We start from the raw sequence: 113,172 nt of genomic DNA, 5'->3' as shown, positions 1-113,172 counted from the left end.
ACAAAGGGAATGCGCAGCAGACGCGCCGCCAGCAGGGCCGGTAGCGCGCTGGCGACCTTGTCGCGCACCTGGATGCAGTCGGGGCGGCCGCGGCGCCAGGCGCGCAGCAGGCCGAGCGCGTCCCACAGCGGCGCGAGCAGGCCGGCGGAGCGGTGGCGCAGGTGGCCGACGACATGCATGCCGCCCGCGTGCCAGGGTGCGCCGCCGGCGCTGCCGCCCTGCCCCACCAGTTCGGTGCGCACGCCATGGCGCGGCATTTCGGCGCCGAACAGGGTCGCCACGTCCGCGCGCAGCGGCGGCAACGGATCGCGCACGATGAATGCAATCGAGAATGGCCGGGTATCCATGGGAGCCTTGTCGAGATGTCGTCGTCGATATTAGCGCAGCCTCCGCGCGGGCAGGCTTGCCCAGGCCCTGGCGCGCGGGGCGCGCGTTTGAGGGCGATCAAGGACGCGTGGGCGGCGGCTGGCCGCGTCCTGGGCGGTCAAGCGCCCGCGCCGGCGTCGAGCCGCGCGCGCAGGCCGGCGCTCCTCGCGCTATCGAGCTTGCGGCAAAAATGCGCGCCCGAGGCGCGGATGCGTTCCAGATCGGCCTCGACCAGGACCTGGGGATTGCGCGCCGTGCCGGCCGGCCATTGCACGTACCGGTAATTGCGCGCCAGGACGCGGCCGGCGAAGGGCGAGGCCATCAACAGCGTCTGAAAAAACATTTCATCGGGACAGAGCACGGTGCGGAAAAAACGCGCCAGTCCGGGCTCCAGTTCGACCCGCGCCAGCAGCGCGGCCAGGCAGGGCCGCGACAAGGCCCACCAGGTCGAGCCGCCATACGGGTACAGGCCGGCGGGAAAACTGCGCGTGCGACGCGCCAGGCGCAAGGCGCGGTTGGCCAGCGCGCAGGCAAGCCGGCGCGGCAGCGCGCTGCCCTCGCTGTAAAAATACTGGTAACGGTAATCGGCGGGCCAGCCCGCGGGGCCGATCGGCACGGCATCGATCAGTTCGACGTCCGCGTGGGCCGCCAGTTCCCGCTTCAAGGCCGCATTCGACAGGACCGGATAATCCTGCGCCGACAGGAAGGACAGCTTGTCGAATGCCGGTTCCCTGGCGAGCACCTGGCGCAGCGACGCAAGCGTCGCCCGCACCTGGCCGTAACTGCCCCAGCGCACATCCAGGCGCGGGTCAATCCGGTGCGCGCGCGGATCGACATCGCCCGGGTCGACCTTCCATTTGCGGTCGAGGTGGACATACAGGACGAAGTCCGGATCGCGCAGGCGCGCCAGGAGCGCGTTGAGCTGGGCGAGATCCTTGTGCGCATGGATCAGGAAGACCTGTTTCATGGCTGCCTCCATCGTGCCGCAACGGCTACATGGAAAAACGTCCCCGGAGCATGCGGGCCGCGGGGACGTACGCGGTGCATGGGCACCGACTATAGCGCGGGCTTGGCGCCCGCTTGCGTTCAGTTCAGCGTGACACTTTGCCCCGCGACAGTGACGGTGCGCACGGTACCGGAAGTCGCCACCTGTACCGCCGGCCGCTTGCAGCCGACGTCGAGCAGTACCAGGAATTCGGCGACCGACTTGCCGTCGTTCGGCAAGTAGAAGGCACCATGGTCCTCGACCACATTGGCCTTGGGGCTCGGGCCGATCCACTTGGCAAAACTGGCGTTGGCGTTGAGCGAGCGCACGCAGACCGACTGGCCATTGATCGCGATCTTCACCGCACTTGGACTTTCTACCGTCATCGCTACCGGCGCATGCAGGTTGAACTCGTAGGTGTGCGGCACGGTGGCGCTGAGGCGGTCGCGCACCAGGATCGCATTGCCGGCGTTGCGCAGGTGCCAGACCTGGCGCTTGGCCATCGTCAGCTGGCCGCCGTAGGCGGCCGTCGCGTCGCCTTCGGCATGGTCGTAGCTCGGCTGGGCGGCGAAGGCGGTGATCTTGCCGTTGCGCTGCAACTGCTCGCGGTAGCCGGTCACCAGCTGGCCCTTGCCGCCGTCGAAGGTGATCGCGTTCTGCGAGCGGGTCTGGTGGTACCAGTCGGTCCAGTAAGGCGAACCGTACCAGTCGTACCAGCCGGCCTTGACGAGCAGCGGCTGCCCCGCCACCGACAGCAGCAGGCCGTTCTGGTCGCCGTGGCTGTGGTTGAACGAACCGTACGGGCTCGATTTGAAGTACAGCGAGCTGCGCGCGGTGGAGCCGATGTCGCTGTGCATCGAGACCCAGCCGATGCTCGGGTAATAGGCGCTCGAGGACGGCGGCGACAGGATCTTGGTGTCGGCCACCGGCATCGGGTACGGCGCCTGCAGCAGCGAGAGCGTGTCTTCGGTGCCGCCCAGCTTGGAGACATACCAGGCCGCGCGCGGCGAGACCATGCGCGAACCGAAAGCATGAAAGACGCGCGTGTCGGGCCTGGTTTCGGAGCCGTCGCCGAAGGCATGGATCTTCGAGCCCGGCGGCGTGAACTGGGTGGCGAAATCGAGGAAGCCCAGTGCCCACGGCTTGGCGTAGAAATTCACGCCCGTCGCTTGCGTGAGCGGGTCCCACAATTGCACCAGGTAGCCGGCCGCGTATTCGGCGTAAGCGGTGCCGTTGGCAAAGCCGCCTTCCGGACCGGCCCAGGGAGAAGGCGCGTTGGCATACGCCCGGAAAGAGAAATCGAACCACTTCTGCGCTTCGGGTATGTCGCCCAGAGACAGCGAGGAAATGAGCACCAGGAATACCAGGCTGGTGTTGCCGTGCGAATCGAACGGGTACTGGTCGAGGCGGCCGTTGTCGCCGGCCAGGTTGCGGTAGATTTCCTCGGTCCGCACGCGCACCGTTTCGAGCCACCTGGCCTTGCGCGCGCTGTCGAGGTCGCCTGCAAGCGAATCGACCGCCTTGATCAGCGACACCGAAATCTGGCGCGTGGCCTGGTCCTGGTTGACATAACTGGTCGGGCCTTTCGGGTCGAGGCTGGCGAGCTGGTCGCCTTTCCTCAGCGCTTCGGTGAGGAAGGTCGGATCGCGCTTCAAGCGCCACATGACGCTTGCCGCTTCGAGCTGGCGGCCCGCTTCGTTGATGCGCTGGCGGATGTCGGTTTGCTGCGAGGCCATGGCCGCCGTCAGGGGCGTGGCGATCGTGATCGGCCAGCGCGTATCGCTCAGCACCGGCAGCGCACTGGCTTGCAGCTTGATCTCGTTCGTCATGCGGCTGACATAAGGATCGAGCGCGGTCTTCCTGGCCGCGCTCCAGGTCGAATACAGGGTGAACGAGGCAGGCAGCGCGCGCGGACGGGGCTTGGCCGCGATGCGCGCACGCAGCGTGGCGTTGTCGGGCACCTCGAACACGGTCGAGCGCGTCGTCAGCGAGAAGCTGCGCGGGATCGTCCAGTCGCTGCTGCCGGTCGGACGCACACGCCAGGTGTAGTTACCCAATGGCAGCGCCTTGGTAGGCAGATACCAGTTGCGTTTGACGACGGCCACGATGGGGGCGCCGCCGGCAGGCGTGATGTCGATATCGTAGGCGGCCGGCCCGGTCGGGTGGCGTGCCCAGGTGAAGCCAGGCGGATTCTGCGCCTGGATGGCGCTGTTGGCCGGACTTGGCTGGACAATCAGCGGATCGGTTGCCTGCGCCCAGTCCGCATGCGCATGCAAGGACAGCGCGCACAGCGATGCCAGGGCAAGGGCCTGGACCAGGGCGCGAAGATGGGATTTCATGAGTGATGCTCCGAGAACGATGGATGACTTCCGGCGGACCGGTGGTCCGCGTGCTGCTGGAAGCGGCGTCCACTGCAGCGTGTCGCCGTTCGAGCAAAATGATGTTACCGTAGTAAGAAATTGAACAAAGGCAACTTTTTCCAGAAATCATCATTTTTGAAGGTTACTTCTCAGAAATCGAACTGCAGAGCAACACACTTGTTCAAGCCATATTTTCGCAGTATCAACAGCCGTGACTGTTCACAAAGACAAACCGTCAACACCGGGTGTCAAGGCGACATATCCGATGCCGCCCGCAACGCCTGCATGCGCTTCCAGTAACGCAGGCAATACAGGGCAAAAGCCAGCGGTGCGCGGCGCGCGTGGCGGCGGCGCACGCGGAATTCTTCCTGTCTTGCGCAGATTTTATTGCTCGATGAAACGCTGCCAGCGTGTTCGCGAAAGACCGCGAGCGGCAGGTCGAGCTGGGCCGGGCTGGCCGTGAACGCCAGGCGCAGCCAGAGATCGATGTCCATCGCGTAGCGCAGGCTCGGGTCGAAGCCGCCGACCCGCGCGAACCATGCGCGCCGCACGAACACGGCCGGATGGGGAATGCTCGTCCTGCCCGATGCGTACGCGCGGTAGCTGAAGGGCTGCATCGGATAAGGCGGCGCCAGCTCGCCATCGCGCAATACCTGGATGTTGCCGACGACCCAGGCTGCGCCGGTGGCATCGAAATGCCGCGCCACCTGGGCCAGCACCTCGGGGCCGGCATAATAATCGTCCGCATGCAGGTGGGCGACGATGTCCCCGCGCGCCGCTGCAATGCCGTGGTTCATGGCGCGGCTGATGCCGCCGCCCACGCCCGGCAGGATGCGCTTGTTGCCGCGATAGGCGGCGAGCATGTCGAGGGTGCCGTCGAGCGAGCCGCCGTCGACGAACACGTGTTCGAAATCGCGCCAGGATTGGCTTGCCAGCGAAGCGAGCGTGTCGCCCAGGGTGGCGGCGCTGTTCCAGGTACAGGTGACGATGCTGAAACGGGGATCACTCGGCATACAGGTCCACCAGGCGGGAAACGATGACGGCGGCGTCCGCGCCGAACTGCGGCGCGGGCGCCCGACGCCGCGGCGCCGTCGCCAGGATCAGGCGCAGGCGCTCGACCAGTTCCGGCATGTTCGCGGCCAGCTGCAGCTGCCCCGGGTATTGCTGGTAGCTGGCCAGTTCCGGGGTGCCGCCGCGTGCCAGCGCCAGGCAGGGGCGGCCCAGCGCCAGGGCTTCCAGCACCGTCGTGCTGCAAGCCTCCTCGCACACCGAAGGCACGACGCAGACGTGGCTGCGCGCCGCCAGGGCCAGCGCGGACGGGTAATCCTGCCAGCCGAGAAAGCATACGGCGGGCGCGGCGTAGCGCGCCTCGAGGCGGCCGCGTTCGGGACCGTCGCCGGCGATCGTGACGCGCGCATGCGCGGGCAGGCGGCCGTGGGCAGCGGCCAGGAATTCGGCGAAACCCTTGCCGGCATCGACCCGGCCGACCAGGCCCACCGCCCCTGCCCCGGCTGCCGGCGCCGCCTCGGCCGCCTGGCGCAGCGCCGCGTAGTCGACGAAATTCGGGATCACGCGGCAGCGCGCGAGGTCGGCGCCGGGGACCGCGCGCAAGAATTGGCGGCGCAGGAAATCGGACACGAAGACGGTCTTGCGCATCGCAAAAACGCGCGCGCTGGCCTGGCGATAGCCATCGACGGCCAGCGCCGTGACCGACCTGCGCAGCGCACCCGCGCCAGCCGCGATGCACGCCGAACAGTCGCGCGCGGCGCGCGCCGTGCACACGTCGTCGTCGCGAAAACGCAGGTGGACCAGGCATTCGCTACCCTGGTCATGGCGGGTCTGCACGAAATTGAGCCCGCGATCGACATACAGGCCGACGGCCGGCAAGTGGCCGTGGTAATGCACGGCATCGAAGCGGCCGGCATGGCGGTTGATGGCGGCGCCGATCTTGCGCGCAAAATACGGGCGCTTCAAGGGATTGAATATGCCCAGCTGTCGTTCCTTCCAGCCCGGATGGGCATAATCGAAACCGGGATCGACGGGGCCGCGAAAGCCGATCTGCGCCGGTCCGGCGTCCGGGCCGCAATCGTTTCGTCCGAGGATGCGCACCATGTGCCCGCGCGCGATCAGCGCATTGCCGAGCGTGACCACGTGCTTGCCAAGGCCGCCGACCTGGGCGCCCGGCAAGTCTTCGGAGACGAGCAGGATGCGCATCTAGCCTCCCGCCAGCGCCTTGACGCGCGCCCAGGCCCAGCGCCGGTCGACCGGCTCGACCACGAACACCGCGCCCAGTACGACCAGCAGGCTGGCCGTCATGACGACGACCAGCACGAAATCGGACACGCTCCGGTCGAACCAGCGCTCGGCCAGCCCGGCGGCCAGCGCCACGGCGCCCGCCGCCCCCATGCCCGGCAGGTAGGCCTGCGCGCACAACCGCGCCAGCCGGGTCGGCACCGTGCGGCCATGGACGACGACAAGGAAGACCAGCGTGAACACGCTCGACGCGACCAGATGGCCCCAGGCGGCGCCGACGATGCCCCAGCCAGCCACGCCGGCATACACGATGGCCAGTCCGGCAAGCGCGCGCGCTACCGCGAACAGGCCCGACAGGCGCGGATGCCCCATGCCGTCATTCACCAGCGAAGGCAGGCTGGTGAGCGAATCGATAAATTGCGACAAGGCCATCAGCGCCAGCACGGCGGCGCCGTTGCGGGCAAAGTCGGCGCCCATCCACAGCAGCAGCGCCGGATACGCGAACACGGCGAGCAGCACCAGCATCGCCGCGTTCAGGTAGACGACATAGCGCGTGGCCTTCAAGTAAACGCGGTCGAGGCGGGCCAGCTCGCCGTTCGCCGCCAGCGCACTGGCGGCTGGAAAAAACACACTGGAAATGCGAAAGGTCAGGCTGAGCACGCGGTTGGCGAGGGTGGCGGCGACCGTGAAATACGCCAGGCCGGTGACGCCGACCAGCGCGCCGATGATCAGCTTGTCCGCGTGGGCGTACGAGAGCGCGGAAAAGCGCGACAGGAAGGACCAGCAGGAAAAGCCGAGGATATGCGCGCGCAGGATGCGCTCCGGCCAGCGCCAATGCAGCATCGGCAACAGGCGCCGGATGCCACGCCATAGCACCAGGCAATGCACGCCGCTGGCGGCCACGCGCAAGGCGATTATCTCGAACAGGCCCTGGCCCATGAACAACACCACTACCGTCAACAGCGGCACCAGGGTGCCGAACACCATCTCGATCAGGCCCGAGACGTCGAAGCGCAGCAGGCCCTGGGGCACGCTGTGCAGGTAGCCCTGCAGCTGGCCGAACAGGAAGCCGAGCGCGGCCAGCCGCAGGCAGGCGACCGCCTCTTCCGTGAACGCGGGCGGGACGACGAATACCCGCGTCACCAGCGCCGGCGCGCCCAGGACCAGGCCGAGCGCACCGGCGGCGCCGATCAGCGCGTAGACGGCCAGGCCGAAGCACAGGGTCGCGCCGACCTGCTCATGGTCGCCGCGCGCATGCTGGCCGGCGATGAACTTGACCGAGCCGGCAGTGACGTTGATGTCGATCACGGCGAAATAGCCGACGATCGCGGTGACCAGTGCGTACAGGCCGTAGCCGGCCTCCCCCAGCCCGGCGACGATCATCGGCACGGTGGCCAGCGCGGCCAGTGCCGGAATGGCGGCGCCGAGCAGGTTCGAGCCGGCGTTGCGAAGCAGGCGCAGGTTCATGGCGCGCGGCCGGCGGCCGGACTCATGCGGGCGCCACGTCGGGCCGCAGGCGCACGTGGCGGGGCCGCTTGCGCAGAAGCGGCGCCTGGCTCGCCGCCAGCGCCACATACGGCAGCGCCAGCGCGACGGCGATCATCTGTGTCGTGCGCACCTGGGGGAACGGCGTGCCGATCAGGACATCGGGGATCATGAAGGCGACGGCGGCAACGCCGGCCGTGCCCAGGCCCAGCAATTCCGGCGGCAAGGTGCGCAGCGCGCGCCGGGCCACCACCACGAAGGCCCAGACCGTCCCAGTCAGCAGCGCAATGCCCGGCAACCCGCTTTTCAGGGCCACGTGCAGGATGCCGCTGTGCACGAACAGGCCGCCGTCCGGATTGGCTTGCCAGGAAATCTGCTGGTAGCCCGTATAGCGGCCCCAGGAGCCGATGCCGGTGAACGGCCGCGCCAGGATGTCGGCCAGCACCAGTTTCAGCTCCAGCACGCGCTCGCTTTCCGGGCCAAAACGGCGCGACTGCATGTCGTAGAACAGGCTGCCCAGGCCGCCGCCGCCCTGCGCCTGCCCCAGCCGGCGCAGCGCGGCATGGCCGAGCGCCCCGCCCACCAGCGGCAGCGCCGCCAGCACCAGCTGCACGCGGCGGCGCAGCGGAAAGCGCAGCAGCACGACCGCGCAGCCGAACATGAAGCCGATCCAGGCGCTGCGCCGGTAGGAGAGCACGATGCAGGCAGCCGTCGCAAGCAGCGTCAGCCATTCGAGAGTGCGCCAGGCCGGTTGCGGCGCAGGCCGCGCCGGGCCCGGCCCGAACAGGGCCACGGCGGCGATCGCGCACGCCATCATGCTCAGCAGGCTGTCGTTGATGTCGAAGAAAGTGAGGCGGATCCGGATCGCGTTCATGTTCGCGTATACATTGTTCGGGTCGCCTCCGAAAGCGGTCCAGCGGCCCAGCCCGTACAAGGCGCGGATGAGGCCGGCGAGCATGATGCACCGCGCCAACTCGAGCGCTTCCTCGCGGGTGCGGAAGGCCAGCAGCAGCAAGGCAACAAGCGGTCCCATCCACACGATATTGGAGAAGCCCGAGGGCGCCAGCGCCTCTCTCGCCGGCACCCCCGCCAGCACACCCGCGCCAAGGTGGGCAGCGAGCAAGGCGGTCCAGCCCCAGAACCAGGGCCGCAGACTGCATGCTGGCGCCGCGCTGCGCCCGAATCCCGCCGCCACGCGCGCGCAGCACCATAAGCCGAGCATGGTCCATACGACGAGCGGAAAGACCAGCAAGCCGGAACCGCGGCTGTAGACGCCGGGCGTGACGAACACGGCAAGGCTGCCGTAGCTCGTCGACGTGGTCCAGAAGAACACGCACAGGTAGGGATAGACGAGCAGGCGCGGCCACACGAGGCCGAGACCGACGGCGAGCACGGCGCCCAGCGCCAGCAAGGCCACGACGACGAATGGCAGCGACGTGAACACATACTGGAGCAAGGTGTCGCGCATGGCGGTGGCCCTGGCGGTGATTCAGCCGGCACCGTTGCCGATGAGCCGCGCACGCTCGGCCGCGCCGAGGGCGGCCAGCAGTTCGGCGATGAAGCGGTCATGCTGGCGCCAGGCGGCCGGCTCGTCGTTCGTGATGCTCGAGACCCGCACCAGTATGCCGTCGGGGATCTCGCCCGACAGTCCGTAGGCCAGCCGTCGCAGTTTGCGCTCGATGCCGGAGCGGGTGGCGTGTTCGCCGATCGTGATCCAGTAAGTGATCGGTTCGTTGCGCTCCTGCTGGCGCGCGACCAGGCGCTGCACCGGCAGTACCCCGTACGGGGTGGAGAGACGATCGCTGCCGTCGCTGACCAGCTGGAATCCCTGGGCCACGTAGCAGACTTCCGGCAGGTGCAGCTGCAGGGCCTTGCTCTGGTCGCCACCATAGGCGATCGACAGCATCACGCGCCGCCCCGCGTCGTCGACATAGGTGCGCGACAGGGTCTGGTCGTAGATCTTTTCGAGCACGCCCTGCTGCTCGGGGTTGGGCGTGAGTGGCACGATGTGCGGATCGATGCGCCAGGCGCCGAAACGCGCGGGGATCATCGCTTCCAGGCTGAACGACGCCTCGGCCTGGACCGCTTTCGGCGAAGGGGTCAGTGCCACCGTCAGGGCCGAGGTGGCGGCCATCGCCACCCCCAGGACGAGGCTGGAAAGGAGGCGCCGGTTCATGCGCCCTGCCCCCGGCCGGCCAGGCGCCGGCGCGCGGCCCATTGCAGGCCTGAATCGACCGCCAGGATGAGCGCCAGCGCCGTGAGGAACAGCACCATGCCGGCGAAGCCGTGCAGGAATCCCTGGCCGGCGGCGTCGCCCAGATGGTAGGTCACCAGCGTCAGCACGATGACGCGGATGACGTTGGCCGCGAACGAGATCGGAACGATCAGGATCGCCAGCCCGACATTGCGAAATGCGGACGGGTGGCGCATCAGGTTCAGGTAGAACAGCCCGAGCGCTTCGAGCGTGAGCAGGGTCTGCAGGCCGGCGCAGGCGTCGGCCACGAGCAGCTGGTACTGGCCGACCTGCAGGATCACGCCGGAGCGGGCCACCGCATAGCCGGCCGCGAACAGGATCTGCTCGGTGGCCCAGGACACGGCCATCTTCATCGGCATCGTCACGGCGGCCACGAATTCGCTGGGCAGCGGCACCATGAACAGCATGAAAATGAAGGGAAACCAGAGTAGCCGCAGCGCCCGCGCGCCGCGCTTGACCAGCACCAGCGCCGCCAGCACAAGGATGACGGCCCCGATTTCGAACATCAGGATGTGCTGGGTGCGACCCAGCAGATGGAGCATGAGGCCCAGCAGCAGCACCGGCCAGCCCGCCGCCGACGAGGCCGCACCCAGGGCATGCACCGCGGGCCATTTGCGGTAGAGAAGCCACAAGGCCAGGGCGAAGATCATGGGGCCGTGCGCCTGTTCCTCGCCGATCCAGGCGCCGGTGAACAGGTCGGCAAAGGTGGGCAGGAACAGCACCGCCAGGCCGAGCCAGACCGGCCACCATTCGGGCACGGCCTCGCGCAAGCGCGCGCGCGGCGATTCGCGCACGGCTTGCGGCGGCGCGCCGGTGGGCGCAGGCGTGGCGGGCGTTACCGGCGCGTCCGGCGCCGGCTGGCCGGCAATACCGGGCGACACCGGAAGCACGACGCCGGAGCGTCCCTCGCCGGCCATTCAGAACTCCATCACGACGGCGCCGACCACCTCGGCGCCCGCCTCGACCAGTTGTTCGGCCATGCGCGCCACCTGAGCCAGCTGCGTATGGTCCTTGCGCGCCGCCAGCAGGACGCCGCCGGCCAGCCTGGCGACGCCGAGCGCATCGGCGCCGGCGCCAAACGGCGCCAGGTCGTAGAGCAGGATGTCGTAGCGGCTTGCGACCAGCGCGTGCAGGCTGCTGAAGCTTTCGCGGCTGAGGAGTTCCTGGGGATTCGGCGGCAGGGTGCCAGCCGGCAGCACCGACAGGTCGACGAAACCGGGCACGCGCACGATGACGTCAAGGTCGGTGCGGCCGGCCAGCAAGTCGGACAAGCCCTGGCGCGGCTTAAGTCCGAAAATTTCCTGCTGGCGCGGCGCGCGCAGGTTCGCATCCACCAGCAAGGTCTGCTCGCCCAGCTGCGACAGGACCACGGCAAGGTTGGCGGCACACAGGGAAGCGCCGTCGTCGGAATCGGCGCCGACGACGGCCAGCGTGCGCCGCCCACGTCCGAACCAGCGCAGCATCAGCTGGCTGCGAATGGCGCGCAAGGCCTCGACCTGGGGCGAAAACGGTTCGTAGGCCGCCACCAGCCGCGCCGAAAAGGCGGCCTGACCAGCCAGCACGTAGGGATAGGCGAACTGGCGCGCCAGTGCCAGGCCGATATCGTCCTCGCTGACCAGACCCAGGCGCATGGCCGCTTCGCCGTAGCGGATGCCGAGGTCGCGGTGCATGCGCAGCACGCGGTCGGCGTCGTCGGCAGTCAGCTTGCCTGCCTCGATCAGCAGCATGCCCAGGCGCGAGTCGGCCGCGTCGACCGCCAGCGGAGAGAGGATCGGTGAATTCATCGCAAGCTCCTGTCAGTGCAGGCGCAAGGGCCGGCTTGGCTTGAACAGCGCGCGCAGGCCGCTGCGCCGCGGCGGCGCATGCCACTCGATGGTGCCGAGCACGGGAATGCCCAGCAGCTCCTGCATGTCGCCGGCCGAGCGCACCGGACGCCGCAGCAGTTCGAGCAACAACGCCAGTGCGAGTCCCAGCACGGTGCCGAGCAGGATGGCAACGAGCGTATTGAGGAGCACGCGCGGACTGGACGGTTCGCTGGGCGCCACCGCCGGATTCAGGACCGCGATGTCGGATTGCTCGGCCTGCGCTTCGATCCGGGTCTGCGAAAAACGGCCGCTGGCGGTGTCGAACGCGCGCTGGGCGCTGTCGAGGTCTTTCAGCAGGACGCCGAGTTCGTCGCGCGCGCGGTTCAGTTCGAGCACCCGCGTCTTTTGCGCGGCCAGCGCCGCGCGCAATTGTTCCTCGCGCTGGCGCAGCACCCGGGCGTTGCCGCCGACACTCTTCGATACCATCCCGAACGCGGCATTGAGGTCGGCGCGCATCTTGTCGACCTCGGCGCGCGCCGCACGGTAGTGCGGATGGTTGCCGCCGTAGCGCGCCGCGCCTTCGGCCAGCTTGGCCTCGGCCGCGGCCAAGCCCACGCGCAAATTCTGGATCAGGGGATTGTTGGCCACATCCGGCGAATGCGCGGCGCCGCTGCCGGCCATGCGCTCGCGCGAGGTCGCCTCAAGGGCGGCCGCCTGTGCCACCACCAGCTGGGTCGACAGGTCGTTCAGGCGCGCCAGTTCGATGTCGATGCGGTTATTGTCGAGGCTGACGATTCCTTTTTCCTGCTGGTACTTCGACAGGCGCGCCTGGGCGGCCTCGACGTTGTCGCGTAATTGCCTGGTCTGCTCGTTGAAATAGGACGCGGCCTTTTTCATCGGCTCGGTCTTCAACTGCACGCTGGCGTTCTGGTATTCCTCGGCGAACGCGTTCGCCACCGCCGACGCGAAGGCCGGGTCGGCGCCCTTGAAGCTGATTTCGACCACGCTCGACTCGCGCGCCGGCTCGATGTCGAGCCGCCTGAGCAGCAAGTCCGCCAACCAGTCGCGCACCGTGCCCTTGCCCTCGGTCGCTTCCTCGAACTGGGCGGTCACGGTAGGACTGCTCGCCAGGCGCAGGCGATCGACCACGCGCAGCGCGACGTTCCTGCTGCTGATGATGTCGATCTGGGTCGCCATGTAGCCCGGCAGGAGCTGCCCCGGCATGGTCAGGCCGGTGAGCGGATCGACGCCCTTGTAGTTCAGCAATACCGATGCCGTGGCGGTGTAGGTCTTGCTCTGCACCAGGCTCCAGCCGAGCGCAAGCACGATGGTGGCGAACAGGGTCGACAGGATCAGGCGGCGGCGCGCGCGCAGCAGCATCAGGAATTGGCGCAGGTTCATGGTCGCATCCGGCGCCGGTCAGAACCAGCTCTCGCGTACGGTGATCACGTCGTCGACCTGCACCGGATCACTGGAGCGTACCTCGCGCGTCACGGCGCGCCCGTCGGCGTCACGGCGCGTGACGCGCATGCCGTTGTCGCTGCCGCGCGGCGTGAGGCCGCCGCCGGCCGAGATCGCTTGCTGGACCGTCATGCCGCGCTCGATGCGAAACGCGCCGGGCCGTTGCACTTCACCGGTGACGTAGGCACGCGGCGCGCGCTCGACGAAAATGATGTCGCCGCCCGCCACTTCGACGTCCTTGTCCAGCTCGCCCTTGCGGACCATGTCGACGACGTCGATGGATTCGCGTCTTGTCTTGCCGTCGCGGGTACGCACCAAGCTGATGAGGTCGCCTCCCTCGGCGCTGACGCCGCCCGCCATCGCCAGCAGGTCGAGCACCTTGCGCCGTCCCTCGACCGGATAGCGGCCCGGCCGGTTGACCTGGCCCAGCACCGAGACCTGCTGGCTCGCCAGCGTCGTGACGAGCATGTTCACTTCGGCTTTCTTGAGATAGCCGCCTTTTTCGAGCAGGCTGCCGATTTTCCTCTCGGCCGCCGCGACCGACAGGCCGCCGATGGCCACCTGGCCCAGCAGCGGGAAGGTGATCGCGCCGCTTTCGCTCACGCGCGTCTCGACCGACAGGTCGGGACTGCCATGGACCGACAGGCGCAGCACATCGCCCGGTCCCAGCAGCACCTCCGCCGCCCCCGCCAGCCCCGCGCACAGCGCCAGCAGGCCGGCGGCCATCCAGTGTCCCGATGTCTTCATGATCGCTCCTCTCGATGAGTCATGGTCAAGGGTTACTTCAGGCCGGCGACACCGCGGTCGAGGGCGCCATTGTCGGGCGCGGACTGGGCGTCGAGCGCCAGGTCCTTGTTCAGGTATTCGATCTTCGCCCCCTGGCGCAAGCGCGCGACCTCGGCCGCGGCAAGTTCCTTGTTCTTGCGTGTGGCGAGGAACTGCGCGATCTGCGGCGCCGCCACCTTCAGCGGCACCGGCGCCTCGCGGATGTCGGCCAGCGACAGCAGCATGGCGCGCTCGCCTTCGCGGACGCTGAACAGCTGGCCCTTGGGCATGCCCAGCAGTTTTTTCGTCAGCGCCGGATTGAGGTCGGCGGTGCTGCGCGTGACCTGGGCGCGTCCGTACTTGATGTCGTGGACATCGAGCCAGACCGCCACTTCTTCGAGGGAACCGGCCTTGTCCGCCGCCGCGCCCAACTCGGGCGTCAGGTCGCTCGCGGCGATCACGAGCTGGTCCATGCTGAACTGCTTGCGCTGGTCGAAGTAGTCGGGATGCTCGCGGTAATAAGCCTCGACCTCGGCCGGTGTCGGCGCCGGCAGCTTGGCCAGTCGCTTCTGCATGTAGGCCTGGGCCACGATCAGCGAGCGCGCCCGTTCGATGGCGCCCATGACCTTCGGATCGCGGTCGAGCTTTTCGCCCATGGCCGCATGTTCGAGCAGCTCGCGGTCGATCAGGGCCTGCAGCAGTTGCCTGCTCGCTTCCTGCTGCCTGGCCGCCGGCACGCCGGCGCGCTGCAATTCCTCGTTCAATTGCAGCACCGTGATCTCTTCGCCGTTCACGTTCGCGAGCGCCTGACCCGGCTTGGCGCGCGGGGCTTCGTTGCCGCATCCCGCCAGCGAAGCGAGCACGAGCACCAAGCCGGCGGCGGCCCGTACGCATGGCCCGGGTCGCAATCCTCTCCTGCAAGCAATAGTCAACATAGATCCTCGGCGAAAAAAAAGAAAGGCGGCCGGCACGACGGCGGCAAGGACGCTGGCGGCCGCCGCAACAGTCGTGCGCACGACAGGGCTGGCGCATCAGGCCGCGACATTGGCGACCTGCGCGGCAAGAAAGGCGGCATAGGCGCGGCGCAGGCCCTCGCGCAGCGGCGTACTGGCGCTCCAGCCGAGCGCGCGCAGCTTCGAGACGTCGAGCAGCTTGCGCGGCGTACCGTCGGGCTTGCTCGCGTCGAACGCGATCCGCCCTTCGAAGCCGACGATGTCGCGCACCAGGTGCGCCAGGTCGTGGATGCTGACATCGAGGCCGGTGCCGACATTGATGTGCGAATGCATGGGCTCGGTGCTAGCCGCATACGCGTCCGGTGCCAGGTTCATCACGTGGACGCTGGCCGCGGCCATGTCGTCGACATACATGAACTCGCGCATCGGCTTCCCGCTGCCCCAGATGACGACCTCGCCCGCGCCGCCGGCTTTCGCGTCGTGGAAGCGCCGCACCAGGGCCGGTATCACATGGCTGTTCTGCGGATGATAGTTGTCGCCCGGGCCATACAGGTTGGTAGGCATGACGCTACGAAAATCGGTGCCGTACTGGCGGTTGTAGCTCTCGCACAGCTTGATGCCGGCGATCTTGGCCACGGCATAGGGTTCGTTCGTGGGTTCGAGCGCGCCGTCCATCAAGTAGTCTTCGCGGATCGGCTGCTGCGCCAGGCGCGGATAGATGCACGAGGAACCGAGGAACAGCAGCCGCTTCACGCCGGCGCGCCAGGCTTCGTGCACGACGTTCGACTGCACCATCAGGTTGTCGTAGATGAATTCGGCCGGATAGGTGCTGTTGGCGTGGATGCCGCCCACCCTGGCCGCGGCAAGGTAGACCTGGTCGATGCGCTCGGTACGGAAGAAGGCGCGTACCGCCGCCTGGTCGGTCAGCTCGAGCTCGGCGTGCGTGCGCGTGACGATCGTCGCCTGCCCACGGGCACGCAGGGTGCGCACGATGGCCGAACCGACGAGGCCACGGTGACCGGCGACATAGATACGGAGTTCTGGATGATTCAAGGCTTCCTCCATCCGATTGCGGCCAGTCCGCGCTGACCACCGCGCGGGCCGGCCGATGCGCCGCCACCTCACTGCGATGACGGCAACCACGACATCGACAGTGACAGTGACAACGACAGTGACAGTGACAGCGACACTCGCCATCGAGCGCAACGCCCTTGCAAGCGTACCTGTCGTGTACCGCGCACTGCTTGACGAGTATCGAATCGCACAGGCGGTTTTTTGGGGAACCAAAGCCGATTGCAAGGACAAGTTAGCGAATGTGCTGTAAGGCTAAATGCAGCAGGCAAGCATGCGCGTGCGGTCGACGCAGACGCATCGCCACGCGCCCCGGACCTCGCCCATGCACAGGCGCATTCACGCCATCATAGGCAGCCATCGGCCGCACACGACAGCGGTCATCGGCTTGGCATGCGGTGCTTAAGCGGCTCCTAAGCGCTTCGTTTCAAAACGCGTTCTCACGCGTCAAAATCACGCGAACCGTCTTTAAAATGATCCAGAGGTCTAGCCACACCGACCAGTTGCGCAGGTAGTCGAGATCGAACTGGATGCGCGCTTCCATCTTGTCGAGCGTGGCGGTCTCGCCGCGCAAGCCGTTCACCTGGGCCCAGCCGGTGATTCCCGGCTTGACCTTGTGGCGCAGCATGTAGCCCTTGATCAGCTTTCGGTACTGCTCGTTGTGGGCGACAGCGTGCGGACGCGGGCCGACGATGCTCATGCTGCCTTGCAGGACGTTGACGAACTGGGGCAGTTCGTCGAGCGAGGTGCGGCGCAGGAAGCGCCCGATCGGCGTTACCCGCTGGTCGTCCTTGCTTGCCTGCACGATGTGGGCACCGTCGTCGAGCGTCCGCATCGACCGGAATTTGTAGACCATGATTTCTTCGCCGTACAGGCCGTAGCGGCGCTGCCGGAAGATGACCGGTCCCGGCGAGGTGCATTTCACGGCCACGGCAATGGACAGCATCAGCGGCGCGAGCAGGAGCAGGATGGTGCTGCCGAACAGGATGTCACTGGCGCGCTTGACCGTGCTGTTCAGGCCCATGAAGGGGGTTTCGCGGATGGCGATGACGGGCATGCCGCCGACCGTGTCGAACCGTGCCTGCATCAAGTCGAACACATACACGTCCGGCAGGAAATAGACGGACGCCGTGGTGTCCTGCAGTTCGTCGATCAGGCGCCGGATGCGCGGCTGGGCCGATACCGGCTGGCTGATGAAGATGAGTTTGATGTTGTTGCTGCGCACGTAGGCGCCCAGTTCGTCCATCTTGCCGAGCACCGGATGTCCCAGGCCCGGAGGACGGCGCACACCGGCGCGGTCGTCGAAGAAACCGTGCATCCGCATGAACAGGTTCGGCTGCTGCGTGCAGATGCCGGCGAATTTCACGCCGACCTCGTTGGCGCCGACGACGACGACCGAGCGCAGCTCGCGCCCGCGATCGGGCCGCCCCGCCGCGCGCCGCACCACGATGTGGCTGGCCAGCAAGGTGACCGGCGTGGCGAGTGCCCAGGTCAGCAGGACGCGCTCGTCGTAATAATATTTGAGCCCGCTTGCCGACCCGAGGAGGTACAGCACGCCGATCGTCAGGCACCAGCCGAACACGGTGTCGCGCGCATAGGCCAGCATGCGCCCGCTGCGCCAGGTGCGGTAGGGATCGATGTGCTGGTAGATCGCCGAGGAAATGAAGAAGGCGAGGACCATCAGCACCAGCGAATAGCCGGAAAACGGCTCGCGAAAGACGAGCGAGGACCCGTACAGCGAGCCCATGATGATCAGGGGATCGAGTACGCGCTGGAAGAAGGAGATGACCGGAATGTCGTTGACCGCCATCGCATGATGCTCAGAACTGGGCGCTGGCGTCGATGGCGACCGTCGTGGCCTTGAAGTTGCCGATCCCGAGCACGGTCGAGCCGCTGCGGGACTGGCGGAGCAAGGCCGCCGACAGCGTCAGCTTGCGTCTGACCGCCCAGCTTGCCTTGATGCTGGCGGAACGCAGCGCGTCGTCCAGGCCGCCGGAGACGTTCAAGCCGGCGCGCCGGTTGTAGTTGCGCCGCTCGTAGGCGGCATCGGCGTCGACCCGGATCTTGGCGCTCGCGTTCCAGCTTGCCCCGGCGCTGACACCCTTGTTCAGCGTGTAACCGACCACCGCGCTTTCGAGCGGCGCGAAATCGCGCCATAGCGCTGCGCGCCAGGCGAGCTTGCCGTTGGGCTCGTGCAGCACGGTGACGCGCCCGTTGGCGCCGCTGGTGCGCCCTGCCCCGAACGATGGCCGGCTGCGCCACGCATAGCCGGCCAGGCCCTGCACCGTGGTCGAAGCGCTGGCCTTCCAGTCGACCCTTGCCTTGATCTCTTCCTGCCTGAAATCGTCGGTCGGCATGCCCTGGGCGAAGGGACGCCGGTTCGGATACTTGCCGTCGATGCGCCGCAGTACCAGCCCGACGGCGCTGCCGCCGCGCGCCAGGTAGCGGCCCTCGAGTTCGGCCACCTCCTCGGTGCGGTCGTTGAAGGATTGCACGGCCAGCGCGTAGTCGAAACGGTCGCGCGAGAACGCCGTACGCGCTTCCCAGCGCGGGTGCAGTGTCCAGGCGCCCTCGAAAAAGGCGCGGCGCTGCTCGCGCAGGTTGCGTTCGTCGCTGGGGAAATCCGTGTACGGCGCCAGCGTGCGCGCGTAGGTAGCGCCAAGCCGCCCGGAAAAGCGGTTGCCGAGCTGCCAGTGCCAGGCTGCCTGCAGGTCGCGCCCATCGTAATCGAGCTGGCGGAAGTGGTCGAACTTCACTTGCGAGAGCTTGGCGACGGCCAGCACGCGCTGGCGCCGGATGATCTTGTCGTAGACGGCGCCGAATTCGAGCGTGGTCCAGGCATCGGAGCGCTGGTTGTCGAAGGCCGGCGCGTCGTCCGGAATGCGCAGCAGGTTGTCGTCGCGCGCCCAGCCGATCCGCCCGTACAGGTCGAGCGCGGTGCCGGGAATGGCCCAAGCGGGCTCCACGGCGATGGCGCCGGCCAGGAAGGCCAGCGCATGCAAGCGAATTCTCGACATGGCATGTGTCTTTCGGAAAGCAATGCGGGACCGGACTGAAGCTGCACGGCGCACAGGCCGCGCCGCTAGCTCACGACGATACTGAAGAAAACCTTTCGCTTCGACCTGTGCTGGATCAAGCCGCTCCGGATCGTGCGGGCACGCCACACTTTGCCGGCATGCGCCGCGTGCGGCGCGTCTCTCGTCGCTATGCCGGCTGAAATGTGACAGTCGTCCAAGCGCATGAGTTCCGCTGGCGCGCTTGATGCAGCCGCAGGGACAGGCGAGGACCGATGCTAAGGTGTGTCGGGTGCAGTGCGGCGGTGGGCGGAGAACGGCAGGCCCGGACGGGCAACGGGGGCGCATCCGGCAGGCGCGACGCAAGGCGCGTCCGCTGCGGGAAACAGCCCCGGGCCGGGGCTCGGGGCTCGGGGCTCGGGGCTCGAGGCTTTACAACAGAATGCCGCTCAGGCGTCGCCGCGCGAACGCGCTTCGATTTTTTCCCAGCGGTCGAGGGCGTCGAGCAGCAGGTCGTCGATCTCGGCGTAGCGGGCGTTGATGCGGCGCGCGTCGGCAGGGTTCGTCTTGTAGAAATCCGGCGCGTTGAGCTGGGCGGTGATGGCCGATTGCTCGTCCTCGAGCGAGGCAATGAGTTTCGGCAGTTCGTCCAGTTCACGCTGCTCCTTGTAGCTGAGCTTGACCTTCTTCGCAGCTTCGGGCGCGGGTGCCTCGACCGGCCGGACCGCTGCCGGCTTGGCAGGCGCGGCGGTCTGCTGCGGCGCGGCCGCCTTGACGCGTTCCCAGTCGGTATAGCCACCGACATATTCGCGCCACAGGCCCTCGCCTTCGGCGACGATGACCTGGGTCACGACGTTGTCGAGGAAGGTGCGGTCGTGGCTGACGAGGAAGACGGTGCCGGTATAGTCTTCGAGCAACTCTTCGAGCAGTTCGAGGGTATCGATGTCGAGGTCGTTGGTCGGCTCGTCGAGCACCAGGCAGTTGGCTGGCTTGGCGAACAGGCGCGCCAGCAGCAGGCGGTTGCGCTCGCCACCCGAGAGCGACTTGACCGGCGAACGGGCACGCTCGGGCGCGAACAGGAAGTCGTTCAGGTAAGTCATGACGTGCTTGCGCTGGCCATTGACTTCGACCCAGTCGCTGCCCGGTGCGATGGTGTCGGCCAGGCTCGCCTCTTCGTTGAGCTGGGTACGCATCTGGTCGAAGTAAGCGACGTTGAGCTTCGTGCCCAGGCGCGTCTTGCCGCTGTCGGCCGTTTCCTCGCCCAGGATGATCTTGAGCAGCGTGGTCTTGCCGGCGCCGTTGGCGCCGATCAGGCCGACTTTATCGCCGCGCAGGATGGTGCCGGTGAAGTTCGACACGATGACCTTCTCGCCATAGGATTTCGAGACGTTCTCGAGTTCGGCGACGATCTTGCCGGACCGCTCGCCCATGCCGACGTCGAGCTTGATCTGGCCCTGGGTGTCGCGGCGGGCAACACGTTGCTCGCGCAGCGCTTCGAGGCGGCGCACGCGGCCTTCGTCGCGGGTGCGGCGCGCCTGCACGCCCTTGCGGATCCATACTTCTTCCTGGGCCAGGAATTTATCGAACTTGGCGTTCTCGACCTCCTCGTTGGCCAGCAATTCGCTCTTGCGTTCCTGGTAAGTGGTGAAGTTGCCCGGGAACGAAAGCAGACGGCCGCGGTCGAGTTCGACGATGCGGGTGGCCACGTTGTCGAGGAAGCTGCGGTCGTGCGTGATGAACAGGACCGAGCCGCGGAATTCGCGCAGCAGGCCCTCGAGCCACATGATCGACTTGAAGTCGAGATGGTTGGTCGGCTCGTCGAGCAGCAGCACGTCCGGCGCCGAAACCAGCGCCACGGCCAGGGCGACGCGTTTCTGCATCCCCCCGGACAGCGTGCCCATCTTCGCATCGCGGTTCAGGCCAAGGCGGTCGAGCGTGGTGTCGACCTTGTTGTTCAGGTTCCAGCCGTCGGTGGCGTCGAGCTTGACTTGCAAATCGTGCATGCGTTCCATCAGAGCATCGTCGTCGCCCTGGCCGAACTGGCCGGTCAGGGCTTCGTATTCGGCCAGCATGCCTTGCAGTTCGCCCATGCCGGCGGCGACGGCGTCGAAGACGGTCGACTCGGGATCGAAGGTCGGCTCCTGCTCGACATAGGCGATCTTGATATTTTGCTGCATGACGAGCAAGCCATCGTCGAGCTTGAAGCGCCCGGCAATCGTTTTCAGCAGCGAAGACTTGCCGGTGCCGTTGCGTCCGATCAGACCGACGCGTTCGCCGGTTTCAAGGGAAAAGTCCGCGTGATCGAGCAGCGCGACGTGACCGAACGCGAGTTGCGCGGACGAGAGGGAAATGACAGCCATAATCTGAGAACTGGCCACCCGCGGTCATCTCTGCGAGTGCGCGAAGAGGGGCGGTGCGGCGGGAAAAGGTGAAAGAAGCCTCCATTGTACCGATTGCAGCGACGACACTTCCAAATAAGGTGCTTTCGTCGGCTATAATTGCACTCGGTTCACGATACCGGCCTGCCATGCAGGGTCCGCTCGCCGAACCGCAGGCCTGGCCTGCTGTCGTGCCGCCGTGGCCCTGCCGCCATCTGGCGACGCGCGCGTCCTCCCCGTAGCACAATGGATAGTGCACATGCCTCCTAAGCGTGGGATACTGGTTCGATTCCAGTCGGGGGGACCAAATTCTCATAGGTAAAGCAGTCATTCTCAGATAACGGTCCGCCACTAGACGGTGTTTGCCAACGTAGTTGTCGCGTCACTCAAGCTGCTTGCTTAATGCTTCTGGCGGAATCCGTTCTGGATGCAACCGGACTTGGTGCTCCAGCCAGTTTCCTGATGCCTTGCGACCAGCGCTTTGGGTAGCGGTTTCTGGCCTCGTGATAGAGCTGCTCACGGCGCTCCAGAATCGCCGCGTCCTGGCGGCAGTGGCGCTGTGCCGGTGTCACGAACTTCAGGCCGCTGTGCTTGTGGTCCTGGTTGTACCAGCGCACGAATTTCTGCGTCCATGCCGATCATCCGGCGCCGGCACGATCTGGCTGGGCGGCAGACTTGCGAATTTCTCGCTGTTGGCAACGGCCAGGATCTCGGCACGCTCGTCCTCGCTCAGCTTGTTGACGGATTCTGGCTGCATGCTCGTTGGGCGGCTGTCGGCAGCCACGGCATCGTCGCCAGCGCGCACCGCAGCGCTGGAACGCGCGCGGGGCGATACCCAGCTCGATGCAGGCTGGCGCCAGCCGGCTACCAGCCGCCTGCGCCTCACGGATCAACTCGACACATAACAGGCGATCTTGGACGCTGATCAGTCTTCCTCTTTGCCCCCCAGATCGCCTGGGTTTTTTTTCGCAAAATCAGCAGCGCCGCTGCCTCCGCCAGTGCCTTTTCCTTGCGCTGCAAGTCCTTCTCCAATTGCCGGATGTGCTTCTTATCGTCCTTCTACTGCGCCGGCTGGCCGCGCGTCTACTTGGCATTGGCCGCCATGCACGCGGCGCGCCACGTCGCAATCGTCTCTGCGAACAAACCTTTGCGTCGGCAGTATTCCGCCAGTTCGCTTGCGTTCAAAGTAGCCGTTTCCAGCACGACGGCGAACTTGTCTTCCGAGGCCCAACCAGGGGAGCATATGCGCCTGAGATATCAAAGGGCCGAGTTATTGCCCGTTGAAGTTTCCGATAGACGCAATCAGGCTTGCTCCACAAGTCGTCTTATGCCCATCGTAGGCAACGGCAACGCCGTTGATGACGTGACTTGGATCGCCTTCGGCAATCGTGCATTTCTCATGTCCCTTGATGGGACAACTGCAAACGTCACCGACACAGGCGACCGGGATTCCGTCGACCGTGAAATACGTGGCGCTCACACTTTCGACCTTGCCACCATGAGACGTTGCGTCACCCAAGCGAATCACGTTGGGCATCGCTCAGCCTTTCTTATTGGACGGGATATCGTCGCCACGGCCACCTTCCAACCTGGGATCGCTAGCGCCTTTTGGAAGGTCATCAGGGGAAGAGATTTGCGCGGTTGCCGTTGGCTGCACCGTCATGTCTGCAAGAGGTGGCGCATCATCGTAGCTGACCAGTTTCCAGACCGTCCCCGTTCGGTAGGAAGGCCGTTCCCCCTTGAGTTTTTGCCAGATCGACGGCTCACCAATCGCGACCGCATGCGGCATACGGTCGCCGGCCCGGATGTGTTGACCCCGGCTGCCTCCCGCTGGCCGCGGCGCATCGTGTTCCCACCAGCCGGTCTGCGGACAGATGCGCCCGGTTGCGGCGAGTTCGCCCAGCGGCAGATGCGGGCCGGTGTCGGCGGATTTCACCGGCTTGGAACTGGTCGGGCGCACGCGGATGGTGCTGGTGATCTTGTCCCAGACTGCGACGGCTTCATCGTCGGTCAGGCTGGCCTTGGTGGCACCGGCGGCGTTGTCGCCGACGCCGGTTTGGAATTGGATGTCGGCGTACGGTCTGAACGGGTCATGGGGAACGCCCGTGAACTTAGCCTGGAAGTCGTGATAAGAATGGACATGTTCTTCATCGGAATTACGCACGAGGACCTCGTAGCCGGTCTTCCAATCTTGTATCTGGCGCGGGCTTTCGCGGAAAAATCTGATTTTAGCGAGCGCTGCTTTCTCCTCAAACGTGGATGGGTCTTCCTTGATACGTTTCCACTGGGTTTGGAGTGAGTCGCCCTCAGGGTCGTGAGGATTCGATGGTGCGACATAAATTGAGAAATGCGCGTCGGGGAACTCTTTCAAACGAAAGCCAATACGGATGTGCTCCATAAGGTCATCCTGTGTGGGATTTTGTTTATCTGGCAAAAAAGCGTGACCGATGCAGTTGCCTGGTTCGGCAGGGGCTTCGTCGTCGGCACGTTGGCGCAGGCGCCGAGCCATGCTTTTGATGTCTGCGATAGTCTCGTCTTTCTGCTCTTCCAAGGGACGGGCGTCAATAACGACGCCGTCGTTATTCAACTTGAAGTAGCCACTGATTTTCAGCATGCCGATCGCTTCAAAACCGTCGTACCCTGTGACTATTTGTCCTTCAGGCTGGCGCATGTCGTCCACTGAAATCAGCAAGGGGATGTTATTAAGGTAAATGGCCTTTTCACTTTTCAGCTCGTCGACGAACGTCTGGGCCAATCCCTTAACTTCTTCCACGCCGTCGTGGTAGATGGTGACGTCCAGCGGGACAATGGTTCTTCCCCAAGCGACGGTTGCCGATGCCGGCACCTCGACCATGAACCGGCCGAAGCAGACAGTTTTCGTTTTCTCGAACAAGGGTTGCAGGCGGGGAGTAAGGGCGGTCATGTTCGGCGTCTTCCATTCTTTCGGGTGGGGGTCGCATGCCGCGAGCAGCAGGCTCACGGCAGCAAGCGGAACAAGGATGAGGCGTCTTATGGTGGTCGGGTACATGGTATTCCTTTCAGCATTTCCAGCTTGCGTTCTGGGCGATGCGCACGATGCTGTACAAGGTCGAGGCGATAGCCCGTGGATCCTTGTAACTGGACTGGTGTTCGTAACCGGTCTGGCGGAACACGCCCTTGAACATGCCGCTGTTTAGCTGGTGGTCGGCGGACCTGGCGGGCACCGTCTGATCGCCAGGTGCGCTTGCTGGAAGAATTGTCGCGTGAATGGATTTATTACCACTTGGGTTTGAAATCGGCGCCGTAGAAGCCTTGCTGAGATTAGGACTGGGGATGGAGGGGCTCTCTGCAAATGTCTTGCCACGGTAGTTGACATCCCAACGGACCAGTTCGAGCTTCCCTTGTTTGGTATCGCTGATAATAGGCCAGTCCTGCCACCCACTGGGGTCGGCACAGTTCCTGATTTCCCATACCACTTCGCCAAAGCTTTGTCGCCCGCGGTCGGCACCATAATGGGCGTAACTGTTGGGGTGGTAAGTGCCCGCGATCGTCTGATGAAATTGCCGGGCCTGATCCAGATACCTGCACGTTCGTGCGAACGTTCCGCCCCCTTGCTTTGGCGTGTGGTTGGATGGATTGATCCAGTCCTCCCGGAACAGCGCATACCATTTGCTGCGGAGCTTGTAGATTTCACGGTAGGGATCGCCCTGTTTCGGCCAGGTCTCCAGGTCACGCCCATCGTGACGCACCCGCAGCCAGCCGTTGCCGTAGGATTCGGTAGGCAATAACTGCAGTGCGCCCGGAGCGTTCGCCAGCACCGCCGTCACTTCGTCGCCATAATTGCCGGCCACCTTGGCGGCAAGGCTTTCCTGCGGCGAGCTTATCATGCCCGGATCCTCGAATCCCGCCCGCATGCGTTTGTAGGCGGCCGGCGCGCCGATAGCCGGCATTACGCCGTGCACGATGCCCAGCACCTTGTCCTGCAGATTGCCATAGGCCGGATGCACCAGCGCCCGGCCGACCAGCCCGCCCATCGAATGGGTGACGACAATCACCTGGTTGCACTCATAGCCGACACCGTTCAGGTCATTGATGACCTTGTTGATGCGCTTCGCGATGATTTTCGCGCTATCGCCGTTCGACTGCAGCCAGTTGTACCCGAATGCATACACGGCGAACCAGCAGCCGGCGGCAACCTTCTTGAGCTCGTCCTCGCTTAGGGCCTGCTGAGGCAACTTGGAATCAGGGCTCCATGCTTGTGGATTGACGCCGACGACGTCGCGCCACTCCTGCCGGACCTTACCCCCGGAGAAAGTATTGTTCAGACGCGACTCGAGATGCTGTAGCAGCTCACCATAGCTCTTGAAGAGGACTTCGCCCCAGCCGCGCGCCCGCGCCTTTTGGACCGCAGTACGCCCGTTCGGCATGGTCGGCGGGTCGCTCGTCAGCAGAGGAGAATTAAAGTTTTCCCCCAAGGTCACATTGCCATGCCGTCCATCGCCCGTGACGTCAGACGGCCCGGAAGGATCGTAGATATCGACCGTGGTTTGCAGCGGATCTAGTCGCAGTTGGCGTTCACGCGGCGGGCTCTTCGCATTCTTGCCGATGTTCGACGCCCCAAGCGCATCTGGACGCCACGCAATATTGTCGCTCTGCTTCAACTGTTTCTGCCGCTCGGCGCTCATCCGCAAATTCGACCCCATGATGCCCGGCAGAAAAATTACCGGCAGCACCCGCTTCGGCAGCATCCGCGCACACTGCGGCTTCTTGTCCTGCTTCGGTGTCGCAAACCCTTCGGCTTTGCGGGCCGCGCCGGCATGATGTTGCGCAGGCAAAGGATGTTCGGCAGTCGTCATCACATGCTCCCTATGGTGTATCAGTCGTCCAGCGCCTCGATGCTGTAGCGTCCAAAAGAAATGGCGCTGCTAAAACGCTCGGTCAGCCCATTCGCATCGGTCCGTCCCTCAAAGCTGCGGCCGTCTTCGGTGGTGATGCGATAACGCTGGTTTTTCATCGGCTCATCGGTGCCGATCCAGCGCAGCACGGTCTGCTGGTCGTGCTGCGCTTCGCTCTTCGGCGGCGTCACCGCGGCCGGGCTGCTGTCTCCCGGTCCGGCATGCGCGAATTTCGACGATTTGATGGTGTGTGCGCCGCTGCTCTGCTGAGTGATGACACCGGCACCGACGTCCACCTGCGCACCCTGCGCCACGATGCGCACCTTGGGCGCCTGTAGCACGATCTCGTCGGTGGCAGTCAGGACGATGCGTTTGGAGGAAGTGACCTCGATATCGTCGCCGTGCGTCTGCAATTCGAGCTTGCCGCTGGCGGCAATCAGCTTGATACCGAGTCGGTGTGCAAACAGGCTGATACTTTCCGAAACGCGCGCCAGCAGTTTCCTGCCGACCGACAGCTGGGTATTGCCGATGCTGAGCACATCGATATGCGTCTGCGCGCCGATCGCAATGTTGTCCTGGCTGGTCATGGCGACGCCGGCCGGCGCGGACAGCGCCACCACGGGTTGGCCGCCGGCGCCGTCCTTTTCGGTATTGCTGCCGGCTTCCCACTGCTTCAGGTAGCCGACCAGTTGTTCGAGCTCCCCGTCGTCGGTACTGTCCGCGTGATGCGTCGACGCCAGTTCAGCCAGTTGCTTCTGCAGTCCCTGCAAGGTCTCGGCCAGGCCGAGAAGCTCGCTTCGATCCAGTTGTTTTCCGCTCGCACTCTGGCGCGCGGCGGCGCTGATCAAGACGCCTTGCGCGCCCCGGAGCGCGACGGCATGGTCGCTGCGCAGCTCCGCGCCTTCGCCGCGCGCCTCGCCCTTGCCGTCCTTGCGCGGGTGGGTCAGCCACCCCAGGTTCAACTCGCTGTGACCGTGCTGGGACGACAGCTGTGCATTGATCTGGCCCGCCGTGTCATCGAACCGCAACTGGTTGTAGCGGTTGCCGCCGACCTCCTTGCTCTTGATACCGGCCACGTATCGGTTTCCAGGCAGCGCTCCGGCATGACTGAACGCAGGCGGCGGCGCCATGCGCCCGTAGACTTGGCCGACGATGATCGGCTTATCCGGATCGCCACCGAGAAAGCCCACCAGGACCTCGTCGCCGACGCGCGGCAGCGTGATCGTTCCCCAATGATTGCTGGCCCAGGTGCTGGCGACCCGTATCCAGGCGGAGTCCCGGTCGCTGCCGCTGGCACCGGCGCCTTGCGCATGCTCGTGGTCTTCGACCCTGGTGCCGGGAAAGCGTACCTTGACCCGCCCGTATTCATCGCAATGCACTTCTTCGCCGGGCGGGCCGACGACGATTGCACTTTGCAGCTGCGGACGCGGCAGATCGGTACGCGGATCGAACGCCGGCACGATCGGAATGCTGCGGCGAACGCAGGCAAAGCGGTTCGTGTAGCGCATGCCGCGTTCGGCGCTGGCCTGGCGCAGACCGCTGTCGACATGGGCGTCATGCCACCGGTTGAGCGCAAACAGGCGCTGTATCCGATCGTCGAGCGTCTTCGGCAGGTTGTTCTCCGCATCGACCTCCAGGCGCGTGATGACAAATTCCCGTTCCTGTGGCGAGTGGGTGTCGATATCCGGATGGCCGCTCAAGGCAATCCATTCCCCGATACGAAGCGCGCGCACACTTCCTTCGCCATAAAAGCACTTGGATTCGTACTCATGGCGCTTCATGCGCAGTTCGCCAAGCTCGCGATAATCGTCGCCGTCCTCCCCGGCATGCGGCACGTCAATCAGGTAGTCATCGAGACCGAGCGCGAAACGGTTACCGGTCGCGCCCTGGTCGATACATGACGGCGTATTGGCGGTCATCGGCCGGCCCTGCAGGTAGTCCAAGCTGAAACGGTTGAGATTGCCCGGGACGAGCTTGCGTACCGGGCTCCACGCGAAGATGGCGTCGCTTTGCTCGGTACCATCGTCCCGGTGGTAGCGCACCGAGCCGGCGGCATTTTGCGGCAGCGTGAAGCCGTCGTTGACCAGCACCAAGGTGTGCGCCGGCATATCCTCGCGCTGTGATTCGCTGGCAAGCCCTGGGCGCATGAACCAAGCGATGCCGCGCCGTTTCCACAGGCGGCGCAAGAAGTCGGCATCGGACTCGTTGTGCTGCATGGTGAATTCGCGGGCCGGGAAAGTGCCTTTCACATGCGACCAGTCCACCTCGAATGCCCTGGCCAGCACCGGAATGTTACGGCGCCACTCGCCCACAATGACCTGAGTGATGTCCAGTTCGTTCATGTTGCGGAAGACCCGGGTACTGGCGCGCTGCTCCATCAGCGCCAGTGCATCGCGCAGCACCAGCTCATAGGTCGCCAGGCCACCATCGCTCTGGCCGGCAGCCGCTTGCGCGACGATGCCGCACACCGCGCGCATGTTGCCGCGGTCGGTCACGAACTGCAGCTCAGCCGGCAGTGCGATGAACTCCTTCAGAGGGAGATCGGCACGTGTCGACACGCACAGGAGCCGGTATTCCAGACCGCCGCACAGGGTTTCGCTGCCTGTAACTTGCTTGACCAGCAGGGCGTTGTCGCGCACATCCTTCTCTTGGAATAGTTGTACACGGATGGGGCGATTCGCCTCGGTCAAGCCGGACGCCCCCTGGAGCAGATCCTTGAGATTCATTAGAACTTCCTAAGCAAAGCATTCACCTGTGATATCCGTTTTTGGTACATTCCAAAAATCAATGGTACGTACCTGAAACGACGATATCTTTGATGCTGAACAATCTCATGCTTGGGCTTCACTTACGGGCTGGCGACGCTCGGTACCCCCCCCTACCGAAAGAGCGCGCCTCGAAGCAGAATCTTCTATTAGTTCAATTCCTTAGTCATCAACACGAACAGGCCATCGCAAGTCCTGCGGACCTGGATGGTTCCCGTCCTGTCGACGTTGTCGAGTTGCAGGCTGCCGACATCGTTTCGGTACAACGTTGCAAAAAACGGACTCGACGGGCCGTAGTACTAGCGCGTTGGGCTATCCGCCTTCTTGCCAACAATGAGCGCTGGCCGGTCCCGACTGTATGATCACCCGCATCTTCATGAACGTCTTGTAGAGTGGTCGTAAATACATGAATTCAAAGCGCTTTTATCGTCGGCAGTTAATCCGGAAAAAAGATTGGTTAGGGGTATGTTCGTAATCTCGAGAAAAAATATGTTTCCGAGAAACATTGGAATAATAAACTTCTCGACATCGGCCGCTCTTTGCTTAGCGCAATTGTAAAAATATATATATATCTTCTTGACCGTCGGTAAAAATGGGGCAAAGATTCTGAACATGCCGGCGTATTCAGCATGGGTAGCCACATTAATCAAAAAATTTCTTTATATAAATTTGCTTGAAGATCACCTAACCCGGCGATACATAGCGAAAACCAGGGATGCTTGCCTTTCCGGAGGGTAAATAGAGATAACAACGGTTCATATCAAGCCAATGCGTGGTGCGGATAAGCGCGTCGAAGCTCGTGCTTTGTTTATTTTTTTAAACCATCATAAAAATCTTCGTTATTAATTTCCTGTTGTGTAGGAGGCTTCGTTATGTCTCGAACTAGCTTGGCATACGAGTCCGCCGACTGAAGAAATCTGCTCAAGGTGCCGGCATTGGCCAATGCGGTGGCCCCTGTTCGTGTTGCTACTAGAGATGCGTGCAGGGATGTGTTCATTTAAAGTCGGAGTACATAATGATTACGAATGAAGAAAATCGGCGTTTCCATTGCTTGCAACACGCTGTGAACCACGGAGTAGAAGCGGGGCGTGCAGGAAACCAGTTTGGACAAAAGGGTGTTCGTGCGGTTGTATTGCCTACGGTCGCTGCGGCCTTGATGCTTGTTGCAGCAGGAGCGGCGTCAGCGCAAACCATTTATAATCCGCCACAATTGCCGATGGATATCACTGTCTTCCCATCGCGCGATTTCGCTTCGATTGCGGGTTTTTCGAATAATGCCGATGTGCTCGTGCAAGTAAGGCGAGGCGGAGTGGTCAGCGACGCAGTTGGGCGGACGAACGCAATGGGAGCGATTGAGGTGAATCATCCAGGGGGCGTGTGCTGGAGGACTGTTACGCCAGACATTACCGCGGGCGACACGGTCCGGGTTACCTACCGGGATACCGCGAACAATCGGACGCTCGTGCCTCCTCCTGTAGCGGGCTCTGGCGCAGCGACCAGCACGCGCAATATTGTGGCGACGCAAGCCTTCGATCCCGGCGACGATACCGTGGTGATTAAGGGCAAGGCCATCCTGCCCAGTGGCAGCCGCATTCCATTGACCCGACTCGAGGTTCGGATTGTCAACTCTGAATTTATCGACACGCTCAGCAGCCGTATTTCGAAGCGGGAAATTCGCGCCGACAGGCTCGGCGGCCGCATCGATGGCCCCGGGGGCACTCCCATTCCGGGCACGAGCGGAACGCTTGTCTACGATTCGACGACTGGAACTTCTTTTACTGCCACCTTCAGGGGCTTGAACGCGGATGAACGGCAGTTGGCCGTCTCCGGACAGACGCGTGTCATGGGGTGGCAGCAGACTACCACGGCCGGCGACCGGCTCGGCATGACCATCTACGAAGTCGGTGAGATCGGCGGGCCTGGCATCAGCGGTTGTCCACCGGGCCCGCAGGGTGTCATCGCCTCGACGCCCCCATCTCCGCCCGTTTCCTACAGTCCGACCTCACTGCTAGAGGCGTCGTTCCAGGGGAATCAGCCGTCCCTGAAAGATGTCACCGTGTTCCCGGAGCGTGACTTCATCTCGATCGATGGAATCGACCCAGGCACCGAGCTACAGGTCGTCGTTCGCAGGGGAACGACTGACAAACCGGTCATCGGTACGGCCCGCGGCATCGTCGCCGCGGGAGGTGTCTTCGAAGTCAACCATCCTGGCGGGGTATGCTGGACCGGACAAACGCCGAATATTCTCCCCGGCGACCTGATCGATGTGTTAAAGGTCGCAAACGGAACCTTCGTTTCAGGCCAGACACAGCGGGTGATCGATGCGAAGGTCACCAATCCCGCCTACATCAATGCCGACGGTAATATACGAGTCAACGGCACCGCGACGGATAATGGGGTGGCTCTGCCATTGAGCTTCATGGAACAGCGCATCATCAATCCAGATTTCACTACCACCCGCATCGGCCGCCGCGACATTCGTGCCGATATCAATGGTGGGCGTGTCGACAATGTTCCTGACGGGGCCGGCAACCTGCTGCGCACGGGCGTAAGTCCAAGCAACCAGTGGCGTGCCGTCTACACGGGACTGAACGCCACCGAAAAGCAGCTTGCGCTCGCCGGGCAGAATCGCATCATGGCCTGGCTTTCCACCAACGACAATGGCGACCGCTTTGGATTGACGATCTCCGAGTTTGGCGAGGTGGGTGGACCGGGCATGGGAGCTTGCCCTGCTCCAGGTAACGCCTCGATTGCCATTCCCTGATCGATCTGGGCGCCGCTACCGTCGTGTCGTCGCATTGGCAAGCGGCGTGGGATGTCGGGCTGGCCATCGCCAGCTCGACAGCTCTCCAACTTTGATGCTTCCACTGCGTACAATGATGGGCAAATGCCACTCAACCGTGCGCTTCGTACGGCGGACATTGCCCAGACCGGTATATCATCGGTCCACTGTGCCTGTGCGGAGCGAGCGATGTTCGAATTCATTACCGAGTTCCTGGGGAAAAGCGGCTACCTGGGCGTGTTCGCGCTGATGGCGCTCGAAAATATCTTCCCGCCGATCCCGTCGGAGATGATCATGCCCTTTGCCGGCTTCGTCGTCGCGCGCGGCGACCTGAATCTGGTCAGCGTGCTGCTGGCAGGCACCGCCGGGTCCGTGGCCGGCGCCCTGCCCTGGTACTACGCGGCCCGCTTCTACGGTTGCGAACGCCTCAAGCACCTTGCCGATCATCACGCGCGCTGGCTGACAGTGAGTGCCGACGACATCGACACCGCGCTCGCGGCGTTTCGCAAGCACGGGCGCAAGGCGGTCCTGTTCGGACGCCTGATCCCCGCCGTGCGCACGCTGATTTCGGTGCCCGCAGGGCTCGGCAACATGTCGCTTGGACGGTTCCTGCTGTATTCGGGCATCGGCTCGCTGGCCTGGACCGGCTTGCTGACGGCAGCCGGTTTCCTGATGGAAAATAATTACAGGGAAGTGGCAGACTATGTCGATCCCGTGTCGAAGGCGATCTTCGGCGCGATGCTGGCCTGGTATGTGGTCCGGGTCGTCACCTGGCGCGCGCCGGCCAAGACCGACAGCCGGGAGCAGGAACGCGACACGCCCTGAGCGATTCAGGCGCGCTGACAAGCCGGGCCGGCCACCAGCAGCGCCGCCTGGCGCGTCACCGCCGCGCGCGCCGCCAGCAGTACCTGCGCCACGCCGGCGGCAGTCGGCGCCGGTGCCGCCTCGACCCGCGCCAGTTCGGTGGCGACCGCGCGCAAGCCGAGCATGGCGCAGCCTTCGCGCAGGCGTCCCAGGCGCTCGCGCGCGGCCGATGTGTCGCCCTGCGCCAGGCAGGCGCCAAGCACCTCCCCCGCTTCGATCAATTGCCGCTCCAGGCCACCCAGGTACACGCCCAGGCGGGCGGCATCGATGCCGAGCCGCTGCGCGCTCGCCGCCGGCGTATCGTCGCGCTCGAGCGCCAGCAGGTACGGCCGCAGGCCCTCGATCCGGAACGGCTTGAGGACATAGCCGCTCGCGCCCAGGGCATGGGCTGCGCCGACGCTCTCGCTGTCGTTCGCGGCCGATACCAGCACGAAGGGCAAGCCCGCCAGGGCGGGTTCGGCGCGCACGCGCGCCAGCAATTCGGTGCCCGACAGGCCAGGCATGCGCAGGTCGCAAAAGACGATCGCCGGTCCCTGTCCAAGCTGCAGTCCGGCCTGCAGCTGGCGCCAGGCGTCGGCGCCATCCTCCGCTTCCAGGATGTCGTAGTTGCCGCAGTTGTCGACCAGATGCATCAGCATCATGCGCGAAACCACATCGTCGTCCACCACCAGCACCTTCATCGCCATCCCCTGCAGTTTGTTGCGTAAAAGAACATCAACCGGTGCTTGCCGGACTCAGGCCGGAAGCTGTTCGAACCTGTCGAGCAGGGCGTCCAGGCGCGGCAGCGCGCTGCGCAGCTCGCCGTGGCGGCCACCCTCGGCGGCTGATTCGAGCGCCGCGCACAGTGCGCCCAGCTCGGCCGCGCCGAGGTGGGCGGCGCTGCCGCGCAGGCCGTGCAGCACCCGTGCCGCCGCCTCCGTCTCGCCCTGCTCCACGGCGCCGCGCAGTTCGGCGCGGCGGCGCGGCAGGTCGGCGCCGAAGGCGGCGCGCATGCGCGCGTGCAGGTCGGCGGCACGGTCCGGCGCCGGCAGCGCCACGGCCGGTTCGGCAACGCCGAACATGGCGTCCAGTTCCGCCATGCTCGGCGCCGAAGGATGCAGCGGGGGCAGCGCGATGCCGCGCTGCAGCTGGCGCTCGATGGCCCGGCTCAGCTGATAGTGCAAGGCCGCGGCGTCGATCGGCTTGGACAGGAAGCCGTCCATGCCGCAGGCCAGGTAGCGGATGCGGTCTTCGTCGCTGGCGTTCGCGGTGAGCGCGACGATCATCAGCTGCGGGTCGAGCACCGGCGCATCCAGGGTGCCGCCGGCGCGGATCAGGCGCGTGGCCGTGGCGCCGTCGATGTCCGGCATGCGCCCGTCCATCAGGATGATGTCGAAGCGCGTGCGCGCGCAGGCGGCCACGGCCAGCGCGCCGTTCTCGACGACCTCGATCTGGTGCCCCATTTCCTCGATCAGCATGCGGGCGATGATCTGGTTGGTGGCGAAGTCCTCGGCGCACAGCACGCGCAGGCGATGGGTGTGCGGCATGCGCGGCGCATGCTCGAGCGGCGGCGGCTCGACCCCGGTCGCCAGCGGCAGCACGAAACTGAAGTTGCTGCCCTTGCCTTCCACGCTCGTCACGTCGATCGTGCCGCCCATCAGTTCGACCAGCTGGCGGCAGATCGCCAGGCCCAGGCCGGTGCCGCCGTAGCGGCGCGTGGTGGTCGTGTCGGCCTGCTCGAATTTCTGGAACAGGCGCGGCAGCGCGTGGGAAGCGATACCGATTCCGGTGTCGCGCACCGAAAAACGTATCATGTGCTCGATCCCCACCTGCTGGTCGGCCGGCCGGCGCTCGACCCGCAGCGTCACCAGCCCGCTGGGCGTGAACTTGAAGGCATTGCCGAGCAGGTTGATCAAGACCTGGCGCACCCGCGTCGGGTCGCCCACGACGAAGCGCGGCAGGTCGTGCGCCAGGTCGATCGCGAAGCCGACGCCGTGGGCGCCGGCCTGCTCGGCGAACAGCCCGACCACGTTGTTGATGGCCGCCTCGAATGCGAAATCGATCTTCTCGATGGTGAGCTTGCCGGCCTCGATCTTCGAGAAGTCGAGCAGGTCGTTGATGATCGCCAGCAGCGACTCGGCGTTCGCCTGGCCGCGCGCGATCTGCTCGCGCGTGCTGTCGCGCACCGTCGCGTCGCGCAGCGCGAAGCCGAGCATGCCGATCACGCCGGCCAGCGGGGTACGCATTTCGTGGCTCATGTTGGCCAGGAATTCCGACTTCTGGCGCGCCGCATCCTCGGCGCGCTGCCTGGCCAGCTGCAGGCGCCGCTCGTTCTCGTACAGGGCGCGGTTGGCCTGGGCCAGTTCGTCGGTATTCAGGCGCACCTCGCGTTCGCGCTCGCGCAATTCCTCGGTCTGGTGCTCGAGCAGGCTGTTTTGCAAGGCGATTTCCTCGGTGCGCACGCTGACCAGGCGCTCGAGGTGCGCCTTCTGGCTGGACAAGCGGCGCACCCGCAGCGCGTAGCCGCCGTAGCAGGCGCCCAGCACCAGGAGCGCGGCGGCCACGCGGAACCACCAGGTGCCCCATGCCCGCGGCTCGATCGTGATGGCGAGCCGGGCCGGGGTCTCGCTCCAGACGCCGTCCTTGTTGGCGGCGCGTACCTGGAACACGTAGTGGCCCGGGTCGAGGTTGGTGTAGGTGGCGAAGCGCTTGTCGGCGTCGGCGCTGACCCAGCCCTGGTCGAAGCCTTCGAGCTTGTAGGCGAAGCGGTTGCGCTTCGGCGCGGCGTAGTGCAAGGCCGAGAACTCGAGCGAGAACACCGAGTGCTTCGCCGAGAGCGTGATGGCGCGCGCGCCTTCGACGGGACCGGCCAGCAGTCCCGGATAAGCCAGCTGCACCGGGCGGTTGAAGATCTGCAGGCCGGTGATGACGGCGCGCGGCGCGATGCGGTTGTGACGCAGCGCCTTCGGATTGAAGGCCGTGATGCCGCTGAAGCCGCCGAAGTACAGCGTGCCGTCGGGCGCGTGCAGGGCCGAGCCGTCGAAATAGGCGCCGTCGATGGTGCCGTCGGCCGAGGTGTAGCTGCGCCAGCTGTTGCGGGCCGGGTCGAAACGCGACAGGCCGTTGTTGGTGCTGACCCAGATCACGCCGTCGACGTCTTCGAGGATGGCCGCCACCGAATCGTCGACCAGGCCGTCGCGCGAGGTGTACTTCACGAAGCTGACCGAGCCGTCGGCGGCCGTCACCATCTTGTTCAGGCCGACGGCGGTGCCGACCCAGACATTGCCGGCCCGGTCTTCCATCAGGGCATGCACTTCGTCGTTGCTGAGACTGTTCGCATCGAAAGGATCGTGGCGAAAGTGGCGGAAGCGCTTGCTGGCGCGGTCCAGCAGGTCGAGCCCGTTGAAGGAGCCGACCCACAGGCGCCCGCGCCGGTCTTCAAGTACCGGACGCACGATATTGTCCGACAGGCTGCTCTGGCGGCCGGGATCGTGGCGGTAGGATTCGAGCGCCCCGCTGCGCGGCTCCAGCCGGTGCAGGCCGCCGCGGGTGGCGATCCAGAGGGCGCCGTCGCGCCCGAGCGTCAACGCGCGCACGATGTTGGCGTTGGCGTGGCCCGGCGCCAGCACGCGGCGCGTGAAGCGCCCGCTCGTGGGATCGAAGCGCGTGATGCCGGTGCGTCCGCCGACCCAGACGATGCCGTCGCGGTCGCGCACGACGGCATTGACCGAAGCGTCGATCAGGCTGTTCGGATTGCCGGGCTCGTGGCGCCAGGCGCGGTAGGCGTCCGGCCCGGTGCTGGCCGGGTCGAACAATTGCAGGCTGCTGGCGCTGGCCAGCCAGAGGCGGCCGTTGCCATCGTTCTCGATGGCGCGCACGCGGTTGTCGGCCGACTTGCCGGGGCTGTCGTATTCGCGCAGGATGCGCGCGAAGCCGCCGCTGCCGAGGTCCACGCGCGACACCCCGCCATACCAGGTGCCGACCCAGAAGGTACCGACCCGGTCGCGGAACAGGGCGGCGATGTGGTCGTCGGCCAGGCTGTGCTTGTCGGTGACGCGCTGCCGGTGCATCTCGAAGCGGTCGCGTGCGGCATCCCAGTGATACAGGCCGTCGTCATGCCCGCCGACCCAGACCTGCCCCTTGCCGTCGTCGTACAGGGACGCGATCCAGATGCGCCCGATGCCGTCGGCCTGGCCGTAGCGGCGCGGCGCCTGGTTCGCCGTGCCCAGCGGCAGGCGTTCCAGGCCGTTGGACAGGCCGATCCAGAGGTTGTCCGCGGTATCCGCCAGCAGCGCCTGCACCGCTTCGCGCGGCCCGGAAGCAAGCCGGTGATGGCCGAAGCGCGACATGCCCGGATCGAGGCTGTCGACGCCGGCGCCGGTGCCGATCCAGAGGCGGCCGCGCCTGTCGAGGGCCAGTGCATTGATCTCGTCGCTGGCCAGGCTGCGCGGGTCGCCCGGGACATGGTGCCAGGTCGTGAAGCGGCCGCTGGCGATGTCGAAATGCTGCAGGCCGTCGGCGGTGCCGAGCCACAGTCCTTGCTTGCCGTCGCCGACGATGGCGCGCACGTGGCGGTTGCCGTTGCCGCGCCGCGCCGGTTCGTTCGGCAGGAAATGGCGAAACGACTGGGTCGCCGCATCGTACAGGGCCAGGCCGCCGTCGGTGCCGATCCACAGGCGCCCCTCGCGGTCCACGTGCAGCACGCGGATCCAGTTGCTGCTCAGGGTACCGGGGTCCCCGACGACGTTGCGGAAATTGACGAAGCGGTAGCCGTCGAAGCGCGACAGCCCGGTCTGGGTGCCGAACCACATGAAGCCCTCGCGGTCCTGGGCGATGGCCAGCACCGATTCCTGGGCCAGGCCGTCCTCGACGCTCAGGTGCTCGAAGCGCAGCGTCGGCGCCGGCGCGGCGCCGGCCGGCAGGCCGGACCAGCCGGCCAGCGCCAGCAGCAGCAAGAACAGCAGCGCCCTCATGCGGCGAACGGGGTGATGCGGGAAACCGCAGCCGTGCATGGCAAGTGAGACTGCAAGCATGGCGGGCGGCGCGGCGCCCGGGTGGCAGGCTGCGCGGCGGCGGTGAAGGAAGGTATTGGTTGGCGGTCCACTTTGCAAGGTTATCAAACAAAGCTCGACCTGAGGGAACTTATTGCCTTTAAGATATTGTTAATCGCCTTTTGCGACGCCTTCGCGTCGCGGATCCGCACCACCGAACCACCAGGGGTCGCCATGGATCGGCAGGCGCATGATGCCGTGCAGGCCGGAATTCTGTTCGCTCTGGCGCACCGCGTGTCCACGTGCCTTCAATCCGTCGACGGTGGCCGGCGGAAAGCGTCCTGCTTCCAGTTCCGTGGGGCCATTGCGGCTGCCGAAGTTCGGCAGCGCGATGGCCTGCTGCACGTTCAAGCCCCAGTCGAGGGTGCCGACCAACACCTTGGCGACGTAATTGATGATGGCCGGTCCGCCGGGCGAGCCGACCGCCAGCACCAGCTGCCCGCTCTTCTTGTCGAATACGACGGTGGGCGACATGGCGCTGCGCGGACGCTTGCCCGCCTCGACCCGGTTCGCGACCGGACCGGCGGCATCCTTCGCACTGAAGGAAAAATCGGTCAGCTGGTTATTCAGGATGAAGCCGCCGACCATCTGGCGCGAACCGAAGGCGTCTTCGACCGTCGTCGTCATCGACAAGCCGGCGCCGTTGCCGTCGACCACGACCAGGTGCGAGGTCGACGCCGTTTCGATGGCATTGTCGGTGCCCCAGGCCACGTCCATGCCGGGCGGCTTGCCGGCCGGCGCCTCGCCCATCGAGCGCTCGCCGATCAGGGCGGCGCGCTGCGCCAGGTAGGTCTTGTCGATCAGGCTGGACAATCCGCGGCCGGGCAGCGGGACGAAATCGGTATCGGCCGCGTAGCGGTTGCGGTCGGCGTAAGCGAGGCGTCCGGCTTCCGAGAACAGGTGCACGGCATCCACCCCCGGCACGCCGTCTTGCGGCGCCAGGGCCGCCATGTCGCGCGTTTCCAGGATGCCCAGCATCTGCGCCACGGCAATGCCGCCCGAGGAAGGCGGCGGCATGCCGCACACCGTGTAGACGCGGTAGTCGCTGCAGACCGGCTCGCGTACCCGCGGACGGTAGTCGGCGATGTCTTTCGCCGTCAGCAGCCCCGGATTGGTCGGATGCGCCTTGACCTTGGCCGCGATCTCGCGCGCGATATGGCCCTTGTAGAAGGCGTCGGCGCCGTCCCTGGCGATTGCGCGCAGGGTGCGTGCCAGGGCCGGATTCTTCAGCACATGTCCGACGGGCCAGGGCTTGCCGGCCGGATCGTAGAAATAGGCGGCCGCGGCCGGGTCCTTGCGCAGATGGGCGTCCCAGGCGAGCAGGCCGTTCAGGCGCGGGCTGACGGCAAAACCGCGCTCGGAGAGGCGGATGCCCGGACTGAACAGGGTTTTCCAGGGAAGCTTGCCGTGCTGCTTGTGGGCCAGTTCCAGCATGCGCAGCACGCCCGGGGCGCCGACCGAGCGCCCGCCGACGACGCCGGTCGTGCGCGAGACCGGCGTGCCGTCCGGATTCTGGAACAGGCGCTCGTCCGCCGCTGCCGGCGCCGTTTCGCGGCCGTCGAAGGCTTGCACCTTCTCGCCGTCGTAATGCACCAGGAAGGCGCCGCCGCCGATGCCCGAACTTTGCGGTTCGACCAGGGTCAGCACCAGCTGGGTGGCAATGGCCGCATCGATCGCGCTGCCGCCCTGCTTGAGGATCTCGTGGCCGGCCTCGACCGCCAGCGGGTTGGCGGCAGCCACCATGTGCTTGCGCGCCGCCCAGCCGGCCTTCTCGGCATAGCCGGTCGCGATTTCCGGGGCGCGCTGGGCGCTGTCCTGGGCCAGGACCGTGGTGCAGGGGGCAAGCGCCGCCAGTGCCGCCGCGCAGGCGAGCATCGTGAATTTAAACATGGAATCCCTGAAAGCAAAACGGGCGTGCGATGGGCCGCACGCCCGCTACTGTCGGCATCCTACATCAAATTATCGAACGGTTCAGTCGGCCGCTTATTTGGGCTGCATGCGAATCGCGCCGTCGAGGCGGATCGTTTCGCCGTTGAGCATGACGTTTTCGATGATGGCCTTGGCCAGGTGCGCGTATTCCTTCGGCATGCCCAGGCGCGGCGGGAACGGCACCATCTTGCCCAGCGAATCGCGCACTTCCTGCGGCATGCCCATCAGCATCGGGGTTTCGAAGATGCCCGGGGCGATCGTCATCACGCGGATGCCGCTGCGCGCCAGGTCGCGCGCCATCGGCAGCGTCATGCCGGCCACGGCCGCTTTCGAGGAGCCGTAGGCCGCCTGGCCGATCTGGCCGTCGAAGGCCGCCACCGAGGCGGTATTGATGATGATGCCGCGCTCGCCGTATTCGGCGGCATCCAGTTGGCCCATCGCATCGGCCGCCAGGCGCGCCATGTTGAAGGTGCCCACCAGGTTGATGTTCACGGTGCGCTGGAACACGTCCAGCGGATGCGGACCGTCCTTGCCGACCGTTTTCACGGCCGGCGCCACGCCGGCGCAATTGACCAGGCCGCGCAGGGTGCCCATGGCCAAGGCGGCGGCCACGACCGCCTTGCCGTCGTCTTCCGAGGTCACGTCGCACTTGACGAACTGGCCGCCGAGCTCGGCCGCCAGCGCGGTCCCGGCTTCCACCTGCACGTCGGCCAGGACGACCTTGCCGCCCGCCTGCACGATCATGCGCGCAGTCGCCGCTCCCAGGCCCGAGGCACCGCCGGTGATGATGAACACATTGTTCTGAATCTGCATGGTTTTCCCTTTTTCCTTATGGCTTCTTCATGGCGTTCTGTTTGACATTTACGTTTACGTTAACGTCAACGTCAACCGGCTCGATTGTAGCGAACATTTGGCTGGAAAAACCATGCGCGCCGTAAAACCCCGTTCAAAAACACTGGATCGTATCGCCGCTGCGGGTGCACAGGCGACCCGCGCCGTTGACGGCGGCGTTGCCGACGCCGGTGTTGTAGGTGGCGCCGCCGGTGTCGGTGCAGACGCCGCCGGGGCAGCTGTCGATCCGGGCGGGGCCGGGCCGCAGCGGCATCGGCTGGGGTGGCGGCGGCGCGGCCAGCAGGGGCGGACCCGGCATCGCGACCGCGACCGCGTCCACGCGCTGCGGGGCCGAGCGGCGCGCGCCGCGCCGCGCATCCTTCGCTTGCTCCTTGCCCGGGGCGCGCGCGGCAGGCTGCCGCGGCTGCGGCGCCGGGCGCGCCGACGGATCGATGTCCGGCGTGCGGCCGGCCCGATACGCGCCGGCCTGTTCCTCCTGGGCTTGCGGGGTCTGCTCATGGCGCGCGCCCGGCTCAGGCGTCGCCGGCTGGCTGTGCAGGACCGGACCGTAGGCGGGGCCGGCGGACGCGGGCGCGCCCTTGCCGGCCTGGGCCTGCCCGGCCGCCGTGCTGGCCGCCAGCGCCGCCAGCAGCGCCAGCGCGATCCGGGCGGCGCGTAGCGGCTTCGAATGTTTCGCGTGCTTCATATTCGCCTCCATGGACCGGTTTGCCGATACAGCAATTATCTGCCGCCATGCCGGAGCATGGCGCGCGCTTTCGTCGTGCATCGTCCGTCCGCCATCCTGTCATGCCCACGTCAGCTTCAGGCGTTAGACTGGGAGGCATGCGCCCTGCGCGGCGTGGCGATTACATGGAGACAGCAATGCAGACCGTACACGAGCTCTACCAGGCAAAGCGCGGCAGCGCCCTCGATGCGCTTGCGCACTTGCGCGACGATGACATGATCATCGTGCCGACCGGCGTCGGCGAGCCGCCCACGCTGCTCACCGCCTTGTCCGACGAGCGCAGGCGCTGGCGCGGCATCCGGGTGGCGCAAATCCTGGCAATGCGCAAATACGGTTATTTCGATCAGGACACGGCGCAGCACGTGCGCCACGCCGCGCTGTTTTTCGGCGGCGCCTCGCGCGCCAGCGGCCAGGGCGGATGGTGCGATTTCATCCCGAACTATTTTTCGGAAATCCCGTCCCTGATCGAGCGCGAACTCATGCCGGCCGACGTCGTCTTCGCCATGGCGTCGACCATGAACGCCCAGGGTTATTTCGCGCTCAGCCTGGGCACGGACTACACGATGGCGGCCGTGGCCAAGGCGCGCGTCGTCGTCTTGGAAGTCAATCCGAACGTGCCCTTCGCGCACGGGCACTGCCATGTCCATATTTCCCAGGTCACGGGCCTGGTCGAAAGCAGCGAACCCATCCTCGAAGTCGGCTTGCCGGCCATCGGGCCGGTGCAGGAAGCGATCGGCAAGTACGTGGCGGACATGATCGAGGACGGTTCGACCCTGCAGATCGGCTATGGCGGCATTCCGGACGCGGTCGTGATGCAGCTGACCCACAAGCACGACCTGGGCGTGCACACCGAGATGATCGGCGACGGCATCCTGAAACTGGTGGAATGCGGCGCGATCACGAACCGCAAGAAAACCCTGCTCCCCGGGAAGATGGTCGCCACCTTTGCGCTCGGTTCGCGCCGCCTGTACGAATTCATGCACCACAATCCGATGCTGGAAATGCACCCGTCGGACTTCACCAACGACCCCTACATCGCTGGCCGCAACGACAAGCTCATGTCGATCAACGCTAGCCTGCAGATCGACCTGCTCGGCCAGTGCGGCAGCGAAAGCATCGCCCACCTCCCCTATTCGGGCACCGGCGGCCAGGTCGATTTCGTGCGCGCGGCGAATCGTTCGCGCGGCGGCAAGTCCTTCATCGTGCTGCCCTCGACCGCGAAGGACGGCACCATCTCGCGCATCGTGCCCACGCTCACGCCCGGCACCCACGCGACGACCAGCAAGAACGACGTCAACTATGTCGTTACCGAATACGGCGTCGCCCAGCTGCGCGGCAAGTCGGCCAAGCAGCGGGCCCAGGCCTTGATCGCGATCGCCCATCCGGACTTCCGCAGCACGCTGCGCGAGGACGCCAACCGGATGTGCGTGTTCTAAGAACCTATCCCAGTAGGAAGTTCTTACTGAGATAGGTTCCAAAGGCTGGGCGCCAGGCTCGCGGCGGGGCCAGGCCGGGCATGCCATCATGCGAGCACGCCGCCGTGCGGCATCGCGATGGAGCAAGCATGCTTGACAAGTTCACTTCCCCGCCAAGGCGGCACTGGATGAGCGGGCGCGCCAGCCGCCGCCAGGTTGCCGGGCTGGCCTTCATTTTCCTATGGTTCTTTATCGGTGGCATCGCACACTTTGCGGCGACCGAGCTGGAGGCACGCATCGTGCCGCCCTGGTTTCCCTGGCCGGTGGCGGCAGTGCTGGTCAGCGGCGTCTTCGAACTGCTGGGCGCGTTCGGCGTCCTGTGGGCCGCCACGCGCAGGCAAGCCGGCTTGGGGCTGTTCCTGCTGACGCTGGCCGTCACCCCGGCGCATGTCTACATGCTCCAGCGGCCCGAGCTGTTCCCGGTGCCGCTCTGGGCGCTCTGGCTGCGCCTGCCCATCCAGGCAGCTTTATTGTGGCTGATCCTGTGGAGCACCTGGCGGCCGCGGGGCGCGGGCCGGGAAGCGGCATGAGGGCGCCACCGTCCGCCACAGCTTTATGCGGGCGGCTGACCTTCGCGCATGGTTTGCTTGAGTTGCTGGCGCAGTTCCGGCGTGTCCTGGTGACCGTGCACGCTGACCGCGTGCTCGATCGCGACAGTCATGAGTTCCTGCTCGCTGTCGGCCGCGATCGTGACCGAACACTTCGTGTTGCTCGGAAACTCGCGGCAGTCGATGTACTTGCGTGCCATGATGAGCTCCTCACCAGGTAGTGATGCCTTCAGTGTAATGCGCGCCCGCGCCAGTTCAAGCAGGACCGACGAATGGAGAAAAGATGAGCGACAGTATCAGGATCGACGAGCAAGACCATGTGCGCGGTGCGCATGACGCGAAGGTGACGCTGGTCGAATACGGCGACTTCCAGTGTCCGTATTGCGCCCGGGCGCACGCGGCCTTGAGCGAGCTGATGCAACAGCACGGCGACCGCGTGGCCCTGGTCTACCGCCACCTGCCCCTGGCCGACCTGCACCCCCTTGCCGCGCCCGCGGCCGAAGCGGCCGAGGCCGCCGGCGCCCAGGGCAAGTTCTGGGAGATGCACGATGCCCTGTTCGAGCACCAGGACACGCTCGACGAAGACACCCTGCCCGTACTGGCCGCGAACCTGGGACTGGACGCGCGCCGTTTCGCTGGCGACATCGAGGATGGAAAGCACGGCGCCCGGATCGGCGCGCAGGCCGACGGCGCACGCGCGCTCGGTGCCCGCGGCACGCCGACCTTCTTCATCAATGGCGAGCGTTACCACGGCGACTCGGATCATGCCTCGCTGGCCTCCGCCCTGAAGAAAGCGCTCGACGAGCACTGAGAACGCTCGACACGCGCCCCAGGGCGGCCTCGCATGCATGTCGCGGTATCGGCGGCGTAGCGTTCGTAGACGCCGGGCCTTGCCCGTTGCCGTGTCGAGCAACAGCTTGACAGGCCACGACCCGCGCCGGATCGGCCGCCGCCATGCTTGCTCAGCGCGGTGCGGGCGCGCCCGGCTCCTGCGCCACCCTGGTCGCGGCCGCCGCCCCCGCCGGCTGACGGTGCGGCTGGACGGCCGGCTGCGCGGCCGGCTTGGCCGACCACTGCAGCTCCGCGATTTGCGGCGCCGACACGGCCACCCAGCCGGCGGCCGGCAGCAGCGGCACCATCAGGAGCGCGACGATGTTGATGATCTTGATGAGCGGATTGACAGCCGGGCCGGCCGTGTCCTTGTACGGGTCGCCGACGGTGTCGCCGGTGACGGCCGCCTTGTGCGTGTCCGAGCCCTTGCCGCCGTAATTGCCATCCTCGATGTATTTCTTGGCATTGTCCCAGGCGCCGCCGCCGGTCGTCATCGAAATGGCGACGAACAGGCCGGTAATGATCGTGCCCATCAACAGGCCGCCCAGCGCCGCCGGGCCGAGCAGCATGCCGACGGCGACCGGCACCACGACCGGCAGCAGCGAAGGGATGATCATTTCGCGGATGGCCGAGGCGGTGAGCATGTCGACCGCCTTGTGGTACTCGGGCTTGCCGGTGCCGGCCATGATGCCCGGGATGTCGCGGAACTGGCGCCGCACCTCGACCACGACGGCGCCCGCCGCCCGTCCCACCGCTTCCATCGCCATCGCGCCGAACAGGTAGGGGATCAGGCCGCCGATGAACAGGCCGACGATCACCATGGGATTGGACAGCTCGAAGGCCATCGACATGCCCGCCATGTCGAGCGCGTGGCTGTAGTCGGCGAACAGCACCAGCGCGGCCAGGCCGGCCGAGCCGATCGCATAGCCCTTGGTGACGGCCTTGGTGGTATTGCCGACGGCGTCGAGCGGATCGGTAATGGCGCGCACCGACTCGGGCATGCCGCTCATTTCGGCGATGCCGCCGGCGTTGTCGGTGATCGGGCCGTAGGCGTCGAGGGCGACGATGATGCCCGCCATCGACAGCATCGAGGTCGCGGCGATCGCGATGCCGTACAGCTGGCCCAGCTGGTAGGCGACCAGGATGGCGATGCAGACCGCCAGTACCGGGTAGGCGGTCGACTTCATCGACACGCCCAGGCCGGCGATGATGTTGGTGCCGTGGCCGGTGGTGGAGGCTTCGGCGATGTGGCGTACCGGCTTGAAGTCGGTGCCGGTGTAGTACTCGGTGATGTAGACCATCAGGCCGGTCAGCACGATGCCGACGATGGCGCAGCCGAGCATGCTCGCGCGCATGGCCGCGTCTTCCCAGACCAGCCAGGTGACGGCCACGAAGCCGAGCAGGGACAGCCCGGCGGCCCACCACAGGCCCGTGTACAGGGCCGCCATGATCTTGCGCCCGGGGCGCGCGCGCACCATCGAGCAGCCGACGATCGAGCCGAGGATCGAGACCGCCCCCAGCAGCAGCGGGTAGACGACGGCGGCGCCGTTTTCGCCGCCCACCAGCAGCGCGCCCAGCAGCATGGTGGCGATCAGGGTGACGACATAGGTTTCGAACAGGTCGGCGGCCATGCCGGCGCAGTCGCCGACGTTGTCGCCGACGTTATCGGCGATCACGGCGGGGTTGCGCGGGTCGTCTTCCGGAATGCCGGCCTCGACCTTGCCGACGAGGTCGGCGCCGACGTCGGCGCCCTTCGTGAAGATGCCTCCGCCCAGGCGCGCGAAGATCGAGATCAGGGAAGCCCCGAAAGCCAGGCCGATCAGCGGCACGATGACGTCGTGGCGCGACTGTCCGCTGCCTTCGGCGCTGCTGGTCAGGTACCAGTAGAACAGGGTCACGCCCAGCAGGCCGAGCCCGACCACGAGCATGCCCGTGATCGCCCCGCCCTTGAAGGCGACGGCCAGCGCTTCCTTCATGCCGGTGGCGGCGGCCTGCGCGGTGCGGACATTGGCGCGCACCGAGACGTTCATGCCGATGAAGCCGCAGGCGCCCGAGAGCACCGCGCCGGCGAAGAAGCCGGCCGCGGTGCGGGCCCCGAGCAATGCGTAGATGGCGATCAGCAAGACCAGCCCGACGATGCCGATGGTGCGGTACTGGCGCCCCAGATAGGCCGAGGCGCCCTCCTGGATGGCCTGCGCAATCTCCTGCATGCGCGCGTTGCCGGCATCCTGCCGCAGTATCCAGGCGCGGGCCCAGAGCCCGTAGATGACCGCAATGACGCCGCATGCCACGGCGAACGCGAGATAGTTTCCAGCCATGTCGTCCCCTCAGTTGTTCGATCAAGTCACAACCACACATTGAAAGATGCTTGCCTCGTCGGCGAAGCAGTCTGCCTCACTGCGTACTGCACAACTTTGATTCAAACCTACGGTGCGACGGATGGCGACGGAGTCATCCCGGCAAAAAAAAAGCGGACATTGCTGTCCGCTCCTGGGTCTTACTCCGAAAGCGCGGCGAAGGCCGCGTCCCGTACTTGTTCGACTGGTCCCACGCCCGCGATCTTGCGGTATTTCGGGGCGCCTGGCAGGCCCGACTGGGCCCAGTTGTTGTAATAGCCGAGCAGCACTTCGGTCTGGTTATGGTAGACCTCGAGGCGCTTCTTGACGGTTTCTTCCTTGTCGTCGTCGCGCTGCACCAGCGGCTCGCCGGTGATGTCGTCGACATTGTCCACTTTCGGCGGGTTGAACTTGGTGTGGTACACACGGCCCGAGGCCGGGTGCGAGCGGCGGCCGCTCATGCGCTCGACGATCAGTGCGTCCGGCACGTCGATCTCGAGCACGTAGTCGACATTGATGCCGTTGTCCTTCATGGCGTCGGCCTGCGCCACGGTGCGCGGAAAGCCGTCGAACAGGTAGCCGTTGGCGCAATCGGGCTCCTGCAGGCGGTCTTTCACCAGTCCGATCATGATGTCGTCCGACACCAGCCCGCCCGCGTCCATGACCTTCTTGGCCGCCATGCCGAGCTCGGTGCCAGCCTTGATCGCCGCGCGCAGCATGTCGCCGGTGGAGATTTGAGGGATATTGTATTTTTCCTTGATGAAGTTAGCCTGGGTGCCTTTACCGGCGCCGGGCGCTCCTAACAGAATGAGACGCATGAAAATTCCTAAGACAATGTGAAATGTTGAGAATTGTTATTGTGTTGGCGACGACTGCGCGTTGATGCATATCTGACTACCTTGATACGAAACTTACCACAAAAGTAAGCCCCAGCGCCAATCGCGGCCGTTGAAAGACCAGATTTATTGCGCTAGCCCAGTTAGTTCAGAAATCAATTTCCACACAGATCAAGATGCGTAGTGCAGACGCACCCGGGCCAGGTCTTCCGGGGTATCGACGCCGGCCTCGGGCGCGCTGTCGGTGACGTGAACCGCGATCGGGTAGCCATGCCAGAGTACGCGCAGCTGCTCGAGCGCCTCGACCTGTTCCAGCGGGGCCGGCGCGAGCGTCGGGTAGGCTTGCAGGAAGGCGTTGCTGTAGGCATACAAGCCGATGTGGCGCAGTGGCGCATAGCCCGGCGGCAAGGCCTCGCGCGTGGCGGCGAAGGCGTCGCGGTGCCAGGGGATCGTGGCGCGGGAGAAATACAGTGCCCTGCCCGCCTTGTCGAGCACCACCTTCACGACGTTCGGGTTGAACACCTCGCCCACATCGGCCAGCGGATGGGCGCACGTTGCCATCGGCACGCCGGCGCCGATGCGGCTGGCGCAGGCGGCCAGCAGACCCGGTTCGATCAGCGGCTCGTCGCCCTGCAGGTTGACCACCACGTCGTCCATGGCAAGGCCGAGTGCGCGCGCCACCTCGGCGATGCGGTCGGTGCCGGAAGGATGGTCGGCGCGCGTCATGCGGGCGTCGACGCCGTGCGCGGCGCAGGCGGCCAGGATGTCGGGGTGGTCGGTGGCGACGACGATGCGCGCGGCGCCCGCGTCACGGGCGCGTTCGGCGACGCGCACCACCATCGGCTTGCCGCCCAGGTCGGCCAGGGGCTTGTTCGGCAAGCGGGTCGAGGCCAGCCGCGCCGGAATGATGACGGTAAATGTCACGTCGATGCACTCATGCCGCTTCGATCTTGCGCGCCTGGTCGGCCCACATGATCGGGATGCCGTCGCGCACCGGGAAGGCCAGGCGGTCCGGGCGGCAGATCAGTTCCTGCGCCTTCTTGTCGAATTCGAGCGGTCCCTTGCACAACGGGCAGACCAGGATATCAAGCAGGCGAGCGTCCACGACATTTCTCCACAATATGTTCAGCCAGGGCCGCATCGATGCGCGCCGCGACCGGGACCACCCACAGCCGTGGATCGTCCTTCAGGTTTTCAAGTTGCCCACATTTTACTGCATCCTTCTCCGTGATCAGGATGACATCGGCGTCCACGCCGGCAAACGGGTTGTCGCGGAAATCGTAGTGATCCGGCAAGGGCAGCGCGTCGAAGTCCAGGCCGGCGCCGCGCAGCAGGGCAAAGAAACGTCCCGGATTGCCGATGCCGGCGGCCGCCAGCACGCGCTGCCCGGCAAAGGCGGACAGCGGGCGGCGCTCGCCCGCTCCGCTCAGGCGCTCGGCGCCGGCACCTAGAAGCTCCATGCGGTAGGGCGCGCCGCCGACGGCGGCTGCCAGCGGCGGCGTGATTTCGGGCGCATTGACGACGGTGAAGTCGCGCCGCCGCCCCGGCGCCTCGCGCAGCGGCCCGGCCGGCAGCAGCCAGCCATTGCCGACGCCGCGGCCGTCGAACAGCAGCACCTCGATGTCGCGCGCCAGCGCGTAATGCTGCAGGCCGTCGTCGGCGATCAGGACGTCGACCTCGGGATGGGCGACCAGGAGCGCCCTGCCCGCTTCGACGCGCTTGCGCCCGACCACCACCGGCACCCCGGTGCGGCGCGCGATCAGCAGCGGTTCATCGCCGACCTCGACCGTGCTGGAGTCTGGCGTCACCGCACGCGGCGCCGCGCCTTCGGCGCCATGGCCGCGCGAAATCACGCCCGGCCTGAAACCTGCCTGGACCAAAGCGTGGGCCAGCCAGATCGTCAGCGGGGTCTTGCCGGTGCCACCAATAAAGATATTGCCGACCACGATCACGGGCACCGGCAGGCGCTCCGCCTTCAGGACGCCTGCACGGTAGAGACCGGCGCGCAGCGAGGACAGCGCCCGGAACAGTAGCGAGACGGGCCACAGGGCGCAGGCCAGCGGGCCGCGGCGCAGCCAGGCGCGCGTCAAGCTCACTTCAAGGAAATGGTTGTTGGGCATGGAGAAGAAGCGCGGCGTCCTGGCGCCGCGCCTGGCTGCGGCTTTATTTCTTGCCGCCGGTCTGGGCAGCGAAAGTCAGCTTGTCGTAGCCGGCCACGCGCGCCGCTTCCAGCACGTTGATCACCATCTGGTGCATCGCGAACTGGTCGGCATTGACGATGATGACCGGATCGGGCACCGGCTGGCCGTTGGGGCCGGAACGGGCCGCTGCCTTCAGGTCGTCGGCCAGGCCGGCCACGCCGTTGAAGGAAACCGGCGTGTTGTTGACCGTGTAATTGCCCTTGGCATCGATCGTGACATTGATCTCGAAGGGCTTGTCGGCCACCTTGTCGGCGTCGGCCGTCGGCAGCGTTATCTGCAGTTCGGTGAACTTGCTGTAGGTGGTCGAGACCATCAGGAAAATAAGCACGACCAGCAGCACGTCGATGAACGGGATCAGGTTGATCTCCGGATCCTCGCGCTTCTGGCCGCGGCGGAAATTCATCATTTGCGCGCCCCGTGGACGACGTCGACGAATTTCACGGCTTGCAGTTCCATGTCGACGATGAAGCTGTCGACCAGGGCGCGGAAGTGGCGGTAGGCGACCAGGGCCGGCATGGCGACCGCCAGGCCGAAGCCGGTGTTATACAGCGCCACCGAGATGCCGTGGGCGAGCTGGGCCGGATTGGCGCCGCCGGTGGCGTTTTGCGAACCGAAGATCTCGATCATGCCGACCACGGTGCCGAACAGGCCCATCAACGGCGCGAGCGAGGCGATCGTGCCGAGCGTGGTGAGGAAGCGCTCGAGCATGTGGGCCACGCCGCGGCCGGCTTCCTCGATCGATTCCTTCATCACTTCGCGCGGGGCGTCGACATTGCGCAGCGCCGCGGCCAGCACGGTGCCGAGAGGCGAATTCTGTTCCAGCGTATTGATGATGTCGGGGGTGGCCTTGTTGTTGCGATAGACCTGGATGACTTCGCCGAGCAATTGCTTGGGCAAGATTTTTTCGCGGCGCAGGTAAATCAGGCGTTCGATGATCAAGGCCAGGGCGACGATGGAGGCAATCAGCAGTGGCCAGATGGGCCAGCCGGCGGCTTGAAGAATGGCGAACAAGTGAACTCCTGAAGATGAGAAACGAATCCGGCAATGTAGCAAGTTGGCAGCAATGCGGCAAGCATCTTCCGTGCCGTGCGAACAAAGGTTCTGCACAAGTTCTGTGGATAAAAATGTGCGCAATGTCCTGCACCGGTACACAGCACCTTGATTATCAAGACAAATTTTCTCATGCGCAATAATGTGGCATGCATGTTGTCGGGGCGCGGCGGCGGCACACTGCAGGCATGCGATCCCCAGGCTGGGTCCGACTTGCAAACATTTTCTGTGGATAAAATTGTGTGCAATGGTCATGCACACATGTTAACTCATTGATTTATATCAATAAGATGCCTGCGCTGAAAAATGCAGCACATCAATTCTCCTCGTTCTCCATCGGTGACGCGCACGCGGATAGGGATTGCGGCCGTGGACCTTTGTTCACTTCAAACCTGGCTACGTAGGAAATCCTGCCCCGCTTGCCGGCCGCCTCGTCTTTGCACACTTTCTGTGGAAAAGAATGTGTGCAAACCGCCTTGTGCTGAATTAAGTAATTGATTTGATTAAGATTATGAAGCCTGCTCTTTTATGCGGCAGGCGCGACGATCCGATGTGTCTATCGCACGGCCGCATAGGTAGCCCGGACACTCCAGCGTGCTGGACGGGGTTTTGCACACAATCTGTGGACAAAATTGTGAGGAAGAGTCTTGATATAACGCAAGTATGTTGATTTTAAAGCGAAAATCTGCCCTGCTCAAAGTCCGCGCACTTGCACGGAGGTCTTCATCGAGCCGCACCAGCCAGTCCCTATGCACACAAACTGTGGAAAAGAATGTGTGCAATGCCAGCGTCTAATACCTAAGCAATTGATTACAAACAATAAAGCGCTGCCTGCGCGCTTTTTCGGCAGTCGACACTCTTTTACAAGAGTTCCCCACATATTTTGTGGATAACATTGTGCCCAACTACCCCAAGCTGCCGATAAGCATTTGATTTCAAACAAATCACCTATCTGTGCCAGCAAATGAGGCGGCATGCATAGCCTGCGTTACGGGACGAAAAACCCTTGTCGTCAGGTCGGGCTTATGCCATAAGCTTTCCGCTCCACCGTCTCTCACCATGCCATGTTGAACACGCCAGATTCCGACGTCTACGCCGCCACGCCCCCTGTCCTGACCGTGACCGCCCTCAACGCCCAGGTCGCGCGTCTGCTCGAGCGCTCCTTTCCGCTGATCTGGATCGGTGGCGAAATCTCGAACTTCACCCGCGCCGGTTCCGGGCACTGGTATTTCACGCTGAAGGACGACGCGGCCCAGGTGCGCTCGGTCATGTTTCGCAGCCGCGCCCAGTACGCCGGCTTCGTGCCGCGCGAAGGCGACAAGGTCGAGGTGCGCGCGCTCGTCACCCTGTACGGCGCGCGCGGCGATTACCAGATCAATGTGGAAGCGATCCGCCGCGCCGGCGTCGGCCAGCTGTACGAAGCCTTCCTGCGCCTGAAGGAAAAGCTGTCGGGCCAGGGCTTGTTCGACCAGGACCGCAAGCGCGCGCTGCCGCTGTTCACGCGCGCGATCGGCATCGTCACCAGTCCCCAGGCCGCTGCCCTGCGCGACGTCCTGACGGCCTTGAGGCGTCGCGCGCCGCACGTCAACATCGTGCTGTACCCGGCGCCGGTACAAGGCCAGTTTGCCGCCGACAAGATTGCCGAGGCGATCATGACTGCGTCCCGCCGCGCCGAGGTCGACGTGCTGCTGGTCTGCCGCGGCGGCGGCTCGATCGAGGACTTGTGGAGTTTCAACGAAGAAGTGGTGGCGCGCGCGATCGCCGCCTGCGGCATCCCCGTGATCGCCGGCGTCGGCCACGAGACCGACGTCACGATTGCCGACTTTGCCGCCGACATACGCGCCGCCACGCCGACCGCCGCGGCCGAGCTGGCCGCAACGCCGCGTGCCGACTGGATGAATTCGCTGGCGGCGGATGCGACCGACCTGCGCCGCGCCATGCGGCGCGGGCTGTCGGAAGCAAACCAGGGGCTCGACAACCTCGGCCGGCGCCTGCTGAGTCCGACGGCCCACATTACGCACCAGCGCCTGAAACTCCGCGCGCTGGCGTCCGGCCTGACCCACCTGGTGCACGCGCCCGTCAATCGCGGCGGCGTGCTGCTGGCGCAGTGGAGCCAGCGCTGGGCGCGCCACCGGCCCGACGTGCGCTCGCTGCGCGCCCAGCTCATCTCCGAGGGGCGGCACTTGAACGCAAGCCTGTGCGGCGCGGTCAAACGGCGACGCGATGCGCTCGATGCCTTGTCGGCCCAGCTGGAACTGCTCAATCCGCAGCGCACGCTCGAGCGCGGCTATGCGATCGTCAGCAATGCCGAGGGGCACGCACTACGGGCGCCGGGGCAAATCAAGGCCCGCCAGGTGCTGACGGTGCGCCTGGCCGAAGGCAGCGCCGAAGTGAAAGTGTCGAGCGTGCAGGCGCGCCTGGAATGAGCCCGCCCCCTGGGCGAGCCGTGCTTCGCGCGCTAAATATGCAGCGCCCGCCTATCCGGTTTAGAATATGCGCCGTTTCCGAAGAATTAATTCGTTGTCAACCAATAAAGGAATAAGACATGGAACATACTCTGCCACCGCTGCCGTACGCCAAAGACGCCCTCCAGCCGCACATCTCCGCCGAGACGCTGGAATACCACTACGGCAAGCACCACGCCACCTATGTGACGAATTTGAACAACCTGATCAAGGGCACCGAGTTCGAGAACATGTCGCTGGAAGACATCGTCAAGAAGTCGTCGGGCGGCATCTTCAACAATTCCGCCCAGGTCTGGAACCATACCTTCTTCTGGAACTGCATGACGCCAAACGGCGGCGGTGCGCCAAGCGGCCCGGTCGCCGATGCGATCAATGCCAAGTGGGGTTCGTTCGACAAGTTCAAGGAAGAATTCTCGAAGTCGGCCCTCGGCAACTTCGGTTCGGGCTGGACCTGGCTGGTGCAAAAGGCCGACGGCGGCGTCGACATCGTCAACACGTCGAACGCGCATACCCCGCTGGCCTCGGACGACAAGGCCCTGCTGACCTGCGACGTCTGGGAACACGCCTACTACATCGACTACCGCAACGCCCGCGCCAAGTTCGTGGAAGCGTTCTGGAACCTGGTTAATTGGGAATTCGTCGGCAAGAACATGGCGTAATCGCCCCGGCTATTCGTTGCCTCATGATTAAGTTCGGAACAAATTAAAAGACCGGAACATCAAGCCTGGCGAGGGCAACTCTCGGTCGAATCAAGTTCAGAACATGTGCAGGCGGACGGCCCTTGTCGGGCGGTTCGCCTGCAATTTTTACATGAAGCACTGAACTGCTCAGCATTAATGGCAATTCCCTTCCTTCGCGCATGGCGAGCTTCCAGCCGATGATTCGCTCTAACCAAGCGATGCCTCGGAACATGCAGCAACACCATGCTTGCATGGCAATTGTTGACGTTTTCTCCTCTCTCAAGTCATCGCCTGGAAATACTCAACCTCATGGATTGGTTCCCTATAATCGCCGGTGCGTTCAAGGTGCTCGCTTTAGGCACGGGCATGTTCTTCGCTATCAAATGGCATTACGATCAAGGGAAGAAGGAGCAAGACAAGGAGAAGGAGAAGCGGGCGGTGCTACGCGCGGCCGGTAAGGTGGTTATAGTCTTCGTGCTAGCGCTCCTGGGTTTGGGGGTCTTCACTTTTGTCCTGATCAGCAGGCTTAGTTTGGACTTGAGCTTCCCATGATCGCAAAGAATAGGCGGCCGCTATAAAGTGACGCGGCAGCAATTCCCCGATGCGGCGATTGCGCAGCATCGGCAGGCTGGTGGCTCGCAAGCTCTCACAACCATGGGTCTCGCACAGCAACCTCGACCTGGGTGCGTTTTTTGCCTCACCCATTTACTGCCATCCTTTCGCGGACGACAGCATAGACTACCCTGTCGTCGCTGTCTCGAAAGGCGGATCCGCCATGGGGAGCCGACTTACCGGCGCTGAAAAAACGAACTCGTTGCAGCCCATCTTTCCGCCAACCGTCTTCATCTTCGTGAGTAGATAACCCCTGGCTTTAAAATAGTCGAAAATCTGCTCGGGTCTGGCCACTTCGAAAGGATAGCCGCCGATCCAGTCAAAAAAATCGTACAGGACGCTCATGCCGCGCGCGGATTTACGCTTGCCGAGACGATGTCGCAATACTGTCAGTATGATCAGTGGCGCATAGGCAAGGACGAACAAGGGCCGCGAAAGCGCGTATCTGCTATAGGTGCGCTTGACAACCGTCCAGTAACTGCTTGCGAACGGTTGGAAGTTGTATAAAGCGATGAACAGCTTGCCGTTTTTCCCTACGGTATCACTGGCGTTGCTCAGCGCCTGCCACATATTCCCGGTGTGGTGCAGCACGCCCCATGAATACGTGATGTCGAATTTGCCCAGGCCTTGCAGGTAGTCTTGATCGAGAACGGAACCATGCTCGACCTGCCATTCGGCATCGTCGCTGAAATACCGCTCTTTTAATTCCCTGGTGCATGCGACAGACTGCGGATCGTAATCGAAGGAAAATACTTTCGCTCCCAGCCGTTTGGCGGCGAGAGAAAACAAACCGCTGCCGCTGCCGATATCAAGGAAGGTCTTGCCCTTCAAGTCGTCGACTTCCAGCATGTTCTTCAGGCTGTCGGTGGCCTGGACAATACGTTCCTCATCCAGGAGACGCAGGAATCGGCTCCAGTTTTCGCCGAATGCGAAACGTTCTCCGGCCTTCATCTCTTTCTGAAAATTATTTTCTGTCGACAGCGCCGCCATGTTTCTTCTCCTTGTCCCTTATTCGGCTTAGATGACAACCCGGAGAACCATCTTCACATAGCGAACGCCAGTTTATTTGAGCATGATCAATAGAAGAGCGCTCGGAATAAACGGGAATTTTTAAAAGAATAATATATTTATTTTTTAAAATACGCGGCAGCCAAACCATTAAAAACGCCCTGTATTGATAGGTAGATCCGAAAAAAATGAATCAAGACGCAATCACGATCATTTTCGCGCTTGCCGGCAGGCCGACCTCGGATCATGCGGTCGCGCCCAGCCGCTTTGCCAGGTCGTCCATGTCCAGGCACTCGATCTCGGGCTTGGGTGCGATGGGCAGCGGCTGCGCGCCGAGGCGGGCCAGGAAGGCGGTGCGCATTCCCGCCCAGGCGGCACCGGCTACATCCCAGGGATGAGCGGCAACGAACATGCATTCTTGCGGCTGTACCTGCATCTGCTCTGCCGCCCAGGCGTAGACCTCCCGATGCGGCTTGTACTTGCCGACCGACTCCACGCTGAGCTGCCGTTCGAGGAAGGGTGAGATCCCGGCGTTCTCGAGTTGGGCGCCCATCCCGTCGGACGAGGAGTTGGTCAGCGCCGCCATGCGAAAGCCGGAACGGCGCAGGGCTGCGAGCGCAGGCAAGACATCGGGATGCGCCGGCGCGCTGCGCAGGGGTTCGAGCGCTTTCCTTGCGTCCTCTTCACTGAGCATGACATCGCGGTTCGTCGCCATCATCTGCAGTACGGCGACGCCGATCTCCGAAAACGGACGAAACTGTCCGCTGACAGTCAGCACGAGCGAGTAATGCAGGAGGCTGCTGAACCACTGTTTCGAACCCTTGTGTTCCAACAGCACGCTGTCGACGCTCTCATGCAATGGAGCCAAATCGAGCAAGGTTTCGTTCACATCGAAGAGCAGCACCTTGGGGGCGCTTACGGTCGGGAAGCTCATGTCATCTCCTTCGTTGCAATGGTAGGGTTCGCTCGATCATGCGTGATCATAAGCCGGTCTTGGCGCATGCCGGGCACGATTCGCGCGACGGCGGCTGCCCCGTTCGGCATTGGACGCTATCGCCTAGTGTGCAAAGGCTGTACCGATTTTCGTGACAACATGCAGTTCCTGGCAAGGTCTGCCATCGCCTGACAGGCGATGCCGGCGCCGGGACAGGATAGCCAGGCCGGCGCGACAGTGACACCGGGCCGCAATCGAAATTTCCTACAATTAATTTGAAAGCAGGCCAAGCATGACTGAACAATCCATTCTCCATACCCCGACGACCATTCACACGATGGCCCTGAAAAACCGGATGGCCGTTGCGCCGATGACGCGAACCAGCGCCAGCGCCGATGGCCTGGCCACCGACGACATGGCGCGCTACTATGCGCGCTTCGCGCGCGGAGGATACGCGCTCGTGATCACGGAAGGCACCTATCCCGACCTTCTTCACAGCCAGGGTTACCTGTACCAGCCCGGCATCGCCAGCACGGCCCAGGCCGATGCCTGGCGCAAGGTGGTCGACGCCGTGCACGCCGAGGGTGGCAAGATCGTGATGCAGTTGATGCATGCGGGCGCGCTCAGCCAGGGCAACCACTGGCGCGGTGACAACATCGCACCCTCCGCCGTGCAGCCCGTGGGCACGCAGATGGGCTTCTATCGCGGCGAGGGCCCGTATCCCTTCCCCAGGGAGATGACGCGGGACGAGATCGGCCAGGTGAAAGAGGCGTTCGCCACTGCGGCAGGCCACGCCAGGGCGGCCGGGTTCGACGGCGTCGAAATCCACGGTGCGAACGGCTACCTGCTCGACCAGTTCCTCACGTCGTACACGAACGAGCGTACCGACCAGTATGGCGGATCGACACTGAACCGGGTGCGGCTGCTGGTCGAGGTCGGCCAGGCCGTGCGTCGCCAGGTGGGCGACGATTTCACGGTCGGCATGCGCATCTCCCAAGGCAAGGTCAACGATTACGAGCACAAATGGGCCGGTGCAGAAGACGACGCGAAGTGCATCTTCGAAAGCCTGGCCGGGGCCGGCCTGGACTATCTCCATACGACCGAGTACGACGCAGCGGCGCCAGCCTTCGGCGATGGCGAGAGCCTCGCCGCACTGGCCGCGCGTTATGGCCGCTTGCCGGTCATCGCCAACGGCCAGCTGGGCGAGTACGATAAAGCCGCCGCGCTGGTCGAACGCGGCGACGCGGCAGTCGTCACCCTCGGCAAGACGGCGCTGGCCAATCCCGACTGGCCGCAGCGCGTGGCCCGCGCCGCGCCGATCGCCGAATTCGACTATGCCCTGCTGCAGCCCCTTGCGAATATCAAGGAGAGCGAGCTGGCCGCATGACCGCGCACGCCGGCGGCCGCGTCTGCGGCCGCGTCTGCGGATCGCTGACGGGCTGCCCGACGGAGACCGTGCTGACACCACGCGGCCGCACAGCGCAACGGACACCTTTCTTTGTCCCGAAAATGTCACCGACTGTCGCAGGAATGTAGTAACTGTGCTCTTGCGCGATTGCGTCTATACAATATCGGGGAAGGAGAACAGCATGTACCGAGTTTTATTGGTGGAGGACGACGCGCGCCTGGCCGAACTGGTCACGGAATACCTGTCCGGATACGAATTCGCGGTCGAACTGGTCACGCGCGGCGACGAGGCGGTGGCGCGCTTCCAGTCCTGCGCGCCGGACATCGTGGTGCTCGACCTGATGCTGCCGGGCCTGGACGGGATGGTCGTGTGCCGCCAGATCCGCGAGCTGTCCGAGGTGCCGATCCTGATCCTGACCGCGCGCGAGGATTCGTACGACGAGGTCTCGGGTCTGGAGCAAGGCGCGGACGATTTCGTCAACAAGCCGGTCCAGCCGCGCGTGCTGCTGGCGCGCCTGCGCGCCCTGCTGCGCCGTACCCAGCCGAAAGCGGCGCCCGACAGCGGCGAACTCGTCTTCGGCGCCCTGCGCATCGTCGGCGCCGACCGCACGGTGTACTGGCGCGATGAGCTGTGCGTGCTGAGCAATACCGAATACAAGCTGCTGCTGGTGCTGGCCGAGGCGGCCGGACGGGTGCTCTCGCGCGACGAACTGCTGAAAAAAATGCGCGGCATCGAGTTCGACGGGCTCGACCGCAGCATCGACAACAGCATCTCGAAACTGCGCCGCAAGTTTGACGACGCCAAGTCAGAAAAGATCAAGACCGTGTGGGGCGAAGGCTATCTGTTCTCGCCGTCGGCGTGGGGCTGAGCATCGCAGCTTGGAAACTCTCCTTGTAGGCGGCGACGCCGGCCGGTGCGAACAGGATCTTAGAGCAGCCCGAGCGCCTGCAGACTGGCCTTGCCCACTGGTACGCGCTTGGCGCCGGTCGCGTCGTCTGGAATGTCGAGATTCAACGCGAACGTGTAGAGCTTGCCGTCCTTGCGCACCCAGCCGACCCACCAGCCAATGTCGGGCCCGCTTTCCAGCTTGCCCCAGCCGGTCTTCGCATGCAAGGCAGCCTCCCCCCTGGCGCAGGATCGCGCGCACGCCGGCCATCGCAGCCTTTGGCAACGGCAAGCTGTGCCAGGCCGATCAGGCTGTTGGCGATCTTGAAGGTCGATGCGGGGATGTAGCGCGTGTCGGCACGCCGGCGGTCGTGGACGGTATAGCTGTCCGCGGCAACGTCGTGCATGACGAAGGTGCCGCGCACGCCCTCGCGCTCGAAAAGTTCAGCCAGCCGGAGGCTGTCCTTCCATTCGGCCGCTTGCGCCAACAGGGAAGCGGGCAAGAGCAGCAGGGGCAATAGGGCAACAGGCGGCGCATCGACATTCCTGGTGAAGCGCTTGGGCGCCGATAGTAGCGCGGTTTATTCGAACAGGGGCACGATTGCCAGCGGCGGGTAGGCAGTAACGAGCTGGACCTTTTCGCTGCCATTGAAGCGGTACAGCACGGTCGGGAAGCTGTCGTCGGCGTCGCCCGGGAAGGCCGTGCCGGGGCTGACCGGCAGGCTGGCGTCGGACCCGTCGCTCTTTTGCACGCGCACGCCGATCTCGGCGCCGCGCTTGGCGAACACGAAGCGCACGCCGGCGCACTGGCGCGTGCGCAGCGAGCCGTCGCCATAGCGGGCAAAGCCCAGTGCCTGTTCGCAGGCCGCACGCAATTCGCCGTCTTCATACACGCCATCGGCTTGCAGGGCGATCGAGACGCGCGGACGCACCCCGAAGCTGCCGATCTTGCGGCTGAGCAGCAAGGCGGCATTCTCGTCATAGGCGCCCTTGAGCAGCGGGAATGGCGTGCGCCCGAGCGGATCGAGCGGCAAGTTGACCTGGTTGGTCTTGCCAGCCAGGGTCAGCTGCACGCCGTCGAGCGAGGCGATGCGGTCCTGGGGCGCTACTTGCAGCTGGCTTTGCAAGAAATTTTTCGGACCGCCATATTTCTCGAATACCACCATGGCGCGGTAGACATCGCGATAGCTGACCCAGTCGCCGGCACGCGCCTGGGCGCACATCGACAGGGCGATCAGCGACAGGGTGCAGCAGGCGGCGAGGTGGCTGGCCAGTGGCATCGTCAGAAGCGGTAGGCGATGGCGGTGGAAACCGTCAGGTTGGTCGGCCGCTCGACGAGCGGGCTCTTGCGGGCACTGCCCAGCAGGCGGATGGCCTGCACGTGCGAGGTGAGCATCCAGGAAGGCGACCAGGCCCAATGCCAGCGTCCGCCCAGCCGCGCATCCTTGATGCCGCCGGCGGCGTCGAAGGGCGCAGCGCCGCTGCTGGAGGCATCGCGCTCGGAAACCCCGAACAAGGCCCCATTGTAGTGGCGGTCGCCGAAGCCGACGGCGGCATCCAGGCCGAGCCGGTGATGTGCATCCGGCACGACCGCCAGGCGCTGCATGCCCAGTTCGAACTTCATGCCCTTGCGCGCATCGCCGGCGCCGTACAGCAGGCTGCTGGTGAAGCGCCAGTCGGGCGTCAGGTAATAGTTGAGGAAGCCGCCGCCCTGCACGCGGCGGCCGATGGCGGCCACGCCGGCCGGCCGCCTGGGCCAGGCGGCCGCGCGCGGCGCTTCGACGGGGCTCAAGCGTACTGCGGCGATGCCGCCGATCTCCCCGCCCTCGCCCTCGGCATCGCGGCCCGGATGCAGTTCCAGCAAGGGCCCGCTTTCGAACCGGGGCGAACGCGACAGATGGATGCCGGCGCGCATGCCGGAAATGAACAAGCCGTTGCTCCACTGGACCTGCAGCACCGGCAGCGCCGCGCGTCGCATGCCGCGCGCACCCTCGTAGCGTGGCTTCGCCACCACGCCCAGCCCGACATACATATCGCGGCTGCCGTCGGGCATTGGATTAGTCGCCGGCAGCTGCGCACAGGCTGCGCTCGATACAGCGGCAAGCGCCAAGGCGAAAAGCTTGGTCATGGTGAGGAAATCGAAAGCTCAGGTGCCAGTATTTTACGTTGAGGCAAGCCCAGCTCCCAAGTGTCGTGTTTTCCCATGTGCAAATCGTAAGTTGCAGCGCCGCCCGGCGTTGACCATGTGGCCGCGCGCAAGGGCGGCGGCCAGGATAAAAAAGCCCACTGACACTCGCATGTCGAGTGGGCAAACGGAAAACTGGTAAGAATAATCCTAATGGCCTCTCCCTGTTGAATCACCCGGTTCTTGTCGAGTAATTGTCGTTGTTTTGTAAGCCAGCAAGGTAATGTTTGCTCCGATACAATGCTGTCGGGAGAACAAACCATGTTTTTGAAACGAGAAGGCAAGCGGCAAGATGCGGGAGTCCTGGGGTGAACCGGATCTTCTTTCGCTTCTTCATGCTGGTGATGCTGTCGATCACGGCGGCTACCTTCGTCATCTATTTCACGATGAGCCGCCTGTTCGGCGACCCGCTGGAAGAGATCGCGCGGCGCCAGGCCTCGGCCCAGATCTTCCTGATCGAGCAGTACGTCGACGAGGCCCCCGCCGACGAATGGCTGGCGCGTTTGAACCGGGTGCGCGAGGTCTCCGATACCCGCTTCGACCTGATTGCGCTGCCGAAAGCGCGTTCCCTCCTGCCCGCCGCCAGCCTCGGCGCGCTCGAGCGCGGCGAAGTCGTACTCGATGTCGAAGGCAAATCGTTTTACCGGCGTGTCGACCTCAAGGGCGAACGCTATATCGGCAGCGAGGACGAAGTCATCCATGTCCAGGACTTGCCGATCGACGTCAGCCTCGCCTTGCAGATGGAAGCGGTGCGCTACGTGATCGTGGCACTGGCCCTGCTGGTGCCGATCGCCCTGTGGTCGCGCGCGCACTGGCAGGGCTTGCAGTCGCTCTCGCGCGTGGCCGACGAATTCGGCGCCGGCAAGCTGTCGGCGCGGGCGCGCATGCAGCCATCGAGCAGTATCTATCCGCTGGCCGAGCGCATCGACCACATGGCCGACCGCATCGAAGCGCTGCTGGTCGCGCAGAAGAACCTGCTGCATTCGGTGTCGCATGAGCTGCGCACGCCGATCGCGCGCCTCGAGTTCGCGCTCGAACTGCTGGGCGCCAAGGCGAACGATCCGGTCTTGCAGAAGCGCATCGATGCGATGGAAGGCGATTTGTCGGAACTTAACAGCCTGGTCAACGAGCTGCTCGGCATGGCGCGCCTCGACAGCGGCCAGGCGCCGCAGCGCGATACGGTCGAGGTCGCTGCCCTGCTGCACACGGTCGAGGCGGCGCTGCCGCCGGGGCAGCCGCTGCTGACGATCGACTGCGCGCCGGACCTTGGGACGATCGAGGCCGATGCGCGGCTGCTGGGGCGGGCCTTGTCGAACCTGCTGAGGAATGCGCAGAAATATGCCGCGCTGACGATACGGGTCACGGCGCGGCGCGACGGCAGGAACGTGACCATCGCGGTCGACGATGACGGGCCGGGAATTCCACCGGACGAGCGCGAGCGGATTTTCGAGCCGTTCTACCGGCTCGACCGCAGCCGCGACCGGACCACCGGGGGCTTCGGCCTGGGCCTGTCGATTGCGCGCAAGGCGGTGCTGCTGCACGGGGGAACGATGCAGGTGGCGGCGTCCGAGCTGGGGGGCGCGCGCTTCGTGGTGGTGTTGCCGCAGACCTAGGCGCGGACGCGGCAGCCCCCGCCGTCATCCAGGCTTGCCGCGGGCAGTCGAAGCCCTGCCCGCTGGCGCCCTATTTCGGTTCCGGATTGACGTGCGTGAAGGCGTACCACAGGTGTTCCCACCAATGGTCGCGCGAGCGCACGGTGTACAGGCAAGCCTTGTCGACGCCGTTCTTGAAAACCGGGTCGGGGCATTTGTTCGTCATCAGGGCGTGGCGCTGGTTTTCCGCGTTCACCAGCGCGATGCAGAGCCACAGGACGAGGCCGAACAGGATCACGACGAGCGACCAGGCAAGGTGGTTCACGTTGCTGGTCTCGAACAATTCCTCGTCCCGGGGGCGTGCGCCCTCGTACAGTTCGAGGACTTTGCGTTCTCCGTCGCTCATTTCGTCGCGGCTGCCTTTGCAACAAGGGCGTCGAGCACCTGGAAGTGCGCCTGCACGATCTGGCGGCCGTCCTTGAGCTTGAGTTTATCGGCGATCTGTCCCGGCGAGGTCTGGTACTTGCCGTCGACGATCATGGTCGGGGTACCGGTCACCTGGTAGCTGGCGGCAAGTTGCGCCTGGCGGCGCAGCTTGGTCATGACGCCGAAGGAATTCCAGGTCTCCAGGAACTTGGCCTTGTCGATGCCGTTCTTGGCCACCCAGTCGATGATCTGATCGTCCTTCATCAGGCGGATGCGCTGGACGTGGACGGCGTGGAAGATCTTGCTGTGCATTTCGGCCTCCTTGCCCATCGCCTGGAGCGTCAGGTGCAGGTGCGCTTCCGGATCGGTCGCGCCTTGGAACGGCAGGTGGATGCGGCGCAGGACAATCTTGTCACCCTGCTTTTTGACCCATTCATTCAGGCCGGGTTCCAGCGAGTAGCAGGCCGGGCAGTGGTAAGCGAAGAATTCGACGACCTCGACTTTCTTGCCGACCGTCTGCACGGGTTGCGGCGCCGACAGCGTCGTGTACTCGACCCCGTTCTGCGGATTGGTGGGCGAAGCGAACGCGGTGCTGGCGACCAGGCTGGCGGCGACGAGGGCGAAACGCAGTGAACGGCGCATAGGGATCCTTGGTGTTGAAAGTGATGAAATCGACCGCGAGATTACCACTTTTTTGCCGCTCCCATAGGGCGCGGCACCCCTTTTTTGCAATTGCTTACCACTGTCACGCTCCGTCACACGCCTGCACCGCTCAGCGCCGGGCGCGTGCCTCGTCGAGCCGGGCGCACAAGTGCGCGGCGCCGTCGAGCACGCGCGGTCCCGGACGCGTGATCATGTGCTCGTCGAGCGTCAACAGGTTCTTGCGGCGCACCGCCGTCATGCCGCGGTAGGGTTCCCAGATCGACAGGCCGCGGTCTTGCGGCGTGTAGCGCTTGCCTCCCAGGATGGCTTCCGGGTCGCGCTGCACCACCGCCTCGACGCTCACCTGCGGCGCGATCGTCTTCAGCTCGGCAAAGATATTGCGCCCGCCGCAGAGACGGATCACATCGCTGGCGATCTGCTCGCCGTTCAGGGTATAGAGCGGACTGTCCCAGGCCTGGTAGAACACCGTCACCGGGGGACGGCTGGCGTAGCGCGTGCGTAGCGCCTCGACCCCGGAGCGAAAGCGCGCGGCGGCCGGCGCGGCCGTCCCTTCGGTGCCGAGCAGGCGCCCGAAGCGCAGCAGGCTCCCGGCCACGGTCTCCAGGGTGCGCGGTTCGCTGTGGAAGACCGGAATGCCGAGGCTGCGCAGCTGCTCGATCTGGCGCGCAGTATTCCCGCTTTGCCAGACGATGAGCAAGTCGGGCTTGAGCGCGATCACGCGTTCGAGGTCGATCTGGCTGTTCGAGCCGACCAGGGGAATCTTGCGCGCCTCGGCCGGGTAGTCGCTGAAATTCATGGCGCCGACGATGCGCGCGCCGCCCCCGGCCGCGAACAGCAGCTCGGTGACATGCGGCGCCATCGAGATCACGCGCTGCGCCGGCCGCGCCAGCACGACGTCGCGGCCGCTGTCGTCGACGACCGTGACGGCGGCCTGGGCGCAAGAGGCGCCCAGCGCGAGCGACAGGACGAGATGTTTCATTGGACTCTCCGGACAGTATTGGGCGCGGCCGCGGGCGCCTCGGGCAGGAAGATGGTGCGCCCGCCGTGCTCGATGACGGCGATCGGGTGGCCGAGACAGGCGCCGAGCAAATCGGCGCGCATGATGTCCGTGACCGGCCCGGCACGCCAGGCGCCGTCGCCGTGCAGCAGCAGCGCGTGGGTGGCGCCGCTCCAGGCCAGGTTCAGGTCGTGGCCGACGCTGACCAGGGCCCGTTGCTCTTCGCGGCACAGGCGCGCCAGCAGGTTCGTCATCGCCACCTGGTGCGCCAGGTCGAGCGCGGTGGCCGGCTCGTCGAGCAGCAGCAGCGGCGTGTCCTGGGCCAGCAGCGCCGCGATCGCCACGCGCTGGCGCTCGCCGCCCGAGAGCGTGCGCACGTCGCGCCGGGCCAGGTGCAGCGCGTCGAGCGTGCGCAGGGCCTGTTCGGCCGCCGCATGGTCGTCGCTGCCTTCCCAATAGCGGTCGGCGTGGTAGGGGTGGCGCGCCATCAGCACCGTCTCGATGACGCGGTAGGCGAAAGCGTCCCCGCGCCCTTGCGCGAGATAGGCACGTGCGCGCGCCAGCGCCGGCAAAGGCCAGTCCGGCAAGCTCTTGCCGGCCAGGACGATGCCGCCGCCGTCGGGCGGGCGCAGGCCCGCGAGCGTGCGCAGCAGCGTGCTCTTGCCGGCGCCGTTGGGGCCGATCACGCACCAGCTCTGGCCGGGCAGCACACGCCAGTTCAGGCTATCGACCAGCACGCGCCCATCGGCGCGCAAGGTCAGGTCGCGGGTTTCGATCATCGTGAGCGCAGGTGCAGCTGGTGCAGCTGGAAAAGAAAGACGGGCACGCCGATCAGCGCCGTCAGCACGCCCACCGGCAGTTGCTGGGGCGCGAGCACGGTGCGCGCCAGCGTATCGGCCAGCACCAGGAAGCCGCCGCCGGCCAGGGTGGCGGCCGGCAGCAGGATGCGGTGGTCGGGCCCGAAGGCGTGGCGGCAGGCGTGCGGCACCACCAGGCCGACAAAGCCGATGCTGCCGCCGCTGGTGACCGCGCAGGCCGTCAGCAGGCTCGAACAAAGAAACAGGAAGCGCCGCAGCCGGCCCACCTCGACGCCCAGCGCGACGGCGGCGTCGGCATGCAGCGCCATCACGTTCAGTGCGCGCGCATGGCGGCGCGCGAGCAGCAGCGCGCCGCCCAGCACCAGCCAGGGCAGCAGGCGCCAGGACGTCCCGGCCAGGTCGCCGATCATCCAGAACACCATGCCGCGCAGGCGCGATTCGGGCGCCACCGACAGCATCAGGGTCACCAGCGCCATGCAGGCCGAGGCCAGCACCACGCCGGTCAGCAGCAGCACGCTCGACTCGCCGCCGCCGTGCCCCGCGCTGCGCTTGCCGCCCAGGTCGCGCCGCGCCAGCAGGTACAGCAGCAGCGAGACCGCCACCGCGCCGAGCAAGGCGCCGGCATCGACCAGCCACAGCGCCGCGCCGGCCAGCAAGGCGGCCAGCGCGCCGACGGCGGCGCCGGCCGACACCCCCAGCACGTACGGATCGGCCAGGGGATTGCGCACCAGCGCCTGCATCATGACGCCGGCCAGCGCCAGCGCCGCGCCGGTGACGAAGGCGCTGCTGGCGCGGCCCAGGCGCAAGTCGAGCAGGGTCGCCGCCATGCCCTCGGGCGCGCCGGCCAGCAGGCTCGCCAGCGCGCCCGGCAGCTCGGCGGCCGGCAGCGCCACCGAACCGGCCAGCCCGGCCCCGACGAACACGGCCAGCGCGCCCGCGCCAAGCAGCGCCAGCGTGGCGCGCCGGCGTGCGGGCGAGGTGCCGAGCGTGCTTTTCACGGCATCAGAAGTCGTAGCGGGCCGACAGCTTCAACTGGCGCCCGTCGCTCGGATAGATGCCGCTGCGGCAGCCGAACGCCTGGCTGAAGTACTGGCGGTCGGTCAGGTTCAGGCCATTCGCCGCCACTTCCCAGGCACCGAGCTTGAGCGCATAACGCGCATCGACCGTCGTGTACGAGGGAATGCGTGCGCCGCAGGTATTGCCGAAGTCGTTGCCGTAGCGCTGGGTGGAGACGTACTGGACGCCGACGTCGGCGCTGTGGCCATTGCGCGGCAGCCAGGCCAGGCGCGCGGTGGCCACGTTCTTCGGCACCAGCACCATCTCGCGCCCGGCGTTCGGGCCGCCCGTGAATTCGGCTTGCACGTGCTGCACATGGCCGCTCAAGCGCAGGTTCGCGCCGACATCGAGCCGGGCGTCGACTTCGAAGCCCTGGCGCCGCGTCGGATCGAGGTTGGTGTTGGCGCCGAAGCCGCCCGACAGGGTCGGATCGAAGAAGATCTCGTTGCGCAGGCGGTGGCGGAACACGCGCGCCGAGACGCGGCGGGCATCGCTGCCGACGGTGACGCCCAGCTCCAGGTCGCGCGAGGTCTGCGCGTCGAGCAAGCCCTGGGACGCGCGGTAGCCGTTTTCGTCGGCGTTCGGCATGCGGTAGCTCTGCCCTGCCTTGGCGTGCACGGTGACGCCCGCTACCGGATCGACGCTGCCTTCCAGGCTCCAGCCGTTTTCCGACTGCTCGCCGTCCGGCACGCCCAGGTTGGCATTGTCTTCTTCTTTGTCGAACCGCTCGTGGCGCGCGCCCAGCGCCAGGCGCGCATTGCGTGCACCGCCGAAACGCAGTTCGTCGCGCAGGTACAGCGCTTTCGAGTCCTGGCTGGCATTCGAGTCGAAGGTCGTGCTGCGTTCCCAGCGGATCAGGTCGACGCCGGCGACGAACTCGTTGAGCATGCCGCCGAAGCGCGACAACTGGCGCAGGCGCGGCGAGAACTGGGTCTGGCGGCTGTGGTAGGTCGCCTCCGAAACGAAGCCGCCGAACACGTAATGCGACATCACCTCGCGCTCGCGGTGCGACAGCTCGGCCGCCAGTTCGACGCTGCCGACGCGGTGCGCGGCAAAGGCCATCACGCGGTCGCTGTCGACGGCGCCGAAGTCGTTCGGCGTCTTCGTCTGGTGCGGATCGAGGTTGAACTGGTCCAGGGTCAGCGAGCCCGGGAAGCGCGCGTTCTGGCGTGCGCCTTCGACGCGCATGCCGAGGCGCGTCGCGTCCTGCGCCCACTGGAAGCCGGCGTTGAGCGTCTTCTGGCGGAAGCGGTTGTTCTCGCGGTCGTGGTCGGTGCCCTGGTGGTTGGCCGCCAGGTCGAACGAGAGCGGGCCGGCGCCGTGGCGCAGCGCCAGGCGCGCGTCGTGCTGGTCGAACTGGCCGCCTTCCAGGCTGACGGTGCCGTGGTAGCCCGGCTCGGCGCCGCGCTTGGTGACGATGTTGATCACGCCGCCGGTCGCGCCTTCGCCGTACAGCACGCTGCTGCCGCCGCGCGTGATCTCGATGCGCTCGACGGTGTCGATGGGAAGCGTCGACAGCGCGGCGCCGGCCAGTTCGTTCCCGTTCAGGCGCACGCCGTCGACCAGGATCACCAGGTTCTGGCCGCTGTTGGCGCCGAAGCCGCGCAGGTCGAGGCCGAAGTCGGGCGAACCGTCCAGGCTCTGGCGGCCGTACACGCCGCCGATCTTGCGGATGGCGGCGTTGACGTCGTTGACGCCGGCGCTGCGGATCTCGGCGGCGCTGATGACGGTCGCGCCCACCGGCGGCAGGGCCGGGTCGCTCGGGAAGCGCGCGCCGCTGACGTGGACGGTGGCAATGCCGGCCTCGTCGGCATGGGCGGCGCCCGCAAGCAGGGACAGGGAAATGGCGCAGGCCAGCGCGAGCGGCTTGAGAGCCGGCGCGCTGTTCGAAACAGCAGAAAAAGTCATGATGTTGTTCTTCGATAATGAGCATCCGCCCTGCGTCCCCGCAAGCCGGATTCAACGAGTACGGCGCTTGCCATACTCACCTGTCCTGGCCGGTATCCGGGCTAGCAAGTCAGACCGCCTCACCTTCCTATGCCGCGGCACAGTGGTGTTCGAGACAGCCAGTCGCCCAGGGGGGCGACGCTTGTTTACCGTTGCGGGGGCAGCACACCTTGGCCGGGCGCCGGAGGCGCCGTGGCTTCGTGTTTCCCGTTTAACTGCGTGCGCGGATTGCGCACGCGGGCACCAGAACGGACGTGATTATATACCCGGCCAGCCGTCGCGGGCACGGCCGCTTTTCGATCATCGACTGCCGCAGCGGGCGAAGGCGCCAGTCCCCCTGCCGTTCCCGCCTTGCGCGCAGCCTCAGGTCCCGCGCTTGCCCCGGTTGGCTTCCTCGGCCTTGGCCGCCGCTTTTTCCGCCGCGATGCGCTCCTTTTCCGCCTTCTCGACGCGGTGCGCTTCGAGCCGCGCCGCGCGCGATTCCGGCGTCTCCAGGCTGATGCGCCCGATGGCGCCGCTACGGTAGTCGTGCAGCAGCACATGGGCCGCTTTCTCGACGTCGAATTCGCCGCCGCGCATGCGGAAACCCCGGCGCGCCGCCACCTGCTCGACCACGCCGATGCCGTCCAGGCCCTCGGTCTTGAAGCCATAGCGCGCGCTGAGCAACTGCGGATAGCGCTCGAGCAGGACGTCGCCCAGGAAGAAGGCCACCTCTTCCTCGATCAGGGCGTTGGTGCCGATCGCGTGGCTGGCGGCCAGCATCAGGCCGTCGCTCGGCATCTCGATCTTCGGCCACATCAGGCCCGGGGTGTCGACCAGCACCGTGTGCTTGTCGAGGTAGAGCTTTTGCTGGACCTTGGTGACGGCCGGCTCGTCGCCGACCTTCGCCACGCGTTTCTTCAGCAGCGCGTTCATCAGCGTCGACTTGCCGACGTTCGGGATGCCCATGATCATGATGCGCAGCGGCTTGGTCGGCACGCCGCGGTGCGGGGCCAGCGCCAGCGCCAGCGCCGGCAGGCGGGCCACGTCGGCCGGCTTCTTGGTCGTCATCGGGTAGGCCGTCACGCCGGGCAGCGCGTCGTAATAGGCTTTCCAGGCGGCGGTGGCGGCGGGGTCGGCCAGGTCGATCTTGTTCAGCACTTTCAGCACCGGGCGCTGGCGGAACTGGCGCATGCGGTCGACCAGCGGATTGCAGCTTGCCTCGGGCAGGCGCGCGTCGAGTACCTCGACCACGAGGTCGATGAATTCCATCTGCTCCTCCGCCTGCTTCCTGGCGGAGTTCATATGGCCTGGGAACCATTGTATCGACATGCTGTGCTTTCAAATTCTGCGAACGAGGCGGTATTTTACGCTGGCGCCGCCCGAGGCGTCCCGGCGCACTGTGGTTCTGTTTCCACCAGGGACGATTTCGACTTGATTCGTTGCAATACCGAGCCATCCTGGACGGGCACGATGACAGGACGGCCGCTTATGGCCGCTCAACGTCATGGAGACCAGGATGGAAAACAGCATGGAGAAAGTCGGCAGTATCGCGCGCAGCGTCGAGGTGTGGATGTTCGCGGCCTTCGGCGCCCTGGTCCTGGCCGCCTGCCTGGACGGCACGCCGCGGCGCGCCGTCCAGGCAGGCGCGGCGGGCGTGCCGCCGGCAAGCGCTCTGGCGCTGCCCCACACGGGCCCGGCGCAACCGATGTATGTGGTGCATGTGGTGGGCAAGCGCCCGAGCGCGGCCGAGAAGCGCGCGCTGCGTTCAAGCGCCGGGTGAACCGGCGCACGGGCGGGGAATCGATCCACGCGACCAGTTTCCTCCCCCCCTTTATCCGCCCCCTTATTGCGCCGTCGCTTCCATGTCCCTGCGCACGAGCGAGGTGATCCCGCCCCAGTTGCGCCCCGTATAATGTCCGTAATCTTCCCCATCGTCGCGGAACACGACCGAGTGGAACGACCACTTGGCGCGCCCGCCCTGGTTCGGCCCCGGTCCGAGCGTCAGGTCGTTGCAGAACCAGTCGCCCGGATTACAGAACGAACTGCCGCCGCTGCCCGACACTCCCCCCGCGCTGTGGTAGGCCACCACCTCGTCGTCCTGCCCCGGCAGCACGAAGGAATACAGCGTCCCGGCCGCGCCGGCATAGTTGTAGAACCAGACGTTTTTCGTATCGTTGTGGTTGTACAGGGCGCGGGCAGTGGCGACCTTGTGCTGCTGGACCATCGGCTCGCTCGTGGTCCAGGCGCCGATGTCGGCCAGTTCGCTGCCGCCGGCGGAACCGGCCGCCGCCCTCACCCATTTGATGTTCCAGCCAGCCTGCGTGCCGCCGCCGGCGGCGGCGCCGCATACGCCGGCCGTGTTCGGCTGCGCGTTGGTGCGCGGGCGCGCCGTGGCGCCGTAGTTGGCCAGCGTGTAGCCGATCAGCATGTCGCCGGCGCTGTGCACGCCGATATAGCACCAGTTATTGCCCGTGCAAAAGCAGTCGAGCGCATTGCGGACGATGCCGCTTTGGGAGGCTACCCCGCTGCGCCCGTCCCAGTTGACCGATTTCTTGTTGACGCCGGCCGGCGTCGTGTTCGGGCCGAAATACGTGAAATCGTTGTAGTCGCCGATCGCGCCGCCGCTGGTGCGGCCGTGGATCCAGAGCGTGTAATTGGTGGCGCCGGCTAGCCCGGCGGCGAACAGGCCAGGCAGGCACAGCGACAGCGCAAGACGTGCGGATCGTCCCATGTCATCCTCCATCGTTCTGGTTGCAGTGGGACGCGAGGACGGCCGACCGCGAATCGCCATTTTCGGGACAAGCGGTCCAAGCAGTCAATGGCGCGCGATTGAACGTGGCTAGAACGATACCGGACAGTGGGCAGCACCCGGCGGCGTCCACGAAGACGGCGCCGGGTTTGCCTGCGGCCGCTTACCGCACCGGCCCGCAGGCGCCCGGCGGCAACGGCTGGGACGGATCGAAGGCGGCCAGCGCGGCCGCCGCGCCCCTGCGGTCCTTGGCGAATTCGCTCAGGTGGCGGGTACGCTCCTCGCTGGCCCACTCGGCGTCCGCCACCCCTTCCAGGGAGCGCACGCGGCTCGTCAGCAGCGGTCCTTCCAGGCGCGGCATCAGCTCGCGGTCGGGGTCGACGTTTTCCTTGAGCAGGTAGCCGTCGACATCGCGCAGGGTCAGCGGCAGCGCCGGTCCGCCATCGTGCATCAGCTTGCCGAACACGACCAGCTTGATCTCGTTCGGCCCCGGCCCCAGCACCTCGTTGAAGGTCGCCAGCGCGAACGGGCGCCCTTTCGCGTCGTCGATGCGGCCGGTGACCACGTAGCGTCCCGGCTGGCGCACGTCGGCGCGCAGGACAAAGGCGAGCGAGCCGTCTTCGAGCACCTCGCGCGGCGTCCCGGTCCAGACCGCGGGCAGCTTCGGCGAATGGATCACGTCGAAGATCAGCACGCCGTTCTTGCCGCCCGCCGCATACAGTACCTGGGTGCGGATGGTGCCGTGGAACCCGGCCAGTCCCGTCTGCGCCGGCGCGAGCACGGCGGCATAGGCGCCGTCGCCGGCGACCGGATCGGGGTTGGCGCCGTCGTCGGCGAAGGCCAGCGGCACCTGCGGCGTGGGGCGCTCGCCGGTGCCGACGATGCCGGCCGCCACGGCCCGCGTGACCACCAGCGGCACGGGGGTGCCGTCCGGCTCGACCGCGCGCAGCGTCAACGCGACCGCTTCGCCGGCGGCCAGGTAGACGCGCGACTGCGAAGTGTGCAGGAGGATGTCGGGATGGGCGCGGCGGTCGTCGCCGCGCATCGGATTGGTCTCGAGCACCGGCTGGTTCGGATAAGCCTGGTCGGTATTTTGCGACATCGGCCGCGAGTGCGCCGGGTACATGCTGCCTTCGCGATAGCTGCAATAGGTGTGGTCGGCCAGCGCGTAGTTGTCGACCAGCTGCTGGCGCCGGCGCGCGCGTTCGCCGGGAAGCGCCGCGGCCGGCTGGCTGTCCACCTGGCCGAAGAAGCGCGGCGCCTGCGCGGCCGCGCCCGCGCTGCCCGCCGCTGGCGGGAGCGACTGCTCGCGGTCCCGCAGCGCCACTCGGACGATCGCCGCCAGCAGCGCCAGCACCAGCAGCAGCGCGCCCCAGCGCCGCAGGCGGCCGCGCCCTGGACGTTCAAAGGGCACTGTTCACCACGGCGGTGCGCACGACCCCGACGATGCCGCCCCAGTTGCCGTTCGCATAGTGGTTATGGGCCTCGCCATCGTCCCGGAAACTGACCGAGTGATAGCTCCACTTCACGCTGCCGCCTTCGTTGGCCGCCGTGCCCAGCGTCAGGTCCTTGCACAGCCAGTCGCCCGGATTGCAGTAGGAGCCGCCCGCGCTGCCGGCCACGCCGCCGGTGCTGTGGTAAGCCACCGCTTCGTCGTCCTGGCCCGGCAGGATGCCGGAATAGGCCGTGCCCCTGGCGCCGGCATACATGTAGAACCAGACGTTGCGCGTCGTGTTGTGGTTGTACATCGCGCGCGCGGTGGTCGTCTTCAGGTCTTGCACCAGCGGCTCGGTGGTGGTCCAGGCGCCGGCGTCGGACAGCTCGGAACCGCCGGCTGCGCCGGAAGCGGCGCGCACCCACTTGATGTTCCAGCCGGTCTGGGCGCTGCCATCGCTGTTGCCGCACACGCCGGAAGCATTGGCGACCGCGTTTTTCTTGACCCGCGCCGAGCCGCCGTAGTTGGCCAGCGTATAGCCGATCATCAGGTCGCCGGCGCTATGGGTCACGACATAGCACCAGTTACTGCCGGTGCAGAAGCAGTCGAGTGCGTCGCGGATCCTGCCGCTCTGGGAGGCGATGCCGCTGCGCCCGTCCCAGTTGACCGATTTCTTGTTGACGCCGGCGGCCGTGGTGCCAGGCCCCCAATACGTCCAGCTGTCGTAGTCGCCGACCACACCGCCGCCGGTGCGCCCGTTGATCCACAGGGTGTAGTTCGCCGCTGCCGCGAAGCTCGACACGGCCATCAGACAGACCGCCATGACCATTCGTAGGGTTTTCTTCACGAAATATCTCCTCTGAGTGGGCGCCCGGTCCGGTACCTGCACTGCCAGCTGAGCCAGGCGTTGCCGCCACCTGCGGCTCAGGCGAATGTAGGCCTGCGCCAAGGCAGTGTCAATGACCCGCCTGGGAGAAGAAAATTTCGTTGTGTTCGCGCACAAACAGGGGAAGCTTGCCTTTAATCAAGGTCCGCCAAAACTTTTAGATGGGCAACGACGCTGCGGCCCAGCGCCGACAGTTCGTAGCCGCCCTCCAGGCAGCTGACGATGCGCCCGCCCGCGTGCTCGCGCGCCACCGCCATGATCTGGCGCGTGAGCCAGGCATAGTCCGCTTCGACCAGGTTCATGCCTCCCATGTCGTCGTCGCGGTGGGCGTCGAAACCGGCCGAGATGAAGACCATCTGCGGACGGTGCGCGTGCAGGGCCGGCAGCCAGTAATCCCGCACCACCTGGCGCACCGCGTCGCCGCCGCTGCGTTCCGGCAGCGGGACGTTGACATTGGTGGCGGTGATCGGTTCCGGCTCCGAATACGGGTAGAACGGATGCTGGAAGAAGCTGGCCATCAGCACCCGCGGGTCGTCGCGGAAGGACTCGGCCGTGCCGTTGCCATGGTGGACATCGAAGTCGACGATGGCGACCCGTTCCATCCCGTGCGCCTCGAGCGCATGGCGCGCCGCGATCGCCACGTTGTTGAACAGGCAGAAGCCCATCGGCGCGTGCGCCGTCGCATGGTGGCCGGGCGGGCGGATCGAGCAGAAGGCGTTGGCGATGTCGCCGGCGATGACGGCATCGGTCGCGGCCAGCGCGGCGCCGGCCGCGCGCAGGGCCGCGTCGTAGCTGGCGTGGCAGAGCAAGGTATCGGCATCGAGCGGATAGGTGTCGCCGGGCGTCCTGGGCACATGGTCGCGCACCAGCGCCAGCGCGCCCTCGGTATGGTTGCGCAGGATGGCCGGCACCTCCGCCAGCGGCGCCAGGCGCCGTTCCAGCAGGCCGTCGAGGCGGGCCAGGATGAGTTGGTCTTCGATCGCCTGCAGGCGGCTCGGCGACTCGGGATGCCAGTTGCCCATGTCGTGCCGCAGGCAGTCGGGATGGCTGTAGATTGCTGTGCTCATGTAGATGCCGCTTTGTGTCTTTCACTGCTTGCTGCTCAGCCATACACCGGGATTGCCGGTTCTCGCATAGAATCGTCCGGGAGACGCGCAGAAGCGCGTGAAGCGCCGAGTTGTCGATGTCGCTAATCTAACATGCCGTCCGCGGCGCCGCACCTTCGACCTTTGGAACTGAACCATGTTCAATAAATTGCATGCTTGCGCGCGTCAGGTCAGCCAGGTCGTGGTCGGCAAGGACCAGCAGGTACGCCTCGCCTTCACCTGCCTGCTGGCCGGCGGCCATCTCCTGATCGAGGACGTGCCCGGTGTCGGCAAGACCACGCTGGCGCATGCGCTGGCCCTTTCGCTGGGCCTGAAATTCAACCGCGTCCAGTTCACCAGCGACCTGCTGCCGGCCGACGTGGCCGGCATTTCCGTCTACGAGCGCGAGAAGAACGGCTTCGCCTTCCACCCCGGCCCGATTTTCACCCAGGTGCTGCTGGCCGACGAGATCAACCGCGCCACGCCCAAGACCCAGTCCGGCCTGCTCGAAGCGATGGAAGAGCGCCAGGTCTCCACCGACGGCATGACGCGGCCCCTGCCCGAGCCGTTCTTCGTGATCGCCACCCAGAACCCGGCGCACCAGGTCGGCACCTTCCCGCTGCCCGAATCGCAGCTCGACCGCTTCCTGATGTGCCTGTCGCTGGGCTATCCGGACGCCGCCGCCGAACGCGCCCTCCTCATGGGCGAAGACCGGCGCGCGATGCTGCGCACGCTGGCGCCGGCGATGCATCCGCAGGAACTGATCGAGGCGCAGCGGGCGCTGGGCGCCATCCACGCGTCGAACGCGCTGATCGATTACGTGCAGGCGCTGGCCCAGGCTTCGCGTTCGGGTGCGCTGTTCGCCGAAGGCCTGTCGCCGCGCGCCGCGATCGCCCTGCTGCGCGCCGCGCGCGCCTGGGCGGCGCTGGAGGGGCGCGATCACGTGCTGCCGGAAGACATCCAGGCGGTGCTGGTGCCGGTCTGCGCGCACCGCCTGCGGCCGGCGAAGTCGGCGCAGGGCATGGCGCTGGCCAGCCGCGACCTGGTGCTGCAGCTGCAGAAATCGGTGCCGGTATAGGACCACCATGGCGCTCTCGAGCCTGACCCGGCGCCTGGGCGCCCGCATCCGTCCACGCATGTGGCCGCGCGTGCTCGACCAGGGCGAGCTCCTGCTCGGCCAGCGCCGTATCTACATCTTGCCGACCGGTCCGGGCCTGGGCTTCGGCGCCCTGCTGCTGGTGCTCCTGATCGGCTCGGTCAACTACAACCTGGGCCTGGGCTATGCGCTCACCTTCCTGGCCCTGTCCTGCGCGCTGGTCGACATGGTGCTCACCTGGCGCAACCTGGCGTATCTGCGCCTGGCGCCGGTGCGCGTGGCCGACGTGTTCGCTGGCCAGGAAGCCCTGTTCCAGCTCGAACTGCGCAACACGGGCGCGCGGACGCGCTATGCGATCCTGGTCGACGTCGCCGGCGTGGCCGACGCGCGCCATGCGGTCGACGTGCCCGCCGGCGCCAGCGCCAGCGTGCGCCTGGCGCTGGCGAGCCAACGGCGCGGCTGGCTCGACGCGCCGCGCCTGACGCTCGCCACCCGTTTTCCGCTGGGCCTGTTTCGCGCCTGGAGCTACTGGTATCCCGACGCGCGCGCCCTGGTCTATCCCTTCCCCGAGGAAGGCGCGCCGCCGCTGCCGGCCGCCTCGAACAGCGATGGCGAAGGCGCCGGCCATGCGGGCGCGGACGATTTCGCCGGCGTGCGGCCCTATCAGGCGGGCGACCCGCTGCGGCGCCTGGCCTGGCGCCAGATCGCCCGCCTCGATCCGGCCGATGGCGGCCAGCTCGCCACCAAGCATTTCGAGGGCGGCGCGCGCGAGGAACTGGTGCTCGACCTGGCCGCCCTGGATCCCCGGCTCGACCTTGAACTGCGCCTGTCGCGCCTGACGCGCTGGGTGCTGGAAGCGGAAAGCCGCGCCCTGCCCTATGCCGTGCGGCTCGGCGCCGACCATCTCGAGGCCGCCGGCGGCGATGCCCACCAGGCGGCCTGCCTGCGCGCGCTCGCCCTGTACGGCCGGGGAGAGACGCGGTGAAGGCGCTGCTGGCGCGCTTCGACGCCCTGCCGCGCGACAAGGCCGACACCCTGCTCCTGCTGCTGGCCGCCCTTCTGGTGCTGGCCCCCCACACGGCCCACCTGCCGGGCTGGGTCTCGCTGCTGTGCGCATCGACCCTGCTGTGGCGCGGCGCGATCACGCTGCAGGGCAGGCGCATGCCGCCGAGCCTGTTGCTGCTGCCGCTGGCGGGTGCCGCCATGTTCGGCGTCGCCCGCACTTACCACACCGTGCTCGGCCGCGATGCGGGTGTGGCCATGCTGGTGCTGCTGGTGGCCTTCAAGATGCTGGAGATGCATGCGCGGCGCGACCTGTTCGTGGTCGTCTTCCTGTGCTTCTTCCTGGTGCTGACCAACTTCTTCTACGCGCAAGGCATCGGCACGGCCCTGCTGATGGCCATGTCGGTGCTGGCGCTGCTCACGGCCCAGCTGAGCTTCCAGTTCACCGGCGCGCTGCCGCCGCTGCGCCAGCGCTTGCTGATGGGCGCCAGGGTGCTGGGCCTGGCCGCGCCGCTGGCGCTGGCGCTGTTTTTCCTGTTCCCGCGCATCGAAGGCCCGCTCTGGGGCACGCCGGGCGACGCCCTTAGCGCGCGCTCGGGCCTGTCCGAGGCCATGGCGCCGGGCACGATGGCGAACCTGGCGCAGTCGGGAGAGCCCTCCTTTCGCGTGCGCTTCGACAGCCGTCCGCCGTCACAGGAGCAGCTGTACTGGCGCGGCCCGGTACTGGGCACCTACGACGGGCGCACCTGGACCCGGCTCGCGCCGCGCCTGGCCGAGCGCACGGCCCGGCAGCCGCTGTCGCTCGCGCTGCTAGGAAAAGGGATCGGCTACGAAGTCACGCTCGAACCCTCCTACACCCACTGGCTGTTCGCGCTCGAACTGCCGCAGCGCCTGCCCGCACTGGATGGCAATATCGCCAGGGTCTCGGGCGAATTCGAGCTGACGGCGAGCTATCCGGTCGAGACGCGCCTGCGCTACCGGATGACCTCCTACCTGAACTACCGCCTGCAGGCGGGCGCGCTGCCGGAGGACGCCGGTCCGTGGCTGCAGCTGCCCGCCGACAGCAACCCGCGCGCCCTGCTGGCCGGCCTGGAACTGCGCGCCGAACCCGACCCGCGCAAGCGCGTCGACGCGGTGCTGCGGCGCTTCCGGCGCGACAACTACGTCTATACGCTCAATCCGCCCCTGCTCGGCCGCGACGCCGTCGACGATTTCCTGTACGGCAGCCGCGCCGGCTTTTGCGAACATTTTTCGGGTGCCTTCGTCTTCCTGATGCGCGCCGCCGGCGTGCCGGCGCGCGTGGTCACCGGCTACCAGGGGGGCGAGCTCAATCCGATCGATGGCTATGTCACGGTGCGCCAGTCCGATGCCCATGCCTGGGCCGAAGTCTGGCTCGCGCGGCGCGGCTGGGTACGGGTCGATCCGACCGCCGCCGTGGCGCCGGAACGGGTGCGGCGCGGGCTGAACGTGGCGATCCCGCCGCGCGCGCCTTTCGGCATCGAGGGCCTCGGGCGCTTCATGCGCCTCGACGGCGAGAGCAATGCCTGGATCGCGCAGATGCGCCATGCGGCCGGCGCGGTCAACAACGGCTGGAACCAGTGGGTGCTGAACTACACGCCGCAGCGCCAGCGCGGCGTGGTCGAGCGCGTGCAATCCTCGCTGCTCGACTGGCGCATGCCAGCCTTGCTAGCCTTCCTGATAACTGTGTTGCTGCTATGGAGAATCTTCCAGCGGCGGCGGCAAATCGATCCGGTCGATGCGCTATACTCGGCCCTGTGCGCGCGCCTGGCCCGACTCGGCCTGGCGCGTTCGGCAGATGAAGGCCCGAGCGCCTACCGCGCGCGCATTACCGCCGCCACAAGCCTGGCGCCCTCCGTTCAAGCGGCGGCCGCCGAGTTCCTCGAACGGTACGGCGCCTGGCGTTACGCGCCGCGTCGCCACCACGAGCATCCGGCCGCGACCCTGAAGCGCTTACTATCGCAAGTTAGATGAAACACTTCGTACCACTTCTCGCAGCACTCGCTCTTGCAGCCGCCCCTGTCCTCGATGCGCGCGGCGCCGCCAAGCACGCGCCCTCGAAGGCGAAGATCGCGAAGGCCAAGGCCGCCAAGGCCAGGCCGGGCAAGAGCATACCGGCGCCGAAGGCACGCAAGGCGCTCGCGCCCGCGGTCGCCGCGGCCGCCGTCTCCGGCATCGACTACGACGGCGAACCGGTCAATTTCAGCGAATGGCAAGTCATGCGCGAGTTCATCGACGAGATGGTAGCCAAGCATGGCTTCGAGCGCGCCGCGCTGGAAGCGCAGATGCGCGAGGTACGCTTCGTCGAGTCGGCTGTGCAGCTGGTCAAACCCGCGCCGCCGGGCAAGCCGAAGAACTGGCAAGCCTACAGCGAGCGCTTCATCGAGCCGATCCGCATCAACGCCGGCCTGCGCTTCTGGAACGAGAACGCCGCGGCCCTGGCGCGCGCCGAAGCGCGCTATGGCGTGCCGGCCGAGATCCTGGTCGGCATCATCGGCGTGGAAACCGTGTACGGCCGCGATACCGGACGCTTCCGCGTGCTCGACACCCTCGCCACGCTCGCCTTTGCCTATCCGGAAGCGCCGAACAAGGCGGCGCGCAGCGTCTTCTTCCGCACCGAACTGGAGAACGCCCTGCTGCTGGCGCGCCACGAGTCCATCGATCCGTTCACGCTGCTGGGCTCGTTTGCCGGCGCCGTCGGCCTGCCGCAATTCATGCCGGGCAATATCCTGAAATACGGCGTCGATTTCGACGGCGACGGCCGCATCGACTTGCGCGGCTCGACCTCGGATGCGATCGGCAGCGTCGCCAATTTCCTGATCGAGCATGGCTGGAAGCCGGGCGACGCCGGACCGGCCGTGATGCCGGTCGATGTCGCCGCCCACCGCGCCTGGGAGCCGCTCCTCGGCCGCGGCCTGGCGGCGACCTTGCGTGCCAGCGAACTGGAAGCGGCCGGGGTCATCGCGCCGGCGGCGCTGGCCCCGGAACGCCTGTACGGCCTGGTCGACCTGCAGAATGGCGCCGAAGCGACCGAGTACTGGGTGGCCAACGATAACTTTTTCGCCATCACCAAGTACAACCGCAGTTATTTCTATGCCATGTCGGTGATCGACCTGGGACGCGCGGTGCGCGAGGCGCGCGCCCACCAGACCTTGTAGAGCTGGAAAGTTTGTAACAACATGTAACCGCGCTGCCACTGCGCTCCCCCCAGGCAGCGCGTCCTTTGCCATGTACTCCCCTGGAGTATCCCATCCCGTCCGGTTTCTGTACTCCATGGAAACATTCCGAGACACTGCATACCCCCGCATTTGTTATTATTTATACATATCGTCCTGAAACGTGTGGCACGCAACTTGTGTTTCCTCTACACTTACATTTAATTAAAAAACAATTATTTTTTCAGTGAGTTTGTGAGAGAATTGCATTGCGGCTATTGTTGCAATTAGACAACAGAGTCGAGGCTTCGCACCGAATTCTATTGCTCATAAGTACTAGAGCCTGATTTAGTTGTACAATTGAGTAGATTTTTTCGAAAGAACTTCCGGAATCGAAACGCCGCAAGCGACTTTCTGTAACCCACAATAGGAATATTTGAGATCATGACAAACCAAGTCGGCATTGATATGAGCAGCGATGCGGAGTCGGATGAACTGTTGCAATACAACCCGAACCGTCTGCTGGACACCCTGATCGAGAACCTGCGCCTGAAGAATGACGCAGCCCTGTCGCGCGCGCTGGAAGTGGCGCCGCCGGTCATCTCGAAGATTCGCCACCACCGCCTGCCGGTCGGCGCATCGCTCCTGATCCGCATGCACGAAGTGAGCGATCTGTCGATCCGCGACCTGCGTTACTTGATGGGCGACCGCCGCAACAAGTTCCGCATCAGCGACAAGCAGTTCAAGCCGAAGGAAGGCGCATCGCCTTCGGCCTCGAGCGCCGAATAAGCTGAGCCATGCTTGCGCGGCCGTGCCGGATGCGGCCGCGCGAGGATGAGACGGACACTTGCATGCCAGTTGGCATGAAAAAAGGGGCGATTCGATCGCCCCTTTGTCGCGCCCCGGGTGTCGATCAAGCCGGGAAGACGCCGGTCGACAGATAGCGGTCGCCGCGGTCGCAGACGATGAAGACGATCGTCGCGTTTTCCACCGTCTGCGACAGGCGCAGCGCCACCTCGCAGGCGCCGGCGGCCGAGATGCCGCAGAAAATCCCCTCTTCGGCCGCCAGCCGGCGCGCCATCTGCTCGGCCGCGGCCTGGCTGACGTTTTCCACCTGGTCCACGCGCGACTTGTCGTAGATTTTCGGCAGGTAGGCTTGCGGCCACTTGCGAATGCCCGGAATCGACGACCCCTCTTCCGGCTGGGCGCCGACGATGCGCACCGCCTCGTTCTGCTCCTTCAGGTAGCGCGACACGCCCATGATGGTGCCGGTGGTGCCCATGGCGCTGACGAAATGGGTGATGCGCCCGCCGGTATCGCGCCAGATTTCCGGCCCCGTGGTCTCGTAGTGGGCGCGCGGATTGTCCTGGTTGGCGAACTGGTCGAGGATGATGCCCTTGCCTTCTTTCTGCATCTGCTCGGCCATGTCGCGCGCGTATTCCATGCCGCCGGTCTTGGGCGTAAGCACGATTTCGGCGCCATAGGCGGCCATGCTCTGGCGTCGCTCGATCGAGAGGTTGTCCGGCATGAGCAGGATCATCTTGTAGCCGCGGATCGCGGCCGCCATCGCCAGCGCGATGCCGGTGTTGCCCGAGGTCGCCTCGATGATGGTGTCGCCCCGCTTGACCTGGCCACGCTCCTCGGCGTTCTTGAGCATCGACATCGCCGCGCGGTCCTTCACGGAACCGGCCGGGTTGTTGCCCTCCATCTTGCCGAGGATGATGTTGTTGCGCGCGGCCGCGTCCGCGCCGGGCAGGCGCACCAGTTGCACCAGCGGGGTATTGCCGATCGTATCTTCGATGGTTTTATAGGCCATGCTTGCTCTCTTGCAGTTCTTTAATCTGACATTCTAATCCGAGACGCAAGAGCGCGTACGGTGGGCACGGGTGCCCACCGTGGGGCATCAGCGCAGCGGCGCCGGGTAGGTCGCGACGCTCACGTTGCCATCCTTGTCCACCGCCTGCACGCCGAAGAAGTAGTTATCCTTCGACAGCTTGACGGTCGCTTCGGTCACGTTGCCGACGAACTTGGACCCCTGCCAGCCGGACGCGGTCGTCTCGCGCCAGACGATGCGGTAGCCGGCCAGGTCCGGCTCGGCATTGGCCTGCCATACCAGCGTCGAATCGTTCACCAGCTGGTCGGTGCGCACCTTCACCTGTTGCGGCGCGGCCGGCGCCAGGGCCAGCGAGGCCAGCGTGGCGGCGTTCACCTTGGCCACCCTGGCCGTGTAGTCGAAGTCGACGAATTCGGTCAGGTCGCCATAGACCTTGCCGTTTTCGGTGCGCAGGTTCTGGTGCTGGTGCGAGAAGTCCTCGTTCGGTTCGGTAAAGCGCAGCGCGGCATAGCCCTGTTCGAGGAAAGGCATGTGGTCGCCGCCGCGCAGGTAGCGGTCGTGGCGCTGGATCACGCTGACCTTGAAGCCCTTGACGTAGCGCTCGCCCTGCTCCTTCGTGTGGCGCGCGAGCTGGCGCGAGAGCGAATCGTTCTCGCCGCCGGTGGCGACCAGCTGGCGCACGGCATCGCTCATTTCCTTGGTGGCCGGAATGCTTTGCGCGAACAGGCGCACCTGCTTGTCGTCGATACGGCCGTCGTCGGCGCGCGAGCTGCCGATGATGTCGTTGGTGAACATGCCGGCCACGTTCAGGTTGCCGGCGCGCGCCTGCTTCGCCCAGTGGGCGGCGCCCAGCAGGCCCTGCTCTTCGCCGGCGACCGTCATGAAGACGAGCGTCGCATCGAACTTGTGCTTGGCCATCACGCAGGCCAGCTCCATCACGGCCGCCGTGCCCGAGGCGTCGTCGTTCGCGCCGGGCGACTTGCCGGTGGCGTCCATCACATCGGTGTTGCGCGAGTCGTAGTGGCCGCTGACGACGTACAGCCGCTCTTTCGAGGCGTCCTGGGTGCCGGGCAGCGTGGCGACGACGTTGACGATCTCGGTCGGACGCGAGATGCGCGCCGACACCGGAGAAATGTGGCTGTCGTAGGCGACCTGCAAGGGCGTGCCGGCGCCGCAGCGCTCGAGCTCGGCCTTGATCCAGCGGCGCGCGGCGCCGATGCCGGTCGTCTCCGAGCTCGTGTCGGACATCGTGTGGCGCGTCTCGAAGCTGACTAGCTTGCGCACGTAATTCTCGATGCGCTTGGCTGAAATCTCGGCGACGATCTTGTCGATCTGGGGCTGGCGGCGGGAAACGTCCGGTGCGGCGGGTGTGGCGGGTGTGGCGGGTGCGGCGATGGCGCTGGTGGCGAACAAACCGGCGATGAGGCCGGCGGTAAAGCGGAAGCGGGGCATGAAGGTCCTTGGAATCGTTGCTTTCGATACCCTATCTTCTCATGCCTCCCGCGTTTCTTGCTGTATTTACATGCAAATATTCAGGTGCGAAAGGCTTGCGCCTACATGCTGGTTTTGGCCTCGGCCGGCTTGGCCTGCGCTTCTTTCACGGCAGGGGCCGCCTTGGCGCCCTTCTCCGGCTTGACGCCGGCCGCGGCGCCCTCCTTGCCCTTGCCGTTCACCTGCAGGCCCGCTTCGGACAGCTTGACTGCCTTCTTGTCGCCGACGCCCTTGACGCGCTTCTGGAAGTCGGCCCAGTCCTTGAACTCGCCCTTGGCGCGCTCGTCCAGGATCGCTTTCGACATGCTCGGCCCCACGCCCTTGACGCCGTCGAGGGCGGCGACATCGGCCTTGTTGACATCGACCTGGGCGAACGCGAAGCCGGTCGAGGCGACCAGCGTGGCAACGGCAAGCATCAGTTTCTTGATCATCGGGTCTCTCCATTCGGGTAGCGGACGGCGGGCGCCGTCCATCCGCGCTTAACGCGGCCGGCAGGAGGGGGTTGACGCAAGCGGCTTGAGCCGGCGCAAGCGCGGGTTCTGCCGCGCGCACCACCCAAAAGATCAGCCCGGGAACAGTTCGCCGCGCGTCACGGTCGCCGTACCGAGCTTGCCGACGACGATGCCGCCGGCGCGGTTCGCGGTCGCAAGCGCCACGTCCAGCGCCGCGCCCGCGCCGAGCATGGCCGCCATGGTCGCGATCACCGTGTCGCCCGCACCCGAGACGTCGTACACTTCGCGCGCATCGGCATTCACGTGCAGCACTTCGTTGGCCGTGTACAGGCTCATGCCCTCTTCCGAGCGCGTCAGCAGCAGCGAGTCCAGTCCCAGCTCTGCGCGCAGCGCCTGGGCCTTGTCGGTGAGCTGCGCTTCGCTCTTCCAGTTGCCCACGATGCGGCGTAATTCCGATTTGTTTGGCGTGAGCATGCTCGCGCCCGCATACGGCGAAAAATCGTCGCCCTTCGGATCGACCATCACGACCTTGCCCGCCGCGCGCGCGGCGCGGATCATCTCGGCCACGTTCACCAGGCTGCCCTTGTTGTAGTCGGAGAAAACGAGCACGTCGTAGTCCGGCAGCAGCGCCTTGAACTGGGTCAGCTTGTCGCGCAGGACGGTTTCCGTCGGGGCGTCCTCGAAGTCGATGCGCACCATCTGCTGCTGGCGGCCGATGACGCGCAGCTTGATGATGGTGGAAATGGCTTCGTCGCGCTTGAGGTAGCTGTGGATGCTGGAATCGCGCAGCAGGGTCTCCACCCGGGTCCCGGCCTCGTCGGCCCCGACCACGCCCAGCAGGCCGCTGTGGGCACCGAGGGCGGCGGCGTTGCGCGCCACGTTGGCGGCGCCGCCCAGGCGCTCCTCGCGGCGCTCGATGCGCACCACCGGTACCGGCGCTTCCGGCGAGATGCGCGACACCTCGCCGAACCAGTAGCGGTCGAGCATGACGTCGCCGACGACGAGCATGCGCACGTCGTCCAGGCGTGGGGCGGCGGCATGGAGGTAGTCTGCGCGGTCGAGCAGGCGGATCGGGGTCGTGGTCGTGGTCGTGGTCGTGGTCGTGGTCGTGGTCGTCATAGGCGTGGCGTCGGAAAACGTCAGTTCATCACAGTGAGTTCTTCGGTGCGGCGCGGCGGGTAGGTCTCCCAGCGGCTGCAACCCGGGCACTGCCAGTAATACTGGCGCGCCTTGAAGCCGCAATGGCTGCACTGGTAGCGCGCCAGCTTCGCGGTATAGCCGTGGATCAGGTTCTTCACCATCGACAGCTCTTCCCAGATATGCGCCGGCGCGTCCATCAGGCGCGCCTCGAGCAGCTTGTCCAGGCCGAGCAAGGTCGGATTGCGGCGCAGCTCGTCGAGCACCAGCTGTTTGGCAGCGTCCACGCCGTCGAGTTCAATCATGGCTTTGAAGATGACTTCGACCAGGTCGATCGAGGACGCTTCGGCCAGGTAGGAGCGCAGCAGGTTGACGCCTTCCTGCGGGCGGCCGACGCGGCGGTAGCCATCCATCAGGCGTCCGGCCACCAGCGCCACGTGGGGCACGCTTTGCTGCTCGACGCGCTTCCAGATGGCGAGCGCGCCTTCGACATCGCCCTGGGCCAGTAAGACGTCGCCCAGCAGGATGGTCGCGCGCACGCTGTTGCGGTCGGCATGCAGGGCCTTGTCCAGCAGGGCCATGGCGTCGGCCAGGTCGCTGCGTACCAGGGCGTCCTGGGCCAGCTCGCAATAAAATTGCGCGATTTCCTTCTGGCGCGCGCCGGCGCCCGAGGATTGCAGGCCGGCCGCGGCGTCGATCGCGCGGCGCCATTCCTTTTCGCGCTGGTAGATTTCCAGCAGCGCGCGCCGGGCCTGCACGCTGTAGCTGCCCTCGACCAGGCCGTTAAAGGTTTCCTCGGCGCGGTCGAGCAGGCCGGCCTTCAGGTAATCCATGCCCAGTTCGTACTGGGCCTGGGTGCGCTGTTCGAGCGGCAGGTCGGGGCGCGCCAGCAGGTTCTGGTGGACGCGGATGGCGCGTTCGATCTCGCCGCGGCGGCGGAACAGGTTACCGAGCGCAAAGTGCATGTCGGCTGTTTCCGGATCGAGCGTGACGATCTCGATGAAGGCGTCGATCGCCTTGTCGGGCTGGTCGTTGAGCAGCAGGTTCAGGCCCTTGAAATAGGCCCGCGGCAAGGTGCGCGATTCCGACAGGAGTTGCTTGATGTCGACCCGGGCCGCGATCCAGCCGAGGCCGAAGAAGACGGGGACGGCGAGCAGCCACCAGATTTCGAATTCCATGAAGTTCTTATTGTTGGTTGTTGAGGGCGTCGCCTGGACGCGGGCACGGCATCGCTCAGTGCGGCACGACCGCGACGGCGTCGGCCGGCGGCTGGGTGCTGCCGGTACCGGCCGCGCTCTGCAGCGCCTGGACGGTGTTCTTGTGCTGCGATGCCTCGCGGCGGTGGCGGAACACGGTCGGCGTCAGGGCCAGGATGCCGAGCCCGGCGCCGGCGATGAAAAAGGCCAGCAGCATCAGCACGAGCGGACCGCGCAGTTCGTAACCGAGGAAAAAGTGCAGATCGACTTCCTGGGTATTTTTCAGCGCGAAGCCGAAAAACAGGACGAAGAGGATAAATCCCGCGATGGTGGAGACGAATTTCATCTGGTGGGCCTGGCGGTGGGAGATGCAAAGGCGCAGTGTCGCATATCTGCAAGTTTATTTCAAAGCCGAGCGGCGTGCGCCGCCCTGCGTGGGGCGTGCGCACCGGCGCGCGGCCGACGAAAAAAAACGGCGTCCAATGGACGCCGTTCTCCGTGCCTGCACGCAGCAGACGACTAGTCTTCGATGATCGGTTGCCCGACCATCGCGTCGACCCGCTCGCGCAGCTGCTTGCCCGGCTTGAAGTGGGGCACCCGTTTTTCGGGCACCATCACCTTGTCGCCGGACTTCGGGTTGCGGCCGATGCGGGGCGGGCGGCTGTTGAGCGCAAAGCTGCCGAAACCACGGATCTCGATGCGCTGCCCGGTCGCCAGGGCATTGGTCATCGCGTCGAGGATGGTCTTGACTGCATATTCCGCATCCTTGGCGACCAGCTGAGAATACCGCTCAGCCAGTCGTGCAATCAGCTCGGACTTGGTCATCTGGTCGCCTCAGTGAGCTAAACGGTTCCGGCTCAGTTCTTGTTGTCGAACTTGGCCTTGAGCAGCGCGCCCAGGCTGGTCGTGCCCGATGCGGCATTGCTGTCGCTCGTGTTCGACAGCTTGCTCATCGCTTCCTGGGTCTCGACATTGTCTTTCGCCTTGATCGACAGCTGGATGCTGCGCGCCTTGCGATCGATGTTGATGACCAGTGCTTCGACCTTGTCGCCCACTTTCAGGTGGGTGCCGGCGTCTTCCACGCGGTCACGCGAGATTTCCGAAGCGCGCAGGTAGCCCTCGACTTCTTCGTTCAGGGCGATGACGGCGCCCTTCGGCTCAACCGACTTGACCGTACCGGTGACCAGGGAACCCTTGTCGTTGAGTGCGGCGAAGTTGTTGAACGGGTCGCCTTCGAGCTGCTTGACGCCCAGCGAAACACGCTCGCGCTCGACATCGATGGCCAGCACGACCGCTTCCAGCTCGTCGCCCTTCTTGAAGCGGCGCACCGCCTCTTCGCCGGCTTCGGTCCACGACAGGTCCGACAGGTGCACCAGGCCGTCGATGTTGCCCGGCAGGCCGATGAACACGCCGAAGTCGGTGATCGACTTGATCGAACCGCGGACCTTGTCGCCCTTCTTGTGGGTCATGCCGAAGTCGTCCCATGGGTTCGCCTTGCACTGCTTCATGCCCAGCGAGATACGGCGACGCTCTTCGTCGATTTCCAGGACCATGACTTCGACTTCGTCGCCCAGCTGCACGACCTTGTTCGGGGCCACGTTCTTGTTGGTCCAGTCCATCTCCGACACGTGCACCAGGCCTTCGATGCCCTGCTCGACCTCGACGAACGCGCCGTAGTCGGTCAGGTTCGTGACCTTGCCGAACAGGCGGGTGCTCTGCGGGTAACGACGCGACAGGCCGGTCCATGGGTCGTCGCCGAGCTGCTTGACACCCAGCGAGACGCGGTTCTTTTCCTGGTCGTACTTGAGGACCTTGGCGGTGATTTCCTGGCCAACCGACAGCACTTCCGACGGGTGACGCACGCGGCGCCATGCCAGGTCGGTGATGTGCAGCAGGCCGTCGATGCCGCCCAGGTCGACGAACGCGCCGTAGTCGGTGATGTTCTTGACGACGCCGGTCACGACCGTGCCTTCCTTCAGGGTTTCCATCAGCTTCTGGCGCTCTTCGCCCATCGATGCTTCGATGACGGCGCGGCGCGACAGGACGACGTTGTTACGCTTGCGGTCGAGCTTGATGACCTTGAATTCCAGGGTCTTGCCTTCGAACGGGGTGGTGTCCTTGACCGGACGGGTGTCGACCAGCGAACCCGGCAGGAATGCGCGGATGCCGTTGGTCAGGACGGTCAGGCCGCCCTTGACTTTACCGTTGACGGTACCGGTGACGATCTCACCCGATTCCATTGCTTTTTCCAGAGCCAGCCACGATGCCAGGCGCTTGGCCTTGTCGCGCGACAGGATGGTATCGCCGAAACCGTTTTCGAGCGATTCGATGGCCACGGAAACGAAGTCGCCGACGCTGACTTCCAGTTCGCCCTGGTCATTCTTGAATTCTTCGATTGGAATGAACGCTTCAGATTTCAGGCCGGCGTTGACGATCACGAAGTTGTGATCCAGACGCACGACTTCGGCGGAGATGACTTCGCCCGAGCGCATGTCTTGACGCGACAGCGACTCTTCAAACAGGGCGGCAAAGCTTTCCATACCGGAATCTTGGGTAGTTGCAGTAGACATAGGTTATTTACGAGTTAGCCAGCAAGACCGTCGATAGTGCGATCCTGAACTGGGTCAGGTTGAAACAACACCTGTTGGGCAAAACGCCGTGACAGGCACCAAACAATTACAGCAACGTATGCCAGTGAAGCACTTGCTCCACGGCCTCATCGACCGTCATGTCCGACGTATCGAGGATGTACGCGCCCTCCGCCGCGACCAGCGGGGCGACGGTGCGATGGGTGTCGCGTTCGTCGCGCGCCTGCAAATCAGCGAGCAGATCGTCCATGTTAGCAGAAATTCCTTTGCCAATCAATTGCTTATATCGCCGCTCGGCACGCGCTTCGACGCTGGCGGTAAGAAACACCTTGAGCCTGGCATTGGGGAAAATGACGGTCCCCATGTCGCGTCCGTCGGCCACCAGGCCGGGCGCCTTGCAAAAACCCAGTTGCAGGGCGTAGAGCGCCTGCCGCACGCGCGGAAAGGCCGCTATTTTCGAGGCGCAGTTCCCCACTTCCTCGGCCCGGATCGCCTCGCCCACCTCCTCGCTCGCCAGTAGGATGCCGCCGTTGGCGAAGCTGGCCGGCAGGTGTTCGGCCAGCTGCGCCACCGCCTGTTCGTCGTCGAGCGCGACGCCCGCGCGCATCGCCGACAGGGCCGTCAGGCGGTAGAGCGCGCCCGAATCGAGCAGGTGGTAGCCGAGCCGGTCGGCGACACGCGCCGCGACCGTGCCCTTGCCGGAAGCGGTCGGACCGTCGATCGTGATGACCGGGATGTGAGGATTGGGCATTGTTTTTACCTCTTGCTTGCGCGGGACGCGGTGGTGAGACTCGTGGTCAGAACAGTTCGCTGCGCGCGATACCCGCGAACGCCTCGAAGTAGTCGGGGAAGGTCTTGGCAACGCATTTCGGATCGTTGATGCGTATCGCGTTGCCGCGCCGCGCCGCGCCGTCCAGGGAAGCGAGCGAGAAGCACATCGCCATCCGGTGGTCGTCGTAGGTGTCGATGGTGGCCGGCAGCAGCTCCTCGGGTGGCGTGATGCGCAGGTAGTCCGGCCCCTCCTCCACCTGCGCCCCCACCTTGCGCAGCTCGATCGCCATCGCGGCCAGGCGGTCGGTTTCCTTCACGCGCCAGCTGGCGATGTTGCGCAGCGTGCTCGGGCCGTCCGCATACAGCGCGGCCACCGCGATCGTCATCGCCGCGTCGGGAATGTGGTTGAAGTCGGCGTCGATGGCTTTGAGCACGCCGTTGCCGCGCGCCTCGATCCAGTTGTCGCCGCGCGTGATCGTCGCGCCCATGCGCTCGAGCGCGTCGGCGAAACGCACGTCGCCCTGGATGCTGTCCTTGCCCACGCCCTCGACCCGCACCGGCCCGCCGCCGATCGCCCCGGCCGCCAGGAAGTAGGAGGCCGAGGAGGCGTCGCCCTCGACATGGATGCTGCCCGGCGAGACGTAGCGCTGGCCGGGCTGCACCGTGAACGAGGCCCAGCCGTTCTGCTCGACCGTCACGCCGAAGCGGCGCATCAGGTTCAGCGTGATCTCGATGTACGGTTTCGAAATGAGCTCGCCGACGACGTCGATGGTGACCGCATGGCCGCGCGCCATCAGCGGCGCGCTCATCAGCAGAGCGGTGAGGAACTGGCTCGACACGTTGCCGCGCACCGACATGCGGTTCGCATGAATGTGGCCACGGCGAATGCGCAGCGGCGGAAAGCCCGCCTCCCCGGTGTACTCGATCTGGGCGCCGATCCCGTTGAGGGCGTCGACCAGGTCGCCGATCGGACGCTCGTGCATGCGCGAGACGCCGTGCAGCGTGTAGTCGCCGCCGATCACGGCCAGGGCGGCCGTCAGCGGGCGGATCGCGGTGCCGGCATTGCCCATGAAGAGGTCGGCCGCGCCGACCGGCAGCGTGCCGCCGTTGCCGTGCACGAGCACGGTGCGCTCGTCGATTTCCTCCCAGCGGATGCCGAGCGAGCGCAGCGCGCCGAGCATCACCATGGTGTCGTCCGAGGCCAGCAGGTCGTGGATCGTGGTCTCGCCTTCGCACAAGGCCGCGAGCAGCAGCGTGCGGTTCGAGATGCTTTTCGAGCCCGGCAGGCGCACCGTGCCCTCGACGTGCATCACGGGTTCGAGGTCGATGTGCTGCGGATAGTGTTTCGGCTTTTGCTGCGTCATTCTGGTTCCTGAATCTGTGGCGGAGTAGGCTCGGCGGTTTCGATCGCTTCGCTCCAGGCGCGGCGCGCGCGCTGGGCGTTGGTATAGATGACTTCCAGGGCGGGGCCATCGTTGGCGGCGAGCCGTGCGCGCAATACTGTCAATTGTGCCAGATATGCATCGAGCTCGGTGAGGAGCGCGTCGCGGTTGGCCAGGCTGATGTCGCGCCACATTTCGGGCGAGGAGCCGGCGATCCGGGTGAAGTCGCGAAAACCGCTGGCGGCGTACTGGAACAGCAGGTCCGCATGCGGCTTGGCGGCGATGTCGTCGACCAGCGCGAAAGCGAGCAGGTGCGGCAAATGGCTGACGGCCGCGAAGACGCGGTCGTGCTGCTCCGGCGTGAGCGTGTGGACGATGGCGCCGCACAGGCGCCAGGCGGCGGCGACCAGGCCGACGTCGCCGGCCGCGTTTTCCGGCAGCGGCGTGACGACGGTCTTCTTGCCCTGGTAGAGATCGGCAATTGCCGCATCCGGGCCGTTCGATTCGCGTCCCGCGATCGGGTGCGCGGGCACGAACTGCCCGACCCGCGCGCCCAGCACGGCGCGCGCGGCGGCGACGACGTCCGACTTGGTGCTGCCGGCGTCGGTTATGACCGTCCCCGGTTCGAGATAGGGCAGCAGCGCGGCCAGGATGGTCCCGGTCTGGCCCACCGGCGCGGCCAGCAGCACCAGGTCGGCGCCGCGCATGGCTTCCTCGGCCGAGGCGGCGATGGCGTCGACGATGCCCAGTTCGAGTGCCCGCGCCATGGCTTCACGCGAGCGTCCCATGCCGACGACCTGGCGCACGGCGCCGGCGCCCTTGAGCGCCAGCGCGAACGAGCCGCCGATCAAGCCGACGCCGACGATGACGACTTTGCCCAGCATATCAAGCCAAGGCCTTCTTCAGGGCGGCGATGAAGGCCGCGTTCTCGTGCGGCAGGCCGATCGAGATGCGCAGCCATTGCGGCAAACCGTAGGAGCCGACCGGACGCACGATCACGCCCTGCCGGAGCAACGCGAGGTTCACGCGCGCGCCGGCGCCATCGTCGTCGCCCACGCGCACCAGCACGAAGTTGCCGAAGGATGGCACGTAGTCCAGGCCCAGTTCCTCGAAAGCGGCGGTCATCTGCCGGTAGCCCTCGGCGTTGTTGCGGGCGCCCTTTTCCAGGAATTGCTTGTCGTCGAGCGCCGCGATAGCCGCCGCCTGGGCCAGCGAATTGACGTTGAAGGGCTGGCGGATGCGGTTCATCAGGTCGGTCACGGGCGGCTGGGCGATGGCGAAGCCCACGCGCAGGCCGGCCAGGCCGTAGGCCTTCGAGAAGGTGCGCGAGACGACCAGGTTCGGGTAGTTGCGCACCCAGCTGGCCGATTCGAACTGGTGCTCGGGCGCCAGGTATTCGTTATAGGCTTCGTCGAGCACGACGATGACGTTCGACGGGACCTGCCTCAGGAAAGCCTCGACCTGGGCGGCGCCGATGAAGGTGCCGGTCGGGTTGTTCGGGTTGGCGACATACAGCAGGCGGGTGTCGGCCTCGATGGCGGCGGCCATCGCGTCCAGGTCGTGGCCGTACTCGACGGCCGGGACGACGATCGCGCGCGCGCCCACGCCCTGCGTGGCCAGCGCGTAGACGGCGAAGGAATACTGCGAAAACACGACCGATTCGCCTTTTTGCACGAAGGCATGGGCGGCGATCTCGAGAATGTCGTTGCTGCCGTTGCCGAGCGTGATCCAGTCGGCCGGGACGTCGTAGCGCGTGCTCAGCGCCGCCTTCAGCTCGAAGCCGTTCGCGTCCGGGTAGCGTCCCAGGTCGGCGGCCGCTTTCGTCATTGCGGCCTGGCTCGACGCTGGCACGCCGAACGGGTTTTCGTTGGAGGCGAGCTTGACGATGCTGGCCTCGTCGAGACCGAATTCGCGGGCGACTTCCGCGATGGGTTTGCCGGCCTGATAAGGGGCGATGGCACGAACGTACTCTGGACCGAATTTCGACATGTTCTCGACTCAAAAAATGAATTAGAGGCCGACCGGGTAGGAACCCAGCAGCTTGAAAAAGGCGGCGTTGTGGTGCAGTTCCTCGAGCGCGCGCGCGACCGGCGCGTCCTGGCGGTGGCCTTCGACGTCGACGTAGAAGTAATACTCCCAGGTGCCGATGCGCGCCGGACGCGATTCGAAGCGCGTCATCGACACGCCGTGCGTGGCCAGCGGCGCGAGCAGCTTATAGACGGCGCCGGCGGTGTTCGGCACGGCCAGCACCAGCGAGGTGCGGTCGCGCCCGGACGGGTTGGTCTGCAGGGTGCCGATGACGACGAAACGGGTACGGTTGTGCGGGTCGTCCTGGATGTGCGCCTGCACCACGCCGAGCCCGTACTGCTCGCCCGCCATCTCGCTGGCGATCGCGGCGATCGTCGCATCCTGGCTGGCCATGACGGCCGCCTCGGCGTTCGAGGCGACGGCGCGCCGCTCGACGTTCGGGTGGTGCAGGTTCAGCCAGACCTGGCACTGGGCCAGCGCCTGGGAATGGGCGCAGACGACGCCGACGCCCTCCATGCTGCCGGTTTTCGTCATCAGGCTGTGGTGGACCGGAATCGAAACTTCACCGCTGATCACGGTGGTGGTGGCCAGCATCAGGTCGAGCGTGCGGTTGATCGCCCCTTCCGAGGAATTTTCGACCGGGACCACGCCAAAGTCGGCGGTGCCGGCCTCGGTCGAGCGAAAGACTTCGTCGATCGAGGCGCACGGCAAGCCTTCGACGGCGCTGCCGAACTGCTGGTAGACAGCCTGTTCGCTGAAGGTGCCGGCCGGTCCCAGGTAGGCGACGGTCACCCGCTTTTCCAGCGCGCGGCAGGCGGACATCACTTCGCGGAAGATGGTTTGCACGTCCTGGTTCTTGAGCGGGCCGGGATTGCGCTCGGCCACGCCGCGCAGCACCTGCGCTTCGCGTTCGGGACGGAACACGGGGGCGTCGGTTTCGGCCTTGACATGGCCGACCTGCTGGGCGATGCGCCCGCGCTGGCTGAGCAGGTCCAGGATTTGCGCGTCGATGGCATCGATCCGTTCGCGCAGGGGGGTGAGTTTGTCTGTCATGATGGTTGGTTGAAGGATGCTGTTTATTGTTGACGGCTGCGATGGTTGACGGCTGCGATGGTTGACGGCTGCGCGCCGCCGTGCGCCATGCATGGGCAGGCGCGCGCGGGCCTCGCGGGCCAGGGCGCGCCGTCATCGGGCCGGCGGCCTCGACGAGCCCATGCGTCGCACGACGCGCGCGGTCTATCTGCCTGCAAACTCGTTCAAATAATCGACCAGGGCCTGCACCCCTTCGATCGGCATCGCATTGTAGATCGACGCCCGCATGCCCCCGACGGACTTGTGGCCCTTCAGCTGCAGCAGCCCGCGCGCCTTCGCGCCGGCCAGGAAAGATTCATTCAGTGATTCGTCGCGTAAATAAAACGGGATATTCATGCGTGAGCGACATGAAACCTCGACGCGGTTGCGATAGAAGTCGTCGGCATCGAGCGCCGCGTACAGCAAGTCGGCCTTTTGGATATTACGCGCTTCCATCGCCGCCACGCCACCGTGCGCCTTCAGGTGCGCGAACACGAGCCCGGCGATGTAGATCGCATACGTCGGCGGCGTATTGAACATCGACTCGTGCTCGGCCACGTTCTTCCAGTGGAAGGCGGACGGGCAGATCGGCAGCGCGTAGTCCAGCAGATCCTCGCGCACGATCACCAGGGTCAGGCCGGCCGGTCCGATGTTCTTCTGGGCGCCGGCGAAGATCACGCCGTAGCGCGCCACGTCGATCTGGCGCGACAGGATGTGCGAGGACATGTCGGCGACGACCGGCACGCCGGCCGGTGCGCGCGGCACGAAGTTGTATTCGACGCCGTCGATGGTTTCGTTGGTGCAGACGTGCAGGTAGGCGGCGCCCTCGGTCAGGCGCCAGCTCTCCTGCGGCGGCACGCGGGTAAAGCCTTCGGCCTGGCTGGAAGCGGCCACGTTGACATCGGCGTAGCGCGCCGCTTCCTTGATCGACTTGCCCGACCAGGAACCGGTGTGGACGAAGTCGATGGTCGCCGGCGTGCCCACGCGGCCCAGCAGGTTGAGCGGAATGATGGCGTTCTGCCCGAGTCCCCCGCCCTGCATGAACAGGATCTTGTAGTTCGACGGGACCGCCAGCAGTTCGCGCAGGTCGGCTTCGGCCTGCCGGTAGATGGCGATGAATTCGGGACCGCGATGGCTCATCTCCATCACCGACATGCCGCTGCCGTGCCAGTCGAGCATTTCGCTGGCGGCCTGCTGCAGCACTTCTTTCGGGAGGACGGCCGGGCCGGCCGAGAAATTGAAGATCTGGGTCACTGGCTTATCTGCTCCTTATTCGCTTCCGTTCCGCCGGGTCGCTTACTTGCGCTGCTGCTGGGCGGCCGTTGCCGCCAGGCGCTCCTTCAGCATGTCCAGGGCGATCTGGTTCGCCTCCTGCGTCAATTGCGGGCTCAGCGCCAGCATCTTGGCCGCCACCGGGCGCTTGTAGAAGGCCAGCAGCTCGTCGATCTCGGCCTGCGTGAAGCGGCGCGCATAGATCGGCACGATGCGCTCGAAGATGTCGTCGACCAGCTTCGGATCGGCCAGCATGCGCTGCCCGCCCTCGACCACGCGCGGGATACCGTTCGAGACGATGGCCAGCTCGGCCTTCTTCTGCGCGTCCGTCAGCGCCTTGTTGGCGTTGATGCGGTCGGCCTGCGCCTTGGCCAGCACATGCGGCATGGCCTGGGCCGTTTGCCGCAGGCGCGCGGCCAGCTGCTCGCGGTACTTCATGATCGTCAGCAGTTCCTTGACGCTCGCGGCCGCGGCGGGATCGGCCACCGGCGCCTGGGCCAGGGCGGAGCCCGACAGGGCCAGTGCGCAACACAGTGCAATGAGACGTTTCATGATAACTCCAGGCTTGACGATTCAAAAAAACAAAAGGGAGGGCCGCGCCCTCCCCTTCCATGGGTTGTTACTGCGGCGCCGCTTCGAGCTCGACCTCTTCCAGGTCGGTCTCGACGATGCGCTGCAAGCCCGACAGCTTGGTGCCGTCTTCGACCGCGATCAGGGTGACGCCTTGCGTGGCGCGGCCCATCTCGCGGATCTCGGCCACGCGAGTGCGGATCAGGACGCCGCCGGTCGTGATCAGCATGATCTCGTCGCTCACATCGACCAGGGTCGCGGCGACCACCTTGCCGTTGCGCTCGCTCGTCTGGATCGCGATCATGCCTTTCGTGCCGCGACCATGGCGGGTGTACTCCGTGATCGGGGTACGCTTGCCGAAGCCGTTCTCGGTGGCCGTCAGGACCGACTGCTGCTCGTTCTCCGCCACCAGGAGCGCGATCACGTTCTGGCCTTCTTCCAGGTTCATGCCGCGCACACCGCGCGCGGTACGGCCCATCGGGCGCACATCGTTCTCGTCGAAGCGCACGGCCTTGCCGGCGTCCGAGAACAGCATCACGTCGTGCTCGCCGTCGGTCAGCGCGGCGCCGATCAGGAAGTCGCCCTCGTCGAGGTCGACCGCGATGATGCCGGCCTTGCGCGGATTGCTGAAGTCCTTCAGCGGCGTCTTCTTCACGGTGCCCAGCGACGTCGACATGAAGACGTAGTGGTGTTCCGGGAAGCTGCGGTTTTCGCCCGACAGCGGCAGGATGACCGTGATCTTCTCGTTGTCCTGCAGCGGGAACATGTTGACGATCGGCTTGCCGCGCGAATTGCGCGAACCCTGCGGCACTTCCCACACCTTCAGCCAGTACATGCGGCCGCGGTTCGAGAAGCACAGCATGTAGTCGTGGGTGTTGGCGATGAAGAGCTGGTCGATCCAGTCTTCGTCCTTCGTCGCCATCGCCTGCTTGCCGCGGCCGCCGCGCTTTTGGGCGCGGTATTCGGCGATCGGCTGCGACTTCATGTAGCCGGTGTGCGACAAGGTCACCACCATGTCCTGCGGCGTGATCAGGTCTTCGGTGTCCAGGTCGCTGGCGTTGTGCTCGATGGCCGAGCGGCGCGCGTCCTTGCCGTTCTCGGCGTAGTCGCTCTTGATCTGGACCATCTCGTCGCTGATGATGGTCGTCACGCGCTCCGGGCGCGACAGGATGTCGAGCAGGTCGGCGATGTGCGACATCACCTCCTTGTACTCGTTGACGATCTTGTCCTGCTCCAGGCCGGTCAGGCGCTGCAGGCGCATTTGCAGGATTTCCTGGGCCTGCTCGTCGGAGAGCTTGTACAGGCCGTCCTGCTGCATGCCGTAGTGCTTCGGCAGGTGCTCCGGACGGAAGGCGTCGATGCCGCCGATGGTGCTGCCCTCGGCGGTACGCAGCAGCATCTCGCGCACCAGGGACGAATCCCAGGCGCGCTGCATCAGTTCCATCTTCGCCACCGGCGGCGTCGGCGCGGCCTTGATGATGGCGATGAAGTCGTCGATGTTGGCCAGCGCGACGGCCAGGCCTTCGAGCATGTGGCCGCGTTCGCGCGCCTTGCGCAGCTCGAACACGGTGCGGCGCGTGACGACTTCGCGCCGGTGCGACAGGAAGCACTCGAGCATCTGCTTGAGGTTCAGCAGCTTCGGCTGGCCGTTGACCAGCGCCACCATGTTCATGCCGAAGGTGTCCTGGAGCTGGGTCTGCTTATACAGGTTGTTCAGCACCACTTCCGGCACTTCGCCGCGTTTCAGTTCGATCACCACGCGCATGCCCGACTTGTCGGACTCGTCGCGGATGTCGGAAATGCCCTCGAGCTTCTTGTCGCGCACGTTCTCGGCGATGCGCTCGAGCAGCGACTTCTTGTTCACCTGATACGGCAGCTCGTCGATGATGATCGCGATCCGGCCGCCATCCTTGCCATACTCTTCGAAGTGGGTCTTGGCGCGCATCACCACGCGCCCGCGCCCGGTACGGTAACCGTCGCGCACGCCCGAGACGCCATAGATGATGCCGGCGGTCGGGAAGTCCGGCGCCGGGATCAGTTCGATCAGTTCGTCGATCGTGCAATCCGGATGGCGCAGCAGGTGCTGGGCGCCGTTGATGACTTCCGACAGGTTATGCGGCGGGATATTGGTCGCCATGCCGACCGCGATGCCGGAGGAACCATTGATCAGCAGGTTAGGGATCTTGGTCGGCAGGACCGTCGGTTCTTTTTCCTTGCCATCATAGTTCGGCTGGAAGTCGACCGTGTCCTTGTCGATGTCGGCCAGCAGCTCGGCGGCGATCCTGTCGAGGCGGCACTCGGTATACCGCATTGCCGCGGCACTGTCGCCGTCGATCGAGCCGAAATTGCCCTGGCCGTCGACGAGCGTGTAGCGCAGCGAAAAGTCCTGGGCCATCCGGACCAGCGTGTCGTAGATCGACGAGTCGCCGTGCGGGTGGTACTTGCCCATGGTGTCGCCGACCACGCGCGCGCACTTCACGTACGGGCGGTTGTAATTGTAATTACTTTCGTGCATGGAGAAGAGGACGCGGCGGTGGACCGGCTTCAAGCCGTCGCGCACATCCGGCAGCGCGCGGCCGACGATCACGCTCATGGCGTAATCGAGATAGCTCTTGCGCATCTCTTCTTCAAGGGAAATCGGGACTGTTTCTTTTGCGAATTGATCCATGGGGCGGGTCGATTGCTTTCAGGCTAATGGTTATGGGTGCTAGCCAATGATTCTATCATGCACCTATACAGCGGGCGACTTTTGCCGCCGGGGTGACGCGCCCGCCGGTTTTTTCGATCAGTTGTTGATCTGACACATTCATGTCATAAACATTCGTCAAGCTAACGTGCGCTAACAATAGGTTGTTGCGCAGAAACAACGAGGCTGTGACATGCACGGCGATTGCGCAGCCGCGGGTCGTACTGTTGTGGCGAATGTGGCAAAATGGCCGAGAAGTTAATTGCTTGTTTCATAATGCGAAACGAACGCGACTGCAATTGGTGTTAATATTCTGCCTACGTTGTCGTGAATGGCACAAGTTTCGCAACGAAAAGATATAAAACCGAAAGGAACTAAAAATATGAAGAAGATTGCAACCCTCATGCTCGCAGCTTCGGCAGCGATGGCTGGCAGTGCGTTCGCACAAAGCGCACCGCCGTATGCGCCGCTGACGACCGACATCCAGGCGAACAAGCCGTACAGCGCGTACGTCCAGGACAGCCGCGGCGTGATCGCGCGCGATCCTTTCGGCCTGTGCTGGCGTACCGGCTACTGGACCCCGGCCGACGCGGTCCCGGGCTGCGACGCGCCATTGTGCGTGCCGCCTGAAAAACTGGAAAACGGCAAGTGCGTCGCTCCGCCACCGCCGCCGGTCGAAGCCGCGCCCGCCCCTGCCCCGGCACCAGCCCCGGCACCGGCGCCTGTGCCGACCTCGGAAAAAGTGAGCTACTCGGCTGACGCCTTCTTCGATTTCGACAAAGCCGTCCTCAAGCCTGAAGGCAAGAAGTCGCTCGACGAGCTGACCTCGAAGCTGGGCGACATGAACCTGGAAGTCATCATCGCCGTCGGCCACACCGATTCGATCGGCACCGATGCCTACAACCAGAAGCTGTCGATCCGCCGCGCCGAATCGGTCAAGGCTTATCTGCAGAGCAAGGGCATCGACGCCAACCGCGTCTACACCGAAGGCAAGGGCGAGAAGCAGCCTGTCGCTGACAACAAGAGCTCGGCTGGCCGCGCGAAGAATCGCCGCGTCGAGATCGAAGTCGTCGGCACCCGTACCCGCCAGCAGTAATCTGGTTGCGGTATCAGAACCCCGCTGCGGCGGGGTTTTTTTTCGCCTGCAGGCGCCTGAGTGCTCACCGAGGGCGAGGCGCGCCGTCGCCAGCGCCATCCGCACCGGACATTTTGTCCGTCGTATCCCAATATTTCCCGCTATTATTCCGACCTATGAATACGAACGCCGACCCTCTCGAAATCAGCAAGTTCAGCGAGCTGGCCCACCGCTGGTGGGACCCGACCTCCGAATTTCGCCCTTTGCACGAAATTAACCCGCTGCGCCTGGAATGGATCAACGCGCGCGCGCCCCTGGCCGGCAAGAACGTGATCGACATCGGTTGCGGTGGCGGCGTGCTGTCCGAATCGATGGCGCGCAAGGGTGCGAAAGTGACCGGCATCGACTTGTCGAAAAAGGCATTGAAGGTCGCCGACCTGCATGGCCTGGAGTCGGGCGTCGATGTGCGCTACAAGCTGATCGCCGCCGAAGACATGGCGCTCGAGGAACCCGGCCAGTACGACGTCGTCACCTGCATGGAAATGCTCGAGCACGTGCCGGACCCGGCCTCGATCGTGCGCGCCGCCGCCGCCCTGGCGAAACCGGGCGGCCACCTGTTCTTTTCGACCATCAACCGCAATCCCAAGGCCTATCTGCTGGCCGTGATCGGCGCCGAATACGTGCTGCGCATGCTGCCGCGCGGCACCCACGACTACGGCAAGTTCCTGACCCCGGCCGAGCTGTCGCAATTCGTGCGCGCCGCCGGCTTGCAAGTCGAAGGCATGAAGGGATTGACCTACAATCCGCTGACCAAGATTTACTCGCTCAACAACGACACCGATGTGAACTACATGGTGGCCTGTACCAAGCCTGTGTGACCGGGCCCGTTCGACGCAACCTTTTACGCTCCTGATTCGATGACCTTCCCTGCTTCCATCCAGGCACCGCGTGCCGTCCTGTTCGACCTCGACGGCACCCTGGCCGATACCGCGCCCGACCTCGCCGCCGCCGTCAACTGGCTGCGCACCGAGCGCGGCATGGCGCCGACGCCCTACAGCGTGCTGCGTCCGACCGCCTCGGCCGGCGCGCGCGGCATGATCGGCGCCGCTTTCGGCCTGGCGCCCGGCGACGACGGCTACGAGGAATTGCGCCTCCAGTGGTTCGAGCGCTACCAGTCGAACATGGCCGTGCACAGTACCCTGTTCGACGGCATCGTTACGCTCTTGCAGGGCATCGAGGATGCCGGCATGGCCTGGGGCGTCGTCACCAACAAGCCGGCGCGCTTCACCGATCCGCTGATTCCGCAGATCGGCCTGGCGCACGCCGGCTGCATCGTCTCGGGTGACACCATGCCGCATGCCAAACCGCATCCTGCGCCCCTGCTCGAAGGGGCGCGCCGCCTGGACATCGCGCCGGGCGACTGCTGGTATGTGGGCGACGACCTGCGCGACATCGAGGCCGGGCGCGCCGCCGGCATGCTCACGGTGGCATGCGCCTGGGGCTATTGCGGCGCGATCGAACCGCAGGACTGGGGCGCCGACGTCCTCTGCGCCACGCCGCTCGACCTGCTGGAACTGCTGCTCAACGTCACCCGCGCGGCGGAATCCACTTACATCTGATTACGATTGATACCGATTTCTGTCTACCGTGTAACTGACGTCATCGGTAATCTGACTCCATCGACAACGCGACAACAGATGGAGCAGACAATGAACACCACCACCGCAACCGCCACCCGCATTCATCCCCTGATGGCCGCCGCAGCCGCATCGGTGATCATCGTCAGCCTGACCGGCGCCGCCGCGATCACCGGCATGCTGCCGACGTCGCGCAGCGCTCCCGAGCCGCAAGCGGCCCTGCAGCCTACCGCCGGCATGCCGCTCGCCCCGCAGGCCGCCGGGCAGTTGCAGGTTGCCGCACCGAACCAATACGCCGCCGCCCAGGCCACCCTGGCTGCTGCCGCGCCGAACCAGTACCCGGCACAGGCCGCCGCGTATCCGGCACAGGCCGCCCCGATGGTGGTGAGCGCCGCGCCAGGCACGACGACCTACATCCAGTCGGCCAACAATCCGTCCGCGCCGGTGGTGATCGTGAAGCAGGAAGCGGCCCCGGTCGTGAAAAAAGCCGCGGTGCAGAAGCCGCGCGTGGTCGAGCGCGTCGTCGAGCGCCGCATCGTCGAGCACCGTCCGGCTCCGCAGCGTGTGCGCTACGAAGAGCCGACCTACCGCGCCGCCCCTGCACCGGCCCCGGCGCCTTCCCAGCCTAGTTATGTCGGCATCGGCACCGGCGCCGTCATCGGCGGCCTGATCGGCAACCAGGTCGGCGGCGGCAACGGCAAGAAGCTCGCCACCCTGGCCGGCATCATCGGCGGCGGCTATCTCGGCAACGAAGTGGCCAAGCGCGCCGGGCAGTAAGCTTGACGCGATCCGGTCGCGGACGCGCTACACACGGTCCGCGATTGGAGTACAATGGAGTTTCGTTGGGGGCGACCTGGTTTCGACGTGGGTTGCAAAGCAGCGCAGGGCATACCGAGGACTGGTTACCTCGTAAATACATCCAGAAATCAATAACTGCAAACGATAACTCGTACGCACTCGCAGCTTAATTGCTGCTAGCTCTACACTACCTCGCCTCTGGGGTGGGCCGCAAGGCAAGTAGAGTCATTTACAGAGGCTAGGACTCAACCGGGTTACTTGGTTGCTTCCGAAATTTAAGGTAACTCGCTGGTACACAGGGTGCACATCCCCGTTGTACCGGTTAAATTAAATGATAGTGCTAAGTATGTAGAACTGTCTGTAGAGTGCTTGCGGACGAGGGTTCGATTCCCTCCGCCTCCACCACCGCATAACGACAACAGCCCCGCCGGCGAAAGCCAGCGGGGCTGTTCTCGTTGTGCGGTGTCGTTTCGGCGTCGGAATCGACACCGAATCCGGAACGGACGAGGGGCGAGCAGGGGTTTCGAGCCGCGCAGCTGCGTGCTTGCGAGCGACGTTGCGCCTCCGGACGCGACGGCTGCCCGATTCGCCGACCGGCGGCAATCGCGCAGCGATTTCTTGCCTTGCGCTGATCAACTGATGAGTCTGCAAATTCGAGACCGAGCCCAAAGGCAGAGCTCGTGTCCGAATGTCAGACTTGACCCCACCTTCCCCACCTTCCCAAAGGCAGAGCTCGTGTCCGAATGTCAGACTTGACCCCACCTTCCTGTGGACTTGACCCCACCTTCCTGTGTGTCCGAATGTCAGACTTGACCCCACCTTCCTGTGCCACCTTCCTGACCCCACCTTTCAGACTTGACCCTACCTTCCCTACCTTTCTGACCCTACCTTGCTACCTTCCAGCGCTCACGCTGCCAAAACCTAAGTAATCCAGCCCTTCCGCCAGACGCTGTTACTATATTGCCATCAATCCACCTGAGGCCCACTCCATGCTTAAAATTAACAACAAAGAAGTCTTCTTCTCCACCTCCTTCATCATCGGCCCCAACGAAGAAGCCCTTCTTTCTCCCGCCGAGCTGCGCGGCACGAAAATCACCATCCACGCCGTCGAAAAAGAAGGCGAGCCAACCCCTGCGGACCTGAAGATCGACGGCAGCTCCGGCAACGCCCGCATCAGCATTCCCTTCGTGCAGGCAAGCGCTTTCTCCGGCAATCTCGACCTGGGAATGTGGGGCAAGGACAAGGTCACCGGCCGCGTCGTCGGTCAGGGCGTGAACGGCGCGATGATCGTCCACTTCGCCATGTACATCGAACGCGAACCCAACTACGGCTTGCGCAAGCCGCAATAATCCGCACCCTCCCGGCAGCAGGGACTCCCGGCGTCCGCGCGGACGCCGGACGGGCTGCAGCGAGCTCAGGGCGCGGCGTCCCGATCACGCCGCCCCCGCGCAGGCAACGAAGAAAAGCAGTTTACGACGACGGCCCGATATCGGCCATCTCCGGCGAAATCATCAGCTCCTGCTTCAGCGCCCGGTTAAACGCCGGAATGTCCGCCGGCTTGCGGCTCGTGATCAGCTTTTCGTCGATCACCACTTCCTGGTCGGTCCATTCGGCCCCGGCTGCCCTCATGTCGTCCTGGATCTCCGGCCAGCTCGTCAGGCTTTTCGACTCGGCGATGCCGGCATCGATCAGGACCCAGGGCGCGTGGCAGATGGCGGCGATCGGCTTGTCCTCGGCGTAGAAGTCGCGGATGAAGGCGATCGACTCCGGACTCTTGCGCAGCGCGAGCGGATTCTGTTCGCCGCCCGGCAGCACCAGCGCATCGTAGTCGCCCGGCCTGGCGTCCTTGACGTTCAGCTCGACCCGGAAGGTGTCACCCTTGGCGTCATGGTGCATCCCCTGCACGCTTTCGCCTGCCTGCTTGGGCGAGATCAGGACCACTTCGGCGCCCTCGCCTTCCAGGAAACTGCGCGGCCCCGTGTACTCGACCTGCTCGACGCCGTCCGTCATCAGGACCGCAATGCGCTTGCCCTGCAGCGCCTTGCCGTCATCCTGTTCTTGTTCCAGTTCCATGTGACCTCCTCGATGTGATTGTCCGTCATGCATCCAAGACGATTCTAGGAGGGCGCACGTCCGCACGGCGCGCGCTTCAGGCGTCCTTCAGGCGTCCTTCAAGCCCAGGGTGCGCAGGCGCGCGCGCAGCCGGCGCACCTCGTCGGCCAGGTCGATGACCAGCGCCGCCAGGTCCTCGTTGGCATCGAAATGGCGCTCCAGCTCGAGCAGGCGGCGCGCCCGCGCCAGGTCGCTGCTGCGAAAGCGCAGGGCCGTCACCTCGGCCTCGCCACCCAGCACGCCCGCCTCCACATGGCGTACCACCCAGTCCGGCTCGACCCGGCAGGCCCGGGCCAGCTCATCGAGATCCAGGGCCGCTTCGTCGACCAGGACCCCCGTCACAATCTGGTTCGCTTTCATCCTTCGTTCCTCCAGCAAGATTCAGGCGACGCGCGGATTGAAGGCCAGGTCGCGCGCCATCGCCTGGTAAATCGCACGCGCCTTCTCGGTATTTGCCGGCGGCAGCACCACGTCCAGGATCAGGTAGAGATCGCCCGGCGGATTGGCCGGAATGCCCTTGCCCTTCAAGCGCAGCTTGCGCCCGCTCTGCGAGCCGGCCGGAATCGTCACCTCGACCGTGCCCGACGGCGTCGGCACCGCGACCGGACCGCCCAGCGCGGCCTCCCAGGGCGTGACCGGCACGTTCTGGTACACATGCGCGCCCTCGACGCGGTAACGCCGATCGGGCGCGAAGCCGATCTCCAGGTACAGGTCGCCCGGCCCGGCGCCGCCATGGCCTTCGTGGCCCTGCCCGGCCAGGCGCAGCTGCTGCCCCGGCGTGACCCCGCGCGGGATGTTCACGTTGAGCGTCTTTTCCTGCATCGTGGCACGCCCCGCCGCTCCCTGCCGCGGCACGCGCAGGCTCACGGTGCGGGTGGCGCCGCGGTAGGCATCGGTCAGGTCGATCGTGATGGCGGCGTGGATATCGTCGCCGCGCATCTGGAAGCCGCCGCGGCGCTGGCGGCCGACATGCGCGAACAGGTCGGCGAAGAAGTCCTCGCCCCCGGCACCCGCGAAGTCGTATCGCTCGCCCCAGTCCGGCGGCGGACGGAATTGCTCGCCCGCATGATGGCTGCGCCCGAGCGCATCGTAGGCGGCGCGCTTTTCGGCGTCGCCCAGCACCTCGTAGGCTTCGTTGATTTCCTTGGTCTTCGCGTCCGCGTCCTCGTGCTTGCTGACATCGGGATGGTACTTGCGCACCATTTTCCGGTACGCCTTCTTGATGTCGTCCGCGCTCGCGTTCCTGTCGAGGCCAAGGGTCTGGTAATAGTCCTTGTATTCCACAGTGCACTCCCGGATTGGTTGCTCGTTGCCCGACAGATGGGGCCGGGCGCAGCGAAAATAAAGCTCCCGCCTTCTCGTGGCCGGAAATGCCATGCACGCCAGGCGCCGGTCCAAGGTCTCGGCACGGAGAACCCATCCACTCCTCCCTACCGAGCCAGGTGCTTAGACAGTAAAATCACAGGTTTCCGCCTCCGGCTTGCCCATGACTTCCACGACCACCACCGTCGCCGCTTCGGCTTCCCCCATCCGCCTCGAGATCGCTACCCTCTGGAAGCTGTCCTGGCCGATGCTGGTGGGGCAGCTGGCCACCGTCGGCATGGGCGTGGCCGACGTGGCGATGACGGGACACGTGAGCGCGGAGGAACTGGCGGCCGTCTCGCTGGGCGCCTCGGTCTGGTCGATCGTGCTGGTAACGGTGATGGGCATCATGATGTCGATCAATACCGTGGTGGCGCACGACATCGGCGGCGGACGCTACGACAGGATTCCGCACGCGGTGCGCCAGGCGCTGTGGAAAGGCGCGGGCATCGGCCTGGTCGCCCTCGCCGCCACCAACCTGTGCACGCTGCTGTTCGATCATATCGGCCTGGACCAGGCGGTGGCCGACCGCGCCGCCCTCTTCCTGCACGTCACCAGCATCGGCATGCCGGCCTTTGCCTGCTACCGCGCGCTGTACGGCTACACGACCAGCATCAACGAGACCAAGCCGATCATGGTCATCGCGCTCCTCGGCCTGCTCTTCAATATCGCCAGCAACTGGCTGCTGGTGTTCGGCAACTGGGGCTTTCCCCAAATGGGCGCGGTCGGCTGCGCCGTCTCGACCGCCATCGGCATGTGGCTGATGCTCGTTGCCATGCTGGCCTGGATCAGGGTGGCGCCCGTCTACCGCATGACCTATCCGTTCACCGGCTGGGAAGGTCCCGACTGGAATGCAATCCGCGGCATGCTGCGCCTGGGCCTGCCGATCGGCGTGACCTATTTCGCCGAGGTCAGCGCGTTTGGATTGATCAGCCTGCTGGTGGCGCGCTTCGGCGTCATCCAGGTCTCGGCGCACCAGATCGCGCTGAACTTCGCCTCGCTGGTGTTCATGGTGCCGCTCAGCTTCGGCATCGGCCTGCTCACCCGCGTCGGCCAGGCGATGGGCGAAGGCGATCCGCTGCGCGCGCAATTCGTCGCGCGCGTCGGCGTCGGGATGTCGGTCGCCTTCGGGCTGCTGTCGGCGGCGTGCATCGCCCTCTTCCGCTGGGAAATCGCGCGCGCCTACACGTCGGACCCGGCGGTGCAGCAAGCCTGCGTGCACCTGCTGCTGTTCGCGGCCCTGTTCCAGCTGTCGGATGCGACCCAGGTCGCCACGGCCTCGGCGATTCGCGGCTACCAGGTCACGCGTCCGCCGATGCTCATCCAGCTGGTCGCCTTCTGGGGTTTCTCGCTGCCGCTGGGCTATATTCTCGGCATTGCGCCGGGCTGGTTCCCCTGGTCGCCCAGCGTGCCGATGGAATCGACGGGCTTCTGGATCGGGCTGGTGCTGGGGCTGACGATCGCCGCCGTGTTGCTGACCTGGTCGATGGAGCGCCTGTCGCGCCAGCGGGCATCCGCCGCCGCGCATTGAGAACGTGGTATTCCTGGAGTAAGTACTGATTTCGGAGGTGGACTCTGGTATCGTCTCGTCCGTTGCATAAAGCTAACTTTCAACGAGACAACCAATGCGCCTTCTCCTCTGCCTCCTGGCCGCGCTTGCGGCCGCGCCCGCTTCGGCGGAACGCCTGACACTCGACCGCATCCATGCGGACCCATCGCTTGCAGGTCCGGGCGTGAAAAACCTGCGTGTCTCTCCCGACGGCGAGCGCGTGACCTTCCTGCGTGGCCGCGAAGATAACCAGTTCCAGCAAGACCTGTGGGAATACAACCTAAAGGACAAGACCATGCAGCGCCTGGTCGACTCCAAGAAGCTCGTTCCGAACGAAAACCTGTCGCTCGAGGAAAAGGCACGGCGCGAGCGCGCCCGTACCGCCAGCCTGTCGGGCATCCTGAGCTATAGCTGGTCGCCTGACGGCAAGCAGTTGCTGGTGCCGATCGGCGGCGACCTGTACCTGGTCGACGCCGCCAGGCCGGAAGGCGCGCGCAAGGTGGCAACCGGTAATGTGCTCGATCCGAAGATTTCGCCGAAGGGCCGCTACGTTTCGTTTGTCCGCAACCAGAACCTGGTCGTGATCGACCTCAAGACCGGCGCCGAGCGCCAGCTGACGCAGGACGGCAAGGGGACCGTGCACAATGCCGAAGCCGAGTTCGTGGCCCAGGAAGAAATGGACCAGACCACCGGTTACTACTGGGCGCCGGACGACTCCGCCGTTGCGTACAAACGCTACGACGAAGCGCCGGTGCCGGTGGTGCGCCGCTTCGAAATCTTCGCCGACCGTACCGAGGTGATCGACCAGCACTATCCGGCCGCGGGCGACCCGAACGTGCTGGTCGACCTGTTCATCGTGTCGCCGGAAACAGGCATCTCGCGCAAGGTCGACCTCGGCGCCGAGAAAGACATCTACCTGGTGCGCGCCGACTGGAGCGCCGACAGCAAGACCCTGGTCTACCAGCGCCAGGCGCGCGACCAGAAGCGTCTCGACCTGGTCGCCGTCGACGCCGCCACCCTGGCCCAGCGCACCCTGCTCACCGAAACCTCGACGACCTGGGTCAGCATCCACAACGACCTGCGCTTCCTGAAGCACCGTCCGGCCTTCATCTGGGCTTCGGAGCGCTCGGGCCGCAACCACCTCTACCTGTACGACCTGAACGGCAAGCTGCTGAACCCGATCTCGCGCGGCGAATGGGGCATCGACAGCGTACTGGCCGTGGACGAAGCTGCCGGCAAGGTGTACGTCTCGTCGAACAAGGATGCCGTCATCGACAAGCAAACCTATGCGCTGGCGCTGGACGGCAGCCTGGCCGCGAAGCCGGCGCGCATCACGGCCGGCGACGGCTGGCACGAAGCGGCCTTCGCGAACAACGGCAAGATCTTCGTCGACACCTATTCGAACCCGCGCACCCCGCCGCAAGTGTCGATCCGGCGTGCCGACGGCGCGATGGTGCAGTGGCTCGAGCGTAACGAGCTCGACGCCAATCACCCCTTCGCCCCCTACCTGCCGGACCTGCTGCCGACCGACTACGGCACCATTCAGGCGAACGATGGCCAGACCCTGCACTACTCGATGATCAAGCCGGCCAATTTTGACGCGACCAAGCGTTATCCGGTCTTCCTGTTCACGTACGGTGGCCCGCACTCGCAGCGTGTCACCCGTGCCTGGGGCAATTATTTCGACCAGTACATGGCGCAGCAAGGCTTCGTGGTGTTCCGCCTGGATAACCGCGGCTCGAGCCGTCGCGAGCGCCGGTTCACCGACGTCATCCATAACAACCTGGGCAAGCACGAAGTCGAAGACCAGCTCACCGGCATCGACTGGCTGGCCCGGCAGAGCTTCGTCGACGCCAGGCGCGTCGGCGTGTTCGGCTGGAGCTATGGCGGCTTCATGACCCTGCGTCTGCTGGCGGCGGCGTCGGACAAGATCGCGATGGGCGTGTCGGTGGCGCCGGTGACCGACTGGGCACTGTACGACACCCATTACACCGAGCAATTCGTCGGTGGCACACCGAAGTCGGACCCGCAAGCCTACGCCCGCAGCGGCGTGTTCGCGCACCTCGACGGCGTGAAGTCGCCGCTGCTGCTGGTGCATGGCATGGCCGACGATAACGTGCTGTTTTCGAACACCACGCGCCTGATCGACGAACTGGTCAAGCGCAACGTGCAGTTCGATCTGATGACCTATCCGGGCGCCAAGCACGGCATCTCGGGCCGTACCAGCCAGCGCCATGTGTATGGCTTGATCGAATCCTTTTTCAAGAAGCACTTGGGCGGCACCGCGGCCAGGTAAGCCTGCGCCACCCCTCGACAAGCCGGAATGCCTGAGCGGGCTTTCCGGTTTTTTATTTGGCTGCTGAAAAATGTTGCACGCATTGCCACGGGAATTTAGGAAAAATCAAGAGAATGTCAATGGCGATGTCTCGTATACGAGACGCCGATACACTTTTTTACGAGATTACATTTGCCGTCAAATGCGTTCTTTTCCTATGGGAATGCTAAATACAAGGGCAAAATTGTAAGTTTCTTGTAACAATTTATGTCCCCCCGGAATTAATTCCTCGCGTTATTCTCCGTGTTCCTGATCTTGAGACACGCTCAGAAGAGCACGCACTAGAGGATATTTCCAAATGCAAGCCAACCGTACCAACGCAACTCGCATCACTTTCGCCTTCGCTTCCCTGATCATGGGCGCCGCCGTCGCCGTACCGGCCGCGGCTGCCACGCTGAGCGTCGGTACCGGCAAGACCTATGCAACACCGTGCAAGGCGTTCGCCGCAGCGCAAGCCGGCGACCTTATCGAAATCCAGGGCGGTACCTACGCGGGCGATGTCTGCGCCATCTACAAGAGCAACCTGACCATCCGCGGCGTCAACGGCCGCCCGAAAATCGATGCCGCGGGCAAGGCCGCGCTGAGCAAGGGCACCTGGGTTGTGGTTGGCAGCAATATCGTGATCGACAATGTGGAGATGCTCGGTGCCAGGGTGCCTGAGCGCAACGGCGCTGCCTTGCGTCTCGAAGGGACCAATTTCACCCTGCGTAACTCGTTCCTGCACAATAACGAAAACGGCGTACTGAGCGGCGTGAACACCGCCAGCACCGTGATTCTCGAGAACAACGAATTCGGCCGTAACGGCTATGGCGACGGTTACAGCCACAATGTCTATATCGGCAAGGTCGGCAAGTTGACCTTCCGCTACAACTACTCGCACGATGCCCATGTCGGCCACAACCTGAAGTCGCGCGCCCTCTACAACACGATCGCGTACAACCGCTTCTCGAGCCTGCGCAGCGGGGAAAGCGGCAGCACCGCCGCCGGCAAGCCCAGCTACGAAATCAATGTGCCGAACGGCGGTACTACCTTTATCATCGGCAACGTCATCATGCAGCCGGCGGCTTCGAACAATCCAGCCATGGTGTCCTACGGCGAAGAAGGCATCGGGACCGACCGCAACAGCGATCTGTACGTGATCAACAATACCTTCATCAACGACGACGGCAACCGCGGCACCTTCGTGATGGTGCGCAATGCCAAGGTCGGCGCCAAGCTGGTCAACAACCTGTTCAGCGGCTTCGGCACGGTCACCAACCAGACGACCGCCACCAAGACGACAAATTACCAGTCGCTGGCCTTCGGTTTCGTCGACAAGGCAGCCTACGACCTGCGTCCGCTGACGAGCGCGCTGATCGCGAATGCCGGTTCGACGCCGGCACCGGCCAGCGGCGGCGTGTCGCTGGCCGCGGCGGCGAGCTACAAGCATCTGGCTGCCGGCACCGCACGCGCGGTCCTGGGCACCAAGGTCGACATCGGCGCCTACGAAATCGAGTAAGCATCCGCTCCCGCAGCGGCAGACCTGGAAAAAAGGCCCCGGCGTGTCGACGCCGGGGCCTTTTCATTTTCGCGGCACCGCGCAGGGCGGCGCCGGACATCAGTTAGTGGCGTCTTTCAAGTTTTCCTTGACGTCGCCATACTTTTCCTGGGTCTTGCCTTCGACCTGGTTCTTCAGGCCCTTGGCTTGCTGTTCGGTGTTGCCGACCAGCTTGCCGGCTTCTTCCTGAATCTTGCCGCCGATGTCTTGCAGTTTGCCTTCGACTTGGTCTTTGTTCATGGTGATCTCCTGGTTGGGCAGCGTGGTCGGGTGACGACGCGATGGGTCCAGATTACGCATCCGGAGCCCAGCGATCTGTTCGGCGACGCACACAAGATGTGAATATTTTATCCACACAATTGCCCCCCATCCATGCGCCGAAATGCCGGCACCGGTGGTAATGTTTGATTATTCTTTTGTTAATCAATGACGATCATGCGCGAACCTGCCCACTCCTCCCCCGCCCCAGCCGAGGGCACGACCGACACGCCGCAACAGGAACATACGCTGGTCAAGCGCACCGCCCTGGTCAACGGCGTCAGCGTCCTCTTCATACTTGCGCTTGCCGCACTCTGGTTCGCGGCCGATGCCCTGCTGCTGGTATTTGCCTGCATCCTGTGCGCAGTCCTGCTGTATGAACTATCGACCATGCTGGCGCAGCGTATCAAGCTCAAGCGCGAGTACGCGCTGGGGGTGGTGGTCTTGCTGCTGTTCGCCGTCATCGGCGTGGGTGGCTGGGCCATGGCGCCGCAAATTTCCGAGCAGTCGGCCAAGCTGGCCGACACGGTGCCGAAGTCGCTGCAGCAGTTGCACAGCGCCGTCAACGCGTCTCCGATCCTCAAGAAAATCCTGGCCGGCCTGCCGCCGCCGGAGCAGATCGTCAAGCAGATGTCGCAGCTGGTGCCAAACGCCGGGCTGTTCTTCGGCGGCGTGCTGGGAGCGATCGGCAACGTCGTCATCATCCTGTTCGTGGGCATCTATTTCGCCGCCTCGCCGCGCCTCTACACCAGCGGGGTGATCAAGCTGGTACCGCCGTCGAAACGCCAGCGCGCGCGCCAGGTCCTGCAGAAGATCGGGCATACGCTGTCGAGCTGGCTGCTGGGCAAATCGGTGTCGATGCTGATCGTCGGCACGACAACGGCGATCGGCCTGTCCCTGCTCGGCGTGCCGCTGGCGCTGATTCTCGGGATCATCGCCGGCCTGCTCGATTTCGTGCCCTACCTCGGGCCGATCATGGCCGGCGCACCGGCGGTGCTGATCGCGTTCTCCATCAGTCCGGACCTGGCGCTGTACACGGTGCTGCTGTTCGCCGGCGTGCAGCTGGTCGAGGGTTATGTACTGCAACCGCTGATCGAATCGCGCGCGGTCGACTTGCCGCCGGCACTGACCATCGTGATGCAGCTGGTGTTCGGCACGCTGTTCGGGTTTGCCGGGGTGGCGCTGGCCACGCCGCTGGCGGCGGCGCTGAAGGTGCTGGTACAGATGCTGTACGTGGAAGATGTTCTGGGAGACAAGGTGGACGAGTCGCCGAAGTCCTAGCCGGACTGGCGGCCGGCGCGTTCGCAGGCGCGGGCACGCACGACAGAAAGCCGCGCCACGGCGCGGCTTGGTGGATGTACGGCGCAGAAATCAGCGCTTGCCCTTGACGATATCCTTCACGTCGCCCACTTTTTCCTGCACCTTGCCTTCAGCCTGGTTCGACAATCCTTCCGACTGCTGCTGGCGGCTGCCGACGGCTTCGCCGACCTTTTGCTGGATCTTGCCGCCGATGTCCTTGGCCTTGCCCTTGATTTGGTCCTCGTTCATGATGAGTCCTCTTCGGTTGAAAACGAGGGTCCAGCTTAGGCGCGATTGTCACGTTCCTCTGTTCGTTGATTAACATTTGGCTTGCGCCAGACGCTTGCCAGCCAGGGCTGCTGTTCGCGCGGCAAGCCGGGCGGCCGGTAGTAATGCTGCAGTGGAAGGAAACCGGCCGCGACCAGGTGGCGTTCCCAGGTCGGATAATCGTAGTAGCTGCCCCAGCGCGGCCCGTTCCAGCCTTCTTCGTTGTGCCCCCGTGGATTCGAGCTGAACAGCACGCCGCCGGGTTTCAGGGCGGCATACAGCTGTGCCAGCACGCCGTCCAGCGCCGCGCTCGGCACATGGAACAGCGAGGCGTTCGCGAACACGCCGTCGAAGAACGCCGACGGCAGGTCGAGATGCAGGAAATCCTGCTGCCAGACTTCGCAGCCGCTGTAAGCGCGCGCCATGGCGGCGAATTCGGCCGAGCCGTCGAGGCCGATGGCGCGGTGTCCGAGCGCGGTGAAGGTCTTGAGGTCGCGTCCCGGACCGCAACCGAAATCGAGCAGCGTGTAGGGCGCGGGCGCGGTGATCGCATCCAGCAGCGCCGTCACGTTCTGGCTGACGTCGTGGTCGATCGTGCCGGCGAAGAACTCGCGCGCCGTGTGGTCGTAATGCGCGAGGGTACGCCGGGAGAGTTCGTCAAGGCGGTCGTCGGAGCTGTCGGTCATGGCAATCGTGAATGGCAATCGTGAATGGCGCGGCGCGGCCGGGATGGCACGCCGCCTCGGCACAGGATAACCGATGCCCGCCGACGGCGCGGCGCGCCGTGCCGCCGGCGCTCACCAGATCTTCACGCGCTCCTGCGGCGCCAGGTACAGGGCCTGCCCCGGCTTGACGTCGAAGGCCTTGTACCAGGCATCGAGGTTGCGCACGATATAGGTGCGGTAGCGCGATGGCGCATGGCCGTCGGTCAGTACGGCGCGGCGCAGCGCGGCTTCGCGCGTCTTGCTGCGCCAGCCCTGGGCGAAGCCGGTGAAGAACGCGCGGTCGGCGTTCATTGTCTTGCCGCCCGGCGTGGTCTTGAACGCGTCGTAGGCCGCCTCCAGTCCGGCCAGGTCGGCCAGGTTTTCGCTCAGCGTCAACTGGCCGTTGACGGCCAGGTCCGGGAAGGGTCGA

Annotated in this window: 100 protein-coding genes, 1 tRNA gene, 1 other RNA gene, 2 pseudogenes and 1 riboswitch (2 of these 105 running past the window's edge); of the genes and pseudogenes, 28 read left to right on the top strand and 76 right to left on the bottom strand. The window is 65.4% G+C overall.

Annotation, left to right across the window (positions count from 1 at the left end):
- The 17 genes from ACFPOU_RS14115 to ACFPOU_RS14035 all read right to left on the bottom strand — a co-directional run.
- Positions 1 to 347 carry the start of a glycosyltransferase gene (locus tag ACFPOU_RS14115; RefSeq protein WP_379722281.1) on the bottom strand. It extends 883 nt beyond the left edge of the window, so 347 of the gene's 1,230 nt are visible here — the first part of the coding sequence; it begins with the start codon at positions 345 to 347; its stop codon lies off the left edge, out of view.
- A gap of 137 nt (positions 348 to 484) precedes the next feature.
- Positions 485 to 1,333: a beta-1,6-N-acetylglucosaminyltransferase gene (locus tag ACFPOU_RS14110; RefSeq protein WP_379722279.1), complete on the bottom strand. Its 849-nt coding sequence runs from the start codon at positions 1,331 to 1,333 to the stop codon at positions 485 to 487.
- A 119-nt stretch (positions 1,334 to 1,452) separates the two neighbouring features.
- Complete coding sequence (locus tag ACFPOU_RS14105; RefSeq protein ID WP_379722277.1) at positions 1,453 to 3,690, bottom strand: heparinase II/III domain-containing protein; 2,238 nt, start codon at positions 3,688 to 3,690, stop codon at positions 1,453 to 1,455.
- Positions 3,691 to 3,959: 269 nt separating this feature from the next.
- Positions 3,960 to 4,724: a glycosyltransferase family 2 protein gene (locus ACFPOU_RS14100; protein WP_379722275.1), complete on the bottom strand. Its 765-nt coding sequence runs from the start codon at positions 4,722 to 4,724 to the stop codon at positions 3,960 to 3,962.
- On the bottom strand, positions 4,714 to 5,925 hold the full coding sequence (locus ACFPOU_RS14095; RefSeq protein WP_379722273.1) for a glycosyltransferase family 4 protein: 1,212 nt from the start codon (positions 5,923 to 5,925) through the stop codon (positions 4,714 to 4,716). The genes ACFPOU_RS14100 and ACFPOU_RS14095 overlap by 11 nt, the downstream gene beginning before the upstream one ends.
- Positions 5,926 to 7,431 (bottom strand): oligosaccharide flippase family protein, encoded by a 1,506-nt coding sequence (locus ACFPOU_RS14090; protein WP_379722271.1) that lies wholly within the window; start codon positions 7,429 to 7,431, stop codon positions 5,926 to 5,928.
- Positions 7,432 to 7,453: 22 nt separating this feature from the next.
- The gene (locus tag ACFPOU_RS14085; protein ID WP_379722269.1) at positions 7,454 to 8,917 is read right to left on the bottom strand and encodes an O-antigen ligase family protein; all 1,464 of its coding nucleotides are present in this window, start codon (positions 8,915 to 8,917) and stop codon (positions 7,454 to 7,456) included.
- A 21-nt stretch (positions 8,918 to 8,938) separates the two neighbouring features.
- Positions 8,939 to 9,625, bottom strand: coding sequence for an exosortase-associated protein EpsI, B-type (gene epsI / locus ACFPOU_RS14080; RefSeq protein ID WP_379722267.1), 687 nt, complete (start codon positions 9,623 to 9,625; stop codon positions 8,939 to 8,941).
- Positions 9,622 to 10,620 carry an exosortase B gene (gene xrtB, locus ACFPOU_RS14075; protein WP_379722265.1) on the bottom strand — a complete coding sequence of 333 codons (999 nt, stop codon included), beginning with the start codon at positions 10,618 to 10,620 and terminating at the stop codon, positions 9,622 to 9,624. The genes epsI and xrtB overlap by 4 nt, the downstream gene beginning before the upstream one ends.
- Entirely contained in the window at positions 10,621 to 11,487 is an 867-nt protein-coding gene (gene epsG / locus ACFPOU_RS14070; protein ID WP_379722263.1) for a chain length determinant protein tyrosine kinase EpsG, read from the bottom strand.
- Between the two features lie 12 nt (positions 11,488 to 11,499).
- Positions 11,500 to 12,909, bottom strand: coding sequence for a chain length determinant protein EpsF (gene epsF, locus ACFPOU_RS14065; protein ID WP_379722261.1), 1,410 nt, complete (start codon positions 12,907 to 12,909; stop codon positions 11,500 to 11,502).
- Positions 12,910 to 12,927: 18 nt separating this feature from the next.
- Positions 12,928 to 13,716 (bottom strand): polysaccharide export protein EpsE, encoded by a 789-nt coding sequence (epsE, locus tag ACFPOU_RS14060; RefSeq protein ID WP_379722259.1) that lies wholly within the window; start codon positions 13,714 to 13,716, stop codon positions 12,928 to 12,930.
- Between the two features lie 32 nt (positions 13,717 to 13,748).
- Positions 13,749 to 14,642 (bottom strand): EpsD family peptidyl-prolyl cis-trans isomerase, encoded by an 894-nt coding sequence (locus tag ACFPOU_RS14055; RefSeq protein WP_379722257.1) that lies wholly within the window; start codon positions 14,640 to 14,642, stop codon positions 13,749 to 13,751.
- A gap of 123 nt (positions 14,643 to 14,765) precedes the next feature.
- Complete coding sequence (fcl, locus tag ACFPOU_RS14050) at positions 14,766 to 15,740, bottom strand: GDP-L-fucose synthase (RefSeq protein WP_379722256.1); 975 nt, start codon at positions 15,738 to 15,740, stop codon at positions 14,766 to 14,768.
- 445 nt (positions 15,741 to 16,185) lie between these two features.
- Positions 16,186 to 17,568, bottom strand: a complete 1,383-nt coding sequence (locus tag ACFPOU_RS14045; protein ID WP_379722254.1) for an undecaprenyl-phosphate glucose phosphotransferase — start codon at positions 17,566 to 17,568, stop codon at positions 16,186 to 16,188.
- Between the two features lie 10 nt (positions 17,569 to 17,578).
- Positions 17,579 to 18,775 carry an XrtB/PEP-CTERM-associated polysaccharide biosynthesis outer membrane protein EpsL gene (gene epsL / locus ACFPOU_RS14040; protein WP_379722252.1) on the bottom strand — a complete coding sequence of 399 codons (1,197 nt, stop codon included), beginning with the start codon at positions 18,773 to 18,775 and terminating at the stop codon, positions 17,579 to 17,581.
- Positions 18,776 to 19,221: 446 nt separating this feature from the next.
- On the bottom strand, positions 19,222 to 21,132 hold the full coding sequence (locus ACFPOU_RS14035; RefSeq protein ID WP_379722250.1) for an ATP-binding cassette domain-containing protein: 1,911 nt from the start codon (positions 21,130 to 21,132) through the stop codon (positions 19,222 to 19,224).
- A 250-nt stretch (positions 21,133 to 21,382) separates the two neighbouring features.
- On the opposite strand from ACFPOU_RS14035, the gene ACFPOU_RS14030 reads away from it, so the two are divergent.
- Positions 21,383 to 21,457: transfer RNA gene (locus ACFPOU_RS14030), tRNA-Arg, on the top strand.
- Positions 21,458 to 21,536: 79 nt separating this feature from the next.
- Here the strand turns inward: ACFPOU_RS14030 and ACFPOU_RS23855 are convergent.
- The 6 genes and pseudogenes from ACFPOU_RS23855 to ACFPOU_RS14005 all read right to left on the bottom strand — a co-directional run bounded on the left by ACFPOU_RS23855 (position 21,537) and on the right by ACFPOU_RS14005 (position 28,750).
- Positions 21,537 to 21,767, bottom strand: coding sequence for a hypothetical protein (locus ACFPOU_RS23855; protein WP_465263288.1), 231 nt, complete (start codon positions 21,765 to 21,767; stop codon positions 21,537 to 21,539).
- A gap of 17 nt (positions 21,768 to 21,784) precedes the next feature.
- A pseudogene (locus ACFPOU_RS14025) lies at positions 21,785 to 22,380 on the bottom strand (transposase family protein); the annotation flags it as partial.
- Between the two features lie 40 nt (positions 22,381 to 22,420).
- Positions 22,421 to 22,687: a PAAR domain-containing protein gene (locus ACFPOU_RS14020; protein ID WP_379722248.1), complete on the bottom strand. Its 267-nt coding sequence runs from the start codon at positions 22,685 to 22,687 to the stop codon at positions 22,421 to 22,423.
- A 3-nt stretch (positions 22,688 to 22,690) separates the two neighbouring features.
- On the bottom strand, positions 22,691 to 24,178 hold the full coding sequence (locus tag ACFPOU_RS14015; RefSeq protein ID WP_379722246.1) for a T6SS immunity protein Tli4 family protein: 1,488 nt from the start codon (positions 24,176 to 24,178) through the stop codon (positions 22,691 to 22,693).
- A 10-nt stretch (positions 24,179 to 24,188) separates the two neighbouring features.
- The gene (locus tag ACFPOU_RS14010; RefSeq protein ID WP_379722244.1) at positions 24,189 to 25,985 is read right to left on the bottom strand and encodes an esterase/lipase family protein; all 1,797 of its coding nucleotides are present in this window, start codon (positions 25,983 to 25,985) and stop codon (positions 24,189 to 24,191) included.
- A 20-nt stretch (positions 25,986 to 26,005) separates the two neighbouring features.
- Positions 26,006 to 28,750, bottom strand: a complete 2,745-nt coding sequence (locus ACFPOU_RS14005) for a type VI secretion system Vgr family protein (protein ID WP_379722242.1) — start codon at positions 28,748 to 28,750, stop codon at positions 26,006 to 26,008.
- A 1,054-nt stretch (positions 28,751 to 29,804) separates the two neighbouring features.
- Here ACFPOU_RS14005 and ACFPOU_RS14000 point away from each other — a divergent pair.
- Positions 29,805 to 31,553: a hypothetical protein gene (locus tag ACFPOU_RS14000; RefSeq protein WP_379722240.1), complete on the top strand. Its 1,749-nt coding sequence runs from the start codon at positions 29,805 to 29,807 to the stop codon at positions 31,551 to 31,553.
- A 207-nt stretch (positions 31,554 to 31,760) separates the two neighbouring features.
- Positions 31,761 to 32,396 carry a DedA family protein gene (locus tag ACFPOU_RS13995; protein WP_379722238.1) on the top strand — a complete coding sequence of 212 codons (636 nt, stop codon included), beginning with the start codon at positions 31,761 to 31,763 and terminating at the stop codon, positions 32,394 to 32,396.
- A 5-nt stretch (positions 32,397 to 32,401) separates the two neighbouring features.
- Here the strand turns inward: ACFPOU_RS13995 and ACFPOU_RS13990 are convergent, their stop codons facing one another.
- The 5 genes from ACFPOU_RS13990 to ACFPOU_RS13970 all read right to left on the bottom strand — a co-directional run bounded on the left by ACFPOU_RS13990 (position 32,402) and on the right by ACFPOU_RS13970 (position 40,931).
- A complete protein-coding gene (locus tag ACFPOU_RS13990) occupies positions 32,402 to 33,115 on the bottom strand; it encodes a response regulator (RefSeq protein WP_379722236.1) in 714 nt (237 codons plus the stop codon).
- Between the two features lie 54 nt (positions 33,116 to 33,169).
- Entirely contained in the window at positions 33,170 to 37,447 is a 4,278-nt protein-coding gene (locus ACFPOU_RS13985; protein ID WP_379722234.1) for a hybrid sensor histidine kinase/response regulator, read from the bottom strand.
- Positions 37,448 to 37,576: 129 nt separating this feature from the next.
- Entirely contained in the window at positions 37,577 to 39,355 is a 1,779-nt protein-coding gene (gene ggt, locus ACFPOU_RS13980) for a gamma-glutamyltransferase (protein WP_379722232.1), read from the bottom strand.
- 93 nt (positions 39,356 to 39,448) lie between these two features.
- Complete coding sequence (locus ACFPOU_RS13975) at positions 39,449 to 40,207, bottom strand: 3-hydroxyacyl-CoA dehydrogenase (RefSeq protein ID WP_379722230.1); 759 nt, start codon at positions 40,205 to 40,207, stop codon at positions 39,449 to 39,451.
- A 133-nt stretch (positions 40,208 to 40,340) separates the two neighbouring features.
- Positions 40,341 to 40,931 (bottom strand): hypothetical protein, encoded by a 591-nt coding sequence (locus ACFPOU_RS13970; RefSeq protein WP_379722228.1) that lies wholly within the window; start codon positions 40,929 to 40,931, stop codon positions 40,341 to 40,343.
- 176 nt (positions 40,932 to 41,107) lie between these two features.
- Here ACFPOU_RS13970 and ACFPOU_RS13965 point away from each other — a divergent pair, with 176 nt between their 5' ends.
- Together ACFPOU_RS13965 and ACFPOU_RS13960 are read left to right on the top strand one after the other, a co-directional pair.
- The gene (locus ACFPOU_RS13965) at positions 41,108 to 42,406 is read left to right on the top strand and encodes an acetyl-CoA hydrolase/transferase family protein (RefSeq protein ID WP_379722226.1); all 1,299 of its coding nucleotides are present in this window, start codon (positions 41,108 to 41,110) and stop codon (positions 42,404 to 42,406) included.
- 128 nt (positions 42,407 to 42,534) lie between these two features.
- A complete protein-coding gene (locus tag ACFPOU_RS13960) occupies positions 42,535 to 42,975 on the top strand; it encodes a DoxX family protein (RefSeq protein ID WP_379722224.1) in 441 nt (146 codons plus the stop codon).
- Positions 42,976 to 42,998: 23 nt separating this feature from the next.
- Here ACFPOU_RS13960 and ACFPOU_RS13955 read toward each other — a convergent pair whose 3' ends face one another.
- Positions 42,999 to 43,193 (bottom strand): DUF1059 domain-containing protein, encoded by a 195-nt coding sequence (locus ACFPOU_RS13955; RefSeq protein ID WP_379722222.1) that lies wholly within the window; start codon positions 43,191 to 43,193, stop codon positions 42,999 to 43,001.
- An 83-nt stretch (positions 43,194 to 43,276) separates the two neighbouring features.
- Here ACFPOU_RS13955 and ACFPOU_RS13950 point away from each other — a divergent pair, with 83 nt between their 5' ends.
- Positions 43,277 to 43,804 (top strand): DsbA family protein, encoded by a 528-nt coding sequence (locus tag ACFPOU_RS13950; RefSeq protein WP_379722220.1) that lies wholly within the window; start codon positions 43,277 to 43,279, stop codon positions 43,802 to 43,804.
- 151 nt (positions 43,805 to 43,955) lie between these two features.
- On the opposite strand, the gene ACFPOU_RS13945 is transcribed toward ACFPOU_RS13950, so the two are convergent.
- From ACFPOU_RS13945 to ACFPOU_RS13915, 7 genes are all read right to left on the bottom strand, one after another.
- Positions 43,956 to 46,142, bottom strand: a complete 2,187-nt coding sequence (locus ACFPOU_RS13945) for a sodium-translocating pyrophosphatase (RefSeq protein ID WP_379722218.1) — start codon at positions 46,140 to 46,142, stop codon at positions 43,956 to 43,958.
- 179 nt (positions 46,143 to 46,321) lie between these two features.
- Positions 46,322 to 46,978 (bottom strand): adenylate kinase, encoded by a 657-nt coding sequence (adk, locus tag ACFPOU_RS13940; RefSeq protein ID WP_379722216.1) that lies wholly within the window; start codon positions 46,976 to 46,978, stop codon positions 46,322 to 46,324.
- A gap of 189 nt (positions 46,979 to 47,167) precedes the next feature.
- The gene (gene kdsB, locus ACFPOU_RS13935; protein ID WP_379722214.1) at positions 47,168 to 47,920 is read right to left on the bottom strand and encodes a 3-deoxy-manno-octulosonate cytidylyltransferase; all 753 of its coding nucleotides are present in this window, start codon (positions 47,918 to 47,920) and stop codon (positions 47,168 to 47,170) included.
- 10 nt (positions 47,921 to 47,930) lie between these two features.
- Entirely contained in the window at positions 47,931 to 48,101 is a 171-nt protein-coding gene (locus ACFPOU_RS13930; protein WP_379722212.1) for a Trm112 family protein, read from the bottom strand.
- On the bottom strand, positions 48,082 to 49,116 hold the full coding sequence (lpxK, locus tag ACFPOU_RS13925) for a tetraacyldisaccharide 4'-kinase (protein WP_379722210.1): 1,035 nt from the start codon (positions 49,114 to 49,116) through the stop codon (positions 48,082 to 48,084). The genes ACFPOU_RS13930 and lpxK overlap by 20 nt, the downstream gene beginning before the upstream one ends.
- 43 nt (positions 49,117 to 49,159) lie before the next feature.
- Complete coding sequence (locus ACFPOU_RS13920) at positions 49,160 to 49,600, bottom strand: ExbD/TolR family protein (RefSeq protein WP_379722469.1); 441 nt, start codon at positions 49,598 to 49,600, stop codon at positions 49,160 to 49,162.
- Entirely contained in the window at positions 49,600 to 50,208 is a 609-nt protein-coding gene (locus ACFPOU_RS13915) for a MotA/TolQ/ExbB proton channel family protein (RefSeq protein WP_379722208.1), read from the bottom strand. The genes ACFPOU_RS13920 and ACFPOU_RS13915 overlap by 1 nt, the downstream gene beginning before the upstream one ends.
- Before the next feature lie 1,103 nt (positions 50,209 to 51,311).
- On the opposite strand from ACFPOU_RS13915, the gene xseA reads away from it, so the two are divergent.
- A complete protein-coding gene (gene xseA, locus ACFPOU_RS13910; RefSeq protein ID WP_379722206.1) occupies positions 51,312 to 52,673 on the top strand; it encodes an exodeoxyribonuclease VII large subunit in 1,362 nt (453 codons plus the stop codon).
- A gap of 119 nt (positions 52,674 to 52,792) precedes the next feature.
- Positions 52,793 to 53,371, top strand: coding sequence for a superoxide dismutase (locus ACFPOU_RS13905; protein WP_379722204.1), 579 nt, complete (start codon positions 52,793 to 52,795; stop codon positions 53,369 to 53,371).
- A 43-nt stretch (positions 53,372 to 53,414) separates the two neighbouring features.
- Here the strand turns inward: ACFPOU_RS13905 and ACFPOU_RS13900 are convergent, their stop codons facing one another.
- The gene (locus ACFPOU_RS13900) at positions 53,415 to 53,624 is read right to left on the bottom strand and encodes a hypothetical protein (protein WP_379722202.1); all 210 of its coding nucleotides are present in this window, start codon (positions 53,622 to 53,624) and stop codon (positions 53,415 to 53,417) included.
- Between the two features lie 11 nt (positions 53,625 to 53,635).
- Between ACFPOU_RS13900 and ACFPOU_RS13895 the strand changes: the two genes are divergently transcribed.
- Positions 53,636 to 53,944 carry a hypothetical protein gene (locus ACFPOU_RS13895; protein WP_379722200.1) on the top strand — a complete coding sequence of 103 codons (309 nt, stop codon included), beginning with the start codon at positions 53,636 to 53,638 and terminating at the stop codon, positions 53,942 to 53,944.
- A gap of 186 nt (positions 53,945 to 54,130) precedes the next feature.
- On the opposite strand, the gene ACFPOU_RS13890 is transcribed toward ACFPOU_RS13895, so the two are convergent.
- Positions 54,131 to 54,994, bottom strand: coding sequence for a class I SAM-dependent methyltransferase (locus ACFPOU_RS13890; RefSeq protein WP_379722198.1), 864 nt, complete (start codon positions 54,992 to 54,994; stop codon positions 54,131 to 54,133).
- Between the two features lie 262 nt (positions 54,995 to 55,256).
- The gene (locus ACFPOU_RS13885; protein WP_379722196.1) at positions 55,257 to 55,946 is read right to left on the bottom strand and encodes a haloacid dehalogenase type II; all 690 of its coding nucleotides are present in this window, start codon (positions 55,944 to 55,946) and stop codon (positions 55,257 to 55,259) included.
- A 292-nt stretch (positions 55,947 to 56,238) separates the two neighbouring features.
- Between ACFPOU_RS13885 and ACFPOU_RS13880 the strand changes: the two genes are divergently transcribed.
- Together ACFPOU_RS13880 and ACFPOU_RS13875 are read left to right on the top strand one after the other, a co-directional pair.
- A complete protein-coding gene (locus ACFPOU_RS13880) occupies positions 56,239 to 57,333 on the top strand; it encodes an oxidoreductase (protein WP_379722194.1) in 1,095 nt (364 codons plus the stop codon).
- 202 nt (positions 57,334 to 57,535) lie between these two features.
- Entirely contained in the window at positions 57,536 to 58,222 is a 687-nt protein-coding gene (locus ACFPOU_RS13875; protein WP_379722192.1) for a response regulator, read from the top strand.
- Positions 58,223 to 58,281: 59 nt separating this feature from the next.
- Here the strand turns inward: ACFPOU_RS13875 and ACFPOU_RS13870 are convergent.
- The 3 genes and pseudogenes from ACFPOU_RS13870 to ACFPOU_RS13860 all read right to left on the bottom strand — a co-directional run bounded on the left by ACFPOU_RS13870 (position 58,282) and on the right by ACFPOU_RS13860 (position 60,367).
- Positions 58,282 to 58,757, bottom strand: a pseudogene (locus ACFPOU_RS13870) (penicillin-binding transpeptidase domain-containing protein).
- 63 nt (positions 58,758 to 58,820) lie between these two features.
- On the bottom strand, positions 58,821 to 59,519 hold the full coding sequence (locus ACFPOU_RS13865) for a hypothetical protein (RefSeq protein WP_379722190.1): 699 nt from the start codon (positions 59,517 to 59,519) through the stop codon (positions 58,821 to 58,823).
- A 2-nt stretch (positions 59,520 to 59,521) separates the two neighbouring features.
- Positions 59,522 to 60,367: a MipA/OmpV family protein gene (locus tag ACFPOU_RS13860; protein WP_379722188.1), complete on the bottom strand. Its 846-nt coding sequence runs from the start codon at positions 60,365 to 60,367 to the stop codon at positions 59,522 to 59,524.
- A gap of 365 nt (positions 60,368 to 60,732) precedes the next feature.
- Here ACFPOU_RS13860 and ACFPOU_RS13855 point away from each other — a divergent pair, with 365 nt between their 5' ends.
- Entirely contained in the window at positions 60,733 to 62,037 is a 1,305-nt protein-coding gene (locus tag ACFPOU_RS13855) for an ATP-binding protein (RefSeq protein WP_379722186.1), read from the top strand.
- Positions 62,038 to 62,107: 70 nt separating this feature from the next.
- Here ACFPOU_RS13855 and ACFPOU_RS13850 read toward each other — a convergent pair whose 3' ends face one another.
- The 7 genes from ACFPOU_RS13850 to ylqF form a co-directional block, all read right to left on the bottom strand.
- Positions 62,108 to 62,422: a hypothetical protein gene (locus ACFPOU_RS13850; RefSeq protein WP_379722184.1), complete on the bottom strand. Its 315-nt coding sequence runs from the start codon at positions 62,420 to 62,422 to the stop codon at positions 62,108 to 62,110.
- The gene (locus ACFPOU_RS13845; protein ID WP_379722182.1) at positions 62,419 to 63,084 is read right to left on the bottom strand and encodes a thiol:disulfide interchange protein DsbA/DsbL; all 666 of its coding nucleotides are present in this window, start codon (positions 63,082 to 63,084) and stop codon (positions 62,419 to 62,421) included. The genes ACFPOU_RS13850 and ACFPOU_RS13845 overlap by 4 nt, the downstream gene beginning before the upstream one ends.
- A gap of 130 nt (positions 63,085 to 63,214) precedes the next feature.
- Entirely contained in the window at positions 63,215 to 64,084 is an 870-nt protein-coding gene (locus ACFPOU_RS13840) for a cobalamin-binding protein (protein ID WP_379722180.1), read from the bottom strand.
- Positions 64,081 to 64,881 carry an ABC transporter ATP-binding protein gene (locus ACFPOU_RS13835; protein WP_379722178.1) on the bottom strand — a complete coding sequence of 267 codons (801 nt, stop codon included), beginning with the start codon at positions 64,879 to 64,881 and terminating at the stop codon, positions 64,081 to 64,083. Before ACFPOU_RS13835 ends, ACFPOU_RS13840 begins: the two co-directional genes overlap by 4 nt.
- Positions 64,878 to 65,918, bottom strand: a complete 1,041-nt coding sequence (locus ACFPOU_RS13830; RefSeq protein ID WP_379722176.1) for a FecCD family ABC transporter permease — start codon at positions 65,916 to 65,918, stop codon at positions 64,878 to 64,880. The genes ACFPOU_RS13835 and ACFPOU_RS13830 overlap by 4 nt, the downstream gene beginning before the upstream one ends.
- Positions 65,919 to 65,922: 4 nt before the next feature.
- Positions 65,923 to 67,884 carry a TonB-dependent receptor family protein gene (locus ACFPOU_RS13825; RefSeq protein ID WP_379722174.1) on the bottom strand — a complete coding sequence of 654 codons (1,962 nt, stop codon included), beginning with the start codon at positions 67,882 to 67,884 and terminating at the stop codon, positions 65,923 to 65,925.
- Between the two features lie 70 nt (positions 67,885 to 67,954).
- A riboswitch (cobalamin riboswitch) is annotated at positions 67,955 to 68,186 on the bottom strand.
- Positions 68,187 to 68,286: 100 nt separating this feature from the next.
- Complete coding sequence (ylqF, locus tag ACFPOU_RS13820; protein WP_379722172.1) at positions 68,287 to 69,234, bottom strand: ribosome biogenesis GTPase YlqF; 948 nt, start codon at positions 69,232 to 69,234, stop codon at positions 68,287 to 68,289.
- A gap of 187 nt (positions 69,235 to 69,421) precedes the next feature.
- Between ylqF and ACFPOU_RS13815 the strand changes: the two genes are divergently transcribed.
- Positions 69,422 to 69,685 (top strand): hypothetical protein, encoded by a 264-nt coding sequence (locus ACFPOU_RS13815; protein WP_379722170.1) that lies wholly within the window; start codon positions 69,422 to 69,424, stop codon positions 69,683 to 69,685.
- Positions 69,686 to 69,748: 63 nt separating this feature from the next.
- Here ACFPOU_RS13815 and ACFPOU_RS13810 read toward each other — a convergent pair whose 3' ends face one another.
- The 4 genes from ACFPOU_RS13810 to ACFPOU_RS13795 all read right to left on the bottom strand — a co-directional run bounded on the left by ACFPOU_RS13810 (position 69,749) and on the right by ACFPOU_RS13795 (position 74,042).
- The gene (locus tag ACFPOU_RS13810; protein ID WP_379722168.1) at positions 69,749 to 70,636 is read right to left on the bottom strand and encodes a hypothetical protein; all 888 of its coding nucleotides are present in this window, start codon (positions 70,634 to 70,636) and stop codon (positions 69,749 to 69,751) included.
- 181 nt (positions 70,637 to 70,817) lie between these two features.
- A complete protein-coding gene (locus ACFPOU_RS13805; protein ID WP_379722166.1) occupies positions 70,818 to 72,068 on the bottom strand; it encodes a choice-of-anchor X domain-containing protein in 1,251 nt (416 codons plus the stop codon).
- The gene (locus tag ACFPOU_RS13800) at positions 72,058 to 72,936 is read right to left on the bottom strand and encodes a hypothetical protein (RefSeq protein WP_379722164.1); all 879 of its coding nucleotides are present in this window, start codon (positions 72,934 to 72,936) and stop codon (positions 72,058 to 72,060) included. Before ACFPOU_RS13800 ends, ACFPOU_RS13805 begins: the two co-directional genes overlap by 11 nt.
- A 173-nt stretch (positions 72,937 to 73,109) precedes the next feature.
- Entirely contained in the window at positions 73,110 to 74,042 is a 933-nt protein-coding gene (locus tag ACFPOU_RS13795; protein WP_379722162.1) for a histone deacetylase family protein, read from the bottom strand.
- Positions 74,043 to 74,217: 175 nt separating this feature from the next.
- Between ACFPOU_RS13795 and ACFPOU_RS13790 the strand changes: the two genes are divergently transcribed.
- The 5 genes from ACFPOU_RS13790 to ACFPOU_RS13770 all read left to right on the top strand — a co-directional run bounded on the left by ACFPOU_RS13790 (position 74,218) and on the right by ACFPOU_RS13770 (position 80,120).
- Positions 74,218 to 75,138: an AAA family ATPase gene (locus ACFPOU_RS13790; protein WP_379722160.1), complete on the top strand. Its 921-nt coding sequence runs from the start codon at positions 74,218 to 74,220 to the stop codon at positions 75,136 to 75,138.
- 7 nt (positions 75,139 to 75,145) lie between these two features.
- A complete protein-coding gene (locus ACFPOU_RS13785) occupies positions 75,146 to 76,141 on the top strand; it encodes a DUF58 domain-containing protein (protein ID WP_379722158.1) in 996 nt (331 codons plus the stop codon).
- Positions 76,138 to 78,150, top strand: a complete 2,013-nt coding sequence (locus ACFPOU_RS13780) for a transglutaminase TgpA family protein (RefSeq protein WP_379722156.1) — start codon at positions 76,138 to 76,140, stop codon at positions 78,148 to 78,150. Before ACFPOU_RS13785 ends, ACFPOU_RS13780 begins: the two co-directional genes overlap by 4 nt.
- A complete protein-coding gene (gene mltB / locus ACFPOU_RS13775) occupies positions 78,147 to 79,334 on the top strand; it encodes a lytic murein transglycosylase B (protein WP_379722154.1) in 1,188 nt (395 codons plus the stop codon). The genes ACFPOU_RS13780 and mltB overlap by 4 nt, the downstream gene beginning before the upstream one ends.
- A 441-nt stretch (positions 79,335 to 79,775) precedes the next feature.
- A complete protein-coding gene (locus ACFPOU_RS13770; protein WP_379722152.1) occupies positions 79,776 to 80,120 on the top strand; it encodes a hypothetical protein in 345 nt (114 codons plus the stop codon).
- Positions 80,121 to 80,244: 124 nt separating this feature from the next.
- On the opposite strand, the gene cysM is transcribed toward ACFPOU_RS13770, so the two are convergent.
- The 16 genes from cysM to gyrA form a co-directional block, all read right to left on the bottom strand.
- Entirely contained in the window at positions 80,245 to 81,147 is a 903-nt protein-coding gene (gene cysM / locus ACFPOU_RS13765) for a cysteine synthase CysM (RefSeq protein ID WP_379722150.1), read from the bottom strand.
- A gap of 87 nt (positions 81,148 to 81,234) precedes the next feature.
- On the bottom strand, positions 81,235 to 82,617 hold the full coding sequence (locus tag ACFPOU_RS13760; protein WP_379722148.1) for a M28 family peptidase: 1,383 nt from the start codon (positions 82,615 to 82,617) through the stop codon (positions 81,235 to 81,237).
- A gap of 101 nt (positions 82,618 to 82,718) precedes the next feature.
- Positions 82,719 to 83,087 (bottom strand): ComEA family DNA-binding protein, encoded by a 369-nt coding sequence (locus ACFPOU_RS13755; protein ID WP_379722146.1) that lies wholly within the window; start codon positions 83,085 to 83,087, stop codon positions 82,719 to 82,721.
- A 132-nt stretch (positions 83,088 to 83,219) separates the two neighbouring features.
- Positions 83,220 to 84,227 carry a D-glycero-beta-D-manno-heptose-7-phosphate kinase gene (gene rfaE1, locus ACFPOU_RS13750; RefSeq protein ID WP_379722144.1) on the bottom strand — a complete coding sequence of 336 codons (1,008 nt, stop codon included), beginning with the start codon at positions 84,225 to 84,227 and terminating at the stop codon, positions 83,220 to 83,222.
- Between the two features lie 20 nt (positions 84,228 to 84,247).
- Positions 84,248 to 85,423, bottom strand: coding sequence for a lipopolysaccharide assembly protein LapB (gene lapB, locus ACFPOU_RS13745; RefSeq protein ID WP_379722142.1), 1,176 nt, complete (start codon positions 85,421 to 85,423; stop codon positions 84,248 to 84,250).
- A gap of 55 nt (positions 85,424 to 85,478) precedes the next feature.
- A complete protein-coding gene (locus tag ACFPOU_RS13740; RefSeq protein ID WP_379722140.1) occupies positions 85,479 to 85,787 on the bottom strand; it encodes a LapA family protein in 309 nt (102 codons plus the stop codon).
- 173 nt (positions 85,788 to 85,960) lie between these two features.
- The gene (locus ACFPOU_RS13735) at positions 85,961 to 86,266 is read right to left on the bottom strand and encodes an integration host factor subunit beta (RefSeq protein ID WP_056344442.1); all 306 of its coding nucleotides are present in this window, start codon (positions 86,264 to 86,266) and stop codon (positions 85,961 to 85,963) included.
- 32 nt (positions 86,267 to 86,298) lie between these two features.
- A complete protein-coding gene (gene rpsA / locus ACFPOU_RS13730) occupies positions 86,299 to 88,011 on the bottom strand; it encodes a 30S ribosomal protein S1 (protein WP_379722137.1) in 1,713 nt (570 codons plus the stop codon).
- Between the two features lie 106 nt (positions 88,012 to 88,117).
- Positions 88,118 to 88,780: a (d)CMP kinase gene (gene cmk / locus ACFPOU_RS13725; RefSeq protein WP_379722135.1), complete on the bottom strand. Its 663-nt coding sequence runs from the start codon at positions 88,778 to 88,780 to the stop codon at positions 88,118 to 88,120.
- Positions 88,781 to 88,826: 46 nt separating this feature from the next.
- Positions 88,827 to 90,164, bottom strand: coding sequence for a 3-phosphoshikimate 1-carboxyvinyltransferase (gene aroA / locus ACFPOU_RS13720; RefSeq protein ID WP_379722133.1), 1,338 nt, complete (start codon positions 90,162 to 90,164; stop codon positions 88,827 to 88,829).
- Positions 90,161 to 91,066 carry a prephenate dehydrogenase gene (locus ACFPOU_RS13715; protein WP_379722131.1) on the bottom strand — a complete coding sequence of 302 codons (906 nt, stop codon included), beginning with the start codon at positions 91,064 to 91,066 and terminating at the stop codon, positions 90,161 to 90,163. Before ACFPOU_RS13715 ends, aroA begins: the two co-directional genes overlap by 4 nt.
- 1 nt (position 91,067) lies before the next feature.
- Positions 91,068 to 92,171: a histidinol-phosphate transaminase gene (gene hisC, locus ACFPOU_RS13710; protein ID WP_379722129.1), complete on the bottom strand. Its 1,104-nt coding sequence runs from the start codon at positions 92,169 to 92,171 to the stop codon at positions 91,068 to 91,070.
- A gap of 21 nt (positions 92,172 to 92,192) precedes the next feature.
- A complete protein-coding gene (pheA, locus tag ACFPOU_RS13705; protein WP_379722127.1) occupies positions 92,193 to 93,263 on the bottom strand; it encodes a prephenate dehydratase in 1,071 nt (356 codons plus the stop codon).
- Between the two features lie 183 nt (positions 93,264 to 93,446).
- The gene (gene serC / locus ACFPOU_RS13700; RefSeq protein WP_379722125.1) at positions 93,447 to 94,535 is read right to left on the bottom strand and encodes a 3-phosphoserine/phosphohydroxythreonine transaminase; all 1,089 of its coding nucleotides are present in this window, start codon (positions 94,533 to 94,535) and stop codon (positions 93,447 to 93,449) included.
- A gap of 42 nt (positions 94,536 to 94,577) precedes the next feature.
- Positions 94,578 to 95,105 (bottom strand): DUF2059 domain-containing protein, encoded by a 528-nt coding sequence (locus tag ACFPOU_RS13695; protein ID WP_379722123.1) that lies wholly within the window; start codon positions 95,103 to 95,105, stop codon positions 94,578 to 94,580.
- 67 nt (positions 95,106 to 95,172) lie between these two features.
- The gene (gene gyrA, locus ACFPOU_RS13690; RefSeq protein ID WP_379722121.1) at positions 95,173 to 97,791 is read right to left on the bottom strand and encodes a DNA gyrase subunit A; all 2,619 of its coding nucleotides are present in this window, start codon (positions 97,789 to 97,791) and stop codon (positions 95,173 to 95,175) included.
- 400 nt (positions 97,792 to 98,191) lie between these two features.
- Between gyrA and ompA the strand changes: the two genes are divergently transcribed.
- The 6 genes from ompA to ACFPOU_RS13660 all read left to right on the top strand — a co-directional run bounded on the left by ompA (position 98,192) and on the right by ACFPOU_RS13660 (position 102,668).
- On the top strand, positions 98,192 to 98,905 hold the full coding sequence (gene ompA / locus ACFPOU_RS13685) for an outer membrane protein OmpA (RefSeq protein ID WP_379722119.1): 714 nt from the start codon (positions 98,192 to 98,194) through the stop codon (positions 98,903 to 98,905).
- Between the two features lie 155 nt (positions 98,906 to 99,060).
- Entirely contained in the window at positions 99,061 to 99,762 is a 702-nt protein-coding gene (gene ubiG / locus ACFPOU_RS13680; RefSeq protein WP_379722117.1) for a bifunctional 2-polyprenyl-6-hydroxyphenol methylase/3-demethylubiquinol 3-O-methyltransferase UbiG, read from the top strand.
- A 39-nt stretch (positions 99,763 to 99,801) separates the two neighbouring features.
- A complete protein-coding gene (locus tag ACFPOU_RS13675) occupies positions 99,802 to 100,503 on the top strand; it encodes an HAD family hydrolase (protein ID WP_379722115.1) in 702 nt (233 codons plus the stop codon).
- Between the two features lie 90 nt (positions 100,504 to 100,593).
- Entirely contained in the window at positions 100,594 to 101,298 is a 705-nt protein-coding gene (locus tag ACFPOU_RS13670; RefSeq protein ID WP_379722113.1) for a hypothetical protein, read from the top strand.
- A 67-nt stretch (positions 101,299 to 101,365) separates the two neighbouring features.
- Positions 101,366 to 101,724, top strand: a transfer-messenger RNA (tmRNA) gene (gene ssrA / locus ACFPOU_RS13665).
- Positions 101,725 to 102,308: 584 nt separating this feature from the next.
- The gene (locus tag ACFPOU_RS13660; RefSeq protein ID WP_379722111.1) at positions 102,309 to 102,668 is read left to right on the top strand and encodes a hypothetical protein; all 360 of its coding nucleotides are present in this window, start codon (positions 102,309 to 102,311) and stop codon (positions 102,666 to 102,668) included.
- A gap of 121 nt (positions 102,669 to 102,789) precedes the next feature.
- Here the strand turns inward: ACFPOU_RS13660 and ACFPOU_RS13655 are convergent, their stop codons facing one another.
- The 3 genes from ACFPOU_RS13655 to ACFPOU_RS13645 form a co-directional block, all read right to left on the bottom strand.
- A complete protein-coding gene (locus ACFPOU_RS13655) occupies positions 102,790 to 103,392 on the bottom strand; it encodes a type 1 glutamine amidotransferase domain-containing protein (protein ID WP_379722109.1) in 603 nt (200 codons plus the stop codon).
- 87 nt (positions 103,393 to 103,479) lie between these two features.
- Complete coding sequence (locus ACFPOU_RS13650; protein WP_379722107.1) at positions 103,480 to 103,791, bottom strand: MerR family transcriptional regulator; 312 nt, start codon at positions 103,789 to 103,791, stop codon at positions 103,480 to 103,482.
- Positions 103,792 to 103,812: 21 nt separating this feature from the next.
- The gene (locus ACFPOU_RS13645) at positions 103,813 to 104,715 is read right to left on the bottom strand and encodes a DnaJ C-terminal domain-containing protein (protein ID WP_379722105.1); all 903 of its coding nucleotides are present in this window, start codon (positions 104,713 to 104,715) and stop codon (positions 103,813 to 103,815) included.
- A 202-nt stretch (positions 104,716 to 104,917) separates the two neighbouring features.
- Here ACFPOU_RS13645 and ACFPOU_RS13640 point away from each other — a divergent pair, with 202 nt between their 5' ends.
- The 3 genes from ACFPOU_RS13640 (at position 104,918) to ACFPOU_RS13630 (ending at position 110,175) form a co-directional block, all read left to right on the top strand.
- Complete coding sequence (locus ACFPOU_RS13640) at positions 104,918 to 106,324, top strand: MATE family efflux transporter (RefSeq protein ID WP_379722103.1); 1,407 nt, start codon at positions 104,918 to 104,920, stop codon at positions 106,322 to 106,324.
- Between the two features lie 94 nt (positions 106,325 to 106,418).
- Positions 106,419 to 108,638, top strand: coding sequence for a S9 family peptidase (locus ACFPOU_RS13635; RefSeq protein WP_379722101.1), 2,220 nt, complete (start codon positions 106,419 to 106,421; stop codon positions 108,636 to 108,638).
- Between the two features lie 337 nt (positions 108,639 to 108,975).
- Positions 108,976 to 110,175: a right-handed parallel beta-helix repeat-containing protein gene (locus tag ACFPOU_RS13630; RefSeq protein ID WP_379722099.1), complete on the top strand. Its 1,200-nt coding sequence runs from the start codon at positions 108,976 to 108,978 to the stop codon at positions 110,173 to 110,175.
- Between the two features lie 99 nt (positions 110,176 to 110,274).
- Here ACFPOU_RS13630 and ACFPOU_RS13625 read toward each other — a convergent pair whose 3' ends face one another.
- Positions 110,275 to 110,454, bottom strand: coding sequence for a CsbD family protein (locus tag ACFPOU_RS13625; RefSeq protein ID WP_379722097.1), 180 nt, complete (start codon positions 110,452 to 110,454; stop codon positions 110,275 to 110,277).
- 195 nt (positions 110,455 to 110,649) lie between these two features.
- Between ACFPOU_RS13625 and ACFPOU_RS13620 the strand changes: the two genes are divergently transcribed.
- Positions 110,650 to 111,753, top strand: a complete 1,104-nt coding sequence (locus ACFPOU_RS13620) for an AI-2E family transporter (RefSeq protein WP_379722095.1) — start codon at positions 110,650 to 110,652, stop codon at positions 111,751 to 111,753.
- 90 nt (positions 111,754 to 111,843) lie between these two features.
- Here ACFPOU_RS13620 and ACFPOU_RS13615 read toward each other — a convergent pair whose 3' ends face one another.
- The 3 genes from ACFPOU_RS13615 to ACFPOU_RS13605 all read right to left on the bottom strand — a co-directional run.
- On the bottom strand, positions 111,844 to 112,020 hold the full coding sequence (locus tag ACFPOU_RS13615) for a CsbD family protein (protein ID WP_379722093.1): 177 nt from the start codon (positions 112,018 to 112,020) through the stop codon (positions 111,844 to 111,846).
- Between the two features lie 35 nt (positions 112,021 to 112,055).
- Positions 112,056 to 112,724: a class I SAM-dependent methyltransferase gene (locus ACFPOU_RS13610; protein ID WP_379722091.1), complete on the bottom strand. Its 669-nt coding sequence runs from the start codon at positions 112,722 to 112,724 to the stop codon at positions 112,056 to 112,058.
- A gap of 111 nt (positions 112,725 to 112,835) precedes the next feature.
- Positions 112,836 to 113,172: the final stretch of a M13 family metallopeptidase gene (locus ACFPOU_RS13605; protein ID WP_379722089.1), read on the bottom strand. 1,739 nt of this gene lie beyond the right edge of the window; the window shows 337 of its 2,076 coding nt (coding positions 1,740-2,076); its start codon lies off the right edge, out of view — the gene reads right to left on this strand; it ends in the stop codon at positions 112,836 to 112,838.

The sequence above is a fragment of the Massilia jejuensis genome (assembly GCF_042656795.1).
GTDB lineage: Bacteria > Pseudomonadota > Gammaproteobacteria > Burkholderiales > Burkholderiaceae_D > Telluria > Telluria jejuensis.
This window is presented reverse-complemented; position numbering and strand designations above follow the sequence as displayed.

Excerpts from the sequence above, each read along its gene's own strand:
- ACFPOU_RS14110 (WP_379722279.1), bottom strand. The coding sequence starts at position 1,333 with ATGAAACAGGTCTTCCTGATCCATGCGCACAAGGATCTCGCCCAGCTC.
- ACFPOU_RS14105 (WP_379722277.1), bottom strand. The coding sequence starts at position 3,690 with ATGAAATCCCATCTTCGCGCCCTGGTCCAGGCCCTTGCCCTGGCATCG.
- ACFPOU_RS14100 (WP_379722275.1), bottom strand. The coding sequence starts at position 4,724 with ATGCCGAGTGATCCCCGTTTCAGCATCGTCACCTGTACCTGGAACAGC.
- ACFPOU_RS14095 (WP_379722273.1), bottom strand. The coding sequence starts at position 5,925 with ATGCGCATCCTGCTCGTCTCCGAAGACTTGCCGGGCGCCCAGGTCGGC.
- ACFPOU_RS14090 (WP_379722271.1), bottom strand. The coding sequence starts at position 7,431 with ATGAACCTGCGCCTGCTTCGCAACGCCGGCTCGAACCTGCTCGGCGCC.
- ACFPOU_RS14085 (WP_379722269.1), bottom strand. The coding sequence starts at position 8,917 with ATGCGCGACACCTTGCTCCAGTATGTGTTCACGTCGCTGCCATTCGTC.
- epsI (WP_379722267.1), bottom strand. The coding sequence starts at position 9,625 with ATGAACCGGCGCCTCCTTTCCAGCCTCGTCCTGGGGGTGGCGATGGCC.
- xrtB (WP_379722265.1), bottom strand. The coding sequence starts at position 10,620 with ATGGCCGGCGAGGGACGCTCCGGCGTCGTGCTTCCGGTGTCGCCCGGT.
- epsG (WP_379722263.1), bottom strand. The coding sequence starts at position 11,487 with ATGAATTCACCGATCCTCTCTCCGCTGGCGGTCGACGCGGCCGACTCG.
- epsF (WP_379722261.1), bottom strand. The coding sequence starts at position 12,909 with ATGAACCTGCGCCAATTCCTGATGCTGCTGCGCGCGCGCCGCCGCCTG.
- epsE (WP_379722259.1), bottom strand. The coding sequence starts at position 13,716 with ATGAAGACATCGGGACACTGGATGGCCGCCGGCCTGCTGGCGCTGTGC.
- ACFPOU_RS14045 (WP_379722254.1), bottom strand. The coding sequence starts at position 17,568 with ATGGCGGTCAACGACATTCCGGTCATCTCCTTCTTCCAGCGCGTACTC.
- epsL (WP_379722252.1), bottom strand. The coding sequence starts at position 18,775 with ATGTCGAGAATTCGCTTGCATGCGCTGGCCTTCCTGGCCGGCGCCATC.
- ACFPOU_RS14035 (WP_379722250.1), bottom strand. The coding sequence starts at position 21,132 with ATGGCTGTCATTTCCCTCTCGTCCGCGCAACTCGCGTTCGGTCACGTC.
- ACFPOU_RS14020 (WP_379722248.1), bottom strand. The coding sequence starts at position 22,687 with ATGCCCAACGTGATTCGCTTGGGTGACGCAACGTCTCATGGTGGCAAG.
- ACFPOU_RS14015 (WP_379722246.1), bottom strand. The coding sequence starts at position 24,178 with ATGTACCCGACCACCATAAGACGCCTCATCCTTGTTCCGCTTGCTGCC.
- ACFPOU_RS14010 (WP_379722244.1), bottom strand. The coding sequence starts at position 25,985 with ATGACGACTGCCGAACATCCTTTGCCTGCGCAACATCATGCCGGCGCG.
- ACFPOU_RS14005 (WP_379722242.1), bottom strand. The coding sequence starts at position 28,750 with ATGAATCTCAAGGATCTGCTCCAGGGGGCGTCCGGCTTGACCGAGGCG.
- ACFPOU_RS14000 (WP_379722240.1), top strand. The coding sequence starts at position 29,805 with ATGATTACGAATGAAGAAAATCGGCGTTTCCATTGCTTGCAACACGCT.
- ACFPOU_RS13995 (WP_379722238.1), top strand. The coding sequence starts at position 31,761 with ATGTTCGAATTCATTACCGAGTTCCTGGGGAAAAGCGGCTACCTGGGC.
- ACFPOU_RS13990 (WP_379722236.1), bottom strand. The coding sequence starts at position 33,115 with ATGAAGGTGCTGGTGGTGGACGACGATGTGGTTTCGCGCATGATGCTG.
- ACFPOU_RS13985 (WP_379722234.1), bottom strand. The coding sequence starts at position 37,447 with ATGCTTGCAGTCTCACTTGCCATGCACGGCTGCGGTTTCCCGCATCAC.
- ggt (WP_379722232.1), bottom strand. The coding sequence starts at position 39,355 with ATGTTTAAATTCACGATGCTCGCCTGCGCGGCGGCACTGGCGGCGCTT.
- ACFPOU_RS13975 (WP_379722230.1), bottom strand. The coding sequence starts at position 40,207 with ATGCAGATTCAGAACAATGTGTTCATCATCACCGGCGGTGCCTCGGGC.
- ACFPOU_RS13970 (WP_379722228.1), bottom strand. The coding sequence starts at position 40,931 with ATGAAGCACGCGAAACATTCGAAGCCGCTACGCGCCGCCCGGATCGCG.
- ACFPOU_RS13965 (WP_379722226.1), top strand. The coding sequence starts at position 41,108 with ATGCAGACCGTACACGAGCTCTACCAGGCAAAGCGCGGCAGCGCCCTC.
- ACFPOU_RS13960 (WP_379722224.1), top strand. The coding sequence starts at position 42,535 with ATGCTTGACAAGTTCACTTCCCCGCCAAGGCGGCACTGGATGAGCGGG.
- ACFPOU_RS13955 (WP_379722222.1), bottom strand. The coding sequence starts at position 43,193 with ATGGCACGCAAGTACATCGACTGCCGCGAGTTTCCGAGCAACACGAAG.
- ACFPOU_RS13950 (WP_379722220.1), top strand. The coding sequence starts at position 43,277 with ATGAGCGACAGTATCAGGATCGACGAGCAAGACCATGTGCGCGGTGCG.
- ACFPOU_RS13945 (WP_379722218.1), bottom strand. The coding sequence starts at position 46,142 with ATGGCTGGAAACTATCTCGCGTTCGCCGTGGCATGCGGCGTCATTGCG.
- adk (WP_379722216.1), bottom strand. The coding sequence starts at position 46,978 with ATGCGTCTCATTCTGTTAGGAGCGCCCGGCGCCGGTAAAGGCACCCAG.
- lpxK (WP_379722210.1), bottom strand. The coding sequence starts at position 49,116 with ATGCCCAACAACCATTTCCTTGAAGTGAGCTTGACGCGCGCCTGGCTG.
- ACFPOU_RS13920 (WP_379722469.1), bottom strand. The coding sequence starts at position 49,600 with ATGAATTTCCGCCGCGGCCAGAAGCGCGAGGATCCGGAGATCAACCTG.
- xseA (WP_379722206.1), top strand. The coding sequence starts at position 51,312 with ATGTTGAACACGCCAGATTCCGACGTCTACGCCGCCACGCCCCCTGTC.
- ACFPOU_RS13905 (WP_379722204.1), top strand. The coding sequence starts at position 52,793 with ATGGAACATACTCTGCCACCGCTGCCGTACGCCAAAGACGCCCTCCAG.
- ACFPOU_RS13900 (WP_379722202.1), bottom strand. The coding sequence starts at position 53,624 with ATGTTCCGAGGCATCGCTTGGTTAGAGCGAATCATCGGCTGGAAGCTC.
- ACFPOU_RS13895 (WP_379722200.1), top strand. The coding sequence starts at position 53,636 with ATGCTTGCATGGCAATTGTTGACGTTTTCTCCTCTCTCAAGTCATCGC.
- ACFPOU_RS13890 (WP_379722198.1), bottom strand. The coding sequence starts at position 54,994 with ATGGCGGCGCTGTCGACAGAAAATAATTTTCAGAAAGAGATGAAGGCC.
- ACFPOU_RS13885 (WP_379722196.1), bottom strand. The coding sequence starts at position 55,946 with ATGAGCTTCCCGACCGTAAGCGCCCCCAAGGTGCTGCTCTTCGATGTG.
- ACFPOU_RS13880 (WP_379722194.1), top strand. The coding sequence starts at position 56,239 with ATGACTGAACAATCCATTCTCCATACCCCGACGACCATTCACACGATG.
- ACFPOU_RS13875 (WP_379722192.1), top strand. The coding sequence starts at position 57,536 with ATGTACCGAGTTTTATTGGTGGAGGACGACGCGCGCCTGGCCGAACTG.
- ACFPOU_RS13865 (WP_379722190.1), bottom strand. The coding sequence starts at position 59,519 with ATGCCACTGGCCAGCCACCTCGCCGCCTGCTGCACCCTGTCGCTGATC.
- ACFPOU_RS13860 (WP_379722188.1), bottom strand. The coding sequence starts at position 60,367 with ATGACCAAGCTTTTCGCCTTGGCGCTTGCCGCTGTATCGAGCGCAGCC.
- ACFPOU_RS13850 (WP_379722184.1), bottom strand. The coding sequence starts at position 62,422 with ATGAGCGACGGAGAACGCAAAGTCCTCGAACTGTACGAGGGCGCACGC.
- ACFPOU_RS13845 (WP_379722182.1), bottom strand. The coding sequence starts at position 63,084 with ATGCGCCGTTCACTGCGTTTCGCCCTCGTCGCCGCCAGCCTGGTCGCC.
- ACFPOU_RS13840 (WP_379722180.1), bottom strand. The coding sequence starts at position 64,084 with ATGAAACATCTCGTCCTGTCGCTCGCGCTGGGCGCCTCTTGCGCCCAG.
- ACFPOU_RS13835 (WP_379722178.1), bottom strand. The coding sequence starts at position 64,881 with ATGATCGAAACCCGCGACCTGACCTTGCGCGCCGATGGGCGCGTGCTG.
- ACFPOU_RS13825 (WP_379722174.1), bottom strand. The coding sequence starts at position 67,884 with ATGACTTTTTCTGCTGTTTCGAACAGCGCGCCGGCTCTCAAGCCGCTC.
- ylqF (WP_379722172.1), bottom strand. The coding sequence starts at position 69,234 with ATGTCGATACAATGGTTCCCAGGCCATATGAACTCCGCCAGGAAGCAG.
- ACFPOU_RS13815 (WP_379722170.1), top strand. The coding sequence starts at position 69,422 with ATGGAAAACAGCATGGAGAAAGTCGGCAGTATCGCGCGCAGCGTCGAG.
- ACFPOU_RS13810 (WP_379722168.1), bottom strand. The coding sequence starts at position 70,636 with ATGGGACGATCCGCACGTCTTGCGCTGTCGCTGTGCCTGCCTGGCCTG.
- ACFPOU_RS13795 (WP_379722162.1), bottom strand. The coding sequence starts at position 74,042 with ATGAGCACAGCAATCTACAGCCATCCCGACTGCCTGCGGCACGACATG.
- ACFPOU_RS13790 (WP_379722160.1), top strand. The coding sequence starts at position 74,218 with ATGTTCAATAAATTGCATGCTTGCGCGCGTCAGGTCAGCCAGGTCGTG.
- ACFPOU_RS13785 (WP_379722158.1), top strand. The coding sequence starts at position 75,146 with ATGGCGCTCTCGAGCCTGACCCGGCGCCTGGGCGCCCGCATCCGTCCA.
- mltB (WP_379722154.1), top strand. The coding sequence starts at position 78,147 with ATGAAACACTTCGTACCACTTCTCGCAGCACTCGCTCTTGCAGCCGCC.
- ACFPOU_RS13770 (WP_379722152.1), top strand. The coding sequence starts at position 79,776 with ATGACAAACCAAGTCGGCATTGATATGAGCAGCGATGCGGAGTCGGAT.
- cysM (WP_379722150.1), bottom strand. The coding sequence starts at position 81,147 with ATGGCCTATAAAACCATCGAAGATACGATCGGCAATACCCCGCTGGTG.
- ACFPOU_RS13760 (WP_379722148.1), bottom strand. The coding sequence starts at position 82,617 with ATGCCCCGCTTCCGCTTTACCGCCGGCCTCATCGCCGGTTTGTTCGCC.
- ACFPOU_RS13755 (WP_379722146.1), bottom strand. The coding sequence starts at position 83,087 with ATGATCAAGAAACTGATGCTTGCCGTTGCCACGCTGGTCGCCTCGACC.
- rfaE1 (WP_379722144.1), bottom strand. The coding sequence starts at position 84,227 with ATGACGACCACGACCACGACCACGACCACGACCACGACCACGACCCCG.
- lapB (WP_379722142.1), bottom strand. The coding sequence starts at position 85,423 with ATGGAATTCGAAATCTGGTGGCTGCTCGCCGTCCCCGTCTTCTTCGGC.
- ACFPOU_RS13740 (WP_379722140.1), bottom strand. The coding sequence starts at position 85,787 with ATGAAATTCGTCTCCACCATCGCGGGATTTATCCTCTTCGTCCTGTTT.
- ACFPOU_RS13735 (WP_056344442.1), bottom strand. The coding sequence starts at position 86,266 with ATGACCAAGTCCGAGCTGATTGCACGACTGGCTGAGCGGTATTCTCAG.
- rpsA (WP_379722137.1), bottom strand. The coding sequence starts at position 88,011 with ATGTCTACTGCAACTACCCAAGATTCCGGTATGGAAAGCTTTGCCGCC.
- cmk (WP_379722135.1), bottom strand. The coding sequence starts at position 88,780 with ATGCCCAATCCTCACATCCCGGTCATCACGATCGACGGTCCGACCGCT.
- aroA (WP_379722133.1), bottom strand. The coding sequence starts at position 90,164 with ATGACGCAGCAAAAGCCGAAACACTATCCGCAGCACATCGACCTCGAA.
- ACFPOU_RS13715 (WP_379722131.1), bottom strand. The coding sequence starts at position 91,066 with ATGCTGGGCAAAGTCGTCATCGTCGGCGTCGGCTTGATCGGCGGCTCG.
- hisC (WP_379722129.1), bottom strand. The coding sequence starts at position 92,171 with ATGTCGAAATTCGGTCCAGAGTACGTTCGTGCCATCGCCCCTTATCAG.
- pheA (WP_379722127.1), bottom strand. The coding sequence starts at position 93,263 with ATGACAGACAAACTCACCCCCCTGCGCGAACGGATCGATGCCATCGAC.
- ACFPOU_RS13695 (WP_379722123.1), bottom strand. The coding sequence starts at position 95,105 with ATGAAACGTCTCATTGCACTGTGTTGCGCACTGGCCCTGTCGGGCTCC.
- gyrA (WP_379722121.1), bottom strand. The coding sequence starts at position 97,791 with ATGGATCAATTCGCAAAAGAAACAGTCCCGATTTCCCTTGAAGAAGAG.
- ompA (WP_379722119.1), top strand. The coding sequence starts at position 98,192 with ATGAAGAAGATTGCAACCCTCATGCTCGCAGCTTCGGCAGCGATGGCT.
- ubiG (WP_379722117.1), top strand. The coding sequence starts at position 99,061 with ATGAATACGAACGCCGACCCTCTCGAAATCAGCAAGTTCAGCGAGCTG.
- ACFPOU_RS13675 (WP_379722115.1), top strand. The coding sequence starts at position 99,802 with ATGACCTTCCCTGCTTCCATCCAGGCACCGCGTGCCGTCCTGTTCGAC.
- ACFPOU_RS13670 (WP_379722113.1), top strand. The coding sequence starts at position 100,594 with ATGAACACCACCACCGCAACCGCCACCCGCATTCATCCCCTGATGGCC.
- ACFPOU_RS13660 (WP_379722111.1), top strand. The coding sequence starts at position 102,309 with ATGCTTAAAATTAACAACAAAGAAGTCTTCTTCTCCACCTCCTTCATC.
- ACFPOU_RS13655 (WP_379722109.1), bottom strand. The coding sequence starts at position 103,392 with ATGGAACTGGAACAAGAACAGGATGACGGCAAGGCGCTGCAGGGCAAG.
- ACFPOU_RS13650 (WP_379722107.1), bottom strand. The coding sequence starts at position 103,791 with ATGAAAGCGAACCAGATTGTGACGGGGGTCCTGGTCGACGAAGCGGCC.
- ACFPOU_RS13640 (WP_379722103.1), top strand. The coding sequence starts at position 104,918 with ATGACTTCCACGACCACCACCGTCGCCGCTTCGGCTTCCCCCATCCGC.
- ACFPOU_RS13635 (WP_379722101.1), top strand. The coding sequence starts at position 106,419 with ATGCGCCTTCTCCTCTGCCTCCTGGCCGCGCTTGCGGCCGCGCCCGCT.
- ACFPOU_RS13630 (WP_379722099.1), top strand. The coding sequence starts at position 108,976 with ATGCAAGCCAACCGTACCAACGCAACTCGCATCACTTTCGCCTTCGCT.
- ACFPOU_RS13625 (WP_379722097.1), bottom strand. The coding sequence starts at position 110,454 with ATGAACAAAGACCAAGTCGAAGGCAAACTGCAAGACATCGGCGGCAAG.
- ACFPOU_RS13620 (WP_379722095.1), top strand. The coding sequence starts at position 110,650 with ATGCGCGAACCTGCCCACTCCTCCCCCGCCCCAGCCGAGGGCACGACC.
- ACFPOU_RS13615 (WP_379722093.1), bottom strand. The coding sequence starts at position 112,020 with ATGAACGAGGACCAAATCAAGGGCAAGGCCAAGGACATCGGCGGCAAG.
- ACFPOU_RS13610 (WP_379722091.1), bottom strand. The coding sequence starts at position 112,724 with ATGACCGACAGCTCCGACGACCGCCTTGACGAACTCTCCCGGCGTACC.